At 71.8% G+C, this 114603-nt stretch carries 103 protein-coding genes and 1 pseudogene (1 of these 104 only partly in view); 43 read left to right on the plus strand and 61 right to left on the minus strand.

The window, feature by feature from the left end:
- Positions 1 to 187 precede the first annotated feature (187 nt).
- Together ACZ6N8_RS21365 and ACZ6N8_RS21370 are read right to left on the minus strand one after the other, a co-directional pair.
- Positions 188 to 1138 (minus strand): malate dehydrogenase, encoded by a 951-nt coding sequence (locus tag ACZ6N8_RS21365; RefSeq protein ID WP_364375312.1) that lies wholly within the window; start codon positions 1136 to 1138, stop codon positions 188 to 190.
- A gap of 119 nt (positions 1139 to 1257) precedes the next feature.
- A complete protein-coding gene (locus ACZ6N8_RS21370; RefSeq protein ID WP_266246080.1) occupies positions 1258 to 2118 on the minus strand; it encodes a bifunctional methylenetetrahydrofolate dehydrogenase/methenyltetrahydrofolate cyclohydrolase in 861 nt (286 codons plus the stop codon).
- Between the two features lie 448 nt (positions 2119 to 2566).
- Between ACZ6N8_RS21370 and ACZ6N8_RS21375 the strand changes: the two genes are divergently transcribed.
- The 5 genes from ACZ6N8_RS21375 (at position 2567) to ACZ6N8_RS21395 (ending at position 8311) form a co-directional block, all read left to right on the plus strand.
- On the plus strand, positions 2567 to 4168 hold the full coding sequence (locus tag ACZ6N8_RS21375; protein ID WP_466012194.1) for a peptide ABC transporter substrate-binding protein: 1602 nt from the start codon (positions 2567 to 2569) through the stop codon (positions 4166 to 4168).
- A gap of 201 nt (positions 4169 to 4369) precedes the next feature.
- Positions 4370 to 5308 (plus strand): ABC transporter permease, encoded by a 939-nt coding sequence (locus tag ACZ6N8_RS21380; protein WP_354824094.1) that lies wholly within the window; start codon positions 4370 to 4372, stop codon positions 5306 to 5308.
- Complete coding sequence (locus ACZ6N8_RS21385; RefSeq protein WP_466012196.1) at positions 5301 to 6257, plus strand: ABC transporter permease; 957 nt, start codon at positions 5301 to 5303, stop codon at positions 6255 to 6257. The genes ACZ6N8_RS21380 and ACZ6N8_RS21385 overlap by 8 nt, the downstream gene beginning before the upstream one ends.
- Before the next feature lie 7 nt (positions 6258 to 6264).
- Complete coding sequence (locus tag ACZ6N8_RS21390) at positions 6265 to 7293, plus strand: ABC transporter ATP-binding protein (protein ID WP_387115704.1); 1029 nt, start codon at positions 6265 to 6267, stop codon at positions 7291 to 7293.
- On the plus strand, positions 7277 to 8311 hold the full coding sequence (locus tag ACZ6N8_RS21395; RefSeq protein ID WP_466012198.1) for an ABC transporter ATP-binding protein: 1035 nt from the start codon (positions 7277 to 7279) through the stop codon (positions 8309 to 8311). The genes ACZ6N8_RS21390 and ACZ6N8_RS21395 overlap by 17 nt, the downstream gene beginning before the upstream one ends.
- A gap of 106 nt (positions 8312 to 8417) precedes the next feature.
- On the opposite strand, the gene purH is transcribed toward ACZ6N8_RS21395, so the two are convergent.
- Both purH and purN read right to left on the minus strand, forming a co-directional pair.
- Positions 8418 to 9989 (minus strand): bifunctional phosphoribosylaminoimidazolecarboxamide formyltransferase/IMP cyclohydrolase, encoded by a 1572-nt coding sequence (gene purH / locus ACZ6N8_RS21400; RefSeq protein WP_466012200.1) that lies wholly within the window; start codon positions 9987 to 9989, stop codon positions 8418 to 8420.
- Positions 9986 to 10606, minus strand: a complete 621-nt coding sequence (gene purN, locus ACZ6N8_RS21405; protein ID WP_466012202.1) for a phosphoribosylglycinamide formyltransferase — start codon at positions 10604 to 10606, stop codon at positions 9986 to 9988. The genes purH and purN overlap by 4 nt, the downstream gene beginning before the upstream one ends.
- Before the next feature lie 178 nt (positions 10607 to 10784).
- Here purN and ACZ6N8_RS21410 point away from each other — a divergent pair, with 178 nt between their 5' ends.
- Both ACZ6N8_RS21410 and ACZ6N8_RS21415 read left to right on the plus strand, forming a co-directional pair.
- The gene (locus tag ACZ6N8_RS21410) at positions 10785 to 11081 is read left to right on the plus strand and encodes a CD225/dispanin family protein (RefSeq protein ID WP_466012203.1); all 297 of its coding nucleotides are present in this window, start codon (positions 10785 to 10787) and stop codon (positions 11079 to 11081) included.
- A gap of 27 nt (positions 11082 to 11108) precedes the next feature.
- On the plus strand, positions 11109 to 11672 hold the full coding sequence (locus ACZ6N8_RS21415) for a DUF4190 domain-containing protein (RefSeq protein WP_364375338.1): 564 nt from the start codon (positions 11109 to 11111) through the stop codon (positions 11670 to 11672).
- 54 nt (positions 11673 to 11726) lie between these two features.
- Here ACZ6N8_RS21415 and ACZ6N8_RS21420 read toward each other — a convergent pair whose 3' ends face one another.
- Positions 11727 to 13064 carry a cell division protein PerM gene (locus tag ACZ6N8_RS21420; RefSeq protein WP_466012206.1) on the minus strand — a complete coding sequence of 446 codons (1338 nt, stop codon included), beginning with the start codon at positions 13062 to 13064 and terminating at the stop codon, positions 11727 to 11729.
- 201 nt (positions 13065 to 13265) lie between these two features.
- Between ACZ6N8_RS21420 and ACZ6N8_RS21425 the strand changes: the two genes are divergently transcribed.
- Positions 13266 to 13532: a DUF4190 domain-containing protein gene (locus ACZ6N8_RS21425; protein WP_354888888.1), complete on the plus strand. Its 267-nt coding sequence runs from the start codon at positions 13266 to 13268 to the stop codon at positions 13530 to 13532.
- Positions 13533 to 13595: 63 nt separating this feature from the next.
- Here ACZ6N8_RS21425 and sucD read toward each other — a convergent pair whose 3' ends face one another.
- The 3 genes from sucD to ACZ6N8_RS21440 all read right to left on the minus strand — a co-directional run bounded on the left by sucD (position 13596) and on the right by ACZ6N8_RS21440 (position 16501).
- A complete protein-coding gene (sucD, locus tag ACZ6N8_RS21430) occupies positions 13596 to 14483 on the minus strand; it encodes a succinate--CoA ligase subunit alpha (RefSeq protein WP_357991253.1) in 888 nt (295 codons plus the stop codon).
- A 2-nt stretch (positions 14484 to 14485) separates the two neighbouring features.
- A complete protein-coding gene (sucC, locus tag ACZ6N8_RS21435) occupies positions 14486 to 15664 on the minus strand; it encodes an ADP-forming succinate--CoA ligase subunit beta (protein WP_364375348.1) in 1179 nt (392 codons plus the stop codon).
- Positions 15665 to 16096: 432 nt separating this feature from the next.
- The gene (locus ACZ6N8_RS21440; protein WP_139584684.1) at positions 16097 to 16501 is read right to left on the minus strand and encodes a cobalamin B12-binding domain-containing protein; all 405 of its coding nucleotides are present in this window, start codon (positions 16499 to 16501) and stop codon (positions 16097 to 16099) included.
- 411 nt (positions 16502 to 16912) lie between these two features.
- Here ACZ6N8_RS21440 and ACZ6N8_RS21445 point away from each other — a divergent pair, with 411 nt between their 5' ends.
- The gene (locus ACZ6N8_RS21445; RefSeq protein ID WP_466012209.1) at positions 16913 to 17620 is read left to right on the plus strand and encodes a M23 family metallopeptidase; all 708 of its coding nucleotides are present in this window, start codon (positions 16913 to 16915) and stop codon (positions 17618 to 17620) included.
- Positions 17621 to 17883: 263 nt separating this feature from the next.
- Positions 17884 to 18651 (plus strand): M23 family metallopeptidase, encoded by a 768-nt coding sequence (locus tag ACZ6N8_RS21450; RefSeq protein ID WP_466012211.1) that lies wholly within the window; start codon positions 17884 to 17886, stop codon positions 18649 to 18651.
- A 102-nt stretch (positions 18652 to 18753) separates the two neighbouring features.
- On the opposite strand, the gene pcrA is transcribed toward ACZ6N8_RS21450, so the two are convergent.
- Positions 18754 to 21159 carry a DNA helicase PcrA gene (gene pcrA / locus ACZ6N8_RS21455; RefSeq protein WP_466012212.1) on the minus strand — a complete coding sequence of 802 codons (2406 nt, stop codon included), beginning with the start codon at positions 21157 to 21159 and terminating at the stop codon, positions 18754 to 18756.
- 324 nt (positions 21160 to 21483) lie between these two features.
- Here pcrA and ACZ6N8_RS21460 point away from each other — a divergent pair, with 324 nt between their 5' ends.
- The gene (locus ACZ6N8_RS21460; protein WP_466012457.1) at positions 21484 to 21828 is read left to right on the plus strand and encodes a chorismate mutase; all 345 of its coding nucleotides are present in this window, start codon (positions 21484 to 21486) and stop codon (positions 21826 to 21828) included.
- A 132-nt stretch (positions 21829 to 21960) separates the two neighbouring features.
- Here the strand turns inward: ACZ6N8_RS21460 and ACZ6N8_RS21465 are convergent, their stop codons facing one another.
- The 5 genes from ACZ6N8_RS21465 to ACZ6N8_RS21485 form a co-directional block, all read right to left on the minus strand.
- On the minus strand, positions 21961 to 22974 hold the full coding sequence (locus ACZ6N8_RS21465; RefSeq protein ID WP_466012214.1) for an ABC transporter ATP-binding protein: 1014 nt from the start codon (positions 22972 to 22974) through the stop codon (positions 21961 to 21963).
- Positions 22967 to 23995 carry an ABC transporter ATP-binding protein gene (locus tag ACZ6N8_RS21470; RefSeq protein ID WP_387116056.1) on the minus strand — a complete coding sequence of 343 codons (1029 nt, stop codon included), beginning with the start codon at positions 23993 to 23995 and terminating at the stop codon, positions 22967 to 22969. The genes ACZ6N8_RS21465 and ACZ6N8_RS21470 overlap by 8 nt, the downstream gene beginning before the upstream one ends.
- Before the next feature lie 26 nt (positions 23996 to 24021).
- Entirely contained in the window at positions 24022 to 24987 is a 966-nt protein-coding gene (locus ACZ6N8_RS21475) for an ABC transporter permease (protein ID WP_466012216.1), read from the minus strand.
- Positions 24980 to 25906, minus strand: a complete 927-nt coding sequence (locus tag ACZ6N8_RS21480) for an ABC transporter permease (protein WP_387115672.1) — start codon at positions 25904 to 25906, stop codon at positions 24980 to 24982. The genes ACZ6N8_RS21475 and ACZ6N8_RS21480 overlap by 8 nt, the downstream gene beginning before the upstream one ends.
- A gap of 149 nt (positions 25907 to 26055) precedes the next feature.
- A complete protein-coding gene (locus tag ACZ6N8_RS21485) occupies positions 26056 to 27696 on the minus strand; it encodes a peptide ABC transporter substrate-binding protein (RefSeq protein ID WP_466012218.1) in 1641 nt (546 codons plus the stop codon).
- Positions 27697 to 27822: 126 nt separating this feature from the next.
- On the opposite strand from ACZ6N8_RS21485, the gene ACZ6N8_RS21490 reads away from it, so the two are divergent.
- Complete coding sequence (locus tag ACZ6N8_RS21490; protein ID WP_364375370.1) at positions 27823 to 27966, plus strand: hypothetical protein; 144 nt, start codon at positions 27823 to 27825, stop codon at positions 27964 to 27966.
- A gap of 398 nt (positions 27967 to 28364) precedes the next feature.
- Here the strand turns inward: ACZ6N8_RS21490 and ACZ6N8_RS21495 are convergent, their stop codons facing one another.
- From ACZ6N8_RS21495 to ACZ6N8_RS21505, 3 genes are all read right to left on the minus strand, one after another.
- Positions 28365 to 29513, minus strand: coding sequence for a thioester domain-containing protein (locus tag ACZ6N8_RS21495; protein WP_466012221.1), 1149 nt, complete (start codon positions 29511 to 29513; stop codon positions 28365 to 28367).
- A gap of 192 nt (positions 29514 to 29705) precedes the next feature.
- Entirely contained in the window at positions 29706 to 30392 is a 687-nt protein-coding gene (locus ACZ6N8_RS21500) for a response regulator (protein WP_466012459.1), read from the minus strand.
- A gap of 2 nt (positions 30393 to 30394) precedes the next feature.
- Positions 30395 to 31657, minus strand: a complete 1263-nt coding sequence (locus ACZ6N8_RS21505; RefSeq protein WP_364375376.1) for a PspC domain-containing protein — start codon at positions 31655 to 31657, stop codon at positions 30395 to 30397.
- A 157-nt stretch (positions 31658 to 31814) separates the two neighbouring features.
- On the opposite strand from ACZ6N8_RS21505, the gene ACZ6N8_RS21510 reads away from it, so the two are divergent.
- The 3 genes and pseudogenes from ACZ6N8_RS21510 (at position 31815) to ACZ6N8_RS21520 (ending at position 35604) form a co-directional block, all read left to right on the plus strand.
- Positions 31815 to 33584, plus strand: a complete 1770-nt coding sequence (locus tag ACZ6N8_RS21510) for a PspC domain-containing protein (RefSeq protein ID WP_466012223.1) — start codon at positions 31815 to 31817, stop codon at positions 33582 to 33584.
- Positions 33581 to 33817 (plus strand): annotated as a pseudogene (locus ACZ6N8_RS21515) (hypothetical protein); the annotation flags it as partial. The gene ACZ6N8_RS21510 and the pseudogene ACZ6N8_RS21515, both read left to right, overlap by 4 nt.
- Before the next feature lie 533 nt (positions 33818 to 34350).
- The gene (locus tag ACZ6N8_RS21520) at positions 34351 to 35604 is read left to right on the plus strand and encodes a phosphatidylserine decarboxylase (RefSeq protein WP_466012225.1); all 1254 of its coding nucleotides are present in this window, start codon (positions 34351 to 34353) and stop codon (positions 35602 to 35604) included.
- Between the two features lie 59 nt (positions 35605 to 35663).
- On the opposite strand, the gene ACZ6N8_RS21525 is transcribed toward ACZ6N8_RS21520, so the two are convergent.
- The 3 genes from ACZ6N8_RS21525 to ACZ6N8_RS21535 form a co-directional block, all read right to left on the minus strand.
- Positions 35664 to 36599, minus strand: coding sequence for a CDP-alcohol phosphatidyltransferase family protein (locus tag ACZ6N8_RS21525; RefSeq protein WP_466012227.1), 936 nt, complete (start codon positions 36597 to 36599; stop codon positions 35664 to 35666).
- Between the two features lie 345 nt (positions 36600 to 36944).
- Positions 36945 to 37838 (minus strand): NUDIX hydrolase, encoded by an 894-nt coding sequence (locus tag ACZ6N8_RS21530; RefSeq protein ID WP_466012229.1) that lies wholly within the window; start codon positions 37836 to 37838, stop codon positions 36945 to 36947.
- A gap of 141 nt (positions 37839 to 37979) precedes the next feature.
- A complete protein-coding gene (locus ACZ6N8_RS21535) occupies positions 37980 to 38930 on the minus strand; it encodes an NUDIX hydrolase (RefSeq protein WP_139587800.1) in 951 nt (316 codons plus the stop codon).
- A 143-nt stretch (positions 38931 to 39073) separates the two neighbouring features.
- Between ACZ6N8_RS21535 and ACZ6N8_RS21540 the strand changes: the two genes are divergently transcribed.
- Entirely contained in the window at positions 39074 to 39433 is a 360-nt protein-coding gene (locus tag ACZ6N8_RS21540) for a PspC domain-containing protein (protein WP_466012231.1), read from the plus strand.
- 7 nt (positions 39434 to 39440) lie between these two features.
- On the opposite strand, the gene guaA is transcribed toward ACZ6N8_RS21540, so the two are convergent.
- Positions 39441 to 40997 carry a glutamine-hydrolyzing GMP synthase gene (gene guaA / locus ACZ6N8_RS21545; protein WP_466012233.1) on the minus strand — a complete coding sequence of 519 codons (1557 nt, stop codon included), beginning with the start codon at positions 40995 to 40997 and terminating at the stop codon, positions 39441 to 39443.
- A gap of 154 nt (positions 40998 to 41151) precedes the next feature.
- Positions 41152 to 42849 (minus strand): FAD-dependent oxidoreductase, encoded by a 1698-nt coding sequence (locus tag ACZ6N8_RS21550; RefSeq protein WP_466012235.1) that lies wholly within the window; start codon positions 42847 to 42849, stop codon positions 41152 to 41154.
- Between the two features lie 145 nt (positions 42850 to 42994).
- Here ACZ6N8_RS21550 and ACZ6N8_RS21555 point away from each other — a divergent pair, with 145 nt between their 5' ends.
- The gene (locus ACZ6N8_RS21555) at positions 42995 to 44113 is read left to right on the plus strand and encodes an LCP family protein (RefSeq protein ID WP_466012237.1); all 1119 of its coding nucleotides are present in this window, start codon (positions 42995 to 42997) and stop codon (positions 44111 to 44113) included.
- Between the two features lie 6 nt (positions 44114 to 44119).
- Here ACZ6N8_RS21555 and ACZ6N8_RS21560 read toward each other — a convergent pair whose 3' ends face one another.
- The gene (locus tag ACZ6N8_RS21560; RefSeq protein WP_466012239.1) at positions 44120 to 45577 is read right to left on the minus strand and encodes a M1 family metallopeptidase; all 1458 of its coding nucleotides are present in this window, start codon (positions 45575 to 45577) and stop codon (positions 44120 to 44122) included.
- A gap of 105 nt (positions 45578 to 45682) precedes the next feature.
- The gene (locus tag ACZ6N8_RS21565; RefSeq protein ID WP_466012240.1) at positions 45683 to 47107 is read right to left on the minus strand and encodes a M1 family metallopeptidase; all 1425 of its coding nucleotides are present in this window, start codon (positions 47105 to 47107) and stop codon (positions 45683 to 45685) included.
- Between the two features lie 285 nt (positions 47108 to 47392).
- On the opposite strand from ACZ6N8_RS21565, the gene ACZ6N8_RS21570 reads away from it, so the two are divergent.
- Entirely contained in the window at positions 47393 to 48514 is a 1122-nt protein-coding gene (locus ACZ6N8_RS21570; RefSeq protein WP_387115633.1) for a sugar phosphate isomerase/epimerase family protein, read from the plus strand.
- A gap of 60 nt (positions 48515 to 48574) precedes the next feature.
- Here ACZ6N8_RS21570 and ACZ6N8_RS21575 read toward each other — a convergent pair whose 3' ends face one another.
- A complete protein-coding gene (locus ACZ6N8_RS21575; protein ID WP_364375411.1) occupies positions 48575 to 49693 on the minus strand; it encodes a GuaB3 family IMP dehydrogenase-related protein in 1119 nt (372 codons plus the stop codon).
- A gap of 31 nt (positions 49694 to 49724) precedes the next feature.
- Positions 49725 to 51287, minus strand: coding sequence for an IMP dehydrogenase (gene guaB / locus ACZ6N8_RS21580; RefSeq protein WP_466012243.1), 1563 nt, complete (start codon positions 51285 to 51287; stop codon positions 49725 to 49727).
- 185 nt (positions 51288 to 51472) lie between these two features.
- Between guaB and ACZ6N8_RS21585 the strand changes: the two genes are divergently transcribed.
- Entirely contained in the window at positions 51473 to 51892 is a 420-nt protein-coding gene (locus ACZ6N8_RS21585) for a DUF5319 domain-containing protein (RefSeq protein WP_466012245.1), read from the plus strand.
- Positions 51893 to 51960: 68 nt separating this feature from the next.
- On the opposite strand, the gene ACZ6N8_RS21590 is transcribed toward ACZ6N8_RS21585, so the two are convergent.
- Positions 51961 to 52782 (minus strand): helix-turn-helix transcriptional regulator, encoded by an 822-nt coding sequence (locus tag ACZ6N8_RS21590; RefSeq protein ID WP_466012246.1) that lies wholly within the window; start codon positions 52780 to 52782, stop codon positions 51961 to 51963.
- Between the two features lie 252 nt (positions 52783 to 53034).
- On the opposite strand from ACZ6N8_RS21590, the gene ACZ6N8_RS21595 reads away from it, so the two are divergent.
- Positions 53035 to 53418: a WhiB family transcriptional regulator gene (locus tag ACZ6N8_RS21595; RefSeq protein WP_357993583.1), complete on the plus strand. Its 384-nt coding sequence runs from the start codon at positions 53035 to 53037 to the stop codon at positions 53416 to 53418.
- 81 nt (positions 53419 to 53499) lie between these two features.
- On the opposite strand, the gene ACZ6N8_RS21600 is transcribed toward ACZ6N8_RS21595, so the two are convergent.
- The 3 genes from ACZ6N8_RS21600 to groES all read right to left on the minus strand — a co-directional run bounded on the left by ACZ6N8_RS21600 (position 53500) and on the right by groES (position 57313).
- Complete coding sequence (locus ACZ6N8_RS21600; RefSeq protein WP_466012248.1) at positions 53500 to 55161, minus strand: sulfite oxidase; 1662 nt, start codon at positions 55159 to 55161, stop codon at positions 53500 to 53502.
- Between the two features lie 126 nt (positions 55162 to 55287).
- On the minus strand, positions 55288 to 56928 hold the full coding sequence (gene groL / locus ACZ6N8_RS21605; protein ID WP_364375427.1) for a chaperonin GroEL: 1641 nt from the start codon (positions 56926 to 56928) through the stop codon (positions 55288 to 55290).
- A gap of 70 nt (positions 56929 to 56998) precedes the next feature.
- Complete coding sequence (gene groES / locus ACZ6N8_RS21610; protein ID WP_030330046.1) at positions 56999 to 57313, minus strand: co-chaperone GroES; 315 nt, start codon at positions 57311 to 57313, stop codon at positions 56999 to 57001.
- Between the two features lie 259 nt (positions 57314 to 57572).
- On the opposite strand from groES, the gene ACZ6N8_RS21615 reads away from it, so the two are divergent.
- The 8 genes from ACZ6N8_RS21615 to ACZ6N8_RS21650 all read left to right on the plus strand — a co-directional run bounded on the left by ACZ6N8_RS21615 (position 57573) and on the right by ACZ6N8_RS21650 (position 65106).
- Positions 57573 to 58769 (plus strand): THUMP-like domain-containing protein, encoded by a 1197-nt coding sequence (locus tag ACZ6N8_RS21615; RefSeq protein WP_466012250.1) that lies wholly within the window; start codon positions 57573 to 57575, stop codon positions 58767 to 58769.
- Between the two features lie 9 nt (positions 58770 to 58778).
- Positions 58779 to 59258 (plus strand): Cys-tRNA(Pro) deacylase, encoded by a 480-nt coding sequence (gene ybaK, locus ACZ6N8_RS21620; RefSeq protein WP_466012252.1) that lies wholly within the window; start codon positions 58779 to 58781, stop codon positions 59256 to 59258.
- A gap of 178 nt (positions 59259 to 59436) precedes the next feature.
- The gene (locus tag ACZ6N8_RS21625) at positions 59437 to 60531 is read left to right on the plus strand and encodes a sugar ABC transporter substrate-binding protein (protein ID WP_466012254.1); all 1095 of its coding nucleotides are present in this window, start codon (positions 59437 to 59439) and stop codon (positions 60529 to 60531) included.
- Positions 60532 to 60646: 115 nt separating this feature from the next.
- Positions 60647 to 61465, plus strand: coding sequence for an ATP-binding cassette domain-containing protein (locus ACZ6N8_RS21630; RefSeq protein ID WP_387115606.1), 819 nt, complete (start codon positions 60647 to 60649; stop codon positions 61463 to 61465).
- Positions 61462 to 62724 (plus strand): sugar ABC transporter permease, encoded by a 1263-nt coding sequence (locus tag ACZ6N8_RS21635; RefSeq protein WP_466012256.1) that lies wholly within the window; start codon positions 61462 to 61464, stop codon positions 62722 to 62724. The genes ACZ6N8_RS21630 and ACZ6N8_RS21635 overlap by 4 nt, the downstream gene beginning before the upstream one ends.
- Before the next feature lie 20 nt (positions 62725 to 62744).
- A complete protein-coding gene (locus ACZ6N8_RS21640) occupies positions 62745 to 63926 on the plus strand; it encodes an ROK family protein (RefSeq protein ID WP_466012258.1) in 1182 nt (393 codons plus the stop codon).
- 19 nt (positions 63927 to 63945) lie between these two features.
- Positions 63946 to 64245 carry a DUF1707 SHOCT-like domain-containing protein gene (locus ACZ6N8_RS21645; protein ID WP_466012260.1) on the plus strand — a complete coding sequence of 100 codons (300 nt, stop codon included), beginning with the start codon at positions 63946 to 63948 and terminating at the stop codon, positions 64243 to 64245.
- A gap of 123 nt (positions 64246 to 64368) precedes the next feature.
- Entirely contained in the window at positions 64369 to 65106 is a 738-nt protein-coding gene (locus ACZ6N8_RS21650) for a DUF4142 domain-containing protein (protein WP_466012262.1), read from the plus strand.
- Between the two features lie 25 nt (positions 65107 to 65131).
- On the opposite strand, the gene ACZ6N8_RS21655 is transcribed toward ACZ6N8_RS21650, so the two are convergent.
- The 9 genes from ACZ6N8_RS21655 to ACZ6N8_RS21695 form a co-directional block, all read right to left on the minus strand.
- On the minus strand, positions 65132 to 65386 hold the full coding sequence (locus tag ACZ6N8_RS21655) for a hypothetical protein (RefSeq protein WP_466012461.1): 255 nt from the start codon (positions 65384 to 65386) through the stop codon (positions 65132 to 65134).
- A gap of 14 nt (positions 65387 to 65400) precedes the next feature.
- The gene (tsaD, locus tag ACZ6N8_RS21660; RefSeq protein WP_007465128.1) at positions 65401 to 66447 is read right to left on the minus strand and encodes a tRNA (adenosine(37)-N6)-threonylcarbamoyltransferase complex transferase subunit TsaD; all 1047 of its coding nucleotides are present in this window, start codon (positions 66445 to 66447) and stop codon (positions 65401 to 65403) included.
- The gene (gene rimI / locus ACZ6N8_RS21665) at positions 66440 to 66922 is read right to left on the minus strand and encodes a ribosomal protein S18-alanine N-acetyltransferase (RefSeq protein ID WP_244295232.1); all 483 of its coding nucleotides are present in this window, start codon (positions 66920 to 66922) and stop codon (positions 66440 to 66442) included. Before rimI ends, tsaD begins: the two co-directional genes overlap by 8 nt.
- The gene (gene tsaB / locus ACZ6N8_RS21670; protein WP_466012264.1) at positions 66919 to 67596 is read right to left on the minus strand and encodes a tRNA (adenosine(37)-N6)-threonylcarbamoyltransferase complex dimerization subunit type 1 TsaB; all 678 of its coding nucleotides are present in this window, start codon (positions 67594 to 67596) and stop codon (positions 66919 to 66921) included. Before tsaB ends, rimI begins: the two co-directional genes overlap by 4 nt.
- 223 nt (positions 67597 to 67819) lie before the next feature.
- On the minus strand, positions 67820 to 68521 hold the full coding sequence (ung, locus tag ACZ6N8_RS21675) for a uracil-DNA glycosylase (protein ID WP_364375461.1): 702 nt from the start codon (positions 68519 to 68521) through the stop codon (positions 67820 to 67822).
- Positions 68521 to 69009, minus strand: coding sequence for a tRNA (adenosine(37)-N6)-threonylcarbamoyltransferase complex ATPase subunit type 1 TsaE (gene tsaE / locus ACZ6N8_RS21680; RefSeq protein WP_466012266.1), 489 nt, complete (start codon positions 69007 to 69009; stop codon positions 68521 to 68523). The genes ung and tsaE overlap by 1 nt, the downstream gene beginning before the upstream one ends.
- Entirely contained in the window at positions 69006 to 70112 is a 1107-nt protein-coding gene (locus tag ACZ6N8_RS21685) for an alpha/beta fold hydrolase (RefSeq protein ID WP_466012268.1), read from the minus strand. The genes tsaE and ACZ6N8_RS21685 overlap by 4 nt, the downstream gene beginning before the upstream one ends.
- A complete protein-coding gene (gene alr, locus ACZ6N8_RS21690; protein WP_466012270.1) occupies positions 70109 to 71227 on the minus strand; it encodes an alanine racemase in 1119 nt (372 codons plus the stop codon). Before alr ends, ACZ6N8_RS21685 begins: the two co-directional genes overlap by 4 nt.
- Positions 71228 to 71306: 79 nt before the next feature.
- The gene (locus ACZ6N8_RS21695) at positions 71307 to 72776 is read right to left on the minus strand and encodes an NAD(P)H-hydrate dehydratase (protein WP_466012272.1); all 1470 of its coding nucleotides are present in this window, start codon (positions 72774 to 72776) and stop codon (positions 71307 to 71309) included.
- Positions 72777 to 73019: 243 nt separating this feature from the next.
- On the opposite strand from ACZ6N8_RS21695, the gene ACZ6N8_RS21700 reads away from it, so the two are divergent.
- Together ACZ6N8_RS21700 and ACZ6N8_RS21705 are read left to right on the plus strand one after the other, a co-directional pair.
- Entirely contained in the window at positions 73020 to 73316 is a 297-nt protein-coding gene (locus ACZ6N8_RS21700; protein WP_466012274.1) for a type VII secretion target, read from the plus strand.
- Positions 73313 to 74890, plus strand: coding sequence for an alpha/beta hydrolase (locus ACZ6N8_RS21705; protein WP_466012276.1), 1578 nt, complete (start codon positions 73313 to 73315; stop codon positions 74888 to 74890). The genes ACZ6N8_RS21700 and ACZ6N8_RS21705 overlap by 4 nt, the downstream gene beginning before the upstream one ends.
- 57 nt (positions 74891 to 74947) lie before the next feature.
- On the opposite strand, the gene glmS is transcribed toward ACZ6N8_RS21705, so the two are convergent.
- Positions 74948 to 76861, minus strand: coding sequence for a glutamine--fructose-6-phosphate transaminase (isomerizing) (gene glmS / locus ACZ6N8_RS21710; RefSeq protein WP_357986749.1), 1914 nt, complete (start codon positions 76859 to 76861; stop codon positions 74948 to 74950).
- 209 nt (positions 76862 to 77070) lie between these two features.
- On the opposite strand from glmS, the gene ACZ6N8_RS21715 reads away from it, so the two are divergent.
- Positions 77071 to 78267: a pyridoxal phosphate-dependent aminotransferase gene (locus ACZ6N8_RS21715; RefSeq protein WP_466012278.1), complete on the plus strand. Its 1197-nt coding sequence runs from the start codon at positions 77071 to 77073 to the stop codon at positions 78265 to 78267.
- A gap of 147 nt (positions 78268 to 78414) precedes the next feature.
- Here ACZ6N8_RS21715 and ACZ6N8_RS21720 read toward each other — a convergent pair whose 3' ends face one another.
- Positions 78415 to 79959: an MFS transporter gene (locus ACZ6N8_RS21720; protein ID WP_466012280.1), complete on the minus strand. Its 1545-nt coding sequence runs from the start codon at positions 79957 to 79959 to the stop codon at positions 78415 to 78417.
- A 177-nt stretch (positions 79960 to 80136) separates the two neighbouring features.
- Entirely contained in the window at positions 80137 to 81150 is a 1014-nt protein-coding gene (locus tag ACZ6N8_RS21725; RefSeq protein WP_466012282.1) for an NAD(P)/FAD-dependent oxidoreductase, read from the minus strand.
- A 95-nt stretch (positions 81151 to 81245) separates the two neighbouring features.
- Here ACZ6N8_RS21725 and ACZ6N8_RS21730 point away from each other — a divergent pair, with 95 nt between their 5' ends.
- Together ACZ6N8_RS21730 and ACZ6N8_RS21735 are read left to right on the plus strand one after the other, a co-directional pair.
- The gene (locus ACZ6N8_RS21730) at positions 81246 to 81836 is read left to right on the plus strand and encodes a helix-turn-helix domain-containing protein (RefSeq protein ID WP_466012283.1); all 591 of its coding nucleotides are present in this window, start codon (positions 81246 to 81248) and stop codon (positions 81834 to 81836) included.
- A gap of 126 nt (positions 81837 to 81962) precedes the next feature.
- A complete protein-coding gene (locus ACZ6N8_RS21735) occupies positions 81963 to 82835 on the plus strand; it encodes a class I SAM-dependent methyltransferase (protein ID WP_466012285.1) in 873 nt (290 codons plus the stop codon).
- Between the two features lie 52 nt (positions 82836 to 82887).
- Here ACZ6N8_RS21735 and glmM read toward each other — a convergent pair whose 3' ends face one another.
- The 7 genes from glmM to ACZ6N8_RS21770 form a co-directional block, all read right to left on the minus strand.
- Positions 82888 to 84246, minus strand: coding sequence for a phosphoglucosamine mutase (glmM, locus tag ACZ6N8_RS21740; protein ID WP_364375488.1), 1359 nt, complete (start codon positions 84244 to 84246; stop codon positions 82888 to 82890).
- 117 nt (positions 84247 to 84363) lie between these two features.
- Positions 84364 to 84828: a 30S ribosomal protein S9 gene (gene rpsI / locus ACZ6N8_RS21745; RefSeq protein ID WP_088987626.1), complete on the minus strand. Its 465-nt coding sequence runs from the start codon at positions 84826 to 84828 to the stop codon at positions 84364 to 84366.
- Between the two features lie 20 nt (positions 84829 to 84848).
- The gene (rplM, locus tag ACZ6N8_RS21750) at positions 84849 to 85292 is read right to left on the minus strand and encodes a 50S ribosomal protein L13 (protein ID WP_007465158.1); all 444 of its coding nucleotides are present in this window, start codon (positions 85290 to 85292) and stop codon (positions 84849 to 84851) included.
- 209 nt (positions 85293 to 85501) lie between these two features.
- On the minus strand, positions 85502 to 86884 hold the full coding sequence (locus ACZ6N8_RS21755) for an MFS transporter (RefSeq protein ID WP_466012288.1): 1383 nt from the start codon (positions 86882 to 86884) through the stop codon (positions 85502 to 85504).
- Positions 86885 to 87014: 130 nt separating this feature from the next.
- Positions 87015 to 87308: a hypothetical protein gene (locus ACZ6N8_RS21760; protein WP_139582594.1), complete on the minus strand. Its 294-nt coding sequence runs from the start codon at positions 87306 to 87308 to the stop codon at positions 87015 to 87017.
- Positions 87298 to 87585 (minus strand): DUF6364 family protein, encoded by a 288-nt coding sequence (locus tag ACZ6N8_RS21765; RefSeq protein ID WP_357986736.1) that lies wholly within the window; start codon positions 87583 to 87585, stop codon positions 87298 to 87300. The genes ACZ6N8_RS21760 and ACZ6N8_RS21765 overlap by 11 nt, the downstream gene beginning before the upstream one ends.
- Positions 87586 to 87644: 59 nt before the next feature.
- Positions 87645 to 88340: a class I SAM-dependent methyltransferase gene (locus ACZ6N8_RS21770; RefSeq protein ID WP_466012291.1), complete on the minus strand. Its 696-nt coding sequence runs from the start codon at positions 88338 to 88340 to the stop codon at positions 87645 to 87647.
- Positions 88341 to 88579: 239 nt separating this feature from the next.
- Between ACZ6N8_RS21770 and ACZ6N8_RS21775 the strand changes: the two genes are divergently transcribed.
- From ACZ6N8_RS21775 to ACZ6N8_RS21795, 5 genes are read left to right on the plus strand one after another with little or no spacing between them, the layout of a single operon-like run.
- The gene (locus tag ACZ6N8_RS21775) at positions 88580 to 90700 is read left to right on the plus strand and encodes a molybdopterin oxidoreductase family protein (protein ID WP_466012293.1); all 2121 of its coding nucleotides are present in this window, start codon (positions 88580 to 88582) and stop codon (positions 90698 to 90700) included.
- Complete coding sequence (locus ACZ6N8_RS21780; protein WP_357986727.1) at positions 90697 to 92136, plus strand: FAD-dependent oxidoreductase; 1440 nt, start codon at positions 90697 to 90699, stop codon at positions 92134 to 92136. The genes ACZ6N8_RS21775 and ACZ6N8_RS21780 overlap by 4 nt, the downstream gene beginning before the upstream one ends.
- Complete coding sequence (gene nirB / locus ACZ6N8_RS21785; protein WP_466012295.1) at positions 92133 to 94652, plus strand: nitrite reductase large subunit NirB; 2520 nt, start codon at positions 92133 to 92135, stop codon at positions 94650 to 94652. The genes ACZ6N8_RS21780 and nirB overlap by 4 nt, the downstream gene beginning before the upstream one ends.
- The gene (gene nirD / locus ACZ6N8_RS21790; protein WP_357986721.1) at positions 94649 to 94996 is read left to right on the plus strand and encodes a nitrite reductase small subunit NirD; all 348 of its coding nucleotides are present in this window, start codon (positions 94649 to 94651) and stop codon (positions 94994 to 94996) included. Before nirB ends, nirD begins: the two co-directional genes overlap by 4 nt.
- Positions 94996 to 96084 (plus strand): uroporphyrinogen-III synthase, encoded by a 1089-nt coding sequence (locus tag ACZ6N8_RS21795; RefSeq protein ID WP_139582579.1) that lies wholly within the window; start codon positions 94996 to 94998, stop codon positions 96082 to 96084. Before nirD ends, ACZ6N8_RS21795 begins: the two co-directional genes overlap by 1 nt.
- Positions 96085 to 96127: 43 nt before the next feature.
- Here the strand turns inward: ACZ6N8_RS21795 and ACZ6N8_RS21800 are convergent, their stop codons facing one another.
- From ACZ6N8_RS21800 to ACZ6N8_RS21815, 4 genes are all read right to left on the minus strand, one after another.
- Positions 96128 to 96751 carry a GTP-binding protein gene (locus ACZ6N8_RS21800; protein ID WP_357986717.1) on the minus strand — a complete coding sequence of 208 codons (624 nt, stop codon included), beginning with the start codon at positions 96749 to 96751 and terminating at the stop codon, positions 96128 to 96130.
- The gene (locus ACZ6N8_RS21805) at positions 96732 to 97097 is read right to left on the minus strand and encodes a DUF742 domain-containing protein (RefSeq protein WP_088950207.1); all 366 of its coding nucleotides are present in this window, start codon (positions 97095 to 97097) and stop codon (positions 96732 to 96734) included. Before ACZ6N8_RS21805 ends, ACZ6N8_RS21800 begins: the two co-directional genes overlap by 20 nt.
- A gap of 88 nt (positions 97098 to 97185) precedes the next feature.
- Entirely contained in the window at positions 97186 to 97593 is a 408-nt protein-coding gene (locus ACZ6N8_RS21810; protein WP_030329975.1) for a roadblock/LC7 domain-containing protein, read from the minus strand.
- Positions 97590 to 100757, minus strand: coding sequence for a sensor histidine kinase (locus ACZ6N8_RS21815; RefSeq protein WP_466012297.1), 3168 nt, complete (start codon positions 100755 to 100757; stop codon positions 97590 to 97592). Before ACZ6N8_RS21815 ends, ACZ6N8_RS21810 begins: the two co-directional genes overlap by 4 nt.
- A 444-nt stretch (positions 100758 to 101201) precedes the next feature.
- On the opposite strand from ACZ6N8_RS21815, the gene ACZ6N8_RS21820 reads away from it, so the two are divergent.
- Positions 101202 to 102383 carry an ABC transporter substrate-binding protein gene (locus ACZ6N8_RS21820; RefSeq protein WP_466012299.1) on the plus strand — a complete coding sequence of 394 codons (1182 nt, stop codon included), beginning with the start codon at positions 101202 to 101204 and terminating at the stop codon, positions 102381 to 102383.
- Positions 102384 to 102457: 74 nt separating this feature from the next.
- Here ACZ6N8_RS21820 and ACZ6N8_RS21825 read toward each other — a convergent pair whose 3' ends face one another.
- Positions 102458 to 103309: an ABC transporter permease gene (locus ACZ6N8_RS21825; protein ID WP_139583398.1), complete on the minus strand. Its 852-nt coding sequence runs from the start codon at positions 103307 to 103309 to the stop codon at positions 102458 to 102460.
- 100 nt (positions 103310 to 103409) lie between these two features.
- Entirely contained in the window at positions 103410 to 104444 is a 1035-nt protein-coding gene (locus tag ACZ6N8_RS21830; RefSeq protein ID WP_364375525.1) for an ABC transporter substrate-binding protein, read from the minus strand.
- Positions 104445 to 104714: 270 nt separating this feature from the next.
- On the opposite strand from ACZ6N8_RS21830, the gene ACZ6N8_RS21835 reads away from it, so the two are divergent.
- From ACZ6N8_RS21835 to ACZ6N8_RS21850, 4 genes are all read left to right on the plus strand, one after another.
- Positions 104715 to 105500 (plus strand): ABC transporter ATP-binding protein, encoded by a 786-nt coding sequence (locus ACZ6N8_RS21835; RefSeq protein ID WP_387115521.1) that lies wholly within the window; start codon positions 104715 to 104717, stop codon positions 105498 to 105500.
- A 2-nt stretch (positions 105501 to 105502) separates the two neighbouring features.
- A complete protein-coding gene (locus ACZ6N8_RS21840; RefSeq protein ID WP_466012463.1) occupies positions 105503 to 106453 on the plus strand; it encodes an LLM class F420-dependent oxidoreductase in 951 nt (316 codons plus the stop codon).
- On the plus strand, positions 106450 to 106758 hold the full coding sequence (locus ACZ6N8_RS21845; RefSeq protein WP_203177721.1) for a cupin domain-containing protein: 309 nt from the start codon (positions 106450 to 106452) through the stop codon (positions 106756 to 106758). Before ACZ6N8_RS21840 ends, ACZ6N8_RS21845 begins: the two co-directional genes overlap by 4 nt.
- 77 nt (positions 106759 to 106835) lie before the next feature.
- Positions 106836 to 109733, plus strand: a complete 2898-nt coding sequence (locus tag ACZ6N8_RS21850) for a hypothetical protein (RefSeq protein WP_466012300.1) — start codon at positions 106836 to 106838, stop codon at positions 109731 to 109733.
- A gap of 64 nt (positions 109734 to 109797) precedes the next feature.
- On the opposite strand, the gene thiC is transcribed toward ACZ6N8_RS21850, so the two are convergent.
- The 6 genes in view from thiC to thiO are tightly spaced (at most 17 nt apart) and all read right to left on the minus strand, a layout consistent with a single transcriptional unit that may run on beyond the window.
- A complete protein-coding gene (gene thiC, locus ACZ6N8_RS21855; RefSeq protein ID WP_466012302.1) occupies positions 109798 to 111390 on the minus strand; it encodes a phosphomethylpyrimidine synthase ThiC in 1593 nt (530 codons plus the stop codon).
- A gap of 17 nt (positions 111391 to 111407) precedes the next feature.
- Complete coding sequence (thiD, locus tag ACZ6N8_RS21860; protein WP_466012304.1) at positions 111408 to 112193, minus strand: bifunctional hydroxymethylpyrimidine kinase/phosphomethylpyrimidine kinase; 786 nt, start codon at positions 112191 to 112193, stop codon at positions 111408 to 111410.
- Positions 112190 to 112939, minus strand: a complete 750-nt coding sequence (locus ACZ6N8_RS21865) for a thiamine phosphate synthase (protein ID WP_466012306.1) — start codon at positions 112937 to 112939, stop codon at positions 112190 to 112192. The genes thiD and ACZ6N8_RS21865 overlap by 4 nt, the downstream gene beginning before the upstream one ends.
- Positions 112936 to 113715 (minus strand): thiazole synthase, encoded by a 780-nt coding sequence (locus tag ACZ6N8_RS21870; RefSeq protein ID WP_466012307.1) that lies wholly within the window; start codon positions 113713 to 113715, stop codon positions 112936 to 112938. The genes ACZ6N8_RS21865 and ACZ6N8_RS21870 overlap by 4 nt, the downstream gene beginning before the upstream one ends.
- The gene (thiS, locus tag ACZ6N8_RS21875; protein ID WP_466012308.1) at positions 113712 to 113912 is read right to left on the minus strand and encodes a sulfur carrier protein ThiS; all 201 of its coding nucleotides are present in this window, start codon (positions 113910 to 113912) and stop codon (positions 113712 to 113714) included. The genes ACZ6N8_RS21870 and thiS overlap by 4 nt, the downstream gene beginning before the upstream one ends.
- Positions 113903 to 114603: the 3' portion of a glycine oxidase ThiO gene (gene thiO, locus ACZ6N8_RS21880; protein ID WP_466012310.1), read on the minus strand. Its footprint extends 421 nt past the window's final position; 701 of the gene's 1122 nt are visible here — the last part of the coding sequence; its start codon lies beyond the right edge, outside the window — the gene reads right to left on this strand; it ends in the stop codon at positions 113903 to 113905. The genes thiS and thiO overlap by 10 nt, the downstream gene beginning before the upstream one ends.

Genomic DNA, 114603 nt, shown 5'->3' on the forward strand with positions numbered 1-114603 from the left:
GTTCCCACCCCCCACCCCCCCGCGGTTTTTTTTCTCTGGGGGGGGGGTCCTGTTCGGGGGGGGGGGCCCCCCAAACCATATCCACCCACCGCGGTGGGTGCGGAGGGTGAGGGCGGGGTGGGGTGGGACGCGCGAAGGGCGTGCCGGCTTCGCCGGCGCGCCCTTCGTGGTGCGGTGGTTCGGGGAACTACATGTTGGCGACGTCACCCTGCTTGGCGCGGACCGCCTCGGCGGCGGCGAGGAGGCTGGCGCGCTCGTCGGCGTCCAGGTCGGTCTCGACGACCCGCTTGACGCCCTCGGCGCCGATCTCGGCCTCGACACCCAGGTAGACACCGGAGATGCCGTACTCGCCGTCGACCCAGGCGCAGACAGGCATGACCTCGCCGGAGTCCTCGGCGACGGCCTTCGCCATCCGGGCCGCGGCGGCGGACGGGGCGTAGTACGCCGAACCGGTCTTGAGCAGCGCGACCACCTCGGCGCCACCGTTGCGGGTCTTGACGACCAGCTCCTCGATCTGCTCCGCCGGCATCGCGTCGCGCAGCGGCTTGCCGTTGACGGTGCTCTTCGACGGCACCGGGACCATGGTGTCGCCGTGCGAGCCCAGGGTCAGCGTGCGGACCGACGCCACAGGCACGTTCAGTGCCTCGGCGACGAAGTTGCTGAACCGGGCGGTGTCGAGCATGCCGGCCTGGCCGAGGACCCGGTTCTTCGGGAACTGGGTGGCGAGCTGGGCCAGCGCGGTCATCTCGTCAAGCGGGTTGGAGACGACGATGACGACGGCGCTCGGGGCGTACTTGGCGACGTTCTCGGCGACCTGCCGCACGATCTTGGCGTTGGTCTCCAGCAGGTCCATCCGGCTCATGCCCGGCTTACGCGGCAGGCCGGCGGTGATCACGACCACGTCGGAGCCCTCGATGGCCTCGTAACCCTCGCCGTTCGGGCCGGTGGTCACGCCGACGACCTTGGTCTCGAAGCCCTCGATGGCCCGCGACTGGTTGAGGTCGAGGGCGAGGCCCGCGGGCTTGCCCTCGACGATGTCGGTGATGACGACGGTGTCGAATACGTCGTACTCGGCCAGGCGCTGTGCGGTGGTGGAGCCGTAGAAGCCAGCCCCGACGACAGTGACCTTCTTACCCATGGTCGTCCCACTCCCTGATACCAGTCGGTTTTCCGGACCGTATCAGTCATCCTGGCACCCATCAGGCCAGGGGCGGACGGTTACAGCCTGCTGGGCGAAGAAGGACCGTTTCCTCCCCCTCAGCCGCGCTCGGCACGCTCCACGACGTTGGTGAGGAGCATGGCGCGGGTCATCGGGCCCACGCCGCCGGGCATCGGGACCACCGCGCCGGCCGTCTCGGCGACCTCCGGGTCGACGTCGCCCGTGTAGCGGCCCTTGCCGTCCGGGCCGATCACCCGGGTGATGCCGACGTCCACCACCACCGCGCCCGGGTTGATCATGTCGGCGGTGAGTAGCCCCGGTACGCCGGCCGCGACGATGACGATGTCGGCGGCGCGGGTGTGCGAGGCGAGGTCGAGGGTGCCGGTGTGGCAGAGGGTCACCGTGGCGTTCTCACTGCGCCTGGTGAGCAGCAGGCCGAGCGGGCGGCCGACGGTGTTGCCCCGGCCGACCACGGCGACGGTGGCGCCGCGCAGCGCCACGTCGTGGCGGCGGAGCAGCTCGACGATGCCGCGCGGGGTGCAGGGCAGCGGGCCGTCGTAGCCGAGGACGAGCCGGCCCAGGTTGACCGGGTGCAGGCCGTCGGCGTCCTTGGCCGGGTCGATCAGCTCCAGCACCCGCTGGGTGTCCAGGTGGGCGGGCAGCGGCAGCTGGACGATGTAGCCGTGGCACGCCGGGTCGGCGTTCAGCTCGGCCAGCACGTCGTCGACCTGCTGCTGGGTGGCGTCGGCGGGCAGCTCCCGGCGGATCGAGGCGATCCCCACCTCGGCGCAGTCGCGGTGTTTGCCGTTGACGTACGCCTGGCTGCCCGGATCCGCGCCGACCAGCACGGTGCCCAGTCCCGGGGTGATACCGCGTTCCGCGAGTGCCTTCACACGTATCCGCAGCTCGTCCTTGATCTCCGCTGCGGTCGCCTTGCCGTCCAGAACCGTCGCCGTCACGGTCAGATCGTCTCACGGCCGTCGCGCGCGGTTCGGGCGACCTCGTTTCGACAGGCCCACCAGCGCTCCCGTCGCGCCGCCGTTAGTAACGGTGAGTCACGTGTTGCTCATCACTCTGCGTGACGCTCTGTGGATCCCATCACCGCCGAACCGGTAGGTGAATTCAAGACCTACCGATACCGGACGGCCGGCCACCGGCGGCCGAATCGGCTCCAGGCAGGCACACGACACTCCCCGCCGCTCAAGGAAACAACAGCTGGTAGCCGTATTTCGGGTTTGGGCTAGCACGGGTCAGGGTGCCCTGCAAGCGAAGCGTCCCCGGACCGTTACGCACCCGCAACCCTCTCGTTGTCGAAGGCCACCACCCCGACCTACCGTTACCGCTTGTTGCGCAGCGTAAACCCAGCGTCGGGCATGACTGCGCAGCGTGAGGAGATGAGGAGGCTCAATGCGAGTTCGTAGACTCGCCGCCTGGACCGCCCTCCCGCTCGCGGTGACGCTGGGCCTCGCGGCCTGCGGCAGCGGCGGAGACGGTGGATCCGGCGGCAGTGACAGTTCGGCGGTCAGCATCCAGATCGGCGAGCCGAAGCACCTGGTTCCCACGAACACCACCGAGACGTCCGGCGCGCAGGTGCTCACCGGCCTGTTCAGCCCGCTCGTCGACTACGACGCCCAGAACAAGCCGTACGAGGTCGCCGCGGAGTCGATCACCTCGTCCGACAACAAGGTCTGGACGATCAAGCTCAAGGACGGCTTCACCTTCCACAACGGCGAGAAGGTCACGTCCGAGGACTACATCAACGCCTGGAACTACGGCGCGTACGCCCCCAACGGCCAGGACAGCAACTACTTCTTCGAGAAGATCGCTGGCTACACGGACCTGCAGGGCAAGGAGCCGAAGGCCAAGGAGATGTCCGGCCTGAAGAAGGTCGACGACCTCACCTTCACCGTGACGCTCGCCGAGCCGTACATCGACTTCCGGACGATGCTCGGCTACACCGCGTTCTACCCGATGCCGGATGCCGCGTTCTCCGCCCCGGGCGTGCTCAAGGACTCCTACGAGCAGGCGCCGATCGGGCAGGGTCCGTTCAAGATGAAGGGCGCCTGGCAGCACGACAGCAAGATCGACGTCGAGCGGTACGACGCCTTCCCGGGCGAGAAGCCCAAGGTGAAGAACATCGAGTTCCGGATCTACCAGCAGCTCACCGCCGCGTACGCGGACGTCCTGGCGGACAACCTGGACGTGCTGCCGACGATCCCGACCGAGAGCCTGAGCACCGCGCCGACCGACCTGGGCGACCGGTTCCAGACCAGCCCGATGTCGTCGTTCCAGTTCCTCGCGTTCCCGACGTTCGACAAGGACTACAGCAACCCGGACGTGCGTAAGGCCATCTCGATGGCTATCGACCGGGACGAGATCACCAAGTCGGTCTTCAAGGACTCGCAGGACCCGGCCCGTTCGTTCGTCTCGCCGGTGCTGCCCGGCTACCGGGACAACACGGCGGGCAAGGCAGGCGAGTTCAACCCGACCGAGGCCAAGAAGCTCTACCAGGCCGCGGGCGGCCCCGCAAAGATCGTCATCTCCTACAACGGCGACGGCGGTCACAAGGACTGGGTCGACGCCACTGTCAACCAGCTCAAGGCCAACCTGGGCGTGGACGCCGTGGGCGTCGCCGAGCCGAAGTTCGCCGACCTGCTGACCAAGGTCGAGAAGAAGACGCCGGTTGGTGCGTTCCGGATGGGTTGGGTCATGGACTACCCGACCATGGAGGACTACCTCGGCCCGCTGTACAGCACCAACGGCTCGTCGAACTACTACGGCTACAGCAACCCGGAGTTCGACAGGCTCGTCAAGGAGGGTTCCGCCGCCAAGACGCAGGACGAGGCGATCGCCAAGTACCAGCAGGCGGAGGACATCCTGGCCAAGGACATGCCGGTGATCCCGCTCCGCTTCGGCGAGAACGTGTACGGCCATTCGTCCAAGGTCAAGAACGTGGAGATGGACCTGTTCCAGCGGGTCAACCTCGTCAAGATCGAAGCGGCCAGCTGAGCTGACCGATGGTTGCGGGCCACCCGGGCGACGACGCCCGGGTGGCCCGGACCGCGCCACCGCCGCCGGGCGCCGCACCCGCGGGCCCGGCCGCGGTGGCGGCGGCTCCCCCGGGCCGGACGGCACCTCTCCGATATTTCGGGTACGACCAGAGATGCCGTCCTGCGACCCTTTCGCACATTTCCGGAGAGACTGCTAAGCATGTTCCGCTACATCTTGCGGCGCCTACTCCAGATGGTCCTGGCCTTCTTCGGGACCACCCTGATCGTCTACGCGCTGATGTTCGCCGGCCAGGGCGATCCCATCCAGGCCCTCGCTGGCGAACGACCGGTGACGGAGGCCCAGCGGGCCTACCTGACGGAGAAGTACCACCTCGACGCCACAGGCGTCGGTGGCTTCTTCTACCGCTACTTCGACTACGTCAGAAGCCTGCTCCAGGGCGACCTCGGCCAGTCCCTGACCGGCCGGCAGATCGGCGACATCCTCCAGGCCGCCTGGCCGGTCACCCTCAAGCTCGCGATCATCGCGCTCGCCGTGGCGATCATCTTCGGTGTCACCGCGGGAGTGGTCGCCGGCATCCGCCGGGCCAGCATCTTCGACAACTCGACGCTGGTGCTGACCCTGCTGGTGCTGGGCATCCCGACGATCGTGCTGGCGCCGCTCGCGCAGTACCTCCTGGGCGTCAAGTGGCAACTCTTCCCGCCCACCGCCGGCTCCCAGCCCACCTTCTACGCGCTGCTGCTGCCCGGCATCGTGCTCGGCTCGCTGTCGCTGGCCACCGCACTGCGGCTGACCCGTACCTCGGTGGCGGAGAACCTGCGCGCCGACTACGTCCGGACCGCCCGGTCCAAGGGCCTGGTCAAGCGCCGCATCGTCACCGTCCACGTGCTGCGCAACTCGCTCATCCCGGTGGTCACCTTCCTCGGTGTGGAACTCGGCAACCTGATGAGCGGCGCGATCATCACCGAGGGCGTCTTCAACATCCCCGGTGTGGGCTTCAACCTCTTTCGCGGCATCCGCACCGAGGACGGCCCCCTGGTGGTGGGCATCGTCAGCGTGCTCGTCGTGGTCTACCTGGTCTCGAACCTGGTGGTGGACGTCCTGTACGCCGTACTCGACCCGAGGATCCGCTATGAGTGACTTCGAAACTGTGGCGGCCACCGAGAACCAGGCCGCGCGGCGTGGCCCCTCGGGCGAGCCGGGCACCCCTAACCAGATCGGCGCTCCCAACAAGCCGCGCAGCCTCGCCGGAGACGCATGGCGCGACCTGCGCCGCAACCCGATCTTCTGGATCTCGTCGGCGCTCGTCGTCATCTTCACGCTGATGGCGCTGGCTCCCGGAATCTTCACCGCCAACAGCCCGAACGACTGCCTGCTCTCCCGGCAGCACGCCGGGCCGTCCGGCGGGGCCATCTTCGGGTACGACTTCCAGGGCTGCGACACGTACTCCCGGGCGGTCTACGGCACGCGGGCCTCGCTCCTGGTCGGCGCGCTCGCGGCGCTGGGCACCGGCGTCATCGCGCTTGTCGTCGGGATGCTGGCCGGGTACTTCGGCCGCTGGGTCGACGCCGTGCTCTCCCGGGTGATCGACGTGGTGCTCGGCATTCCGCTGCTGCTGGCCGCGATCGTGCTGCTCAAGCGGGTGTCCAGCGACAGCGAGAACGCCCGGATCGCCGCGGTGATCTTCGTGCTGGCCATCCTGGGCTGGACCACCGCCGCCCGGGTGGTGCGTTCCTCGGTGATCACCGCCAAGGAGCAGGACTACGTGGCGGCGGCCCGGATGCTCGGCGCCGGCAACGGCCGGATCATGTGGCGGCACATCCTGCCGAACTCGCTGGCCCCGGCCATCGTCGTGCTGACCATCGCGCTCGGCTCGTTCATCGCCGCCGAGGCGACCCTCTCCTTCCTGGGCATCGGTCTGAAGGCGCCGACCATCTCCTGGGGCCAGGACATCGACACCGGGCGCATCCACATGCGGGAGGCAGCGACGCCGCTTGTCGTCCCGTCGGCCTTCCTCGCGCTCACCGTGCTGGCGTTCATCATGCTCGGCGACGCTATCCGTGACGCCTTCGACCCGAAGCTGCGGTGATCAACTCATGACCGTCGAACCCACCCCCGCCTCCGCCACACCCGAGGGCGGCCACCTGCTGGAGCTGCGGGACCTGCACGTCGAGTTCCGGACCAACGAGGGCGTCGCCCGGGTCATCAACGGGGTGTCGTACCACCTGGACGCCGGGGAGACCCTCGCGGTGCTCGGCGAGTCCGGCTCGGGCAAGTCCGTCACCGCCCAGGCGATCATGGGCATCCTGGACACCCCGCCGGCGTTCGTCCGGTCCGGTCAGATCCTCTACCGGGGTCAGGACCTGCTCACCAGCTCCGAGGAGCAGCGCCGGCAGGTCCGTGGCAAGGAGATCGCGATGATCTTCCAGGACGCGCTCTCCGCGCTGAACCCGGTCTTCCCGGTGGGCTGGCAGATCGGCGAGACACTGCGCCAGCGCTCCGGCATGTCCCGTGGCGACGCCCGCCGCCGGGCGATCGAGCTGATGGACCTCGTCAAGATCCCGGGCGCCGCGAAGCGGATCGGCGACTACCCGCACCAGTTCTCCGGCGGCATGCGGCAGCGCGTCATGATCGCCATGGCGTTGGCGCTGGACCCGAAGGTCCTGATCGCCGACGAGCCCACCACCGCGCTCGACGTCACAGTGCAGGCCCAGATCATGGACCTTCTCGCCGACCTGCGCCGCGACCTCAACATGGCGATGATCCTGATCACCCACGACCTGGGCGTGGTCGCCGGGGTCGCGGACCGGATCGCGGTCATGTACGCCGGTCGCATCGTCGAGCACGCCGACGTCCGCTCGCTGTACAAGGCGCCGGCCCACCCGTACACGAAGGGGTTGCTGGAGTCGATCCCGCGGATGGACGTGCGCGGCCAGGAACTGGCGACGATCAAGGGTCTGCCGCCGAACCTGATGCGCATCCCCTCCGGCTGCCCGTTCCACCCCAGGTGCCCGTACGTGCAGCAGGTCTGCGTGGACGTGGTGCCGCACGACCTGGTCCTCGGCGACGGCCGGACCAGCGCATGCCACTTCGCGCAGGAGGTCCGTGATGACAGCGCCCGCTAGCCCCACCAAGGTCCGCGGCGAGACCATCCTCTCCGTCGACAACCTGGTGAAGCACTTCCCGATCAGTCAGGGCGTGCTGTTCCAGCGGCAGGTCGGCGCGGTCAAGGCCGTCGACGGGGTGAGCTTCGAGCTGCGCCGGGGCGAGACGTTGGGCGTGGTCGGCGAGTCCGGCTGCGGCAAGTCCACCCTCGCCCGCCTGCTGATGCGCCTGGAGACGCCCACCTCCGGGCGGGCCACCCTGGAGGGCAGGGACCTGCTCAAGGCCTCCGGGGGCGAGCTGCGCCGGCTCCGCCGCAACATGCAGATGGTCATGCAGGACCCGTACACCTCGCTGAACCCGCGGATGACCGTCGGCGACATCATCGGCGAGCCCTTCGAGATCCACCCCGACGCGGCGCCCAAGGGCAGCAAGCAGAAGCGGGTCCAGGAGTTGCTGGACGTGGTCGGGCTCAACCCGGAGCACATCAACAGGTACCCGCACCAGTTCTCCGGCGGTCAGCGCCAGCGCATCGGCATCGCCCGCGCCCTGGCGCTGCGCCCGGAGATCATCGTCTGCGACGAGCCGGTGTCCGCGCTCGACGTCTCCATCCAGGCCCAGGTGATCAACCTGCTGGAGCAGCTCCAGGACGAGTTCGGCCTGTCGTACATCTTCATCGCCCACGACCTGTCAGTCGTCAGGCACATCGCCGACCGTGTCGCGGTGATGTACCTCGGTCGGATCGTCGAGATCGGCACCGAGGACGAGATCTACGAGCGGCCGACGCACCCGTACACCCAGGCGCTGCTCTCGGCCGTGCCGGTGCCGGACCCGGAGGTACGCGACCAGCGCACCATGATCCGGCTGGTCGGCGACGTGCCCAGCCCGGCCGACCCGCCGTCCGGCTGCCACTTCCGCACCCGCTGCTGGAAGGCCCAGGACATCTGCGCCACCCAGGATCCGCAGCTGGTGGAGCGGGCCGCCGATCCGCACCCGTCCGCCTGCCACTTCGCCGAACTCCGCCCCGCCACCCCGGCCTGACCCACCCACCCCCCGGCACCGGTGATCATGAGGTCAGCGGGGGCACAGCGGACGAAGCGCCTCGCCAACCTCATGATCACGGGTGCAGCAGGGGGTCGGGGTCGGGTCAGTGGAAGAAGTGGCGGGTACCGGTCAGGTACATCGTCACGTTTGCCTTCTTGGCCGCTTCGATGACCTCTTCGTCGCGGATGGAGCCGCCGGGCTGCACGATGGCGCGGACCCCGGCGTCGATGAGGATCTGCGGGCCGTCGGCGAACGGGAAGAACGCGTCGGACGCGGCCACCGAACCCCGCGCCCGGTCGGCGCCGGCCCGGCTGACCGCGAGCCGCGCCGAGTCGACCCGGTTCACCTGACCCATGCCGACGCCGACGGTCGCGCCGCCCCTGGCGAGCAGGATCGCGTTGCTCTTCACCGCGCGAACCGCCCGCCAGGCGAACGCGAGATCACGCAGCAGCTCCTCGTCGGCGGCCTCACCGGTCGCCAACTGCCAGTTCGCCGGGTCGTCGCCGGAGGCGTCCACCCGGTCGGCGACCTGAGCCAGCACGCCGCCGGTCACCTGCCGCCACTCGACAGTCGCCGGGGTCCAGGACGGCGCGCGCAGCAGCCTGATGTTCTTCTTGCCCTGCAACACCTCGACCGCGCCCTCGTCGAAGCCGGGGGCGACCACCACCTCGGTGAAGATGTCGGCGACCTGCCGAGCCAGCTCGACCGAGACCGGCCGGTTGACAGCGATCACGCCACCGAACGCCGACACCGGGTCGCAGGCGTGCGCGAGGCGGTGCGCCTCGGCCACGTCGGCGCCCACCGCGATGCCGCACGGGTTGGCGTGCTTGATGATCGCCACCGCCGGCTGGTCGGCGAAGTCGTTGGCGGCTCGCCAGGCAGCGTCCGCGTCGACGTAGTTGTTGTACGACATCTCCTTGCCGTGCAACTGCTCGGCCTGCGCCAGCCCCGCCGGGGCGTCCGGGTCGCTGTAGAGCGCTGCCGGCTGGTGCGGGTTCTCGCCGTAACGCAGCACCGTCGACTTGCGCAGCGCCGAACCGGTGAACGCCGGCCAGGAGTCGTCGGCCGGGGCCAACTCCCGGGCGCACCACTGGGCGACGGCCACGTCGTACTCGGCGATGTCGGCGTACGCCCGCGCGGCCAGCGCGCGGCGCTGGGCCAGGGTGAAGCCACCTTCGCTGAGCGCGCCGAGCAACGCCGGGTACCCGGCCGGGTCGGTGAGCACGGCGACCGAGGCGTGGTTCTTGGCGGCGGCCCGCACCATGGCCGGGCCACCGATGTCGATCTGCTCCACGCACTCCTCGACGCCGGCGCCGGAGGCGACCGTCGCCTGGAACGGGTAGAGGTTGGAGACCAGCAGGTCGAACGCCGCCACCCCCAGCTCGTCGAGCTGCGCGACGTGGGTGTCCTTGCGCAGGTCCGCCAGGAGACCGGCGTGCACCTTCGGGTGCAGGGTCTTCACCCGGCCGTCGAGCACCTCGGGGAAACCGGTCACCGTCTCCACGGGCGTCACCGGCACACCGGCGGCGGCGATGGTGCCGGCCGTGCTGCCGGTGGACACGATCTCCACACCGGCGGCGTGCAGGGCCTGGGCCAGCTCGACCAGCCCGGTCTTGTCGTAGACGCTGACCAGCGCCCGCCTGATCGGGCGGCGCCCGTCCTGAGTGGGACTCACGGAACCGTGACCTTCCTTCCGGTGATGGTCCAGCCTTCGCGGACCAGGCGACCGACCTGCTCGACGAGCTGGCGCCGCTCGGCTTCCTTGATGCGCTCGGTGAGCGTGTCCACGTCGTCGTCGTCGAGCACCGGCACCGCGACCTGCGCCACGATCGGCCCGGTGTCCATCCCCGCGTCGACGAAGAAGAGGGTGGCGCCGGTGAGCTTCACGCCGTAGGCGAGCGCGTCACGCGGACCGTGGATGCCGGGGAACGCCGGCAGCAGCGTGTTGTGGGTGTTCAGGTAGCGGTCGCCGAACGCGCCGAGGAAGTGCGGGCCGACCAGCTTGAGGAAACCGGCGGAGATGACCAGGTCGGGCTGGTGCTTCGCGACGTGCGCGGTGAGCGCCCGGTCCCAGTCCTGGCGGGTGTCGTGGTCGCGGACCCGCTCGACGAACGTCGGCACGCCGGCCGCGGCGGCCCGGTCCAGGCCCGCGATGCCGTCGCGGTCCGCGCCTACCGCGACGACCTGCGCGCCGTACGCGGGGTCGGCGGCGGCGTCCAGCAGGGCTTGCAGGTTGCTCCCGGAGCCGGAGACGAGGACGACGATGCGGGCGGCGGACGCGGGCTCGGTCACCGGGCCACCCTATCGGGCACTTCAGCACTCCCTCCGGCTGGGCGGCGCCGATCTCTGACAGTGCGGACGTGCATCGACCCGGTACGCTGCCGGTCGCTCGGGCCGGACGTCGTGCCGGCCCGCACCCCCGTCACTGATCCGGCACGCCAGCCGTGTCGTTGGAATGAGGAGCACCCCCATGCAGCCGGGTAACCACCCCCACCAGCAGCCGCCTGTCAACAACAACATGGCGATGTCGATCGTCGCCATCTTCCTCTTCTGGCCGCTGGCCATTCCGGCGATCATCAACGCCTCGAAGGTCAACCCGCTGCTCCAGCAGGGCGACTACGCGGGCGCCCAGGCCGCCGCCGCGGAGTCGCGCAAGTGGTCGAAGTGGGCGCTCATCGTGGGCATCGGCTGGTATGTCGTCGCCCTGCTGTGCTGTGCGTTGGGCGGTCTGGGCGCGATCATGAGTGGGAACAGCAGCACCAACTGACGGAACAAGCCCCAAGGAGCTTCTCGAATGCAGCCCGGTAACCCCGGTCAGGACCCGTACGGCCAGCAGCCCAACCAGGACCCGACCGCCCCCCAGCCGCCGCACGACCCGTACGCCCCGCCGCCGGCCGCCCCCTACGGTCAGCAGCCGACCTCCGGGCAGCCCTACGGCCAGCAGCCGCAGGACCCGTACTCGGCGCCGCAGGCCCCGTACGGTCAGCAGCCGCCGGCGCCGTACGGGCAGCAGCCCCACGACCCGTACGGCCAGCAGCAGCCGCAGTACGGCGCACCGACGTACCCGAACGCCGGCTACCCGCAGGCCCAGGGGCAGAACAACACCCTCGGTCTGGTGTCGATGATCCTCGGCATCGCGTCGATTCCGCTGGTCTGCTGCCTCTACCTGGGCATCCCGGTGGGCATCGCGGGCGTGGTGACCGGTTACCTCGCCAAGCAGAAGGTCGCCCAGGGCCAGGCCAACAACGCCGGGCAGGCGAAGGCCGGCCTGATCTGCGGCGCGGTCGGCGTCGGGCTCGGCATCCTGCTGATCATCCTGAGCATCGTGGCGAACGTCGCGCTGCCGACCCAGCCCTGACCGGTCGGGTCTCGACGGGGCGCTCCGGACTTCTCCGGGGCGCCCCGCGCTCGTCTACGGCGCGGAGGGCCTGGTGAGTGCCCGGGTCGCGGCGGCACCGAGCAGCGCACCTACCGCGATGACACCGGTGGCCACCGCGGCGACCTGCCAGGCCACCGGCCCGAGCTGGGTGAGCCGGCCGGCACCCAGCGGCCCGGCGGAGACCTTCGCGGCCACGCCGAGCAGCACGCCGGCAACCGGCCCGGCCAGTGCCGCCGGCACCAGCAGGTCGGCCCAGCGCCGCGAGGTCCGTTCGCGGCCGTGCTGCGCCTCGGCGTCCACACCGCCGATCCTGGCCCGCTCGGGCCCGGCGTGCCGGGCCGTGCGCCGGGCGAGCAGCCAGCCGGCCACTATCCCGGCCAGCACCGGCACCGCGAGCAGCAGAGCGCCGAGGCCGTCCACCGGGCCGCGCGGCAGGCCGGCGAGCAACGGTACGGCCGGCAGCGCGCCCACCGAGACCTCACTCGTCCGGATCGCGGTGTCGGTGCCGACGGCGAAGCCCGGCCCGAGCAGGTAGCTCGTCGACCAGATCGCCGCGTTCGGCGCGTACGCCACGCTGACCACTGTGATCCCGGCCTGCCCGGCCACCCCGGTGCGGTACGCCCCGATCATGTCCGCCGCGTCCCCGCCGCCGGTGGCCACGGCCAGTCCGGCCGCGCCGGCGCCCGCGCCGAGCAGCAGGAGCCCCGCCACCAGGCCGGTGCGGACGCCGTCGCGCAGCCGGGCCGGCATCCGGTCGACGAGCAGCCGGGTGACGGCGGTGATCCGGGTCGCGCCGACGAGCGCGGCGAGCGTGCCTACCGCCGCGAAGGTGGCTGCCGCACGGACCGGGGAGGCATCCGGGCCACCGGTGCCGACGAGCACCGCGGCGAGCGCGCCGAGCAGCGCGTACGCGACGCCGACCGCGACCGCGGCGAGTAGCGCCCGGCGCGGTGAGCGGGTGTCCCGCGCACCGATGGCGCGGCTGACGTGCACGCCGGCCCGGGTGAGTCGCCAGATCGCGAGCACGGTGAGCGCCAGCGGGGCGAGCCCGAACGGGCCGGCCACGGTGTGCAGCGGCACCCCGTGCCCGACCAGCCAGCCGGCAAGCGCGGTGCGCAGGGCGCCGCCGAGCGTGGCGCCGTCCGCGCCGAGTTGCACGAGCGCGAGCACGATGGCGACCGGCAGGTACGACGTGAGGGCGGCCCAGCCGGCGGCGACCCCGGCGGCGACGGGTAGCGGCGCCCGCCCGCGCGGCGACCCACCGGTGCGGGGCGCGGGCACCCGTCGGGCCGGCGTGGCGCGGTCGACCGGCCGGTCGTCGGCGCGCACACCGCCGGGACGGCTGGGACGGTCAGGGGTGACGGGGGACATCCGCTCTACTCTGGCACGTCGCGCGGGCGGGAGCAGTCCGTTAACCCGCCCCGAAGGGCGGCGAGTTGACCGAACCCCGGTCCGGGGCGCCCGGTCGGGTCTAGCCTCGGCCCAGAGGGGGCGCGCGTCGCCGGTACCCCGGGTCGGGTCGACAGGTCACGGTCCGGGGCGGTCGCCGCCCACGACCGCCCGGAGGTAGCCGTGACGACCGCATACCCGCCGCCCCCGCCGCCACCGGCGCGGGGACGGGACCGGACGACCCTCTGGGGCGTGCTGGGCATCGTGCTGGGCCTGATCTGCTGCGGCATCCTCGGCATCATCTTCGGCTATCTGTCCATCCGGGACGCCCGGCGCTACGGCCAGTCGCCCGTGCTCGGATACCTTGCCATCGTGTTCGGCGTGATCAACATCATCGGCGGCTCGATCCTGCGTCTCACCGGCAACTACCCGTTCTGGAACAACGACTGAGCGGGTGGTACGACGAAGGGGCCGACCGGTTCCGGTCGACCCCTTCGCTGGTGCCCTGCCGGCTCAGTTGCCGGACATGATCTCCCGCATCAGCTTCGCGGTCTCGGTGGGCGTCTTGCCGACCTTGACGCCGACGGCCTCCAGCGCCGCCTGCTTCGCCTCGGCGGTGCCGGCCGAGCCGGAGATGATGGCCCCGGCGTGGCCCATGGTCTTGCCGGGGGGCGCGGTGAAGCCGGCGATGTAGCCGACCACCGGCTTGGTGACGTTGGCCTTGATGAACTCGGCGGCCCGCTCCTCGGCGTCGCCGCCGATCTCGCCGATCATCACGATGGCGTCGGTCTCCGGGTCGGCCTCGAACGCCTTCAGGGCGTCGATGTGCGTGGTGCCGATGATCGGGTCACCGCCGATGCCGACGCATGTGGAGAAGCCGATGTCGCGCAGCTCGTACATCATCTGGTAGGTCAGCGTGCCGCTCTTGCTGACCAGGCCGATCCGGCCGGAGCCGGTGATGTCGGCCGGGATGATGCCGGCGTTGGACGCGCCGGGCGAGGCGATGCCGGGGCAGTTCGGCCCGATGATGCGGGTCCGCTCGCCCTGCGCCAGGTTGTACGCCCAGAACGCGGCGGTGTCGTGCACCGGCACGCCCTCGGTGATCACCACGGCCAGGCCGATCGCGGCGTCGATCGCCTCGACGACGGCGGCCTTGGTGAACTGCGGCGGCACGAAGATGACTGTGACGTCGGCCCCGGTCTCGGCCATGGCGTCCGCCACGGACGCGAAGACCGGCAGCTCGGTGCCGTCGAAGTCGACAGTCTGACCCGCCTTGCGCGGGTTGACGCCGCCCACCACGTTGGTGCCGGCGGCGAGCATCCGCCGGGTGTGCTTGGAGCCCTCGGAACCGGTCATCCCCTGGACGATGACCTTCGAGTCCTTGGTCAGCCAGATAGCCATGATCAGACCCCCGCAGCTGCCAGCTCGGCGGCCCGCTCGGCCGCGCCGTCCATGGTGTCCACCCGCTGTACGAGCGGGTTGTTCGCGCCGTCCAGGATCGCCCGGCCGGCTTCGGCGTTGTTGCCGTCGAGGCGGACGACGAGCGGCTTGGTGACCTGCTCGCCGCGCTGCTCCAACAGGGCCAGCGCCTGGATGATGCCGTTGGCGACCTCGTCGCAGGCGGTGATGCCGCCGAAGACGTTGACGAAGACGCTCTTCACGGCCGGGTCGGAGAGCACGATCTCCAGCCCGTTCGCCATCACCGCGGCGCTCGCGCCGCCGCCGATGTCGAGGAAGTTGGCGGGCTTGACGTTGCCGTGCCGCTCACCGGCGTACGCGACGACGTCGAGGGTCGACATGACCAGGCCCGCGCCGTTGCCGATGATGCCGACCTCGCCGTCGAGCTTGACGTAGTTGAGGTCCTTCTCCTTGGCGGCCTGCTCCAGCGGGTCCACGGCGGCCTGGTCGACCAGGGCCTCGTGGTCCGGGTGCCGGAACGCGGCGTTCTCGTCCAAGGTGATCTTGGCGTCGAGCAGCAGCAGCCGACCGTCGCCGTTCTTCGCGAGGGGGTTCACCTCGACGAGCGTGGCGTCCTCGGCGACGAACGCCTGCCACAGGCCGACGGCCACCTCGACGACCTGGTCGGCGACCTCGGCCGGGAAGCCGGCGGCGGAAACGATCTCCCGCGCCTTGGCCTCGTCCACGCCGGTGTTCGCGTCGATCGGCGCCTTGACCACGCGATCCGGGGTCTCGGCCGCGACCTGCTCGATGTCCATACCGCCGGCCACGCTGGCGATGCAGAGGAAGGTGCGGTTCGCCCGGTCGAGCAGGTACGAGAAGTAGTACTCCTCGGCCACGTCCGCCGTCACGGTGATCATGACCTTGTGGACGGTGTGACCCTTGATGTCCATGCCGAGGATGTCGGTGGCCCTGGCCACCGCCTCATCCGGACCCTCGGCCAGCTTGACGCCGCCGGCCTTGCCTCGTCCGCCGACCTTCACCTGCGCCTTGACGACCACACGACCGCCGAGGCGTTCGGCGATCGCGCGGGCCTCCTGAGGGGTAGTGGCGACGCCGCCGGCCAGCACGGGCAAGCCGTGCCGCTCGAACAGGTCCCGCCCCTGGTACTCGTACAGGTCCACGATTGCGCGTCCCGTCCCGTCTCCGCGGCGCGCCGTCGCGCCGCCACCAGCGTTCAGAAAACAGTTTGACGCCTGTCATCACTTGACACAGGCCATTGGCCGCAGCCTAGCGAGGTGGGCACGGCCGGCAACCGAGCGGGTGCACGGTGTGCGGTAATGCACAACCCGGCCGTACGAGGGGCGGGTTTCGGTGCCCGACACGCACGGTGTCAGCCGTCCGGGCGATGTTGCCGGGGGTGCGTAACCCGCCTGACGGGGCGTCGTTGAGTCAGGTGTCGGAGCGCTGCACAGCGCGATGACGGGAGACGGCCGATGCCCTGTCGGTCGAGGGGTGGCGGCGGGGCATCGTGCATAGAGGGGCCGGACGTGTGAGGGGTGCGTCCGGCCCCTCCCCCGTGCCCGGACCCGCCCGACGACCCGCGCCGGTACGTGTCAGGCGACCGGCTGCGCCACGTTCTCCCGGACCCACTCGACGATCGCCTGCGTGGTGGCCCCCGGCGTGAAGATCTTGGCGACGCCCAGCTTCTCCAGCTCGGGGATGTCGCCGTTGGGGATGATGCCGCCGCCGAACACGACGATGTCCCGCGCGTCCCGCTCGCCGAGCAGCTCCAGGACGCGACGGAAGAGCGTCATGTGCGCGCCGGACAGCACGGAGAGGCCTACCGCGTCGGCGTCCTCCTGGATGGCGGTCTCCACGATCTGCTCCGGAGTCTGGTGCAGACCGGTGTAGACGACCTCCATGCCGGCGTCACGAAGGGCGCGCGCGACGACCTTGGCGCCCCGGTCGTGGCCGTCCAGGCCTGGCTTCGCGACGACGACCCGAATACGAGAGCTCATCAGCGCACACCTTTCACCGGCTCCACGGCCTTCACCTGAACGAACGGTAACCCGGCCGACCGGGCCCGGGAAATCCGGGCCGGTAAACCCGCCGGGCGCGACTCAGCCGGGGCGAGGCCCGGCGGCCCTCGCCGTCAAGCCGGACGACTCCGCCGGACCGGTCACGCTCGGCGACGAACGGGCAGTAACAGGGGCACCGTTCGACGGCGCGATGCATGACAATCATGGACGCAAACGGACAGATCGACACGCCAATTGTTCGCTCTGGCTTGTGACTCGCCTGGTGGTTGGCTAACGTGTCCACGGTTGTCATCAGGTCCATGGACGGGTGACGACGCGGTCAGCGGACGTTCAACGAAGCTTCACGAACGCCCACCGGCCGCCTCGGAACCCCGACAACGGAGGGTGTGCGTGCGCCAGCGCCTGTCGTCTGAGCCCGATCGATATCGCGGTCGCCGCCGCGTACCCACCCCACCCCGCAGCCGCTACGCCGCGGTCGTCACCACGGCGTTCGTCGGAGCCGGCATCGTCGCGCTCGGCGCGAGCGCCCTGCCGGACGCCAAGGACGTCAGCCCGTCGGTCCTCGACGAGCTCAAGCAGGCCTCCGTCACCAGCCAGGACGCCGCGGCCCGTGCGGACAACGCCGACCGCGCCTCCCGGGACAGCCGGGGCAAGGAGGCGGCCGAGCGCGAGGTCTGGCTGCTGCCACTGCAGGGCTACGACTTCAACTCCCCGTACGGACTGCGCTGGGGCAAGATGCACACCGGCGTCGACCTGGTCGTCCCGGAGGGCACGCCGTACGTGGCGGTGCACGACGGCCTGGTCACCAAGGCCGGCTGGTTCGGCGGGTACGGCAACGCGGTGATCGTCCAGCACGCCGACGGTACCGAAGCGATCTACGGCCACTCCTCGGCGGTCACCGTGAAGGAGGGGCAGCAGGTCAAGGCGGGCGACCAGCTCGGTCTGGTGGGCCAGACGGGCCACGCCTACGGCGTCCACCTGCACCTCGAGCTCCATGTCAAGGGCCAGCCGATCGACCCGGTGCCCTACCTGCAGGAGCGCGGAGTGGACATCAAGCTGCAAGTCGAGGCAATCTACAGCGAGGTAGCCGCGCCCTGACGCTGCGTATCGACCGTTGACCGCCCGGATCTGTCGATCCGGGCGGTTTTTCGTTGGCGCATGTCTGCTGGATCACACTGTTGGCTGTGACCGACGGCACTACACCACATGATCACAATTACGGACGGAAACCTCCAGGGCGGGACTTATCAGGGCAGCACGGTGCCGATCCGCCGGACGGTGGTCCGGTCCCGGTACCCGGCCCGAGCCGACCCGACACCAGTATTTCGAGGTCAAGTGCCCCTCGACTGTGAAGGTCCGCCGTGCAGGAAGACAGCCCCGTCCAGAACGAGAACACCCCCGACACCAGTGTCGAGCAGCCGCAGCGCCCCGGCCGGCGGAACCGCCTCATCGTGCTCGGCGCAGCCGCCGCGGTCGCGCTCGGCGTGGGCGGCGTCGCCGTCGCCACGACCGGCCCGGACCGCCCGGCACCCACCGCCGTCTCCGCCGACGCGCAGTCCCGCGCCGAGGCCGCCAGCCGCGCGGACCGGTCGGCCCGCGAGTCGAGCGCGCCCCCGTCGGCCAGCCCGAGCGTGAGCCCGTCCACGGCCAGCGCCAGCCCGACCCCGACGAAGACGGTCACCGCGAAGCCGAAGCCGAAGCCGAAGCCGAAGAAGACCACCAAGCCGACGCCCGCCTGGGTCGACCCGATGCCGGGCGCCTCGGTCACGTCCTGCTACGGACAGCGCTGGGGCACCCTGCACGCCGGCATCGACCTGGCGCTGCCCTCCGGCACGCCGATCCGCGCCGCCGCCGCCGGCACCGTCACCCAGGCCGGCGACGCCGCCGACGGGTACGGCAACTCCGTCTTCGTCGACCACGGCAACGGATACCTCACCCACTACGCACACCAGAGCCGCATCGCGGTCACCGTCGGCCAGAAGGTCAGGGCCGGCCAGGTCATCGGCTACGAGGGCGCCACCGGCGACGCGACCGGCCCGCACCTGCACTTCGAGGTGCACCAGGGAATGTGGAACCAGATCGACCCGGCCCCCTTCATGCGCACCCGAGGCGTCAACCTGGGCTGCTGACCTCGCCACTCCTGCGCCGATCTTGCACCTTCGGGCGCGACACAAGGGGCATACCCGCCCCTGTCACCCACCGGAAGTGCAAGATCGGCGCGGTTCTGGGGGTTAGAGCTTGTCGATCGGGGCGTGGCGCAGCACCAGCCACATGGTCTGGTCGCCGAAGTCGATCTGCGCGCGGGCGCCCGGGCCATGACCCTCGACGGCGAGCACCCGCCCCAGCCCGTACCGCTGGTGGTTGACCCGGTCTCCGGCCGCCACCTTGGGCCCCTGCGGCAACTCGCTGGCCGTGGTCAGCCGGCTGGCGTCCACGCCGAGCCGCTGAGCAAGCTGCGCCGCCTTCGGCGTACCCCCGGTGAAGGTGCCACGCACGCCTGGCGCGCGGTCCGCGCGACCGCCGACGCCGCCGCCCCCGCCAGCCCACGAGGTGTACGACCCTTCGGTGCGCTCCCAGTGCACCAACTCCGTCGGCAGCTCCTCCAGGAAACGCGACGGCGGGTTGTAGGCCGGCTGCCCCCACGCCGAGCGGGTCACCGCCCGGGAGAGGTAGAGCCGCTGCCGGGCACGGGTGATGCCCACGTACGCCAGCCGGCGCTCCTCCTCCAGCTCGCGGGTGTCGCCAAGCGAACGCAGGTGCGGGAAGACGCCGTCCTCCAGCCCGGTCAGGAAGACCACCGGGAACTCCAGGCCCTTGGCGGTGTGCAACGTCATCAGGGTGACCACACCCTGGTGGTCGGGGTCGTCCGACGGAATCTGGTCGGCGTCCGCCACCAACGCGACCTGCTCCAGGAAGCCGGCCAGGGTGGCCCGCTCGCCGTCGTCGCCTGTCGCCTCAATGCGCTCGGTGTACTCCCGGGCGACGCTCACCAGCTCCTGGAGGTTGTCCACCCGGCCGGCGTCCTGCGGGTCCAGGCTCTCCTCCAGCTCGGTGAGGTAGCCCGAGCGGGTCAGCAGCGCCTCCAGCACCTCCTCCGGGGTGCCGGTCTCGGCCAGCTCACGGGCGCCGTCGAGCAGCGCCACGAAGTCGGCGATGCCGTTGGCCGCCCGGGTGGAGATGCCCGACGCCTCCCGGGCGCGGCGCAGCGCCGCGCCGAACGAGATCCGGTCGCGGCTGGAGAGCGCCTCCACACACGCCTCGGCGCGGTCGCCGATGCCCCGGCGAGGGGTGTTCAGCACCCGCCGCAGGCTCACCGTGTCGTCGTCGTTGACCACCGACCGCAGGTACGCCAGGGCGTCGCGGACCTCCTTGCGCTCGTAGAAGCGCACCCCACCGACCACCTTGTACGGAAGGCCGACGCGGATGAACACCTCCTCGAAGACGCGGGACTGGGCGTTGGTGCGGTAGAAGACCGCGACGTCGCCCGGTCGGGTCTCGTCGGCATCGACGAGTCGGTCGATCTCGCGGGCCACCCAGTCGGCCTCGGCGTGCTCGGTGTCGGCGACGTACCCGACGATCCGCTCGCCGGCACCGGCCTCGCTCCACAGCCGCTTCGGCTTGCGGGAGGTGTTCCGGTCGATCACCGCGTTGGCGGCGTTGAGGATCGTCTGGGTGGAGCGGTAGTTCTGTTCCAGCAGGATCGTCCGCGCGTCGGTGAAGTCCCGTTCGAACTCCAGGATGTTGCGGATCGTCGCGCCCCGGAACGCGTAGATCGACTGGTCCGCGTCACCGACCACGCACAGCTCGGCCGGCTCCAGGCCGTCGGTGCCGGACACCAGCTCCTTGATCAGGACGTACTGGGCGTGGTTGGTGTCCTGGTACTCGTCCACGAGCACGTGCCGGAACCGCCGCCGGTAGCTCTCCGCGACGTGCGGGTGGGACTGGAGCAGGTGCACCGTCGTCATGATCAGGTCGTCGAAGTCCAGCGCGTGCGCCTCGCGCAGCCGGCGCTGGTAGAGCGTGTACGCCTCGGCGAGGGCCCGCTCGTTGGGACCGGTGGCCCGCGCGGCGAACTGCTCCGGGTCGACCAGCTCGTTCTTCAGGTTGGAGACCTGGGCGGCCAACCCGCGCGCCGGGTAACGCTTCGGGTCGAGGTCCAGCTCGCGGGCGACCAACTGCATCAGCCGCCGGGAGTCGTCCGCGTCGTAGATCGAGAAGGTCGACTTGAGGCCTGCGTGCTCGTGCTCGGCGCGCAGGATCCGGACACAGGCGGAGTGGAACGTCGACACCCACATCAGGCGGGCGCGCGGGCCGACGAGCGCGGCGACGCGCTCCTTCATCTCGCCCGCCGCCTTGTTGGTGAAGGTGATCGCGATGATCTCCCCGGGGTGGACGTCCCGGGCGGCGAGCAGGTAGGCGATCCGGTGGGTGAGCACCCGGGTCTTGCCGGAACCGGCGCCGGCGACGATCAGCAGCGGCGAACCGGCGTGACTGACCGCGTCGCGCTGCGGGCCGTTCAGCCCGGCGAGCAGCTGCTGCGGATCGAGGCGGACGGCGGCGGGCCGGGGCCGGTCCGGGCGGGCCGGCGCGGACTCCGGCGCAGGCGGGGACGCGGGAATGTCGAAGAGAGGATGCATCGCGCAGCAAGTCTATGCCGCCGGTCGGACACTTCCCGCCCGCCGGTCCCGCGCCCGATGCCCTCTGTTGGCGCCGAATCCTTGCGCACCGACCACCGTCGTGGGCATACTCGACGGCGTGATCGCTGCGCGCTACTACTTTTACTACGGCACCGGGAGTCCGGCTGCCGTAGGTCGCGCCTGATCGATCAGACCTGCGAACAGCCCCGGGCTCCTGGAGTCCGGGGCTTTTTCGTCCCGGGTTCCGGGCACCGGGCACCACAGTGCGAGAGGTACCCGATGATGACAGACGTGGTGGAGCAGAGCGGCAACCCGAGCCGACCGGTGGCCGAGCAGTCCCCGGCGAACGGGAGCGAGCCGGCGGTGGTGCCGCCGAGCGGGGACGGCGGGCCGGGCGAGGCACGCACCGGCACGGCGGAGCCGACCGCCGCCGCCCGGATCGTGCAGATCAGGGAACGGATCGACGAGATCGACCACGCGCTCATCTCGCTCTGGCAGGAACGGGCGACGCTGTCCCAGGAGGTAGGGGTCACCCGGATGGCCTCCGGCGGGACGCGGCTCGTGCTCTCCCGGGAGCGGGAGATCCTGGAACGCTTCCGGACCGCGCTCGGCGCGGACGGCACCCAACTGGCACTGCTGCTGCTGCGGGCGGGTCGCGGCCCGCTGTGAGGTGCCCCGACGGCGTCGTGGGCGTCCGACCCAGCCCCTCGGGCCGCCCCGGGGGCTGGGTCGCGCACGGCGCCGTACAGACGGAACCGCCTGCCGTCGTCGTACTGACGTCGGCAGGCGGTTCCGGGGACCTCACACCTCGTGCGTGGCGACGATCTCGCGCTTCTCGGCGAAGTGGCAGGCGCTCGGGTGGTCCGAGCCCTGCCGGACCTCCAGCAGCGGGACCTTCTCGGCGCAGACATCCTGCGCCTTCCAGCAGCGGGTCCGGAACCGGCAGCCCGAGGGCGGGCTGATCGGCGACGGCACGTCACCCGTGAGCCGGATGATCGTCTTGTTGTGCCGCTGGGTCGGGTCCGGCACCGGCACGGCGGAGAGCAGCGCCTGGGTGTACGGGTGCGTCGGCCGCTCGTAGATCTCGTCCTCGGTGCCGATCTCGACGATCTTGCCGAGATACATGACCGCGACCCGGTCCGACAGGTGCCGGACCACTGACAGGTCGTGCGCGATGAAGACGTACGACAGCCCGAACTCGGACTGCAACTGCTCCAGCAGGTTCATGACCTGGGCCTGGATGGACACGTCGAGCGCCGACACCGGCTCGTCGCAGACGATGATCTCCGGGCGCAGCGCCAGGGCGCGGGCGATGCCGATGCGCTGACGCTGACCGCCGGAGAACTGGTGCGGATACCTGTTGATGTGCTCCGGGTTGAGCCCGACCAGGTCGAGCAGCTCCTTGACCTTGCTGCGCCGGCTGCCCCTCGGTGCCACCTCCGGGTGGATCTCGAAGGGCTCACCGATCAGGTCGCCGACGGTCATCCGCGGGTTCAGCGAGGTGTACGGATCCTGCATGACCAGCTGGATCTGTCGACGCAGACGCCGCAGCGCGCCACCGGACAGCTTGGAGATGTCCTGGCCCTTGTAGACCACGCTGCCGGCGGTCGGCTTCTCCAGGTTCATCAGAACCCGGGCGAGTGTCGACTTGCCGCAGCCGGACTCGCCGACCACGCCGAGCGTCTCACCGGCACGCAGGCCGAACGAGACCCCGTCCACCGCCTTGACCTGGCCGACGGTCTTCTTGAACACCACACCCTGGGTGACGGGGTAGTGCTTGACCAGGTCGCGGACCTCGATGATGTTCTCAGTCACGGTTCACCAGCTCCTCGGCGAAGTGGCAGGCGCTGGCCCGGGCGTTCCCCACCTGCAGCAGCGGCGGGACCTTCTCCCGACACACCGGCTGGGCCATGGGGCAGCGCGGGTTGAACGGGCAGCCCGGCGGGATGTTCATCAGGTTCGGCGGGAGGCCCTTGATCGTCCGGAGCTGCTGCCCCTTCTCGTCCATCCGCGGGATCGAGTCGATCAGACCCATCGTGTACGGGTGCGCCGGCTTGGCGTACAGGTCGTACACGTCGGCTTCCTCGACGATCCGGCCCGCGTACATGACCGCGATCCGGTCCGCGACGTCGGCGACCACGCCGAGGTCGTGGGTGATCAGGATCATGCCCATGTGCCGCTCACGCTGGAGCTCGGCGAGCAGGTCCATGATCTGGGCCTGCACGGTCACGTCGAGCGCGGTGGTCGGCTCGTCCGCGATCAGCACCTCCGGGTCGAGCGCCAGCGACATCGCGATCATCGCGCGCTGCCGCATACCGCCGGAGAACTGGTGCGGATAGTTGTTGAACCGGCCCTTGGCGTTCGGGATCTTGACCTGGTCGAGCATCTCGATCGCGCGCTTCTTGGCCTCGGCGCGGCCCAGGCCCCGCCGGACGCGGAACTGCTCGGCGATCTGGAACCCGACGGTGAAGACCGGGTTCAGCGCGGAGAGCGCGTCCTGGAAGATCATCGCGATGCCCTCGCCGCGGATGCGGCGGCGTTCCTCGCTGGACATGCGGAGCATGTCCTTGCCGTGGAAGCGGACCTGCCCACCGGTGACGAACCCCGGGGGCGTGTCGAGGATACCCATGATGGTCTGCGCCGTGACGCTCTTACCGGAGCCGGACTCGCCGAGCACGGCGAGGGTCTCTCCCGCGTCGACGTGGTACGTGACCCCGTTGATGACCTTTGCGACGCCGTCCCGGGTGCGGAACTCCACCCGCAGGTCGTCGACCTCGAGCAGCCGGCCGGAGGGACGTCCGGACCCGCCGGATCCCGGCGCGGACTGCTCGGACACGAGAATGTCGGACAACTGGATCTCCCCTAGCGGAGTTTCGGATCGAGGGCCTCGCGGACCGCCTCACCGAGCATCACGAAGCTCAGCACTGCGGTGACGAGGAACGCGGCGGGGAAGAACACCAGCCCCGGCGCGACCCGGATGAACTGCTGCCCGTCACTGATCATGATGCCCCAGGACACCACAGGCGACTTCAAGCCGACACCGAGGAAGGACAGCGTCGCCTCGGCACCGATGAACGAGCCGACCATGATCGTGCCGTAGACCAGCAACGGGGCCAGGCAGTTCGGCAGCAGGTGCTTGAGGATGATCCGGCCGGTGCCGGCACCCAGCGCCCGAGCCGCGACGATGTAGTCGGCCTCCTTGGTGGCGAGCACCGAGGAGCGCATCAGCCGCATCACGACCGGCCAGCTCAGCACGGTCAGGGAGACGATGACGAGGCCCATGATCTCGGCCTTGCTGTTGCTCGCACCCGAACCGTTGAACGTGGTCAGGATGACGATCGCGCCGAGCACGAACGGCAGGCCGAAGAACACGTCGGCGATCCGGCTGAGCAGACCGTCGACCCAGCCACCGCGGTAGCCGGCGATGATGCCCATCGTGCCACCGACCAGCAGGGTGCCCAGTACGGAGAGCACTGCCACCACGATGGAGGCCCGCGCGCCGTAGATGACCCGGGCGTAGACGTCCCGGCCCTGCACGTCGTAGCCGAACCAGCCGTTCGCCGACGGCTTGTCGAGGCTGCGGGACAGGGAGCCGTTGACCGCGTCGCCCGGAGCGAACAGCGCCGGGAAGGCCGCCATCAGCAGGAAGACGACGATCAGCGTGGCCGAGATCCAGAACAGCGGCTTGCGCCGAAGGTCCCGCCAGGCGTCACCGAGCAGGCCGCGCGGCTTCTCCTTGCTCTGCGGCCCCTGGGAAGCGGGGGCGGGAGAGTCGGTCGGGTGCGCGGCGGGGGTGCTGACGATCGATGCGGTACTCGGGTCACTCATAGCGGATCCTCGGGTCCAGGGCGGCGTAGAGCAGGTCAACCAGCAGGTTCATCACGAGATAGACCAGCACCAGGACGACCACGATCCCTACCACGGTAGCGCTCTCCTTGGTGACGATCGCGCGGAAGACCTGGCGGCCGATTCCGTTGATCCCGAAGATGCCTTCGGTGACGATCGCGCCGCCCATCAGGGCACCGAGGTCGGTGCCGAGCAGGGTGACCACCGGGATGAGCGAGTTGCGCAGCAGGTGCACGCCCACCACCCGGCGCATCGGGAGGCCCTTGGCGATGGCGGTACGCACGTAGTCGGCACGGCGGTTCTCCGCGATGCTCGTTCGTGCGACCCGGGCTATGTACGCCACTGACGCGCTGCCGAGCACGAAGCCCGGCACGATCAGTTCGGAGAACCGCATCTCCGAGGAGACGGTCGGCTTGATGATGCCCCACTGAACGCCCAGCAGCCACTGGAGCAGGAAGCCGATGACGAAGACCGGCAGCGCGATCAGGAAGAGGGTCGAGACCAGAACGAGGTTGTCCAGGAAGCCGTTGCGCCGAAGACCTGTCAGTACGCCGGCGCCGAGGCCGATGACGGCCTCGATGGCGAGCGCCACCAGGGCCAGCTTCAGCGTGTTGGGGTACGACGTCAGGATGATGTCGCTGATCTCGCGCTGCGAGAACGTCTGACCGAAGTCGCCCTGGAGCAGGTTCTTCATGTAGTTGGCGTACTGCACGAAGACGTTCTGGTCGAGGTGGTACTTCTCGGTCATGAACGCGATGTACTGATCCGGGCAGCGACGCTCACCGCACTTGCCGGCGAACGGATCGCCCGGGACGGCCCAGACGAGGGCGTAGATCAGGAACGTCGTACCGATGAAGACCGGCACGAGTTGGAGCAGCCGTCTCAACAGATAACGGCCCATGGGGTGGTCCTCCAGACAGGGGGCGCGTCGGACGGCCGACACGGTGGTGACAACGTGGCGAGTGGAGTGTTGTAACACCCACTCGCGGAACGGCCCCGGGTCGGGCTCACCGGATGTGGCGAGCCCGACCCGGGGTCAGACCGTTCGGATCAGAGCTCGACCGAGGTGATGTCGAGTTCACCGACGTTGTTCAGCTCGAGCTTCTTGATCTTCTCCGAGTGGCCGGACTGCTGGCCGTAGAAGTAGATCGGGATGGTCGGAACGTCCTTGTCGACCAGCTCGACAGCCTTGGCGAACGCCTCGTGCGAGGCCTCCAGGCTCGGTGCGGCGCTGGCCTGCTTGGCGAGCGCGTCGACCTCCTTGTTGCTGTAGAGGCCGTCGTTCGAGGAGCCACCGGTGATGAAGAGCGGGTTGACCCAGTTCTCCACGTCCGGGTAGTCCTGCTGCCAGGCAGCGCGGTACAGACCGGTCATCTTGTGGGCGTTGACGTTCTGGCGGAAGACCGCGAAGGTCGGCACGCCCTCAGCCCGAGCCTCGATGCCGAGGTTGGTCTTGATCTGCTGCGCAACGGCGTCCATCCAGTCCTTGTGGCTGGAGTCGGCGTTGTAGTAGAGGACCATCTCGCCGGTGAAGCCACCGGCCTCGGTCAGCAGCTGCTTGGCCGTCGTCGGGTCGAACTTGCAGGCGGTGCAGTTACCCGGCTTGGCGCCCGGGGTCAGCGGGTTCGCCCAGCTGTCGGCCGGCTTGCGGGTACCGAAGAAGATCTTGTCCGAGATCTCCTGCCGGTTGATCGACAGCGACACCGCGCGACGCAGCTTGGGGTCCTGGAAGCGCTTGTCGTAGATCGGGAACGCGATGAACGCGGTCGACGGCGTGGTGGTCGACAGGCCCCGGTCACCGAGGTCGGTCTTCCACTTGTCACCGGCGAGAGCCGAGGTGGGGATGGTCTCGAGGAAGTCGAGGTTGTTGGCGAGCACGTCGTTGTACGCGGCGTTCTCGTCCTGGTACAGCTTGACGTCGACGTCCTTGATCTTCATCTTGTCGCGCAGGTTGTAGTCGTCGAAGCGCGTCAGCTTGATGAGGACGTTGTCCTCCCACGACACGAACTTCACCGGGCCGTTACCGATCGGCTTCTTGCCGAAGTCCTCGGGCTTCATGGTGAAGAAGGCGTCCGGCAGCGGCATGAAGGCGCTGTAGCCGAGCTTGGTCGGGAAGACCGCGGTCGGGGCCGCCAGGGTGACCTCGAACGTCTGCTCGTCGATGACCTTCAGGCCGGACATCTCCTTGGCCGACGGCTCCGGGGCCTTCTTCGGGCCGTCCGGGCCGTCCGGGTCCTCGGTGTAGGTCTTGTCGAAGCCCGCGATGTCCGCGAAGAAGGTGCCGTTCTGCGCACCGTTCGGCGAGTAGGCGGCCCAGTTCCAGGCGTCGACGAAGTTCTTCGCCTTCACCTCGGTACCGTCGTGGAACTTGGTACCCTTCTTGATCTTGATCGTGAAGACCTTGGAGTCCTTGGTGTCGATGGACTCGGCCAGCGCGTTGCGCGGGGCCCCACCGTCGTTCGGGTACTCGACCAGGCCGGTCCACAGCCAGTCGACGATCTTGCCGCCGCCGGTCTCCGTGGTGTTCGACGGGACCATCGGGTTCTCCGGCTGGACGCCGTGGATAACGATCGAGCCGTCCTTGCTGGCGGCGGCGTCGCCGTCGCCGTCACCGCTCGAGCAACCGCTCGCGACAAGCGCGGCAGCCGCGCTGAGCGCGATCGCGCTCGTCGCCCGCTTCGAGACTCTCATTCCGAGGGGCCTCCTCTTTCTAACCTGGTTCCGTCGTGGGTTTCACGCACGTTTTGGGGGTGACACCGCCCGACCACCCCGGGGGCGCGGGTCGTCGGGATCACAGGGAAGTTGGAGACACCCCTGATGTTCCGATCCGCCGGGCTGCCCACCGCCGAGGCGTGGCCCTACGCAGGCGACACGGCCACGATCCGCCGTGGAAACAGCGAGGGTCGTGGTCGTGGACCGTACGGGGTGCCACACACCGAGGGTGAGGTGCTGCCACTGTGACACCCACCGGCCGCTTCCGTGAAGGTGCCGTTATCAAGCCGTTAGTTGCCCGCCACGTTGCCGATACTTGAAAAATGATCATAAAGGGGTCGGGTCGGGCAGCCCTGAGCAGGAAATACGTCGACGAACCGGCCAGGACGGCGGTAAGGGGGCGGCATCGTGTGAGGTTTCCCGCGCTTCGTCCGGCCTGAAACACGCTCTCGTTATCTGTCCGTCCGGCTGACCTGGGCTTCGTCCGCGCAGCCAAGATCGTCGACTGGGTGGCCGAGGGCGTCCAGGCTGCTCGTCTGATCCTCGACGGCGGCGCGCGGAACGGCATCGCGCGCCGCCGGGGCACGAACGGCACCGGCCCCGGCACCGCGCGAGGCGGAGCCGGGGCCGGGTGGAGCCGGAGTGGATCAGGCGGTGAAGCGGACCTTGCGACGGCGGACCATCAGCACGGTCACCGCACCCGCGGCGAGCAGCAGCACGCCAGCGGTCGCCGCCGCCGCGATCGGCGAACCGGTGAGCGGCAGGGCGCCGCCACCGCTGGCCGGCGAGGTGGACGGAGCCGGGCTGGCCGGCGGCGTGGTGGCCGTCGGGGTGCCGGACGGAGTCGGCGAGGCCGACACGGTCGGGGTGGGCGTCGGGCTCGACGGAACTGCCGTGAACGACGCCGCGGCCTTGGCGGTGACCGTCGCGCCGGTGCTACCGCCGAGGATCAGCTTCTGCGCCTTCTTGGTGCCGGTGAACAGGAACACCCGGCCGAAGGACACCGAGTCCTGCGCGGTGAGCGTCACGTTCACCGTGCCGGCGGCCTCGGCGGTCAGCCAGAACTGCCCGCCGTTGGCGATCGTGGTGACCGGCTTGCCCTCGGCGTCGACGGCCGCGCCGCCGGTGGCGGCGACGGTGATGGCGCCCGCCGGGCCCTTCACCGTGAACGGGCCGGCCTTCGCGCCGACCGTGGCGGTGGCGTTGGCCGGGTCGACGGACAGCTCGGCCCGCGGCTCCGGCTGGTCGGTGGCGTTCTTGACCAGGTAGTCACGGACCTTCGTGATCACCTCGTACTGGTCGCGGGCCAGCAGCCCCTTCTCCCAGGCGCCCAGCTCGATGCCGTCGCTGAAGTGCCAGACGGCGGTCTGGGTGCCGAAGTAGAGCAGGGTCTCCAGCCGCTTCTTGCCGATCTTCGTGTCGACGCCGGCGGCGGCGAGAAGCTTCGCGGAGTCGGCGTTCGGGTAGCCGTGGGTGAGCACCCACTGCACCTTGCCGAGGTTCTTCACCTGGGACTCGTCCCAGGTGCCCTCCTCGTACTTGCCGTCCAGCTTCACCGCGGTGCGGTAGTCGATGCAGAACGCCGGCACCAGCTTGCCGTCGATCTTGAGCGCCAGCGCCGACGTGGTGCGCGGCTTACCGTCGAGCTTCAGGGCCACCTCGGTGCCCTCGACCGCCTTGGCCACACCGGTGGCCGGGGCCGCGGAGGCGGCACCCGCCACGCCGAACGCCAGCGCGCCACCGGCCACGGCCGCCAACGCGACCCGAGCCCAACGTCGTCCTCGTTGTCCGAACATCAAGATTCGCGTACCTCTCCCCCAGGGGTGACCCGCTCGCGCGGGCACACGTGAGCCGCAGCCTCCGCGGGATGCTCAGCACCCACGCGCGGAGACGGGACCGGGGCAGTATGGAGTGAGGGCTGATCGTTTGTCAGCCCCCGGCAGCGGTATCCGTGGCATCTACCCCAAATGTCGGGGAAGAGGAATGGGTCACACGAGCCTTCGGTCCGCCGCCCAGCGGGAAAGCTCGTAGCGGTTGGACATCTGAAGCTTGCGCAGCACGTTCGACACGTGCGTCTCCACCGTCTTGATGGAGATGAACAGCTCCTTCGCGATCTCCTTGTACGCGTACCCCCGGGCGAGCAGCCGCAGCACCTCCCGCTCACGGTTGGTGAGCTGGTCCAGCTCCGGATCGGCGACCGGGGCGTCCGGCCGGGCCGCGAAGGCGTCCAACACGAACCCGGCCAGCCGCGGACTGAACACCGCGTCACCGTCGGCGACCCGACGGATCGCCGCCGCCAACTCGTCCGGCGAGATCGTCTTGGTCACGTACCCCCGAGCACCGGCCCGGATCAGACCGATCACGTCCTCGGCCGCGTCGGAGACGCTCAGCGCCAGGAACTTGACCTGCGGGTGGCCCCGCCGCATCGCCTCCAGCACCGCGCGTCCACCACCGTCGGGCATGTGCACGTCGAGCAGCACCACGTCCGGAGTGGTGGCCGCGATCCGGGTGACCGCCTCGGCCACCGTGCTCGCCTCGCCCACCACCTCGACGTGGGCGCCCAACTCCGCGCGTACGCCGGCGCGGAACATGGCGTGGTCGTCCACCAGGAACACCCGCAGCCGCTCGGGGCGGGCCTGCGCCGGGTCGAGGTGCTCGGTCGGCTGCTCGGCCATGGTCATCTGTTCCTCTCCGCTGCGGACGAGTCCCGGGAGATCGGCAGGATCAACCGGACCTCGGTCCCCTCCCCCGGTCCGGACCGGATCTCGGCCCGTCCGCCGTGCCGCTTCATCCGCCCGATGATCGAGCCGCTGACGCCGTGCCGGTGGTCCTCCACGGTATCCGGATCGAAGCCCTTCCCCCGGTCCCGGACGAAGACGCTCACCTGGTCCGGCTCCACCTCGGCGTAGAGCGAGACGGTCTGCACCCCGGCGTGCCGGGCCGCGTTCACCAGGGCCTCACGCGCGGCCGCCACCAGCGCGCCCACCTTCTCGTCGGTCTCCCGGTCCCCCACCACTACCGCCTCCACGGTGATCGCGAACGTGTCCTCGACCTCGGCGGCGGCCTGCTCCAGGGCGGCGGCGAAACGCTCGTGCGGCGACGCGGTGGGCTTGTAGAGCCAGTTGCGCAGCGACCGTTCCTGACCCCGCGCCAACCGCTGGACCGTCTTGACGTCCCCCGCGTTGCGCTGGATCAGGGCCAACGTGTGCAGCACCTGGTCGTGCACCATCGCGGCCAACTCGGCCCGCTCCTGCTCGCGGATGCGCCCCTCGCGCTCGGAGCGGAGCTGGTTGTACGTCCGCCAGAGCACCGGCGCGGCGACCACACCGACCCCAGCCAGCCCCACCAGCGCGAAGATCACGCCGTTGATCACCGCGTCGAAGTTCTGTGCCGGCGAGTAGACGGCCGCCACACCGATGATGCCGACCGCGACGAGGATCCCCCCGCCGATGAACCGGAGCACGAAGGCCCGCCTGTCGCTCTCCTCGACCACCGCGCCGAGCCACGGCACCGGCGTGTCGCCCCACCGTCGGCGCCGCTCGGGGGCGGACTGGTGCCAGATGACACCGGCGCCCACCGCGATGATGGCCACCAGCCAGCCGGCGGTGCCCGCCGCGCCTACCGAGTCGAACACCATCACCTGGATCAGCAGGACACCGAGCCCGATCCCCACGAACGGCAGGAGCTGGGCCACGTCCCGTCGGGGCGGGACGGCGGTGTCTCCGGGACGCAGCGGCACCACCGCCCAGAAGGCCGCGTACAGCAGCAGGCCCAGCCCGCTCAGGCCGAGCAGCACCATGAACGCGACCCGGACGCGCAGCACCGAGATGCCGAGGTGGTCGGCGATGCCGGCGGCGACACCGGCGGCCATCCGATGCTCGGGGGCGCGGTAGAGGCGCGGGGGCGGGATGACGGTGCTGATCGCGGGCTCCCTGGTCACGGTGGCGGGTCGGTCGGGATCGGTGAATCCGATCGTCACACGCTGCGGCGCCCGCGACCACGGGGACGCCCCCGACATTCCGGCCGTCCAGATCTCAGGGTGGGGTCAGGGTCGGGTCCTGAGGTCGCTCGGGCGGACCGCGCAGCAGGATCGAGGCATGACCGAGGAAGCTGCCCAGCCGGCCCGCCCGGGGTCGGCACAGCCGGGCGGTTCATCACCGCCCCCACCAGCCGCCACGCCGTCCGGCTGGGCCGAGCCCACCACGTTCGGCCCGCCCGCCGCCGGGTCCGGCGCCGACCCCACCGCGGCCTTCGCGGGCAGCGGCGGCACGGGCTACCCGCCCGGCACCGGCTACGGGCCGGACACCGGCTACGGCGCGGCCGGGGGCACACCACCCGGTCCGGGCGGTCCCGGTCCGTCCGCGCCTCCACCGCCGCTTGGCGGCGCCGGCTTCACCTCGCGGTACGGCCTGGTCCGGCCGCGTGAGGGGCGCTACCTCGCCGGGGTCTGCGCGGCGATCAGCCGGGCCACCAACACCGATCCGGTGCTCTGGCGGGTGCTGCTCGCCGTCCTCGGGTTCTTCGGCGGCATCGGCATCCTGGTGTACGTCGCCGCGTGGCTGATCATCCCGAACGAGGGCGACACGGCATCCCCCGTCGAGTCCATGCTCGGGCGCGGCCGGTCCAGCATGTCGCCGGTGACCGTGATCATCCTGGGCATCCTGGTCGCGGCGAGCTTCGGTTACATCGTCACCGACGCCTTCCGTGCCGTGCTGCTCGGCGCGGCCATCCTGATCGGCGGGGCGCTGCTGCTCAACCGGGACAGCCGGGGGCCGCAGCCGGGGGCGCCTGTCGGACCGCCACCTGTCGGTACGCCACCCGGGCCGGTCCCGCCGGTCAGCTGGCCGGCTCCGGCGTACAGCGCGGCGCCTCCCACCGGCCCGTCGGCCACGGCGCCCCTGGCTGGCGGCGACCCGGCGTACGCGACGCCGCCACCCACCACCCCCACCCAGGCGTACGACGCCCCGCCGGTGGCCGCCACGCAACCGGTCTCCGGGGTGGGAGCGACAGCCGGGCAGCCGTCCGGCACGACGTCCTCGCCGCCGGCGGGCTGGCCGGCGCCCCCGCCCGCCTGGCCGACCACCGGGGCTCCCAGTGCCGGCTGGCCTGCGGCACCGGTGGCCGGGGCACCCGCCCCCGGCACCCCGACGGCGTCTGGCGGCTACCGGCCCCCGTTCGCCCCGCACGGCCCGTACGCGTCACCGGCACCGCCCGCGTACCCCCCGCGCAAGCCGCCGAAGCCGCCGAAGCGGCCCAAGGAGCGCTCGCCGCTCGGCGCGGTGACCTTCTCCCTGATCTTCCTGGCCCTCGGCCTGGTCGCCCTGCTCGACCTGCTCGACGTCTTCAACATCGGCGCGTCGGCGTACTTCGCGGCCGCGCTCGCCACCATCGGGCTGGGTCTGCTGGTCGGCACCTGGTTCGGTCGGGCCCGCTGGCTGATCGCGCTCGGTCTGGTGACGGCCGCCGCGCTGGGCACGGCTACCGTCGCCGAGTCGTACGACCGGATCCGGGGGGTCGACGGCGCTGTCACCTGGGCGCCCACCGACTACCGCGACCTCGCCGACAGGTACGAGAACAGCTTCGGTGACGCCGTGCTCGACCTGCGCGGGATCGACTTCGCGAAACGGGACACCCAGGTGACCGTGGCGATCAACTTCGGCCAGGCGACCGTGGTCGTCCCGCCGAACGTGGACGTCACCACGGTGGCCGACGTCAACGCGGGTGACGCCACCATCTTCGGCAACCACTCCGGCGGGCTGGACGGCCGCCTGCGGGAGTCCACCGACCTCGGCGCGGACGGCGCCGGCGGCGGGACGCTACGCCTGTACATCCACGTCAATGCCGGAAACCTGGAGGTGACCCGATGAAGGCTCACCGCACCGACCTGGTGTCGTTCGCCTTCGGGCTGGTGTTCCTGGCGCTGTCCGCCTGGTGGCTGCTCGCCCAACTGCTCGGGCTCGCGCTACCGCCTGTCGGCTGGTTCCTTGCCGGCGCGCTGATCCTGATCGGCGTCTTCGGGTTGGTCGGCGCGTTGCGCTCCGGCCGGCCGACCCAGCCGGAGTCGGCAGTCGAGACCGCCGCCGCGCAGCCGGTCTTCGGGGCGGCCGCGCCCGTCTCCGGGGCGACCACGCCGCTCACCGCGGTCGACGTCCCGACCTCCGGTGCGCCCCTGCCCAGCTGGGAGGCCGAACGCTCCACCTGGGACGCTCCCCCGGCACCGGAGGCGCCGACGGCGGAGTTCCGCACACCGGAGGCGCCGACGGCGGAGTTCCGCACGCCGGAGGCACCGCCCGGCGACGTGATCCACCCGGCGTGGCTGGCCCATTCGCCGCCGGAGCCGGACACCGCACCCCTTCCTGATCAGGCCGGCCCGACGGGTGACGAGCCGACCCGGGTCGACCAACAGGTGCCGGCCGCCGACGACCGGCCGGTGGACGAGCGGGGGGGACGGCGCACCGAGCCGTGACGCGACGGGGGCGTCCGCGCCGGCCGCTCGACCGCCTCGGCGGTGTGGCCGGCGCGGACGGGCGGCATATGCTGGCCGGTGGAGATCCCGCCTCCGCCGGCCGGCCCGACCCGCCATGGCGGTCCCGCCGCGATTCCCGTCGCTACCCCGTCAGGAGCCCGTCCGACATGACCCAGTCCCCCGCCGTGCGTACCACCGGTCGGTCCGGTCCGGTCCGTATCGGCGAGCGAGCCGCCCGAACGCTCGTCACCGAGCTGGCCCGGATCAACGATCCCAAGGCCGCCCTGCTGGTCGGGGCGAGCCCGGAGTCCGCGGTGCTGGCCGCCGCGATCGAGGCGCTGCTCCCCGGCGACCGGCTCACCGTGGTGCCCGCCGAGTCGTCCGACGCCAACCTGCTCCGCGAGCACGTCACCGCGCAGGGCCGCTGGGTGTCCGAGCGGGTGCGCGTTGTCGACTCGCTCGCCGAGGCGGAGGCCGCTGCGGTGGTCATCGCCGGCGAGGCTTTCGACGGCACCGTGGAGGAGACCCGCGGCGGCGTCGAAGGGCTGGCCAAGTACCTCGCCGACGGTGCGGTGCTGAGCGTGGCGACGACCGCCACTCCCGGCCGCACGGCCGGCGCCGCCGCCGAGCTGGCCCGGCAGGACGCCCTGCACGGGGTCGGCGCCGACCTGGTGCTGCGCAACTCGCCTCCGCTGCGGATCTACCGGCTGCGGTTCACCCCGGCCGACCCGGCCACGGCGGCCCGGCTGACCCCGGCGTACCGGCCGTCGAGCGTGCCGCTGACCCGCGGGATGCACATCGACTCCAACGGTGTGGCGGCTGCGGGCATCACGCTGGGCCTGGCCGCGCTGGCCCGGGTGGCGCGTCCGTCGTCGAAGCTGTGGCTGCTGCCCGCGCTGGCCGCCGGCCCGGTCGCCGCGTTCTTCCGGGACCCGGAGCGGGACGTGCCGGAGGACCCGAGCGCCGTGGTCGCGAGCGCCGACGGGCAGGTCCTGTCGGTGCAGCGGCTGCACGATGAGCGCTTCGGCGACGGCGAGTGGCTGCGGATCGCCGTCTTCCTGTCGGTGTTGGACGTGCACGTCAACCGGGCGCCCGTCGCTGGCAAGGTGGTGGACTACTTCGTCGCCGACGGTGGCTTCGTCAACGCCATGAAGCCGGACGCCGAGCACAACGTGGCGGCGTACACCGTGCTGGACACCGCGCGCGGCACCGTGGTTGTCGCACAGCGGACCGGGCTGATCGCCCGCCGGATCGTGCAGCGCGCGCCGATCGGCGCGCTGCTGGCGAAGGGTGAGCGTTTCGGTCTCATCCGGTTCGGCTCGCGTACCGATGTCTACCTGCCGGCCGACGCCGCCGACCCTCTTGTCGGTCCGGGCGACAAGGTCGTCGGGGGCGCCAGCGTCATCGCCCGCTGGCGCTGACCGGACAGAACGAGAAACGGGGCGCCGCTGTTAGCGGCGCCCCGTTCTGCGTGGCTCGATCAGGCGGTACGACGCTGCCGCAGCCAGAGCACCGGCCCACTGACCAGGTAGCCGACCACGATCAGTGCGAACGTGAGCCGGACGTCGACAAGGGCGCCGATCACCGGGGCCAGCCACAGCCACGGCGGCATCTTGACCAGGCGGGCGAGCTTGGCGTACGGGAAGCTGGAGACCATCGCGAAGGCGAGCAGCGCCACCCCTGCGACAAGCACCGGACCGGGCACCGGAAGGCCGATCGCCACCGTCACCGCGAGCACCGCGGCGGCCATGGTGGTGGGCACACCGCAGAAGAAGCGGCCGTCCTTCGGTGAGACGTTGAAGCGGGCCAGGCGGATCGCGGCACACGCCGCGACAAGCGCACACGCCACCGCGGCGGCGGCCGTCGACACGGAGCCGGCGAGCGAGGCGTACACCACGACGGGCGCGGCGAGGCCGAACGAGCACATGTCGGCCAGCGAGTCCATCTGTGCGCCGAACGGGCTGGCCACGCCGAGCCGCCGGGCCAGAGCGCCGTCGAGCCCGTCGAAGATGACGCAGGCGATCAGGCACAGGGCGGCGATGCGCACCTCACCCTGCATGGCCAGGAAGATGGCGAGCATACCGAGCATGAGGCTCGCCAGCGTGCAGGCGTTGACCACGCCGAACTTCATCCGGCGGGCCATCGTGCGCTCACCGGGGAGCAGAGGGATCGACCCGGCCGTGGCCTCGTCGGTGTGCATCATCGGCAACGCCGGGCTGACCGGCATGACCGCCTCGATCTCCGCGCGGGTGGCGTCGATCGGCGGCCGGCTGAGCCGGTCCAGACCGTAGCGGCGGCGCTGCCTGTCGACATACCGGTGCTCGGGCAGCGCCAGGTCGGTGGTCCGCAGGTCGTCGTCACGGCGACCCACTCGGACCAGCAGCACCTGGCGGGCGAACGTGCTGCTGCGGCGCAACGGGCCCGCCCAGCGACGCCCTGCGGGGCGCGGACTGTCAGTCGTACGACGCCGGCGCCATGGGGCTCTCGGCACGTTTCCTCCATCACCGGATCGGCTGGCCCGCCGTGGGCGGGGTGTCCGGCTGTCTCGTGCCGGACCTTCGATGGCCCGGCAGCCGTTTTGCGGAGTACACCATCGCATAGGGGAACAGGACTTGGCGATAGCTGCCGGCGGTACTTCCATCTGGCTTAAACCGCGCGAACCGCTCTCTTATTCCCATCCCGGGCATCAACGCCCGTTTCCTCCGTCATCCCTCTCCCGACTGTACCGGAGGGTCACCATCGCGGCTCAGTGAGCGGGGTGCTATCGACCCCGTTGTCCGATCGCCGAGGCAGCGATGCCCGTCAACGGCAGGTCAGCGGTCTGCGCCCGGGTGAACCAGCCGGCCCGGGCCGTGGAACCGCCCGCGGACTCGGTGACCACCGCATCCGTAGGTACGTCCACCAGCACCCGATAGATCACCCGTACGCCGTGCCAGTCCAGCGGACGGCCCTCGGGGCCCAGCGCGGCGGGGTTGTGCAGGTTGTCCACGCCGAGCAGCTCCACCACCCGACCCAGTTGCCCACCCTCCTCGACCAGCTCCCGCAGCAGCCCGGTGGTCGGCTGTTCGCCGTGGTCGGTGCCACCACCGGGCAGGTGCCACTTACCGGCACCCGGGTAGCCGTCCGCGATCTGGGTGAGCAGGATCCGCCCGGCCGGATCGGTGACCAGCCCGTACGCCCCGAAGCGCAGCCGGCGATCGGGGTGCGGCGGCGGGATCGGCTCGGCGGACCGGTGCGTACCGGCCGGGAGCGGGGTGACCGGGAGGCCGAGCAGTTCGGCGCTGAACGGCGTCAGCGGCAGCCTGGCTGCCTCTTCGGGGGCGACCCAACGGGTCTCCACCTCGCCGTCTCCGGCGCTGCCCGACGTGCCGCCCCGGGCGGTCATCTCGAAGAGCAACCGGTCGGTGTGCAGCGAGATGTCCTCCTGCGCGAGGACGGTCACGTCGGCCACGACGGCGAGCAGCCGGCCCACCGCCACCGTCGAACCGGTCTGCCCGGAAACGGCGCGGACGACGGCCCGCTCGGGGTGCTCGGCGTGCGCCACCAGCCCTCCGGGCAGCGACCACACCTCCGGCTCCCGGCCCTCCCGGACAACCAGAACCCGCCCGGCATCCCGCAGAACCCCGTAGACCCCAACCCGTCGCGCCAGTTCCATCCCGCCCCGCTCCCCCGCCTACCGCCCACAGCGCTCGTCGATCATGAAGTTGTCGCCGTCCATCCCGGCGTGTCCTGACAATAACTTCATGATCGACGCGGCGAGGGCAGGTGGGAGGGAGGAAGGGGAGCCGGGGGTGGGTCAGGTCAGTTGGGCGGCTTGGACTGCTTCGGCGGTCACCTCGGTGAGGCGGTCGGTGGGGAGGGCGCCCAGCTCCTCGCGGGCGAACCACCGCGCCTCGCACGTCGAGCCGCCGACGTCGGCGACTGTCAGCGGGTTGGGCTGGTCGACCACCACCCGGTAGAAGGCGCGTACGCCGTGCCAGTCGATCGGGTAGCCCTCCGGGCCCAGCGACGCGGCGTCGCGGTGGCTCGCCACCCCGAGCAGCTCGACGAGGCGGCCGGTCTGCCCGGTCTCCTCGACCAGCTCCCGGATCAGCGCCGCGCCGGGCTGCTCGCCGTAGTCGGTGCCGCCGCCCGGCAGGTGCCAGCAGCCGGCGCCCGGGTAGCCGTCCGAGACCCGGGTGAGCAGCACCCGACCGGCCGGATCGGTGCACACCGCGTACGCGGCGAAGCGCTGCGCCCGGTGCAGCCCGTCCGGGCCGGGCACCGCGTAGAAGGAGGGGAACTCGGGCACCTCGTCGGGCACCACGTCGGCCGAGGAGGCGGGCAGACCGAGGGCACGCGCGGTGAACGAGCGCAGCGGCAACTGGCGCGCCTCGTCGAGCGTGTACCACCGGGCCAGGTCGGTGGGGCGCTCGCCGGCCCGGTCGGCGAGGGTGCCGCCGCGCACCGCCACCCGGTAGATCAGCCGGTCGGTGTGGATGGTGATGCCGCGTTCGGGAAGTGCCCGCATGTCGGCGAGCACGTCGTCCAGCCCCGAGACGGCGACGGAGAGGCCCGTCTCGGCGGCGGTCTCCCGGACCACCGTGTGGTTCGGGTCCTCGCCGTGGTCGACCGCCCCGCCGGGCAACGACCAGGTGCCGGGGGTGCCGGAGCGCTCCGATGCGCGGACCAGCAACACTCGGCCGTCTGAATCAGCACAAACTGCGTATGCCGCGATCCTGCGGAGCGGCTCCAGCATGGTGGTCACGGGTCCAAATTCTCCCCGGGCCGGGTTACCGGAACGGAAAAGAGTCGGATTCCTGACTGTCTGACCCCAATCAGGGATCGGTCAGGGTAAGGATCCGGGCGGTCACCGAGGGCGGGCCCGGCACCAGCGCGGACCGTGGAGGCATGACATCAACCACCGCTCCCCGCGCCCCGTACAAGCAGCTCCGCCGACCGACCACCGACCGCATGGTGGCGGGGGTCGCCAGCGGCCTCGGCCGCTACTTCGACGTCGACCCCACACTGGTCCGGGTGGTCTTCGCGGTCACCGGCCTGCTCACCGGCGGGCTCGCGCTGTTCGCGTACCCGATCATGTGGTTCCTGATGCCCGAGGAGCCCACCGGCGCGCCGGCCTGGCCGCACCCGGCGGGCGCCGCGCCGCAGGCCACCGCCGGGCCCGCGCCCGGCCAACAGACGCCTGGGTACGCTCCGACGCCGCCCTACCCGCCGACGACCCCGTCCAGCACGCCGCCGCCGGCAGCCTGAGCGGCGCTCACTCCCACTCGATGGTGCCCGGGGGCTTGCTGGTGACGTCAAGCACCACCCGGTTGACCTCGGCCACCTCGTTGGTGATCCGGGTGGAGATCCGGGCCACCACCTCGTAGGGCAGCCGCGACCAGTCGGCGGTCATCGCGTCCTCGCTGGAGACCGGGCGCAGCACCACGGGATGCCCGTAGCTGCGCCCGTCGCCCTGCACTCCGACGCTGCGCACGTCGGCGAGCAGCACCACCGGGAACTGCCAGACGCCCCGGTCCAGGCCGGCGGCGGTCAACTCCTCGCGGGCGATCAGGTCGGCCCGGCGCAGCAGGTCGAGCCGCTCCCGGTCGACCGCGCCGATGATCCGGATGGCCAGGCCGGGGCCGGGGAACGGGTGCCGCCAGACCATCGCCTCGGGCAGGCCCAGCTCCAGGCCGAGCGCCCGGACCTCGTCCTTGAACAGGGTGCGCAGCGGCTCGACAAGGGCGAACTTCAGGTCCTCCGGCAGGCCGCCGACGTTGTGGTGGCTCTTGATGTTGGCGGTGCCGGTGCCGCCGCCGGATTCCACCACGTCCGGGTAGAGGGTGCCCTGCACCAGGTACTCCACGTCGCCGTGTGCGGCGACCTCACGCGCGGCGGCCTCGAAGACCCGGATGAACTCCCGGCCAATGATCTTGCGCTTCTGCTCCGGGTCGGTCACCCCGGCCAGCGCGCCGAGGAACCGCTCCTCGGCGTCGACGACCTTGAGCTTGATGCCGGTGGCCGCCACGTAGTCCTTCTCCACCTGCTCGGCCTCACCGGCGCGCAGCAGGCCGTGGTCGACGAAGACGCAGGTGAGCTGGTCACCTACCGCCTTGTGCACGAGCGCGGCGGCGACCGCCGAGTCCACCCCGCCGGACAGGCCGCAGATGACCTCCTTGTCGCCGACCTGGGCGCGGATCCGGGCCACCTGCTCGTCGATGATGTTCGCGGGCGTCCAGGTGGGCTCGATGCCTGCGATGTCGTACAGGAAGCGCTTGAGCATCTCCTGACCGTGCGCGGTGTGCCCGACCTCCGGGTGGAACTGCACGCCAGCACGACGCCCGGCCACGTCCTCGAACGCCGCCACCGGTGCGCCCGCCGACTCGGCGGTCACCGTGAAGCCCTCCGGGGCCTCGGTGACGCAGTCGCCGTGGCTCATCCAGACCGGCAGGTCGGCCGGCAGGTCGCGCAGCAGCACGCCCGGCTCGGTCAGACGGGGGCGCAGTGGCGTGCCGCCGTACTCGCGGTTGCCCGTCTTCGCGACGGTGCCACCGAGCGCCTGGGCCATCGCCTGGAAGCCGTAGCAGATGCCGAAGACCGGCACGTCCGACGTGAACACGTCGGCGTCGATCTGCGGGGCGTTCGGCGCGTAGACGCTGGCCGGGCCGCCGGAGAGGATGATCGCGGCCGGGTTCTTCGCAAGCATCTCGGCGACAGGCATCGAGTGGGGCACGATCTCGGAGTAGACCTTCGCCTCGCGGACCCGGCGCGCGATGAGCTGGGCGTACTGGGCTCCGAAGTCCACCACGAGGACGGGGCGAGGCAGGCTCATGTGCACAAAGCCTACCGACAGTCACCGGCACCCCCGCCACCGGCACGCCCCCTGTCCCGCCCCACCGCTCCTCCCCGCGATCTTGCACTTCCTGCGGCGACAAAGGTTCACAAATAACGCGAAACGACGACTAGAACTGCAAGATCGGCGGGGGTTAGGGGCGCAGGGCGCCGGGGGCGTCTGGTGGGACCGTGGGGTTTTGCGGGGGGACGGGTGACAGACGGCGGTACGGGGCGCCCAGGGGTGGGCGTGGGTCCTCCTCGCCCCGGTTGGGCCAGAACGACATCGCCCGCTCCGCCTGCGCGGTGATCGTCAGCGACGGGTTGACCCCGAGGTTGGCCGAGACCGCCGCGCCGTCCACCACGTGCAGCCCCGGATGGCCGTACACCCGGTGCCACGGGTCGATCACCCCGTCGGCCGGGGTGGCGCCGATCACCGCCCCGCCCAGGATGTGCGCGGTCATCGGGATGTCGAACGGCTCGGTGACCGAGCCACCGGGGGTGCCGCCGATCTCCTCGGCGAGCAGCCGGGCCGCGGTGTTGCCGGCCGGGATCCAGGTCGGGCTCGGCGTGCCGTGCCCCGGGCCGGTGACCAGTCGGCGACCGAACACGCCGCGCCGCCACCGGGTGGTCAGCGAGTTGTCCACCGACTGCATCACCAGGGCGATGACCGTCCGCTCGGACCAGCCACGGACCGAGAGCATCCGGGCGGCGAGCCCCGGCTGCCGCGCGATGCTGCCCAGCCAGCGCCGCACCCGGCGCGGACCGCCGTCGACGAGCAGCGACTGGAGCAGCCCCATCGCGTTGGAGCCGCGCCCGTAGCGGACCGGCTCGATGTGGGTCTGCGCGTCGGGGTGGAACGAACTGGTGATCGCCACGCCCTCGCTGAAGTCCAGTCCCTCGGCCCGGGCCCGCTGGCGCTCGACCGAGGCGCCCAGGATCGCCTCCGAGTTGGTGCGGGTCAGCTCGCCGAGGCGGGGCGACAGCGCCGGCAACGCCCCGTCGGCCTTCATCGCGTGCAGCAGTCGCTGGGTGCCGAGCGCGCCGGCGGCGAAGACGACCTGGTCGGCGTGGATCACCTGCCGGCGCCCCCGTACCCACGCGCCGGTGCGGACGGTGTGCACCTCGTACCCGCCCTCGGAGGCGGGCCGGACGGCGGTCACAGTGGTCAACGGATGCACCTCCGCGCCCTGCCGCTCGGCGAGCCAGAGGTAGTTCTTGACCAGCGTGTTCTTGGCCCCGTGCCGGCAGCCCGTCATGCACGAGCCGCAGTGCAGGCAGCCGGTGCGCTCCGGGCCGGCGCCGCCGAAGTACGGGTCGGCGACGCGCTGACCGGGCCGGCCGATGTGCACGCCAACCGGGGTGGCGTGGAAGGTGTGGCCCACCCCCATCCGCTCGGCCACCGCCCGCATGGCCCGGTCCGCGCCGGTGTCCATCGGGTACGTGGTAACGCCGAGCATCCGCTTCGCCTGGTCGTAGTGGCGGGCCAACTCGTCACGCCAGTCGGTGATGTCCCGCCACTGTGGGTCGGCGTAGAAGGCCGGAAGCGGTTCGTAGAGCGTGTTCGCGTAGACCAGCGAACCGCCGCCCACCCCGGCCCCGGACAGCACGAGCACCCCGCTGCCGGATCCCCGGTCGGCCGGGCGCAGGAGGGTGAGCCGCTGGATGCCGTAGCACCCCAGCTTCGGCGCCCACAGGAACCGCCGCGCCCGCCAGGACGTCTGCGGGAACTCGTCGTCGGCGAACCGCCGGCCGGCCTCCAGGACGCCGACCGACCATCCCTTCTCCGCGAGTCGCAGCGCGGTGACGCTGCCGCCGAAGCCGGACCCGATGACGACCACGTCATACCGCATGGACGCATCATTACTCGTCAGTAGCGCTCGCGCCAGCGCCCGTTTTCGCGCGATCATGCACCGGCCGACCGACCCGACGCCGCCCGGCCGCAACCCGGGGCACCTGTCGGAGCGTTGTTCAGCAGACGGGTGGAAGGAATCCAACATGGTCCTCGGGTCGATGGCACCGCGCCGACGGTGGTTACTGCTGGGCCTGGCGGCCCTCGCCGCCGTCGCGCTGATCGTCGCCGGGACGGTGGTGGTCACCCGGCTGACCGGCGACAGCAGGCCGGACGGCGCTCCGGTGGCCGGCTCGCCGAGCCCGTCGCCCATCGACACGCCCACCCCCAGCCCCAGCGGCCCTCCGCCGGGCGCGAACATCACCGGCCCGCTGACCCTGCTGCTGGTGGGCGTGGACACCCGGGTCAGCGTGCCCGGCTGGGAGCCGCACTCCGACGCCGTGCTGGTGCTGCACGTGCCCAAGGGGTTGGGCCGGGCGTACCTCTTCTCGCTCCCCCGCGACCTGCTGGTGGACATCCCGGCGTTCCCCAAGGCCGGTTACAAGGGCGCCAAGACCAAGCTCACCCACGCGATGAGCTACGGCAGCCGGGTGCCGGGCAAACCCAAACAGCCGAGCACCGCCCAGGGGTACGAGCTGCTGCGCAGCACGGTCAGCGGCTACACCGGGCTGCGCATCGACGCGGGCGCGGTGCTCACCTTCACCGGGTTCGACAGGCTCGTGAACGCCCTCGGCGGCGTGGACATCTACGTCGACCAGCGGGTCGCCTCCCTGCACCGCCGGCCGGACGGCAAGTACCGGGAGAGCGCGCCCGGCGGGTACACCGGGCCGCAGCAGGTCTACGAGAAGGGTGAGCGGCACCTCAACGGCTGGCAGGCGCTGGACTACGCGCGGCAGCGCTACATCACAGGCGGCGACTACGCCCGGCAGCGCCACCAGCAGCAGCTCATCCGCGCGCTGACCCGCAAGATCCTCGACGAGGGTCTGGCCCGGCAACCCGAGCGGGTCGACCAGGTGGTCGCGGCGCTCGGCGACACCCTCGTGTACGTGGGCGGCAACCGGATCGTCGACCTGGCGTACGCGCTGAGCGGGGTGCCTGAGGACCGCTTCGTGCTTGTCGGGTTGCCCGGCTCCGGGGTCGGCAAGGGCAGCGCCTACCGCGGCGAACAGCTCACCACCGAGGGCCGTACGTTCATCACCGAGCTGCGCGCCGGCCGCGCCGACCAGTACCTGGCCGCCCACCCCAAGCTGGTGGTCAGGAACTGACCCAGGTCAGAGCCGCTTGGGCTGGACGGGCCTTTTGGTGCCGTAGAGCCACGCGTCGAAGAGGGGGCCGAGCTTCTTTCCGGAGAGACGCTCCGCCAGAGCCACGAACTCGGCGGTCGTGGCGGTGCCGTTGCGCTTGTCCGCCGCCCAGGCCTTGACGATCTCGAAGAACGCCTTGTCGCCGACGGCCACCCGCAACGCGTGCAGGGTCATCCCGCCGCGCTGGTAGACCGACTCGCTGAACAGCTTCTCCACACCCGGCCGGCCCGGCGGCGTCGCCCACACCGAGGCGGACATCTGGGCGTACCTGTTGTCGAACGCCTCCTTGGCGGTGTACTCCCCGGTGTGCTCGGCCCACAGCCACTCCGCGTACGTCGCGAAGCCCTCGTTGAGCCAGATGTCCTCCCACCTGGCCAGCGCCACACTGTCGCCGAACCACTGGTGGGCCAGCTCGTGCGCGACCACCTCGGTGTTCTCGCCCTGGCGGAAGAACCCGCCGGAGTAGACCGGGCGGCTCTGCGTCTCCAGCGCGTACCCGATGCGACTGTCGGAGACGACCACACCGCCGTACGCGTCGAACGGATACGGCCCGAACACGCTCTCCAGGTAGTCGGCGACCGTGACGGTCTGGGCGATCGACGCGTCCGCGGCACCCTTTGGCAGTTTGGTGGTGACCGCGCTGTACACCGGCCGGCCCTTGTGCTCACCTGTGGTGACCCGGAACTTGCCGATCACAAGCGTGCTCAGGTAGCTGGCCATCGGCGACTTCTCGGACCACTTCCAGGTGGTCCACCCGTCCTTGCTGGTCCGGCCGCCGGGTACGCCGTTGCTGACCGCGGTGAGCCCGTCCGGGACGGTGATCTCGAAGTCGTACGAGGCCTTGTCGGAGGGGTGGTCGTTGACCGGGAACCAGGTGCTCGCCGACTCGGGCTGCCCCAGCGCGATGGCGCCGTCGGAGGTGTGCAGGAATCCGCCGTCGCCGAGCACCTCGTTGCGCAGCGGCTTCGGCACCCCCGCGTAGGTGATCTCCGCGACGAACCCGTTGCCGTTGATCAGGCCGGTCGCCGGCTTGATGACCAGCTCGTTCCTGTCCCTACGGTGGGTGGCCGGGACGCCGTCCACTGTCACCCGCTCGACGGTCAGGCCGGCGAGGTCGAGGTTGAACGACGACAGGTCGGCCGTCGCGGAGGCCTGCACCGTCACGGTGCCGTCCAGCCGGTCCTTCGCCGGGTCGTAACGCACCTTGACTGTGTACCGACCGACGTCGTACCCGCCGTTGCCGTAGCTCGGGAAGTAGCCGTCGCCGACCCCTGCGGCGCCGGGGGTGAACGTCCGCCCCTGCGTGGGGGACGCGCTCGCCGACGGCTCCGCCGTTGGTGTGGTCGAGTCACATCCGGACAGCAGGAGCGCCCCGGTCACCAGCAGACCGGCACCGACCCGCAGCCTGCGCCGCGTCACAGTCATCACGAGTCCTCCCGTACGGATGCGGTGGCGGCCGGGCCGCCCCGCGCGACGGGGGTCTCCCACCGATCGCAGGCGGCAGCCTATCGACAGGTGATCACGCCACCGTCACGGCAGGGTGGGGGCCGAACCGCCCACCAGCCAGGCGTCGAGAAGCGGTCGCAGCTGCCGACCCGACACCCGCTCGGCGAGCGCGACGAAGTCGGACGTGGTGGCGTTGCCGCCCGCCCGCTCGGCGGTCCAGGTACGCAGGATGCGGAAGAACACGTCGTCGCCGACGGTGCGGCGCAGCGCGTGCACGGTCAGCGCGCCGCGCTTGTAGACGGCGGTGCCGAACATGCGCTCCCGGCCCGGCTCGACCGACGGCTGCGTCCAGTCCGTCGCCGCGTACTGGATCTCGAAGTTGCGCTGCGCGGTACGCCCGCCGTCGTGCTCCTCCCACAGCCACTCGGCGTAGCTGGCGAAGCCCTCGTTCAGCCAGATGTCACCCCAGCGGGTCAGCGACACGCTGTCGCCGAACCACTGGTGGGCCAGCTCGTGCGCGACGACTCCCGGGTCGGGTCGGTCGCCGCTGAAGAAGGCGGGTCCGTAGACCGGCCGGGACTGGGTCTCCAGGGCGTAGCCGATCCGGTCGTCGGCGACGACGATCCCGCCGTACGAGTCGAAGGGGTACGGGCCGAAGCGGCTGGCCAGGAAGTCGACGATCTCCCCGGTGCGGGCCACCGAGCTGGCGGCGCCGCCGGTCGCCGGCAGGCTCGCCGCCACGGCGGTGACCATCGGCCGACCGGCGTGGGCGCCTGTCGTCACCCGGTAGTTCCCGATCACCAGGGTGCTCAGGTAGCTGGCCATCGGGGCGCGCTCGGCCCAGCGCCAGGTGGTCCAGCCGTCGGCGCTGTTCGTCGGGCCGGGCACCCCGTTGCTCAGCGCCGACAGTCCGTCCGGGACGGTCACCGCGATGTCGTAGGTGGCCTTGTCGGACGGGTGGTCGTTGACCGGGAACCAGGTCGCGGCTGAGTCGGGTTGGCCGAGCGCGACCGCCCCGTCGGCGGTGTGCAGGAAGCCGCCGCTGCCGAGTTCACCGTCGGCGACGGCGTCGGGGACGCCCGCGTAGTCGACGGTCACCGTGAACTGCCGGCCGCGGGGCAGCCCGTCGCGTGGGGTCACCACCAGTTCGTCGTCTCTGCGGCGGTGGTCGGCGGACGCGTCGGCGACGGTGACCGCGTCGACGGTCAGGCCGTGCAGGTCCAGGTTGAACCGGGACAGGTCCTGGGTGGCGGTGGCGGTGATGACGGCGCGGCCGGTCAGCCTGTCGCTCGCCGGGTCGTAGCGGACGTCGAGGCCGTAGTGCGTGACGTCGTAGCCGCCGTTGCCGCGCCCGGGCACGTACGGGTCGCCGGCATCGGCGGCGCCCGGCCGGAACCCGTCGGTGCCGGCGCCCGTGCAGCCGGACGCGGTCAGCGCGACCGCGCAGGCCGACGCGGTGACGATGGCGGCCAGGCGGCTGCCGTTCGGTGTCCGTCCGGTGCGGACCATGCACACTCCTCCAGCGACGAACCACGGTCAGGACGAGCGTAGTCAGCGCCGAGCGGCACAAGGCCCGTATCGACGACCATCAGTTACTTTCGTTGAATCAAACAAAAGTTGGTGCTGATCAATACTTTCTTTTGGCTTCGACCGTCGTTAGTGTCTGACTCCAAGATGTAACGCGTTCGGAACAATGGGACGCGGACGGGCGCTCGGCGGCGCCCCGCGACCGGACCCTCGTCGCACCTCTGCTGATCGTCATCGACGGCAACCACCGTCGCGAAAGGTGGAACGATGCCAGACCAGACCGCACCCGACGCCTCCCCAGCCGGCCGGCTCAGCCGCCGGTCCCTGCTCGCCGCCTCCGCCGGCGCCGCCGCCGCGATCGGCGCGGCCGGGCTCCCCGTCCTCGCCACCGGCACCCCCGCACTCGCCCACCCCAAGGACAAGGGCCGCAGCAGGCTGCGGGTCGAGCCGCTGATCCCGGCGAAGAACCGCGGCATCATCCTCTACAGCGTCCGGGACCGGATCACCGCCGCACCCGACGACAGCGGCGTGCCGTACGGCTTCGAGCGCGTCCTCGCCCGGCTCGCCGAGATCGGCTACAAGGAGATCGAGTTCGCCGGCTACACCCAGAGCACCGAGATCCTGGGCCGGCAGATCACCCCTCGCGAGATCCGCAAGATCCTCGACGACAACGGCCTGGTCGCCAACGGCACGCACGCCTCGATCCAGGCGGCCACCTTCCAGGAGCAGCTCGACATCGCCGAGGAACTCGGCATGAAGAACATCGGCACCGGCAGCGACCCGACCAACAGCGCGTACAAGGCCGACTGGGACGCTGCCGCCGACACCTGGAACGAACTGGGCCGGCAGGCCCGGGCCCGGGGCATGCGCCTCTACACGCACAACCACGACGTCGCGTACAGCTTCCTGCTCGACTCCGGGCCCCTCGACGCCCAGGGCCGACCCACCCGTTCGTCGGGCATCCGCCGGCTTGAGTACTTCTTCGGCAGGACCGACCCCCGGTACGTCTTCTTCGAGTTCGACATCTACTGGGGTTACGTCGCCCGGTACAAGCACCAGAAGTACGTCGACCCGGCCGGCCGGGAACAGACCGACCTGTTCGACCCGATCCTCAACGTGGCCGACCGGACCACCAGGTTCCCGCTCTTCCACGCCAAGGACGGCGACCGGGACCCCAGCGTGCCCAACGGCCACCAGATGACGCCGCTCGGCGAGGGCGACATCAACTTCCAGCAGTTCTTCCAGACCATCGGCGAGCGGGACTTCCACCACGCCAACTGGGAGATGGACACCGCGCCCGGCGGCACCGCCAACCGGGCACAGTCGCTGGACTTCGCGGCGCTCAGCTACCGCAACATGTCCGACCTGACCATCTACCTCAAGAAGTAAGCGGGAAGGCCGGCCCCGCCACGGGGGCGGGGCCGGCCTCCCGGCCTCTGATCGGGCAGGTCAGCGGTCCAGGACCAGGCCCACCTTCTGGAACTCCTTGAGGTCGCGGTAGCCGCACTTGGCCATCGCCCGGCGCAGCCCACCGAACAGGTTGAGCTGGCCGTCGGCCTCGTCCGCCGGCCCGAAGAGCAACTCCTCCATCGACCCGAGCGGCTCACCGGCCACCTCGAACGTGCCCCGGGGCAGCGACGGGTGACTCGCCGCCGAGTGCCACCACGCGCCACCGGCGGGCGCCTCGTCGCAGAGCGACAACGGCTCGCCGAGCATCACCGCGTCCGCGCCGCAGCCGAGCGCCTTGGCGATGTCACCGGAGGTCTGGATGTCACCGTCGGCGATCAGGTGCACGTACCGGCCGCCGGTCTCGTCCAGGTAGTCCCGACGGGCCGCCGCCGCGTCGGCGATCGCGGTCGCCATCGGCACCCGGATCCCCAGCACCGACTCGGTGGTCGACCACCCGTCGCCGCCGATGCCCACGATCACACCGGCCGCGCCGGTACGCATCAGGTGCAGCGCCGTCTTGTAGTCGGTGCAGCCACCCACGATCACCGGCAGGTCCAGGTCGGCGATGAACTCCTTGAGGTTCAGCGGCTCGTCGGTCGTCGACACGTGCTCGGCCGACACGATGGTGCCCTGGATGACCAGGATGTCCACCCCGGCGTCCAGGATCACCGGCGCCAGCGCGAGGGTGTGCTGCGGGGAGACCCGAACCGCCACCGTGCCGCCACCGGCGCGCAGCTCACTCACCCGCTCGGCGATCAGGTCGGGGCGGATCGGCTCCGCGTACACCTCCTGGAGCCGCTTGGTGGCGCGGGCGTCCTCGTCGAGGCCGGCCAACTCCTCCAGCACCTTCGCCGGGTTCTCGTAGCGGGTCCACAGCCCCTCGACGTTGAGCACGCCGAGGCCGCCGAGCTGACCGAGCCGCACCGCCGACGACGGGCTCATCGTGGCGTCCGAGGGGTGCCCGACGCAGGGGATGCCGAACGGGTACGCGTCGAGCTGCCAGGCGGTGGAGACGTCGTCGACGTCCCGGGTCCGGCGGCTCGGCACGATGGCGATGTCGTCCAGGTGGTAGCCGCGCTGCGCGGTCTTGCCCAGCCCGATCTCGACCACGTCACGCATGGGGGACTCCAGGTGGTTGGGGGTGGTGGGGTCAGCGGGTGTGGTAGTTGGGCGCCTCGACTGTCATCTGGATGTCGTGCGGGTGGCTCTCCTTGAGACCGGCCGCGGTGATCCGGATGAGCTGGCCCCTGTCGTGCAGGTCGGGGATGTTCTCCGCACCGGCGTACCCCATCGCCAGCCGCAGCCCGCCGACCAGCTGGTGGGCCACCCGGGACAGCGGCCCCCGGTAGGGCACCTGGCCCTCGACGCCCTCGGGGACCAGCTTGTCGTCGCTGAGCACGTCCTGCTGGAAGTAGCGGTCCTTCGAGTACGACTTGGCCTGGCCCCGGGACTGCATCGCGCCGAGCGACCCCATCCCCCGGTACGCCTTGAACTGCTTGCCGTTGACGAAGATCAGCTCGCCGGGGCTCTCCTCGCAGCCGGCCAGCAGGCTGCCGAGCATCACCGTGTCGGCGCCGGCGACAAGCGCCTTGGCGATGTCGCCGGAATACTGGATGCCGCCGTCGCCGATCACCGGTACGCCGGCCGGACGGGCGGCCCGGGCGGCCTCCATGATCGCGGTGATCTGCGGGACGCCGACCCCTGCGACGATCCGGGTGGTGCAGATCGCACCCGGGCCGACGCCCACCTTGACCCCGTCGGCGCCCGCGTCGACAAGCGCCTTCGCACCGGCGTACGTGGCCACGTTGCCGCCCACGATCTCGATGCTCACGTCCTTCTTGAGCCGGCGGACCATGTCCAGCACGGCCCGCTGGTGGCCGTGCGCGGTGTCCACGATCAGCACGTCCACGCCCGCGTCGACGAGCGTGCGGGCCCGCTTGTACGAGTCCTCGCCGACGCCGATCGCGGCGGCCACCCGGAGCCGACCGGCGCCGTCCTTGGTGGCCTCCGGGTACTGCTCGCTCTTGGTGAAGTCCTTGACGGTGATCAGCCCACGCAGCCGACCCGAGTCGTCAACGATCGGCAGCTTCTCGACCTTGTGCTGGCGCAGCAGCGCGAGCGCGTCGTCCTTGCTCACCCCGACCCGGGCGGTGATCAGCGGGGTACGGGTCATGATCTCGCGGACCGGAGTGTCCGGCTCGGAGACGAACCGCATGTCCCGGTTGGTGACGATGCCGACCAGCTGGCCGTCGCCGTCCACCACCGGCACACCGGAGATCCGGTACCTGCCGCACAGCTCGTCGACCTCGCGCAGCGTGTCGTCGGGGCTGGCCGTCACCGGATTGGTGATCATGCCGGACTCGGACCGCTTGACCAGGTCGACCTGGAGGGCCTGGTCGTCCACCGAGAGGTTGCGGTGCAGCACGCCGATGCCACCCTGACGGGCCATGGCGATCGCCATCCGCGCCTCGGTGACGGTGTCCATCGCGCTGGACAGCAGCGGGATGGTCAGTTCGATGTTGCGGGTGAGCTTCGTACGGGTGTTGACCCGGCTGGGCACCACGTCCGACTCGCCCGGCTGCAACAGCACGTCGTCGAAGGTGAGCCCGAGCGGAACGACCCGGGCCGAGCCGGCCGGCAGCTCGGGCAGGTGGCCGCCCAGGTCGGCGCGATCGGCGCCGGCCGGAAGATCAGTGCTGGGCGAATTTTCCACGATTGCTCCCCTGAGCTGCTCGGATGGGCTTCAGCGAGGTGGCGCGGGCGGGCACCGGAGCACGCCACGGTGCCGGCACGTCGTCCCATCGTACCCAGTGAGCTGGGCGACTCCTCCGGTGGCGGGCCGGCCCGTCGCGCGCCCGGGGGCGGACGTCCCCGCCGCGTTGGGTCTACGGTTAGGGGGTGCACGACGAGCCCATCGACCCGTTCAACGGCGACCCGGCCGACCCGACTGCGGGGCTGGACGACCCGGGCGACGACGCGACGCCGGATCCGCTCACCGACGTCGAGCGGCAGGATGTGCTGGAGGACCTCGCCGACCTGGAGATCTACCAGGCCCTGCTGGCGCCGATCGGGGTGCGTGGGCTGGTGATCGAATGCGAGGACTGCCGGGAGCCGCACTACTTCGACTGGGACCTGCTGCGGGGCAACCTGCGCCACCTGCTCAACTCGGGCCGGCCGCGCGTGCACGAGCCCGCGTACGACCCGGATCCGGACCACTACGTGACGTGGGACTACGCCCGCGGGTACGCCGACGGGGTGCACGACACCCTGACCGAGGGCACCGAGGACGAGTCGGCCACCCCCACCTCGACGGACTGAGCCCCGCCGCCGCTCTCCGGCGGCCCTGGATGGTCGCCGCTCTCTGACGGCTCCGGGCGCGGGCGGTGTCAGGCGACCAGGCCGGCGCGGAACCCGGCGGCCACCGCGTGCGCGCGGTCCCGGGCACCGAGCTTGCGGAACAGCCTGCGCGCGTGCGTCTTGACGGTGTCCTCCGACACGAACAGCTCCCGGCCGATCTCCGCGTTGCTCTTGCCCTCGGCCATCCCCAGCAGCACCTGGAGTTCCCGTTCGGTGAGCCCGATCGACGCCCGCGCGGGGCGGGCGCCCGATGCGGGGCGGACCGGCTCGGCCTGCTCGGTCGGCGTCTCGCCGTTCGCCGGCTCGGCTTCGTCGTCACCGCGCTGCACGGGTACCGACGGCACACCCGCCGACCCTTCGCCGGTCGCCGTGGAGGGCCGGCCGGGCTCGCCGGAGCCACGCAGCGACGGCGTGGAACGGCCCGGGCCGCCGACCGCCGCGGTGTCCCGGGCCGGGTCGGTGATCCGTTGCCGGTTCGCCCGACCGGGGGCGGTGAGCAGCAGCAGGGCCTTGGCCACCGCGCTTGTCAGATCGTGGTCGGCGTTCTGGATCAGGCCCCGGGCGCCCGCGCTGATGGTGGCCGCCGCGGCCTCCGACTCCTCGGTCCCGAGCAGCACCACCGCGGCCTGCGGCGCGCGGGCCAGCACCCGGCGGACGAACCCCGCGCTGTCCGGCCGGGTGAGGGCCGTGTCGGCGAGCACCACGTCGGCCGGTCGCTCGGCGAGCCGCAGCATCACCTCGGGATCGGAGACGGCGGTACGGACAATCGCGGACAACCCCAGCCGCGCGGCAGCAGATGTCAGATGCTGGGCCGCGAGCGGTGTCCGAACGCACACAAGAACGGTACGCACTGTGGTCTCCTCTCCGCCCACGAGCAGACCATGACGAGGTCGGCTGGGGAGGGGGTTCCCGGCAATCCTTCGAACTTTTCCGACAGATAGGGCAAAAGCCGCAAGTTCCGGGACGTTCTCGATCACACACGTGTGAGTCGGTGGCGGCCCGGGTACCGGGAAGTCCAGGCCGGGAACGGTGCGCCTGCGCGGCCCGCCGCCCGGAAGCCGGCCACAAGGACCTCGCGGTGCCGCGCGGGAGGAGGGGTGCTGATGTCGAACGTACGTAGACTGCCCGGACCCATCGTCGATCTCTGGGACTGGCAGCGGCTCGGTGCCTGTCGAGGGCGCGACAGCGCCCAGTTCTTCCACCCCGACGGTGAGCGAGGCTCCTCCCGACTCCGTCGCGAATCCTCCGCCAAGGCCGTCTGCCGGGCCTGCCCGGTCCGCGCCGAGTGCGCCGCGCACGCGCTGTCGGTGCGCGAGCCGTACGGCGTGTGGGGCGGCTTCAGCGAGTCGGAGCGGCTGCGGCTGCTCGCCGTCGGCTGGGAGGACCTCGCCGACCGCCGGCAGGCCCGGGTGGACGTGGCCCGGCTGGAGGCCCGACTCGGCCGCCCGCACAAGTCCACGGTCCCGGCCCAGCGCAACGTCGCCTGACCGCACACACCCAACACCCACGAAACCGCGCCCCGCTCTCGGGGCGCGGTTTCGCGTCCCCTCCCAGCCGGGACGTGGGGGTCAGCGAACCGTGACCGTGACCGTGTGCCAGCCGGTGGCGCCGTCCGGGACGACGCCCTGCCTCCGCTCGGTCTGCGTCTCACCAGTCGCGTCGGTCGCCCGGACCTGGAGGCGGTGCTCGCCCGGCGTGGCGTCCCAGCGCCACGACCACTGCACCCAGGTGTCCACCGACACCGTCGGGGCCAGTTCCGCCTCCTGCCAGGGCCCGCCGTCGACGCGTACCTCGACCCGGCGGATGCCCCGGTGCTGCGCCCACGCCACCCCGGCCACGGTGACCGGGCCGGTGGTCAGCCGGTTGCGCGCGCGGGGAGCGTCGATCCGCGACTGGGTCTTGATCGGCCCCTCGACGGACCAGCCCCGCGGCACCCAGTACGCGTCGAAGTCGGCGAACCGGGTCAGCTCCAGCTCGGTGACCCACTTGCAGGCCGACACGTAGCCGTAGAGGCCGGGCACCACCATCCGGACCGGGAAGCCGTGCTCGACCGGCAGCGGCTCGCCGTTCATGCCGATCGCCAGCAGGGCGTCCCGGCCGTCGCGCAGGGCGGCCGTGGGAGTGCCGCAGGTCCAGCCGTCGACCGACCGGCCGACGACCTGGTCGGCGTCGTCCTCCGGGCCGGCCTCGTCGAGCAGCTCCCGCAGGGGTACGCCGAGCCAGCGGGCGTTTCCGATCAGGTCCCCACCCACCTCGTTGGAGACGCAGGCCAGCGTGACGTACCGCTCGACCAGCGGCCGGGCCAGCAGGTCGGCGTAGCTGTAGGTGCGCTCGGTACGGACCCGCCCGTGGATCCGCAACCGCCAGGTGTCCGGGTCCACCTGCGGCACCACCAGGGCGTTGTCGATCCGGTAGAACCCGAAGTTCGGGGTGACGTACGGCGCGAGCTGGGCCAGCGAGAGGTCCGCGCCCGCCGGAACGGCAGGTGCGGGGGCGACCGGAGCGGGCAGCCGGATCGCGTCCCGGGCGGCCGACACGCCGCGCCGCCCGGCCAGCCAACGACCGCCGAGACCGGCCACCGTGGCGGTGCCGAGAAGCACCCCGGCGCCGGTGAGGAACCGCCGACGCGACTCCGGGTCGGCTACCTCGCCCGGCGCCCGCCCGCTCGACACGTCCGGCTCCGGAGGCGCGGCCGGAGTCACCGGCACCGGCAGGTCGTCGGACGTCGCCGGGCCGGCCGGCGACACCGGCGCCTGCGACGTGGTCGGTGCCGGCGGGGACCAGGGCCAGGGGTTCAGCTCCAGCGGGCCGGCGATGAACAGCCAGAGCACCACGGCACCCAGACCACCGCCGACAAGCGACGGCAGCGCGTCGAAGACGTCCGCGCCGGGACGGGTCACCGCGGCGGCCACGCCGACGGCGGCGAACGCCGCGATCCCGGCCAGGCCGAGAGCCAACCGGCGTACCGCAAGCATCCCGAACAGCGCGGCGAACGCGCCGAGCAGCACCGCCGTACCGACCAGCAGGGCGATCTTGTCGGCGGTGCCGAAGAGGTCGATGGCGAACTGCTTCACCGACTCGGGGACGGCGTCGACGACCACCCCGCCGACCGCGACGAGCGGCGCCGACCGGGGGCCGGTCAGCACCGCCACCGGCTCGGCGATCCCGATCGCGACGGCGGCAGCGGTCACTCCGGCCAGCGCGGCGTACCGCCGTGACGTGGTGCTCATCGGCCCAGTGTGCGCGATCATTCCGCCGCGTCGCCAACCACGTCAGCGCTCGGTAATGACCTCGTACGACGAGCCGGGGCACACCGTCTTACGACGGTGTGCCCCGGGACGGGTGTCGCTACCGGGTCAGAAGCCCGGGCCGTGCTGGTGGCCGTGACCGTGGCCGTGCCCGCCGGCGGCGGCCGGTTCGGCCTGCTCCGGCTTCTCCACCACGAGGCTCTCCGTGGTGAGCAGCAGGCCGGCGATCGAGGCGGCGTTGGTGACCGCGTTGCGGGTCACCTTCACCGGGTCGATGATGCCGGCCTTGACCAGGTCGACGTACTCGCCGGTGGCGGCGTCGAGGCCGTTGCCCCACTGCATGTCGGCGACCTTCTGGGTCACGACGTAGCCGTCGTGACCGGCGTTCTGCGCGATCCAGCGCAGCGGCTCGACGAGCGACTTGCGCACGATCGAGACACCGACCTTCTCGTCACCGGTGAAGCCCAGGTCGTCGTCGAGCACCGGGAGGATCTGCACCAGGGCGGCGCCGCCGCCGGGCACGGTGCCCTCCTCGACCGCGGCCTTGGTCGCCGCGATGGCGTCCTCGATGCGGTGCTTGCGCTCCTTCATCTCGACCTCGGTCGCCGCACCCACCTTGATCACGGCGATGCCGCCGGAGAGTTTCGCCAGCCGCTCGGCCAGCTTCTCCCGGTCCCAGTCGGAGTCGGAGGCCTCGATCTCCTTGCGGATCTGGGCCACCCGGTCGGCGACGTCGGCCTTCTGGCCGCCGCCGTCGACGATCGTGGTGTTCTCCTTGTCGACCACGACGCGCCGGGCGGTGCCGAGCACCTCCAGGCCGACCTGGTCGAGCTTGTAGCCCAGCTCCGGGGCGACCAGCTCGGCGCCCGTGGAGATCGCGATGTCCTGGAGCATGGCCTTGCGGCGGTCACCGAAGCCCGGCGCCTTGACCGCGCAGACCTTGAGGGTCTTGCGCAGCGAGTTGACCACCAGGGTGGACAGCGCCTGGCCGTCCACGTCCTCGGCGATGATCAGCAGCGGCTTGCTGTTCTGCAGGACCTTCTCCAGCAGCGGCAGCAGCTCCTCGATCGCCGAGATCTTCTGGGTGGTGACCAGGATGTACGCGTCCTCCAGGACGGACTCCTGACCCTCCAGGTCGGTGACGAAGTTCGGCGAGATGAAGCCCTTGTCGAACTGGAGACCCTCGGTCACGTCCAGTTCGGTGGTGAGCATCGAGCCCTCCTCGACGGTGATGACACCGTCTCGGCCGACCCGCTCCATCGCCTCGGCGATCAGGTCGCCGATGGTGGCGTCCTGCGCGGAGATCGTCGCCACGTTCGAGATCGAGTCCTTGTCGGCGACCTCCACGGCCCGGCCGAGCAGCGCCTCGGAGACCTTGGCGGCCGCCGCGTCGATGCCCCGCTTGAGGCCGGCCGGGTTGGTCCCGGCGGTCACGTTGCGCAGACCCTCGCGAACCATCGCCTGGGCCAGCACGGTGGCGGTGGTGGTGCCGTCGCCGGCGACGTCGTTGGTCTTGGTCGCCACCTCCTTGACCAGCTGCGCACCGAGGTTCTCGTAGGGGTTGGTGAGCTCGATCTCCTTGGCGATGGTCACACCATCGTTGGTGATCGTCGGCGCACCGAATTTCTTGTCCAGGACGACGTTGCGCCCGCGCGGGCCGAGGGTGACCTTGACCGCGTCCGCGAGGGCGTTGACACCGTGCTCCAGCAGGTGCCGGGCGTCGTCCGAGAAGCTCAGGATCTTCGCCATGAATGTCCCTTCGAAGCGCCATTGCCCCGGCCCGGCGAGCCGGACCGGGGCAGTGGCACTGATCGGTTGCTTACTTCTCGATGACCGCGAGGACGTCGCGGGCGGAGAGCACCAGGTACTCCTCGCCGGCGTACTTGACCTCGGTGCCGCCGTACTTCGAGTAGAGGACGGTGTCGCCGACCTGGACGTCAACCGGAACCCGGTTGCCGTTGTCGTCGACGCGCCCCGGGCCCACAGCGAGGACGGTGCCCTCCTGCGGCTTCTCCTTGGCGGTGTCGGGGATCACGATGCCCGACGCCGTGGTGGTCTCAGCCTCGTTCGCCTGGACCACGATGCGGTCCTCGAGCGGCTTGATCGCAACCTTGGTCGCGGTAGTCACGGGCATACCCTCCTGGGGTACTGGTTTCGTTGCTGGCCAGCGGGGCTGACCAGCGTCAATCTGCCTCATGCCACCGGGCGGGGCCGTCGTCGCGGGTGCCGGTCCGCCTGGCGTGCGCACCCGGGTCGCGAGACCCGGAAGCTGGCACCCTCAGGGTGAGAGTGCTAATCGCAGGTTATTCCGTGGCTAGCACTCCGTCAAGGAGAGTGCCAGCGAGTCGCGCCCCGCCAGCCCGGATTTTCCCCTCGACCGGGAGAATGTCGAGGTGGATCTCGACCAGCTGGCGGCGCTGCGTACCCCCGAGGGGTCGGCCGCGCTCACGGCGGCGGCCAGGCTGGCCGGCGGCGACCCGCTGGCTGCGGCGTCGGCGCTGCGCGCGGCCGGGGTGCCTCCGGCGCTGGCCGCGACGGCGCTCACCCAGGCCGAGCTGCGCCACCGGGCGGTCGGCAAGTTCGGTACCGCCGCCGCGGGGATGTTCCTCACCCGCGCCGGGCTGGAGCAGGCCACCCGCCTGGTGGTCGCCGACCGCCGGGCCGCCCGGCTGGCCGCCGGCGGCGTCCACGCCCTGGCCGACCTCGGCTGCGGCCTCGGCGCGGACGCGCTTGCCGCCGCCCGCGCCGGCATCCGGGTGTACGGAGTGGAGGCCGACCCGGTGACCGCCGCGATGGCCGCCGCAAACGCCGAGGCGGCCGGACTGGCCGACCTGTTCACAGTCGAGTGCGGCGACGCCACAGCGTTCGACGTCTCCCGGGTCGACGGCGTCTTCTGCGACCCGGCCCGGCGCACCACCGGGACCGGCCGTCGGATCTTCGACCCGCGCGCCTACTCGCCGCCGTGGGACTTCGTCACCGGACTGGCCGGGCGGGTGCCGCGCACCGTGGTGAAGGTGGCTCCGGGCCTGGACCACACGCTCATCCCCGCCGGCGCGGAGGCGGAGTGGGTAGGCGTGGACGGCGACCTGGTCGAGGCCGCGCTCTGGTGCGGTGAACTGGCCGAGGTGCAGCGCCGCGCCACCCTGTACCGTCGGGAGGGTGACGAGATCCGCCGTCACCAGCTCACCGGCTCGGGCGCCACCGAGGCGCCGGTCGGGCCGCCGCGCCGCTACCTGTACGACCCGGACCCGGCGGTGGTCCGCGCGCACCTCGTCGCCGAGCTGGCCGGCGAGCTGGACGCCACCCTGGCCGACCCGAGCATCGCCTACCTCTACGCCGACCACCCGATCCGCACCCCGTACGCCCGCTGCCTGGAGATCACGGACGTGCTGCCGTTCTCGCTCAAGCGACTGCGCGCACTGCTGCGGGATCGCCGGGTGGGCCGGGTGGAGATCCTCAAGCGGGGTTCGGCGCTCACCCCGGAGCAGCTGCGGCGGGACCTGCGGCTGGCCGGCGACCAGGCGGCGAGTCTGGTGCTCACCCGGATCGCCGGGGCACCGACGGTGCTGATCGGCCGACCTGTCGATTAGGTTCGGAGTGTGGCGGGACCTGGCACTCCGGCAACGGCACTACTGGTCAAGCGTGGGATCACGCACCGCACCCACCCCTACCGGGTGGCCCCTGACGCACCGAACTACGGCGCGCTGGTGGCGGCGGCGCTCGACGTGGCCCCCGAGCGGGTGTTCAAGTCGCTGGTGACAGACGTGGACGGCGCGCTCACCGTGGCGGTCGTTCCGGTCACCGGCGAGCTGGACCTCAAGGCGCTCGCCGCGGCGGTCGGCGGCAAGCGCGCGGCGCTGGCCGACCGGACGGTCGCCGAGCGGGCCACCGGCTATGTACGGGGCGGGATCAGCCCGCTCGGGCAGCGGCGGCGACTGCCCACTGTGCTCGACGACTCCGCACTGGACCTGCCGACGATCTACGTCTCCGCAGGCCGGCGCGGTCTTCAACTCGAACTGTCGACGGCCGATCTGGTGGCGCTGACCGACGCCCGTACCGCGCCGTTGCAGGCCCGCTGACCGCTGCCGTTACATCGGCCTTCCGTGGGATGTTCGGGGAGTAACAGTTGCGTTGCTGAATTGTTATCGCTCCCAACAAACTTGGCACCTACGCGGTCTTGTGGACGAGGTGTGACGCGAAATACGTTGCCGGACACAACAAAACAACACCTCCCCCACCTCCGAAAGGACCCTGCACATGCGTAAGGGGATCCTCACCATCGCCGCCGTGGGCCTGCTCGCGACCGGCGGCCTGACTGCTTGCAACGACGACTCCAGCCCCGAATCGGGCGGCTCCGCCAAGACCCCCAAGATCGGCGTGATCCTTCCGGACAGCAAGTCCTCCGCCCGCTGGGAGACCGCGGACCGACGCTTCCTGGAGGAGGCGTTCAAGTCCGCCGGTGTGCAGTACGACATCCAGAACGCCCAGAACGACAAGACCGCCTTCCAGACCATCGCCGACCAGATGATCACCAGCGGCGTCACCGCTCTCATGATCGTCAACCTGGACTCCGGCACCGGCAAGGCCGTGCTCGACAAGGCCAAGTCGCAGGGCGTCGCCACCATCGACTACGACCGCCTCACGCTGGGCGGCTCGGCCCAGTACTACGTCAGCTTCGACAACGAGACCGTCGGCAAGCTCCAGGGCGAGGGTCTGTCGAAGTGCCTGACCGACAAGGGCGTCAAGAACCCGGTCGTGGCGTACCTGAACGGCTCCCCCACCGACAACAACGCCACCCTGTTCAAGGCCGGCTACGACTCGGTGCTCAAGCCGAAGTTCGAGAGCAAGGAATACACCAAGGGCCCCGAGGACTCCGTGCCCGCGTGGGACAACGCGCAGGCCACGACGATCTTCGAGCAGCAGCTCACCACGGCCAAGGGCAAGATCGACGGCGTGCTGGCCGCCAACGACGGCCTCGGCAACGCGGCCATCTCGATCCTGAAGAAGAACAACCTCAACGGCAAGGTGCCGGTGACCGGGCAGGACGCCAGCACCGAGGGCCTGCAGAACATCCTCGCCGGCGACCAGTGCATGACCGTCTACAAGGCCGTGCGGGAAGAGGCGAAGGCCGCCTCCGACCTGGCCATCGCCCTGGCCAAGGGCGAGCGGAAGGACACCGGCCAGACGGTGAAGGACCCCGAGGGCGGCCGCGACGTCCCCTCGGTGCTGCTCACCCCGAAGGCCATCTACAAGGACAACATCAAGGACGTCATCGCCGACGGCTACGTGACCAAGGAAGAGGTCTGCACCGCAGCGTTCGCCAAGGCCTGCGCCGACGCCGGCATCAGCTGACCGACGCCGCAGTACCCGCCGGGACGACCATCGCCGCCCGGCACGGGAGGATCCCTCCCGTGCCGGGCGGCGCCCGCCGGACGGGCCCCGACACTCCCTTAAGAAGGAGAACCTCGTGTCCGCGACCCCCCTGCTGGAGCTCCGCGGGATCGACAAGAGCTTCGGTCCCGTCCAGGTGCTCCGCGACGTCGCCCTGACCGTGCACCCGGGTGAAGTGACCGCACTGGTCGGCGACAACGGCGCCGGCAAGTCGACCCTGGTGAAGTGCATCAGCGGCATCCACCCCACCGACGCCGGCGAGTTCCTGTTCAACGGTGAACAGGTGCACATCGGCAGCCCTCGCGACGCCGCCACGCTCGGCATCGAGGTCGTCTACCAGGACCTCGCGCTCTGCGACAACCTGGACATCGTGCAGAACATGTTCCTCGGTCGGGAGAAGCGCAGCGGCATCGTCCTCGACGAGCCCACAATGGAACAACTCGCCGCCGAGACGCTGGCCGGGCTCTCCATCCGTACCGTCACCTCGCTGCGCCAGCACGTGTCCAGCCTCTCCGGCGGCCAGCGCCAGACCGTGGCCATCGCCAAGGCGGTGCTGTGGAACAGCAAGCTGGTCATCCTCGACGAGCCGACCGCGGCGCTCGGCGTGGCACAGACCGCGCAGGTGCTCGAACTGGTCCGCCGCCTCGCCGACAACGGTCTGGCAGTGGTGCTCATCTCGCACAACATGAACGACGTCTTCGCCGTCTCCGACCGGATCGCCGCCCTGTACCTCGGCCAGATGGTCGCCCAGGTGAAGACCACCGACATCACCCACGCCCAGGTGGTCGAGCTGATCACCGCCGGGCGCTCGGGCGCGCTCGGCCTCACGACCGAGACTGGCAGCAACGGCGACGGCACGCAGCCGGCCGACTCGATCCCAGGAGGCCTCCGATGACCACCACCGCCGTGCGCAAGGACGGCCCGGCGGCCGTCACACCGCCACCGACAGTCGGAAGCCATGCCCGCACCTACCTGAGCCGGGTACGCGGCGGCGACGTCGGCGCGCTACCGGCCGTGCTCGGTCTGATCGTGCTCTGCACCGTCTTCGCGGTCATGCGGCCGTCGTCGTTCCTGTCGGCAGGCAACTTCGCCAACCTCTTCACCCAGGGCGCGGCGGTCACGCTCATCGCGATGGGCCTGGTCTTCGTACTGCTGCTCGGCGAGATCGACCTCTCCGCCGGCTTCGCCAGCGGCGTCTGCGCCGCGGTACTGGCCAATGTGGTCACCGTGCTCGGGTACCCCTGGTGGGTCGCCGTGCTCGCCGCGATCGCCACCGGCCTGGTCATCGGCACCACCCTCGGACTGCTCGTCGCGAAGATCGGCATTCCGTCCTTCGTGGTCACCCTCGCCGGCTTCCTCGCCTTCCAGGGCATCGTGCTGCTGCTGGTGAAGGAGGGCACCAACATCTCCGTCCGCGACGACGTGCTTGTCGCCATCTCCAACCGCAACCTCAGCCCCGCCCTGGGCTGGACGCTCGTCGCCCTCGCGGTCGTCGGCTACGCGGCGGTGCAACTGCTGCGCCACCGCAAGCGGGTAGCCCGCGGTCTCATCTCCGACCCGATCGCCGTGGTCGCGCTCCGGATCATCGGGCTCGCCGTCATCCTCGGCACGGCCGTGTACGTCCTCAACCTGGAACGCAGCCGCAACGTCCTGATCAGCTCGCTCAAGGGCGTGCCGATCGTGGTACCGATCATCGCGGTGCTGCTGGTCATCTGGACCTTCGTGCTCCAACGCACCAGCTACGGCCGGCACATCTACGCCGTGGGCGGCAACCGGGAGGCCGCCCGCCGGGCCGGCATCGGAGTCGACAGGATCCGGATCTCGGTCTTCATGATCTGCTCGTCCATGGCCGCCGTCGGCGGCATCGTGGCGGCCAGCCGGGCCAACTCGGTCGACCCGAACACGGGGGGCAGTAACGTACTGCTCTACGCGGTCGGCGCGGCCGTCATCGGCGGCACCAGCCTCTTCGGAGGAAAGGGCCGCGTCCTCGACGCCGTGCTCGGCGGCGCGGTGGTCGCGGTCATCGAAAACGGAATGGGCCTCATGGGGTACAGCGCGGGAGTCAAGTACGTGGTCACCGGCGTCGTACTGCTGCTCGCCGCCAGCGTCGACGCCCTGTCCCGCCGCCGCGCGGCAGCAACCGGCACCCGCTGACCGCGGGAGGTAGCACCACCATGCGCCCGGCACCCAGCCAGGAGGAGGTCCGGCGGCAGAACCTCGGGGCCCTGCTGCGGCACGTGCACGTCCACGGGGCGACCACCCGCGCGGAACTCACCACCACCCTGGGGCTGAACCGGAGCACCATCGGCGCGCTCACCGCCGACCTGGCCGGCGTCGGCCTGGTCAGCGAGGGAACACCGAAGGAGACCGGGCGGGCCGGACGGCCGTCACTTGTCGTCCGGCCCGAGTCGGCCCGGGTGTACGCGTACGCGTACTCCGTCGAGGTGGACCGGCTGCGCGCGGCCCGGGTCGGCCTGGGCGGCGCGGTGCTGGACCGCCGGGATCTGGACCGGCCCCGTGGCCTGGTGGCCGCCGAGGCCGCGCCGCTGCTGGCCGGCGCGGTCAAGGAGATGCAGCAGGCGGTGCCCGCCGACGCGATCTGTGTGGGCGCGGGCGTCGCGGTCTGCGGCATGGTCCGCCGCGAGGACGGACTGGTCCGGCTCGGCCCCACCACCGGCTGGGTGGACGAACCGATCGGCGCGGCCCTCGGCGCCGAACTCGGCCTCGACGTGCCGGTCACGGTCGGCAACGTGGCCGACATGGCCGCTTTCGCCGAACACGCCCGAGGGGTGGCCGCCGGCTGCGACAACGTCATCTACCTGTACGGCGATGTCGGTGTCGGTGCCGGCATCATCGCCGGTGGCCGCCGGCTCACCGGGCACGGCGGGTACGGCGGCGAGGTCGGCCACATGAAGGTGGTCCGCGACGGTTTGCCCTGCGAGTGCGGCGCACGGGGCTGCTGGGAGACCGAGATCGGCGAGCACGGACTGCTCCGCGCGGCGGGGCGCTCCGACGCGCGGGGACGCGACGCGCTGCTTGCCGTCTTCGACGCCGCCGACCGGGGTGACGCCCGAGCCCAGACGGCGGTGCGTCAGGCCGGTGACTGGCTCGGTTTCGGGGTGGCCAACCTGGTGAACGTCTTCAACCCGGAGATGGTCATCTTCGGCGGCACCATGCGCGACCTCTACCTGGCCGCCGCCGCCCAGATCCGCAGCCGGCTCAACTCCAACGCGCTCGGCGCCTGCCTGGAACACGTCCGGCTGCGTACCCCCCAACTGGGTGGGGACGCGCCCCTGATCGGCGCCGCCGAACTGGCCTTCGAACGGCTCCTCGCCGACCCCCTCGACGTGGGCTGACCCGCGTACCCTGTCCGGCGTGGATGTCGAGCTGCGCGCCTCCGACGACGACCGTCACCGGGTGGTCGCCGATCTGCACCGGCACACCACCGCCGGCCGGCTCACCCTCGACGAGTTCTCCGAGCGCGTCGCTGCGGTGTGGACGGCCCGTACCCTCGGTGACCTGGCCGCGCTGACGCGTGACCTGCCGGCCCTGCCCGACGACCAGGCAACCGCGGCGACAGGCGTGGGGCACGCCCGCCGGGAGCTGCTGGTGCTCTTCGCCGTCGCCGCGCTCACGCTGCTGCTGCTCGGCGGATTCCTCGCCGTCACCCGCTGATCCGCGTCGCCGCCGGGTGAACTGATCGCACGATCAGTCCGTATCAGTGGGCGGGCGGGCAGCCGGCACGTACGGCTGCCCGGTCCGACGCGTTTCGGTCCGGACCGAGGAGGCACCGCAGACATGGCACCGCTCAGATCCGCCCGTCGCTGGCTGGGCAACCGGACCCACCGGACGGCGATGCTGCTCATCGCGATCATCGCCGGGGTCGGCGTCCTGCCCGGCGTGGCTGTCGCCGCCCCCGCCGGTCAGCAGCTCAACGCCGCCGACATGACCCTGCTCAACGGTGTGCGGCTGGCTGGGCTGTGGGAGATGCCGGCCGGTCAGATGGCCGCCGAGAAGGGACAGTCGGCGAAGGTCCGGGAGATCGGTGCCGGCATCGCCAACGAGCACCAGAAGCTCGACGAGCTCGTCGTGGCGGCGGCCAACAAGCTCGGCGCGACCATTCCCTCCGAACCGACGGCCGAGCAGAAGGGCTGGCTGGCGGAGATGCAGAACGCCTCCGGCGCCCGGTTCGACCAGATCTTCGTGACCCGGCTGCGGGTCGCCCACGGCAAGATCTTCCCGGTGATCGGCGCGGTGCGGGCCAGCACCCGGGATGCGACAGTGCGCAAGCTCTGCGACGACGCCAACGGCTTCGTGATGCACCACATGCAGATGCTGGAGAGCACCGGGCTGGTCCGCTGGCCGGAACTGCCGCCTGCGGCGCTGCCCGCCCCCGGCAAGGACGGCCTGCTGGCCGCCGCCGGAGCGAACGCCGGTCCCCAGGTCGGGGTCAGCAGCACCGTCGTCTGGCTGGTGTTCCTCGCCGCGCTGGGCACCGGTGGGATCGCCACCTACCGGATGCTGCGTCGCCACTGAGCGTCGGCGGTGTCGGTGGCCCGGGTCAGCGGTCGACCTGGGTGAAGTCCCAGGAGTGCGGGGCGCGGGCCACCAGCAGGGTGGGCGGATCGGGCAGTGGGCGCGGGTTGCTGCGCCACTTGGAGATGACCACGACCCGGTGGTCGGTGGAGGAAAAGACCTCACTGGACACGTGCAGCGGGTCGTGTTCCACCTCGGGCAGCGCGGTGTCGCACACCCAGGTGATCAGGTCGGCAACCCCGTACGCCTCGGCCCGCGCCTCCCACATCCGCACGATCATGTCCGTCGCCCCCGTCACACGCTGACCGTTGTCAGCGGCAGCGCCGAGTCGGCCGGCAGGTCCAACCGGCTCGGCGCGACGCCCGCGGCGACCAGGTGCGAACCGAGCGCGGCGACCATCGCCCCGTTGTCGGTGCACAGCTTCGGCCGGGGCACCCGGACCCGGATGCCGTACTTCTCGGCCCGCTGCTCGGCCAGCGCCCGCAGCCGCGAGTTCGCGGCCACTCCCCCGCCGATCACCAGGGTTTCGATGCCCTGCGCGCGGCAGGCGGCGAGCGCCTTGCTGGTCAGGACGTCGCAGACCGCCTCCTGAAAGGACGCGGCCACGTCGGCCACCGGGACCGGCTCGCCGGCGCGCTGTCGCGCCTCGACCCAGCGGGCCACCGCCGTCTTGAGCCCGGAGAACGAGAAGTCGTACCGGTGCGCCGCGAGGTCCTTGGCGGCGGTCAGACCGCGCGGGAAGGCGATCGAGGCGGCGTCGCCGGCGCGGGCCTCCCGGTCGATGGGCGGACCACCGGGGAACGGCAGCCCGAGCAGTCGGGCGACCTTGTCGAACGCCTCACCGGCCGCGTCGTCGATGGTGGCGCCCAGCGGGGTGACGCCCCGGGCCAGGTCGTCGACGAGCAGGAGCGACGAGTGGCCGCCGGAGACCAGCAACGCGATGGCGGGCTCCGGCAGCGGGCCGTGCTCCAGGGTGTCCACGGCGACGTGCGCGGCCAGGTGGTTGACGCCGTACACGGGCTTCTCGGCGGCGAGCGCGTACCCCTTGGCGGCGGCGACACCTACCAGCAGCGCGCCGGCCAACCCCGGCCCGGAGGTGACCGCGATCGCGTCGATGTCGGCCAGGGTGACGCCTGCCTCGGTAAGCGCCCGCTGCATGGTCGGCACGATGGCTTCCAGGTGGGCGCGGCTGGCCACCTCGGGCACCACACCCCCGAACCGGGCGTGCTCCTCGACGCTGGAGGCGAGCGCGTCGGCCAGCAGGGTGTGCCCCCGCACGATGCCGACGCCGGTCTCGTCGCAGGAGGTCTCGATGCCCAGGATCAGCGGTTCGTCAGCCATGGTCGTGTGGTCCGTCCCCGGTCGGCTCGGCGTCGCGCTGCATGACCAGCGCGTCGGTGTTTGTCGCTTGGTAATAGCCGCGTCGTACCCCGATCGGCTCGAACCCGTAGGTCGCGTAGAGCCGTTGGGCGGCGACGTTGTCCACGGCGACCTCCAGCAGGGTCCTGCGGGCGCCGCGTCGGTCCGCCTCGGCGAGCAGGTCCTCCAGCAGGACGCGCCCGATGCCGCGCCGCTGGACGTCCCGCCGGACGGCGATGACCTGTACCCACACCTCGTCCGGTGGGGCTCCGGCGAGCCCGGCGTAACCGAGCACAGTGCCGTCGTCGTCGGTGGCGACCCGGTAGTGGTGGCCGTTGGCCAGCTCGTTCCAGAACATGGCCGGGGACCACTTCCCGGGCCCGAACAGGTCCGCCTCGGTCGGCATCACCTCGTCGATGTGCCACCAGCGGAACGGTTCGAGCCGCACCGCCGTCACGGGAGTACCGGTTTGCGGCCGGTGGCCGCCACGGCGTCCGGACGGCGCAGGTAGAGCGGGGTGAGCCGCTCGCCGGGGGCGCCGGCCCGGATCCGCTCGGCGGCGAGCGACGCCAGGACGGTGGCGTCCGGGTAGCGCGGCTCGACCCGGACCGGAAGATCCAGAACCTCGGCGTACCGGTGCGCGCCGTCGCCGACCGCGACAAGCGCGCCCAGCTCGCGGGCCCGGGCGGCGGCCACGGCGGGCGTGGAGACCTCGGGTCCGACGACGCGCTGGCCGGCACCGTCGTAGACGGCCCAGTAGAGCTCCTTGCGGCGGGCGTCGCTGGCGGCCAGCACCGGCTCGCCGGCCGCCGCCGGGTAGCCGATGGCGTCAAGCGAGCAGACACCGTACGTGGGGATGCCGAGCACCTGACCCATCGTGGCGGCGGTGACCAGGCCGACCCGCAGCCCGGTGAACGGCCCCGGGCCGAGCCCGGCGACGATTGCGGTCAGGTCACGAGGACGCGCGTCGGCGTCGGCGAGGACCGCGTCGACCTGGGGCGCCAGCAGTTCGCCGTGCGCTCGGGCATCGACAGTGCACCGGTGCGCGCGGGACGCGACACCGTCCGCCGAGACCTCCACGAGCGCCGCGGTCACCGCAGGAGTCGAGCTGTCCACCACGAGTACGAGCACGGTAAGCCAGCCTAGCGGCCCCGCCAGGAACCTCCGGCCACGCCCCGCCCCACCGCAGCCCTCGGTCACGCCTATCGCACCGACGACCCTGCCGCGAGGGCCCCCACCCGCCACGTGGCCCGGCGGGCAGGGGCGACCGGGCCGCCGCACAGGGAAGCGCCGAGGGCGACGGCCCGCACCCGCTTTTGAGCGGCATACCTGTGAGTCCTGGACGGGCCGGCGGTCAGCCGGCGGTGCGTTCCCAGTCGACGGTGGGCAGACCGGCGTCGGCGAGAGCCTTGTTGGCGGCGCTGAACGGGCGGCTGCCCAGGAAGCCGCGCGGATTCATCGGGCTGGGGTGCCCGGCCTCCAACACCACGTGCTGCGGGTTCGTGACCAGGGCGGCCTTCTTGCGGGCGTACCCGCCCCAGAGCAGGAAGACCACCCGCTGCGGCGACGCGTCCAACGCCCGGATGGTGGCGTCGGTGAACTCCTCCCAGCCGGCGTTCGCGTGCGAACCCGGCGTGGCCTGGCGGACGGTCAGCACCGCGTTGAGCAGCAACACGCCCTGAGCGGCCCAACCGTCGAGGTTGCCGCTTCGCGGCTTGGGCACGCCCACGTCCTCGCCCAGCTCCTTGAAGACGTTGCGCAACGACGGCGGCACGGCCACCCCGTCGCGGACGCTGAAGCTCAACCCGTGCGCCTGCCCGGCCCGGTGGTACGGATCCTGCCCGAGGATCAGCACCCGGGTGCCCTGCGGCGGGCAGAGCCGGTACGCCGAGAACAGGTCGTCCAGCGGCGGGAAGACGGTCTGTGTCGCGTACTCCCGGGCGACGAACTCGCCGAGCGCGGCCGTGCGCGCCGGGTCGAGGTGCGGGGTGAGCACGGCACGCCACGGCTCCGGCAACAGGGCCAGCAGATCCAGGGCGGGGACGTCGTCGGACATCACAAACCTTTCAGGTCGGCCAATCGCCGTGCCCAGTCTCCACCCACCGGGTCCAGCTCCACGACCCGGGTGTCGTCGTCACGGCGGTCGATACGGACCCGCAGATGCGCGTCGACCAACTGCTCCACCAGACCCTCGCCCCACTCCACGACGGTCACCGAATCGTCCACCGAGGCGTCCAGGTCCAGGTCGTCGATCTCGGCGCGCGGGTCGGTGGCGTCCCCCAGCCGGTACGCGTCGGCGTGCACCAACGCCACCCGGCCGCCCCGGGCCGGATCGGGCCGGTGCACCCGGGCGATCACGAACGTCGGCGAGGTGATGTCCCCGACTACCGCGAGCCCGCCGCCGATGCCCTGTGTGAGCGCTGTCTTTCCGGCACCCAGCGGGCCCGTCAGCAGCACGAGATCACCGGCGCGCAGCAGCCCGGCCAGCCGCCGCCCGAAGTCCCGGGTGTCCTCGACGGTCGGCAGCTTGACGACGTGACTCACCGTTCCTCCACGTTCCGCAACGACTCCAGAAACCGCGCCAACGCGGCGTTCACCTCGTCCGCGTGCTCCAACATCACCACATGGCCGCTGTCCTCGATCTTGACGAACTCGGCGTGCGGCAACCGGCGGACGATCTCCTCGGAGTGGGTCACCGGAGTGATCATGTCCTTGTCGCCGACCACCACCAGCACCGGAGTCGCGGCCAGCGCCGCGAGCGCCGGGAAACGCGAGTGGGTGGCGAGGGTCCGCAGATAGCGGGTCACCGTGTCGGCGGACGTCCGGGAGTTCATCGTCTCCACGTAGGACACCAGCGCCGGGCTCGGTTTGCGGGTGCCGAAGCCGTACTTGCGGGTCAACAGCCAGGCGACGTTCGACGTCGACCTGCGGGCCCTGTCGATCACCGGCCCGCCGTACCGGGTGGCGTTGTTGACCATGTACAGAACGGGGCCGCCGACCCGGCCGAGCAGCGCCGGCGCGACAAGCTTGGTCTCCGCGATCAGACCGCCCGACGTGGCCATCAGGACGGTGCCCACCACCCGGTCACCGAACAGCTCCGGGAACAGCTCGGCGAACGCCATGATCGTCATGCCGCCCATCGAATGCCCGACCAGCACCAACGGCCCCTCCGGGGCGGTCCGGTCGATGACCCGGCGCAGCGTCCGGCCGAGCACCGCGAGGTCGTACTCCCCGGTCTCCAACCGGCCCGAGCGGCCGTGCCCGGGCTGGTCGTACGCCACGACCCGGTAGTCGCCCCGCTCGGCCAACATCTGGCGCTGGAAGTGGAACGTGCCCATGTCCAGGCAGAAGCCGTGCACCAGCACCACTGTCGGGTGCCCCGGCTCCGGCCGGGTCGGCTCGACCACCTCGACGTGGATGTCCGTGCCGTCCGGCAACTCCAGCCGGAACGCCTCGTCGTACCGCTGCTGCCCGAACATCTCGTGCGCGTAGCGGTCGGTCGGGTCGGCCTTGAGACGGCGGACCAGGGTGCGCTCGGTCGCGACACCGGCGGCCAGGCCGGCCGCCGCCACCCCGACGGCCGCGCCGACGATCCCGGCGACCCGGCCGACCGCCGTGCGCGGGCGCGGAACGCGGAACGAGGTCACGGCGTCTCGCCGTCGTAGACGCGCGGCACCCGCGTCCCACCGAACCGGGTGACGATCTCGTAGTTGATCGTGCCGACCGCCTCGGCCCAGTCGTCGGCCGTCGGCTCCCCGTCCGCGCCGCTGCCGAAGAGCGTCGCCACGTCGCCGTCGGCCACCGGGTCGTCGCCGCAGTCGAGCACGAACTGGTCCATGCAGACCCGCCCGGAGATCGTCCGCCGCTTGCCGGCGAGCTGCACCGGACCGCTGTTGGACGCGTGCCGGGGCACCCCGTCGGCGTACCCGAGCGGCACCACGGCCAGGTTCGCGTCCGCCGGGGTGGTGTAGGTGTGGCCGTACGACACCCCGGTGCCGGCGGGCACCCGCTTGGTGAGCATCACCCGGGCGCGAGCGGTCATCGCCGGCTTCAGCCCGTACGTCTCGCCGGCCACCGGGGACAGCCCGTAGATGGCCAGCCCGGGACGGACCAGGTCGAAGTGGGTGTCCGGGCGGGTCAGGGTGGCCGCCGAGTTCGCCAGGTGCCGCCAGCGGGGGCGCAGACCGGCTCGCTCGACCATGGCCAGCCCCTCGTGGAAGACGGCCAACTGGCGGTCGGTGGTCGGGTGACCCGGCATGTCCGCGTACACGAAGTGGCTCCACACGCCTACCACCTCGATGACGCCCTCGGCCTGCGCCTTTGCGGCGGCGTCCAGCAGGGCCGGCCAGTCCGCGACCGTCGCCCCACCCCTGGAGAGCCCGGTGTCGATCTTCAGGTGCAGTCGGGCCGGACGCCCGGCCAGCCGACTTGCCCCGATCATCTCGTCCAGCTGCGGAAGGCTCGCCGCCGCGAGGTCCACCCCGGCGGTGACCCCCTCGTGCAGCGGCAGCCCGGGGGCGAGCAGCCAGGCGAGCACCGGCGCGGTCACACCGGCCCGTCGCAGAGTGAGCGCCTCGTCGAGGGTGCAGACCCCGAGCCAGTCCGCCCCCGCGTCGAGCGCGGCCCGGGCGGCCGGGAGCATGCCGTGGCCGTACCCGTCGGCCTTCACCACCGCCATCAACTCGGCGGTGGTGCCGGAGCGGAGTCGGCTCACGTTCGCACGGATCGCGTCAAGATCGACACGTACCTCGGCCTGCCACATGCGCCAAGCCTACTTTCCGCTGTGATCACTGTGGGCGGCGACGCCGTCCCGCCACGCCGACCCGCCCGGCGCGGGACGATCAGCCCAGCCGGGCGAGGACCGGGCGCAGCGCCGTCGCCACGTCGGGAGCGGTCACCGGTCCACTCCGGGCCGCCTCCCGCCCGGCCAGCCCGTGCAGGTACGCGGCCGAGGCCGCCGCCTGATCGGCGGGCAACCCGGACGCCAGCAGCGAGCCGAGCAGGCCGGCCAGCACGTCGCCGGTGCCGCCGGTGGCCAGCGCGGGGGTGCCGGTCGGGTTGACGTACGCCCGGCCGTCAGGCGTGCCGATCACCGTGCGGTCGCCCTTGAGCAGCACCACCGCGTTCATCCAGGCGGCCAGCCGCAGCGCCGAGCCGACCCGGTCGGCGCCCGGCTCCTCGCCGCAGAGCCTGGTGAACTCCCGGTCGTGCGGGGTGACGACGATCGGGGCGTCCCGGCCGCGCAGCCGGTCGGCGAGCGACCCGTCCACCAGCAGGGTCAGCGCGTCGGCGTCGAGCACCACAGGCACTGGGGCGGCCAGGACGGCGCGCAACTCGGCGGCGGCGTCCTCGCCGGTGCCCAGCCCGGAGCCGCACACCCAGGCCTGCACCCGGCCGGCGTCGGCGACCCGGCCGGTGGCGATCACCGACGGGTGCTGGTGCAGCACCTCGGCCCGGGCGCCGCCGGCGTACCGGACCAGGCCGGTCGGCCCGGCGAGCGCCCCGCCGACGGAGAGCACCGCCGCTCCCGGATACGTGGCCGAGCCGGTCGCGACGCCGACCACACCCCTTGTGTACTTCTCCGACGAGGCACCCAGCCGGGGCCACCAGTCCACCAGGTCGGACCACTCGGTGACCCGCAGCGCGGGGGTGCCCCGCAGCCACGGCCGCAGCCCGATGTCGACAAGCTCCACCTGCCCGGCGAGGGCGGCGGCCGGCCCGACCACAAGTGCGGGTTTCAACGCGCCGAAGGCCACCGTCACGTCGGCGCGGACCGCGGTGGGCCGGCCGGACGCGGACAGCGGCACATGACCGGTGTCCACCGCGACGCCGCTCGGGACGTCCACAGCCAGCACGGTCGACCGACCGCCGTCGCGTCCGCGCAGGTCGCCGAGGCGCTGGACCACCTCGTCGGCGCTCGCTCGCAGCCCGCCGGTGCCGCCGATCCCCACGATGCCGTCGAGGACCAGGTCGACCGGGCCGGTCGGGCGGTCCACCAGCCGGCCACCGGCAGCGCGTAGCGCCGCCAACCCGGCCGCGTGCGCCCGCCCGGGGGTGAGCAGCAGGGCGGACACCCGCACACCCCGACGGGCCAGCCGCTCCCCCGCGTAGAGCGCGTCGCCACCGTTGTCGCCGGAGCCGACAAGCAGCAGCACGTGGCCGCCGTACACGCCGCCCCGCTCGGCGAGCAGCAGCGCGGCCCGGCGGGCCAGCCCGGCGGCGGCCCGCTGCATCAGCGTGCCCTCGGGCAGCGTGCCCATCAGCCCCGCCTCGGCCGCCCGTACGTCGGCCACCCGCCACACCGGTCTCATGTCACCGTGTCCCATTCCGCTCGCGGGTGTGCTGGTCGGCCAGGACGACGTCGCCGCCGACCGTGACGATCACCGCTTCACCCTACCGGCGGGAACGGCCGCAGATTAGCCGTCGGGTCCGCTGTGGGCAACGCCTGTGGACAGCCCCGGCGTACGACAGTCGGCGCTGTCCACAGGGCACGACCGGGCATGGGGAGCGCACCTAGCGTCGGGGTGTCGATGCCGATCTGTGGGGGTGGGTCCATGGCCGAGGAACCGTTGACTGTCCAGCCGGAGGCGCTGCGCTCGGTGGCCGCCGCGCTCGACGGTGCGGCGCACGGGTTGGCGTTGGGCCTGGCCGGGATGCCCGGGCTGCTGGTGCCGGCGCCCGGCTGGCGGGCCGCCGCGTCCCTGGTGGAGCTGGAGGCTGCCGGGCACGCCTGGTTCTGCCGGCTGGGCGCCCAGGTGGCCGCGACGGCAGGCGGGGTCAGGTCGGCGGCGGAGGCGTACGAGTCGGTGGACGACCGTGCCGCCGGCCGGTTCGCCGCCCTGCCCCGGTGACCGCCGTCGGCTACCGGCAGCTCTGGGCCGCCGATCCGGGTGGCTGGCGGGTGGCCGGGGCGGCCTGGGCGGGGTTGACCGGGCCTGTCGACAGGCGCGCCGGTGAGCTGGCCGGGGCCGCCGGGCGGTTGCGGGGCGACTGGTCCGGCGCGGCGGCCACGGCGGCGGACGTACGGCTGGGCGGCCTGCGCGGCGAGTTGACCTCGGTGGCACCCGCGCTGATCGAGGCGGATCAGGTGCTTGCCGAGCTGGCCGGGCGCCTCGTGGTGGCGAAGGCGCGGCTCACCGAGGCGGTCGCCCGGGCGGAGGCGGCAGGTGTGGTGGTGGACCGGTCCGGCGCTGTGCGGGTCGGTCCGGCGCGACCCGGGTCGGCGGAGGCGGTGGCCGGGGTGGCGGCGGCGCTGCGCGCGGCGCTCGACGGCGCCGATGTGGCGGACCGGGCGGCCGCCGACCGGTTGGACGAGTTGGCCAGTGCCGCCCGTTCGGGCTGGGTGTCGCCGCCACCGCCCGGCCGGCCGGCGCCCGGTGCCGCGCCGGAGCTGGTCCGTGCCTGGTGGTCCGGGTTGACCCCGGCACAGCGACGGTGGCTGGTCGGGCACGAACCGGCACTGGTCGGCGTGCTGGACGGGGTGCCGGTGGCCGCCCGTGATCAGGCCAACCGTCTGTTGCTCGGTGCCCGGCGCGGGGAGTTGGTGGCCGAACGCCAGCGGTTGCTGGCCAAGGTGCCGCCGGGACCTGTCGCGTCGCTGCGGCTGCGGGCGGTGGCGGCGAAGTTGGCCGGCCTGGACGCGCTCACCGAGCGGCTGGCGGTCGGGGAGCCCCGGGCGTACCTGCTGGGGTTGGACCCGGCCGGTGAGGGCCGGGTGGTGGTGGCGCTCGGCGACCCGGACCACGCCGATCGGGTGCTGACCTACGTGCCGGGAATGACCGCCGGGCTCGACGACGCCCCCGGCGAGCTGGGCCGGGCGGCCCGGGTGCTGGAGCGGTGCGCCGCGCTCGCGCCGCAGGAGCGCGGCGCGGCGGTGCTGTGGTTGGACTACGACGCACCGGATTTCCTGACCGAGGCCGCCTCGGCCAGCCAGGCCCGGGACGCGGGCGGGGCGTTGCACCGGTTCCAGGAGGGGCTGCGAGCCAGCCATGAGGGTCCGCCCGCCCGGCAGACGGTGCTCGGGCACAGCTACGGGTCGCTTGTGGTGGGCGTGGCGGCCCGGGAGCACGGTCTGGCCGCCGACGCGCTGATGTTCGTCGGCTCCCCCGGGGTCGGCGCCACGCACGCCGCCGAGTTGGGCGTCCCGCCCGGGCAGGTCTGGGCGAGCAGCGCCCCTGACGACGTGATCCGGCTGGCCCGGCCCGTCGACGAGATGGGCAGGCGTGTCCTGCTCGGCGCGGCCCCACTCGCGGCGGTGCTGGGCTGGCCCGACCGGACGGGGCACGAGCTGTGGTTCGGCCACGATCCGGCCGACCCCGGCTTCGGCGGGCGGGTGTTCCCCAGTGGTCGCGGCGGACACGCCGGCTACTGGGATCCGGGCAATCCGGCGCTGGACGGGATGGCCCGTGTGGTGCTGGGCCGCTGACGGCCGAGCACCGGCCACCGATGGTGCGGTGACCGGGGCTCCGGACGCGGGCGGCGGTTACTCGACGGTGACCGACTTGGCCAGGTTGCGGGGCTGGTCCACGTCGTGCCCCCGGGCAGCGGCGATCTCGGCGGCCAGCACCTGCAACGGCACTGTGGTGACCAGCGGGGCCAGCAGGGTGGGCGTACGCGGCACGTAGATCAGGTGGTCGGCGTACCGGACGACCGCCTCGTCGCCCTCCTCGGCGATCACGATGGTCCGCGCGCCGCGCGCCCGTACCTCCTGGATGTTGGAGACGACCTTGTCGTGCAGCATCCCGCGACCCACCGGGGAGGGCACCACGCAGATCACCGGGGTGCCCTTGTCGATCAGGGCGATCGGGCCGTGCTTCAGCTCGCCGGCGGCGAAGCCCTCGGCGTGCATGTACGCCAGTTCCTTGAGCTTGAGCGCGCCCTCCAGGGCCACCGGGTAGCCGACGTGCCGGCCGATGAACAGCACTGTGGGCTCGGACTTCAGCTCCCGGGCCAGCTCACGGACGGGTTCGATGCGGTCCAGCAGCTCGCGCAGCTTGCCCGGCATCTCCTGGAGCTGGGCGACGACCGCGCCGACCTCGTCGGCGAACTTGATGCCGCGGACCTGGGCCAGGTGCAGGCCGATCAGGTAGCAGGCGACGAGCTGGGTGAGGAACGCCTTGGTGGAGGCGACGGCGATCTCGGGCCCGCCGTGGGTGTAGAGCACGGCGTCGGACTCGCGGGGGATCGTCGAGCCGTTGGTGTTGCAGATGGCCAGCACGCGGGCCTTCTGCTCCTTGGCGTGGCGCAGCGCCATCAGGGTGTCCATCGTCTCGCCGGACTGCGAGATGACCACGATCAGCGTGGACCGGTCGAGGACCGGGTCGCGGTAGCGGAACTCGCTTGCCAGTTCCACCTCGCAGGGGATCCGGGTCCAGTGCTCGATGGCGTACTTGGCGACCATGCCTGAGTGGTACGCCGTGCCGCAGGCCACGATGAAGATCTTGTCGACGTCGCGCAGGTCCTGGTCGCTGAGGCGGACCTCGTCGAGGGCGATCTCACCGGTGTCGGTGAGCCGGCCGAGCAGCGTGTCGGCGATGGCCTGCGGCTGCTCCTCGATCTCCTTGAGCATGAACCAGTCGTAGCCGCCCTTCTCGGCGGCCGAGGAGTCCCAGTCGATGTGGAAGTCCTTGCCGGTGGCGGGCTGGCCGTCGAAGTCGGTGATCTCGATGCTGTCGCCGGTGATGAGGACGATCTGGTCCTGGCCCAGCTCCACCGCGTCGCGGGTGTGCTCGATGAACGCGGCCACGTCGCTGGCCAGGTAGTTCTCCCCGTCGCCGCGCCCCACCACGAGCGGCGAGTTGCGCCGGGCGCCGACGACCGCGCCGGGCACCGCGGCGTCCACGGCGAGGAGGGTGAACGCGCCCTCCAGCCGCTGGCAGACCACCCGCATGCCGGCGGCGAGCAGGTGCGGGCCGTCCGGCTGGCCGGCGGCGCGCAGGTCGGCGAGCGCGGCGGAGAGCAGGTGCGCAGCGCACTCGGTGTCGGTGTCGCTGGTGAACTGGACGCCGTCGGCCTCCAGCTCGGCGCGGAGCTTGGCGAAGTTCTCGATGATGCCGTTGTGGATCACCGCGACCCGGCCGTCGGGGGCGACGTGCGGGTGGGCGTTGCGGTCGGTCGGGCCGCCGTGGGTGGCCCAGCGGGTGTGCCCGATGCCTGTGGTGCCGTCACCGATGCCGAGCGGGCTGGCGGCGCAGTCGGCGGGGTCGTTGGCGGCCCGCTCGGAGAGCACCTTCTCCAGGTTGGCCAGCTTGCCTGCCTTCTTCTCGGTCAGCAGCTGGTCTTCGCAGACGATCGCCACGCCCGCCGAGTCGTAGCCGCGGTACTCCAGTCGCCGCAGCCCGTCGAGCACGATGCCGAGTGCGGGGCGCGCGCCCGCGTATCCCACGATTCCACACATGGCCCGCAGCCTAACCCAGTTTCGCTCATCGTGGGTGCTCGAAAGTCGGCTAATCAATCACCGAATCTGAGCGATCGAGGGCTGGGCGGCTGGAACGGGACGAGCGTCACAGTGCGCGTCCATACCCACTCCCGGCCGGAGCAGCCATCTCCGCTGGGCGCCGGAGTGAGGCTGGGGTTCGACCCGGGTGTGGTCGTAGGGTGGGGCGGGTGACGACGAGCACCGATGTCGACCCGCTGGTGGCCCGGATGCGGCCCTTCGGCACGACGATCTTCGCCGAGATGTCCGCCCTCGCCGTACGCACCGGCGCGGTGAACCTCGGCCAGGGCTTCCCCGACACCGACGGCCCGCCGGAGATGCTCGCCGCCGCCGCCGAGGCACTTCGCGGCGGGCAGAACCAGTACCCGCCCGGCCCGGGGATCCCGGCCCTGCGCGCGGCGGTCGCGGCCCACCAGCGGCGGTTCCACGATCTGGCGTACGACCCCGACGGCGAGATCGTGATCACGGCGGGCGCGACGGAGGCTGTCGCGGCGAGCATCCTGGCCCTCTGCGAGCCGGGTGACGAGGTGGTCTGCTTCGAGCCGTACTACGACTCGTACGCCGCCTCGATCGCGCTGGCCGGTGCGGTCCGGCGCCCGGTGACGCTGCGTCCCGCGGCGGACGGCAGGTACGCCTTCGACCCGGACGAGTTGCGCTCGGCGTTCGGGCCGCGTACCCGGTTGGTGCTGCTCAACTCGCCGCACAACCCGACAGGCAAGGTGTTCAGCCGGGCCGAGCTGACCCTGGTGGCCGAGTTGTGCCAGGAGTTCGGCGCGTACGCGGTCACCGACGAGGTGTACGAGCACCTGGTCTTCACGGACGCGGCGAGCCCGCACGTGCCGCTGGCCGGCCTGCCCGGGATGCGGGAGCGGACGCTGCGCATCTCGTCGGCGGGCAAGACGTTCTCCTGCACGGGTTGGAAGATCGGCTGGGTGAGTGGCCCTGCGGCGCTGGTGTCGGCGGTACTGCGGGTGAAGCAGTTCCTGACCTACGTCAACGCGGCGCCGCTGCAACCGGCTGTCGCGGTGGCGCTGGCCCTGCCGGACGACTACTACACAGGTTTCCGCGACGACCTCCAGCAGCGCCGCGACCAGCTCATCGGAGGTCTCACCGACGCCGGATTCGACGTGCTCACCCCGGAGGGGACGTACTTCGTCACCGCCGACATCACCGCCCTCGGCGGCCGGGACGGGGTGGAGTTCTGCCGCTCGCTGCCGGAGCGCTGTGGCGTGGTGGCGGTGCCGACGCAGGTCTTCTACGACGACGTCGAAGCGGGCCGGCGGCTGGTCCGGTTCGCGTTCTGCAAGCGGCCCGAGGTGCTGACCGAGGCGGTCAGCCGGCTGCGCATCCTGGCTTCGGCGCGCTGACCGGGCACGGGCGCCGTGGAGCTGAGCTGATGTCGTAAACAGTTCAGCTCCACAGAACCCGTCGTGACCGCCCGCCACCAGTGACCCAGCCCGCCAGGCCGTGTCTCCAAAGGGTGCACAGCCATTGCACGCCCGGCTCATGCGTGGTCAGAGGGCGGCGACGGCCTCGGCGGCTGCTGTCTCGTCCCTGACGGCGGGGGCTGTGTTCTTCGGGCCGCGGAGGGCGATGTAGAGGAAGAGTGCCCCCATGACGGCGACGCCTGCCCACATGGCCCGCTGCCAGCCGTCGACGAAGGACTGCTGGGCGGCGTGGAGCAGGTCCTGCGCGTGGGTGCCCGTGCCGCCCGCCGCCGCAACGGCGTTGGCGATGCCCTCCCGAGCGGTGTCCGCGGCCCCCTGGGGGATGCCGTGGAGCCTGTCGTCAATGGTGCTGCGATAGCCGGCGGACACGAGCGCTCCGAGCAGGGCGACACCGAGCGCGGTGCCGAACTCGCGGGTGACGTCGTTGAGCGCGGAGGCAACGCCCTGCTTCTCCCGCGACAGGGAGCCGGTGATGGCCTCGGTGGATGGGGTCATCGACAGGCCCATGCCGAGGCCCATGGCGAGCAGGCCGGGCAGGATGGACAGGTATCCGCCGTCGACGGAGACGAACAGGGCCATGAGCGCCAAAGCGACGCCGGCCAGCGCAATGCCGGTGGCCATCGTCGAGCGGGCGCCGATTCGTGCGGTGAGCCTGGGGGCCAGGCCGGAGGCAATCATCATCATGACGGCCATCGGCATCAGCGCGGCCGTGGACAGCAGGCCCGACCAGCCGAGCACGGCCTGGAAGAACGGGAACAGGACCACCCCGATGCCCGCTTGGACACCGAAGACCACCAGCAGCGTGACCGAGCCGCCGGCCAGGCCGCGCTCACGGAACAGCCGCACGTCCAGCAGCGAGGCGTCGCGGCGGTGCAGTTCCCAGGCCACGAAGCCGACGGTGGCGATGAGGCCGACGGCGAGGCTGGCCAGGGTGCCGGGGGCGGTCCAGCCGCGGTCAGGGCCTTCCTGCAGGACGAAGATGAGGCCGACCACGGCGACGGTGGAGACCAGCGCGCCGACGGTGTCGAAGCGATGGGCCGACTTCTCCCGGGAGTTGGGGACCGACTTCAGCGTCATGACCACGGCCACGAGGACCAGGGCCACCGGCAGGGCGAACAGCCAGCGCCAGTCGGCGACGTCAACGAGGAGGGCGGAGAGGAACATGCCCAGGATGCCGCCACCCCCGGCGACGCCAGTCCACACGCCGATCGCCTTGCCACGCTGGGCCTCGGGGAAGGTGGAGGTGATGACGGCCAGGGTGATCGGCATGATCATTGCTGCGCCGATACCGCTGGCCACACGCGCGGCGAGCATGACCTCCGCCGTCGGGGCGAGGCCCGCCACGACGTGCGCGGCACCGAAGACACCGAGCCCGGCGATCAGCATGGACTTACGGCCCAGGCGGTCACCGATCGCACCGAGCGGCAACAGGAGCGCGGCCAGGGCGAGGGTGTAGATGTTGATGATCCACAGGATCGTGCTCTGCGAGGCACCGAACTCCACGGCCATGTGGGTCTGCGCGACGTTCAGCCCGGACACCGACGCGATGACGGCCATGAGCGCGATGGAAACGGCGATCAGGATGGTGCGCAGCTGACGTGCATCAGGCACACCTGCGCCGCCGGCTTCAGCGGCTGGTGTGAGCTGGTTCGTACTCATGGTTGCCTCTCAAGAAGGACATGCTGAATGAGCGCCGGAGCTGGGCCCGGTCGCCGAGTTATGGGGGTGGGTCCGGCCACCGCCCGCATCGCTGAGTGCGGTCGAGCGGTGGCCAGGGCCGCGGTGGTATCAGGGTGTGGGGGACCGCCCCTGGGCTGCGGTGAGGGCCGCGTCGGTGTCCGCGGTGGCCAGCAGGGCGTTGATGTGGGAGCCGGCCAGGGCGCCTGCCGCTGCGGAGGCGCCGACCTGGGCGCTCAGGTCGGTGGCGTTGCCGGCCACCCACACACCCGGCACCTCAGTGGCGCCGGCCATGCCGGTGGCGAAGCGTCGGCCCATGTTGTCGGGCAGGTCCTCCGTCGGGAGCTTGAGACCCTCCAGGCCCTCGGTGCGGGCCTGCATCTGCGTGGCAACCGCGAGCACACGGCGGGCCACGACCTGGCCGTCGGTCAGGCGCACCCCGGCGAGGGTGCCGTCCTCATTTTTGGTGACTTCCCGGACCGGGGTGTCGACGATGCGGATGTCGCGGGCGGCGAAGCGCGCGCGGGTGTTCTCGTCCAGGTCAGTGCCGTGGGTGAAGTAGGTTAGGTCCTCGGTCAGCTGGCGGAAGAGAAGTGCGTGGTGGACCGAGGCGGGACCGGTGGCGAGGATGCCGATGGGCTCATCGCGCACCTCCCAGCCATGGCAGTACGGGCAATGCACCACGCCGTGTCCCCAGTGCTCGGCGAGCCCGGGAACCTCGGGCAGCACATCCCGCAGACCGGTTGCCACCAGCACGCGGCGCGCGGTTACGCTCCGGCCGTCGGCCAGGGTGACGGTGAAGCGCAGATCCCCGTCAGCCGCCGGGGCGGCGGGCTCGGTCGAGGCCACGTCGCCGAGGACGATACGGCCGCCGTACTGGCGCACTTGCTCCCGGCCTCGCCGACAGATCTCGGAGGGCGGGGTGCCGTCCAGAACGATGAAGCCGTGCATGGCCTCGGCCGGTGCGTTGCGCGGGGTGCCGCTGTCGATCACGAGGACCGAGCGGCGGGAGCGGGCGAGCATGAGCGCGCCGTTCAGCCCCGCGGCGCCGCCGCCGATCACCACCGTGTCGACGGTCCCGCTGGGCAGTGCGTCACTCGCGTATGAAGAAGCCGTCACAGCCATGTCCTCCGTCCTTGGCCTGTGCGTGGTCCCAGACGGTGCGGACCACCTACACCGACGCTAACGCCACTTTGCATCAAGGGCATACCATGTTGCCTATGACGCAAGAAGATGGCGAGCTGGACAGCCTCGTACGCAAACGCCTCCGCGCCCTGCGGGTGGCGCAGGGCTGGTCCCTGGAGGAACTGGCCACCCGCGCCCACCTCAGCCAGTCCTCACTGAGCCGCATCGAGAACGGCCAGCGCCGCCTCGCACTGGATCAGCTGGTCACTCTCGCCCGCGCCCTGGACACCACGCTGGATCAGCTCGTGGAGACCGCCACTGACGACGTCGTCACCAGCCCGATGATCGAGGGCACCCACGGCGGGTTGCGCTGGCTCGTGAAGGGTGACCCCGGCATGAGCGTGGTGCGCCAGCGCATGACCGAACCACCGCCCGAGAACCCGGCGCGCATGCGTGCCCATTCGGGGCGCGAATGGCTCGTCGTCCTGTCCGGCACCGCGATCCTCATGCTCGGCCACCGCCGCTTCCGCCTCGAGACCAACCAGGCCGCCGAGTTCCCCACGATGATGCCGCACGCGATCGGCACTGCGGGTGGACCCTGCGACATCCTGGGCATCTTCGACCGCGACGCCCGCCGCAGCCACCAGCGCGACGACAGCGGCGACGTGCAGGGCAGTCCCGAATGATGACGCGGGACGCGCCACACTCCCGAAGTGGTCACCTCTTGCGCGTCAGGCAGCAGACCTGGCGATCTTCTTGCGCAAACAGGAAGGCGACGTGCCGCAGACGCATAATCGCCTTACTGTGAAGGCATGACCCACGCGCACCCGCACACCTCCCATCTCGGCGCTCCGCACGGACGCCACCAGGAACACGGAATTGACGGCCAGGCGGAGATCCTCGACCTGGACGCCGAGGTGCTCGCCGAGCACATAGCCTCGATCACCGCATGGCTGCCACTGGAGACAAACCCACGGCAGATCGTGGATCTGGGCTGCGGCACGGGCACGGGCACCTTCGCCCTCCTCGACCGCTTCCCCGACTCGCACGTCACCGCCGTCGACGCGTCCGCCGAACACCTTCAGCGCCTGCGCACAAAGGCGTGCGCCCGCAGCGTGGAGCACCGCGTGAGAAGGGTGCAGGCCAACCTCGATGACGCGGCCTGGCCCGATCTCGGCTCACCGGCCCTGGTGTGGGCGTCGGGATCGTTGCACCACATGGCCCACCCCGCTCGCGTACTGCGCGCCGTCCACGACCTGCTCACTCCCGGCGGACTGTTCGCCGTCGTCGAACTGGCCGGCTTCCCCCGGTTCCTCCCGGAGAGCGCCCCCGAGAACCGGCCCGGCCTGGAAGAGCGTTGCCACGCCGCGGCCGACCGCCTCACTGCCGAACACATGCCCCACCGCGGCGCCGACTGGGGCCCGATGCTGACCGCCGCCGGATTCACGATCGAGGGCGAACACGCCATCGCCGTGAACATCGAGGGCTCCCGCAGCGAAGCGATCGGCCGCTACGCCCTCGGTGGCCTGCAGGGCATCCGCGGCGTCGTCGCCGACACGCTCGCCCCCGAGGACCTCACCGCACTCGATCAGCTCCTCGACACCAGCAGCCCGCACAGCATCCTGCGCCGCGACGACCTGACGATGCGAACCGAGCGCACCGTCTGGGCCGCCCGCCGCGCCTGATGCCGAGCACCACCCATCACCCCAGGTTGACCAGGGTCTCTGGACAGCACACCTAGGACGTGGCGGGGCTCGCGGTACGGACCAGCGCGGCGATGCGCTCGGCGACCTCGCGGGCCGTGGCCTCGGTGGCCGCCTCGACCATCACCCGGACCAGCGGCTCGGTGCCCGACGGGCGCAGCAGCACCCGGCCGGTCTCGCCCAGCTCCGCCTCGGCCCGCTCGACCTCCGCGCGGACGGCGGGCGCGGCGGCACCGACGGTGCGGTCCCCGACCGGCACGTTGATCAGCACCTGCGGCAGCTTCGTGACCACCGAGGCCAGCTCGGCGAGAGTCCGGCCGGTGGCCGCCATCCGGGCCATCAGGTGCAGGCCGGTGAGCACGCCGTCGCCTGTGGTGGCGTGGGCGGGCATGACGATGTGGCCGCTCTGCTCGCCGCCGAGCGCCAGGCCGGACGCGCGAAGCTCCTCCAGCACGTACCGGTCGCCGACCTTCGTCTCGATCAGCCGGATGCCCTGCGCGGACATGGCCAGACGCAGTCCGAGGTTGCTCATGACCGTGGCGACCAGCGTGTCCTGGGTGAGCGTGCCGGCGTCGCGCATGGCGAGCGCGAGGATCGCCATGACCTGGTCGCCGTCCACCTCGTCGCCGTCGGCGGTGACCGCCACGCAGCGGTCGGCGTCGCCGTCGTGGGCGATGCCCAGGTGGGCGCCGTGCTCGACGACGGCCTCGCGCAGCGCGTCGATGTGGTTGGAGCCGCAGTCGTCGTTGATGTTCAGGCCGTCAGGCTCGGCGTGGATCGCGATGACCTCCGCGCCTGCCTCCCGGTAGGCGACCGGGGCGACCTCGGCGGCGGCGCCGTTCGCGCAGTCGACCACGATCTTGATCCCGTCGAGCCGGTGCGGAAGGGTCCCGACGAGGTGCTGGACGTAGTGGTCGGCGCCGTCGAGCAGGTCGTGCACCCGGCCCACGCCGGCACCTGTCGGCCGGTCCCAGGCGGTGGTGGCGTTCGCCTCGACGGCCGCCTCGATCCGCATCTCGATCTCGTCGGGCAGCTTGTGCCCGCCGGCGGCGAAGAGCTTGATGCCGTTGTCCGGCATCGGGTTGTGCGACGCGGAGAGCATCACCCCGAGGTCGGCCTTCGCCTCGGCGGTGAGGAACGCCACCGCCGGCGTGGGCAGCACGCCGACCCGCACGACGTTCGCGCCCGCGCTTGTCAGGCCGGCCACCACGGCCGCCTCAAGCATCTCGCCGCTGGCGCGGGTGTCCCGGCCGACGACCGCGAGCGGCGGATGGCTGCGGTCCGTCTCGGCGAGCGTGTGCGCGGCGGCCACGGCGAGCGCGAGCGCCAACTCGGGTGTGAGATCCGCGTTCGCGCGCCCGCGTACGCCGTCCGTGCCGAACAACCGACCCATACCCGCCAACCTCCGATGAGCACTGCCGATGAGGAGAAAGCGGAACGGCCGGTCCACCTCCCCGGTCGAGGGGAGGCGGACCGGCCGTCCGTCAGAAGTACAACGCGCTGGGAAAGATCAGCGCTTCGAGTACTGGGGAGCCTTACGGGCCTTCTTGAGGCCGTACTTCTTGCTCTCCTTGACCCGGGCGTCCCGGGTGAGGAAGCCGGCCTTCTTGAGGGCCGGGCGGTCGTCCGGCTCGCTGACGATCAGCGCACGGGCGATGGCCAGCCGCAGCGCACCGGCCTGGCCGGTGGTGCCGCCGCCACGCAGGTTGGCGATGACGTCGAACGCCTCGGGCTTCTCGGCGGTGACCAGCGGGTCCTTGATGAGCTGCTGGTGCACCTTGCTCGGGAAGTAGGCCTCGAGGTCGCGGCCGTTGCAGGTGATCTTGCCGGTGCCCGGGACGATACGGACCCGGACGATGGCCTCCTTGCGCCGACCCACGGTCTGGATCGGGCGGTCACCACGCGGCGCGCGGGCGACGGGCGCCGGCGCCTCGGTGACCTCGGGGGCAACCTCGGTCTCGGTGATGTCGGTCATGCTGCTTCCTTCGCCCGCGCTCACTGCGCGATCTGCTTGATCTCGAACGGCACCGGCTGCTGCGCGAGGTGCGGGTGCTCGGCACCGGCGTAGACCTTCAGCTTCTTGATCAGCTGACGGCCGAGCTTGTTGTGCGGGAGCATCCCCTTCACAGCCAGCTCGATGGCCCGCTCGGGGCGCTTGGTCAGCAGCTCGTCGTAGCCGACCTGCTTCAGACCACCCGGGTAACCCGAGTGGCGGTAAGCGACCTTGGTCTGGCGCTTGTTGCCGGTCAGCGCAACCTTGCCCGCGTTCACGATGACGACGAAGTCGCCCGTGTCGACGTGCGGCGCGAAAGTCGGCTTGTGCTTACCACGCAGCAACGTGGCGGCGTGGGTGGCCAGGCGGCCCAGCACGACATCAGAGGCGTCGATGACGTGCCACTGACGCTCGATCTCACCCGGCTTCGGGCTGTACGTACGCACAGGTCTACCTTGTCTCGTCGTCGGTCTGGGGTCGCGCGCCGAGGTGACCAGATCTTGCAGGCCGGACCAGCGCGCACGAACGACCAAGCGTACCTGATGGGGCACGCCTCTGGATGTCGTACAACAGCAGGCAACGATACCCGGCGCCCCGTCCGCAGGTCAAAACGGGGTCCGCCCCCGCGCGCCAGCGCCCGCCGGGATGGCCCAGCTCACACGCCGGCCAGCCGTCCGGCCCTCGGACGACGGTAGACGACCCAGGTGGCCGCGAAGCACAGCGCGTACCAGCCGATGAACGCCAGGTAGGCGGCGTCGGCGTTGCCGGAGCCGAGGAACGACTGCCGGAACGCGATGTTGACGAGCACCCCGCCCGAGGCTCCCACCGCGCCGGCGATGCCGATCAACGCGCCGGTCATCCGTCGCGCCCACCGCGCCGCCGCCTCCGGGTCGCGCCGGCCGCTGGCCACCGCGTCCGCCGCCCGGGCCCGGAAGATGGCCGGGATCATCTTGTACGTGGAGCCGTTGCCGACGCCGGAGAAGACGAAGAGGGCGAGGAAACCGGTCAGGTAGAGCCCGAAGGAGCGTTCCCGGGCGGCGTGGAGCACGACTGTGGCGCCGGCGGCCATCGCCACGAAGTTCCAGAAGGTCACCCGGGCTCCGCCGAGCCGGTCGGCGAGGTGCCCGCCCAGCGGCCGGATCAGCGAGCCGATCAGCGGACCGAGGAAGGTCAACCAGGCCGCGTCGACGGGGGTGGGGAACCGCTCGGCGAACTGGAGCTGGAGCACCTGGCCGAACGCGAACCCGAACCCGATGAACGAGCCGAAGGTGCCGATGTAGAGCAGCGACATGATCCAGGTGTGCGGGTCGCGGGCCGCCTCGCGCAGCGCGCCGGGCTCGTTGCGCGCCCCGGGCACGGTGTCCAGCCAGCGGGCCGCCGCCAGCGCGGCCAGCACGATGAGCGGCAGGTAGACCGCCGGGACCAGCCGGGGGTACGCGGCCCCGGCGGTGGCCAGCACCGCCAGCCCGACCAGTTGCACCGCCGGTACGCCCAGGTTGCCGCCGCCTGCGTTGAGGCCGAGGGCGCGACCCTTGAGTCGCTGCGGGTAGAAGAGGTTGATGTTCGCCATCGAGGAGGCGAAGTTGCCGCCGCCGACGCCGGTGAGGCAGGCGAGCACCATGAGCGTGGAGTAGGACACGCCGGGCTCCAGCAGCACCGTCATCGGGACTGCGGGCACCAGCAGCAGCAGTGCGCTCACGATCGTCCAGCGGCGGCCACCGAAGCGGGCCACGGCAAGCGTGTACGGCAGTCGCAGCACCGCGCCCAGGGCGGCCGGTACGGCGGTGAGCAGGAACTTCCCGGCCGGGTCGATGCCGTACGCGGGGCCGAGGAAGAGCACTGTCACCGACCAGAGGCTCCACACCGAGAACCCGACGTGCTCGGCGAAGATCGACACCCAGAGGTTGCGCCGGGCGATGGGCGCACCCGTCGTCCGCCAGAAGTCGGGGTCCTCGGGACGCCAGTCGTCGAGCGTGTGCCGGCGGCCGGCGACGGTCGGGGGTCCGGCGGTGACTGCGGTGCTGGTGAGCGTGCTCACGGCGGCTCCTCCTCGTCGGTGTGACGAGGTGAGACGCTAGGAACGCCCGGTTACCTGGCGGTGCCCGTCGCGGGTCGGGCGGGAAACGGGCAGCGCACCGGGGGCCGGCGGCGATGGTGAGGTCTGGCTGTCAGAGCTGCTGGAGGATGCGCAGGGCGCGGCCGACCCGGAGCATGGTGTCGGTGTCGGCGACGTCCACGCAGTCGGTGAACCACTTCTTCATCGGCGACGAGATCCGGTCCGGCATCACCACGTACCTGCCCATCGGCACGGCGAGCGGCGAGTCACGCAGCAGCGACTCCTCGACGACCTCGACCACGATCACGATGGGTACGTCGGTGGAGTTGTAGACATCCGAGCTGATCACGAGGCCGAGGCGTTCGCGGGCGCCCTCGATGCGCCAGACCTCACCTCTACGCAGCACGCGGCCGTCCGCCGGAGAGCAGGTCGTTGACCATGCCCGCCTCGCGTGCGTCGGCGAGGGCGGCGGACTCCAGGTCGAGGCTGGCGCGGCCCACGGCGGCGGCGTGCGCGGTGAAGACCTCGCGCAGCGCCTTCTCCCGGGCGGCCTGGTCCATCCACGCGGAGAGCGACAGCCCTTCGCGCTTGGCGAACCGCCGCGCCTCCTCGATCGTCTCGTCGGTGAACGACAGAGTCACCTTGGCAGTCATGTCGGGCAGACTACCCACCGGTGTGACCATCAGTCATCCACGCGAGGGCCGGCTCGCCTCCCGCCGTCGAAACGCACATTCCGTCGACGTCACCCGGCGCGACCACCGAACACCGCGAAACGCCACTCCTTGAAGAAGCAGTCGACGTCGACCAGGCCCGCCTCGGCGAGCCACAGGCACTGGTCGGAGACTGTCGCCGGCCGGTCGTGGCGCATCCGCTCACGGGAGGCCCCTATCTCGGCGGGAGACGCGCCCAGCTCGGTGATCCGCTCCAGCCACACCTCGTCGTAGCGCCGGTCCAGCTCCGGAGTCGGGCCGGCGACCTGCTCGGCGTTGACGAAGACCCCGCCCGGGGCCAGCGCGGCGGCGGCCCGCCGGTAGAGCGCACGCTTGCCGGCGTCGTCCAGGTGGTGGATGGCCAACGCGCTGACCACCGCGTCGTACCGGCCCGGCGGCAGCTCGTCGGCCAGGTCGGCCTGGACCGTCAGGTGCGGCACGGACCGCGCGGCCAACTGGTCGGTGGCGCGGGCAAGCATCGCCGGCGCTCCATCCACAAGGGTCAGCCGGACTGCGGGCACCGCGGCGGACAGCAGCAGCGAGAGCAGACCGGTGCCCGCGCCCAGATCCAACACCTCGGGGGTACGCCCGGCGGCGAGCGCCGCGCGCAGCGGTGGCGCGGCCACCTGGACGGCGGTGCCGTAGAAGGCGTCGAAGCAGGGCACCAGCCGCCGGCGGGCCTCGTCGTAGCTGCCGGCCACCGCGTCGAACGCGTCCGCGACGCTCATCGCACTCTCCCATATTACGAGACAAGTTTCCCATATAATAGACGACCCATCGGATATGGGCAGGTTGCCGACCAGTGACTGGGACGGGCGCGGCGATGACGCCGGCGACAACTCAGCTCCACAGCATCGACTCAACCCTCCATCGCGCGCGCTGCCCCGGTGCGGTGTGAGCCCCACTTGACAGGACCGAAACAGAAGGGACCCGGACCGGAAACCGCCCGCCGGCACGCTTTCCCGACATGACAGACGGTGCACGGTCGGCGACTCGACCGGGGCGGACGCCCCGGGAGGTGGCGACGCACTGCCCGTACTGCGCCCTCCAGTGCGGCATGACCCTGCGCGCTGACGACGAGCGGGTAACGGTGTTCCCCCGCCAGTTCCCCACCAACCGTGGTGGGCTCTGCCAGAAGGGCTGGACCGCCGCCGACCTGCTCGACCACCCGGACCGGCTGACCACTCCCCTGCTGCGCGACCCGGCCACCGGCGAGCTGCGCCAGGCGAGCTGGGACGCCGCACTGGACCGGATCGTCGCCGGCATCCGCGCCGTCCAGGACAGCGCCGGGCGGGACGCCGTGGCCGTCTTCGGCGGCGGTGGCCTGACCAACGAGAAGGCGTACGCGCTGGGGAAGTTCGCCCGGATCGGGCTACGTACCCGGCACATCGACTACAACGGACGGTTCTGCATGTCCTCGGCGGCGGCAGCCGGGATGCGCGCCTTCGGAATCGACAGGGGGCTGCCGTTCCCGCTCTCCGACCTGGGCCGCGCCGACACCCTGCTGCTGGTCGGCGCCAACCCTGCGGAGACCATGCCGCCGCTGGTGCGCTGGCTCACCGAGCAACGCCAGGCCGGCGGCCGGCTGATCGTCGTCGACCCCCGGGTCACCGCCACCGCCCGCCAGGCCGACCTGCACCTGCAACCGCTGCCCGGCACCGACCTCGCCGTGGCCAACGCGCTGCTGCACATCGCGCTCACCGAGGGGTGGGTCGACCAGGCGTACGTGGCCGGGCGGACCACCGGCTTCGAGGCGGTCCGCCGCAGCGTCGCCGCCTGGTGGCCGGCCCGAGCGGAGCAGCTCTCCGGGGTGCCGGTGGCCGACCTGGAGGCGACCGCCCGGGCGTTGGGCACCGGCGGGCGGGTGATCATCCTGACCGCGCGGGGCGCCGAGCAGCACGCCAAGGGCGTGGACACCGTCACCGCGTACGTCAATCTGGCCCTGGCCCTCGGGCTGCCCGGCCGGGACGGTTCGGGGTACGGCTGCCTCACCGGCCAGGGCAACGGCCAGGGCGGGCGCGAGCACGGGCAGAAGGCCGACCAACTCCCCGGGTACCGGCGCATCGACGACCCGGCGGCCCGGGAGCACGTCGCAGGGGTCTGGGGCGTGCCGGCCGACGAGCTGCCGGGCCCGGGTGTGCCGGCGTACCAGCTGCTCGACTCGCTCGGCACCCCGGACGGCCCGCGCGCCCTGCTGGTGTTCGGCTCGAACCCGGTGGTCTCCGCTCCCCGGGCGGCCCGGATCGAAGGCCGGCTGCGCGACCTCGACCTGCTTGTCGTCGCCGACCTGCTGCTCTCCGAGACGGCGGCGCTCGCCGACGTGGTGCTGCCCACCGCGCAGTGGGCCGAGGAGGACGGCACGATGACCAACCTGGAGGGTCGGGTGCTGCGCCGGCGCGCGCTGCGCCCACCCCCGCCGGGCGTCCGGACCGACCTGGCGATCATCTCCGCCCTGGCCGCGCGGCTGACCACCGACGACGAGGCGGCCATCCGGTTTCCGGCGGATCCGGCCGTCGTCTTCGCCGAGCTGCGCCGCGCCTCCGCCGGTGGCGCCGCCGACTACTCAGGCATCAGCTGGGACCGGATCGACGCCGCCGACGGCGTCCACTGGCCCTGCCCCAGCGAGGACGGACCGGACACGCCACGACTGTTCGCCCACCGCTTCGCCACCCCCGACGGTCGGGCCCGTTTCCACCCCGTCGACCACCGGCCGGCCGCCGAGGAGGTGTGCGCCACGTACCCGCTGCACTTCACCACCGGCCGGGTGCTGGCCCAGTACCAGTCCGGCACCCAGACCCGCCGGGTGGCCGCACTGCGCCGCGCCGCGCCCGAGGCGTTCGTCGAGCTGCACCCCGACCTGGCGGCCCGGCTGGGCATCGGCGACGGCGACCCGGTCCTGGTCACGTCCCGTCGGGGTGAACTGCGCGCGCCGGCCCGACTCAGCGCGGGCATCCGACCGGACACCGTCTTCGCGCCGTTCCACTGGGCGGGGGCGGGCCGGGCCAACTCGGTGACGAACGACGCGGTGGACCCGATCTCCGGGATGCCCGAGTTCAAGATCTGTGCGGTCCGGGTGGAGAAGGCATGACCACCCGCATCGTGATCGTCGGCAACGGGATGGCGGGCGCCCGCCTCGCCAGCGAGTTGCACGCCCGCGAGGGGGACCGCAAGGTCACGGTCCTGGGGGCCGAACCGCACCGCGCGTACAACCGGATCATGCTGTCCACCCTGCTCGCCGGCCGGATCGGCGAGCCGGACGTGGAGCTGACCGAGGCCGCCGGGCACGGTATCGACATGCGCACCGGCGTACCGGTGACCACCGTGGACCGGTCCGCCCGCGAGGTCCGCACCGCCGACGGCGAACGCATCGGGTACGACCACCTGGTGCTCGCCACCGGCGCCCGGGCCGTGGTGCCGCCGCTGCCCGGCCTGGACCCCGCCGACCTGCCGCCACGGGTCGTCCCGTTCCGGACCCTGGACGACTGCCGACGGATCATCGCGGCGGCCCACGGCGCCCGCAGCGCGCTCGTGCTCGGCGGCGGACTGCTCGGCCTGGAGGCCGCCCGGGGGCTGGCCACCCGAGGACTGACCACGACAGTGGTGCACCACACCGGGCACCTGATGGAACGCCAGCTCGACCCGGCAGCCGGCGCCGTGCTCGCCGGCACGCTCGCCGCACTCGGCGTCACCATCCAGCTCGCCGTACCGGCCACCGGCGTGGTCGCGGACGACACAGGCGTACGCCTCGACCTGGCCGACGGCCGGTCGCTGCGCGCCGACCTGCTGGTGCTCTCCTGCGGGGTACGCCCGGACACCGCCCTCGCGCGGGCCGCCGGGCTGACCGTGCGGCGCGGCGTGGTGGTGGACGACCGGCTGCGCACCGGCGACAGGTCCATCTCGGCGATCGGCGACTGCGCCGAACACGACGGGACGCTCACCGGCCTGGTGGCACCCGCCTGGGCGCAGGCCCGGGTGCTCGCCGACGTGCTGACCGGCACCGACCCGCTGGCCCGCTACCGGCCCCGGCCGGTGGTGACCCGGCTGAAGGCGGCCGGGATCGACCTGGCCGCCATGGGTGAGGCGGTGGGCGGCGGACCGGGCGAGGAGCTGACGTTCACCGACCCGGCCCGGGGCACGTACGCCCGGTTGCGGATCCGCGACGAGCGTCTGGTCGGCGCGATCCTGCTCGGCGACAACCCGGCTGTCGGCACGGTGATCCAGCTGTTCGACCGTGGTCATCCGGTGCCGTCGGACCGGCGGGCGCTGCTGCTGGGCCGGGCGCTGGGCACGACCGCCGCCGCGCCGGCCGCCTCACCGGCGCTGATGCCGGACGCGGCCACCGTCTGCCAGTGCAACACGGTGACCAAGGGCGCGCTGGTGCGCTGCTGGCGCTCCGGTGCCCGGACCGTCGACGCGGTGGTGGCGGCGACCCGCGCCGGCACCGGCTGCGGCGGCTGCCGCGACGCCGTCGCCGGAATCGTCGACTGGCTGTCCGAAGCGGAATCGGTGGAGGTGACGCGATGAGCGGCGACCTGGTGGTCATCGGCAACGGAATGGTCGGGCAGCGTTTCGTCGACGCGCTGCGCGCCCGGGACCCGCGGGGACGCTGGCGGGTGACGGTGCTGGGCGAGGAGCGGCGTGCCGCGTACGACAGGGTGCGGCTCTCGGCGTTCTTCGACGGGGTGAGCGAGGACGACCTCAACCTGCACACCCCGCACGACGGCGTCCGGTTGCGTCTCGGCGAGCCGGCCACCGCCATCGACAGGGAGCGGCGGGTGGTGACCACCGCCGTCGGCGAGTACCCCTACGACGCGCTGGTGCTGGCCACCGGCTCGTACGCGTTCGTGCCGCCGGTGCCCGGCACGGAGCTGCCCGGGGTCTTCGTCTACCGGACGCTTGACGACCTCACCGCGATCCGGGCGTACGCGCGGGGCCGGCGGGCCGGCGCGGTGATCGGCGGCGGGCTGCTCGGGCTGGAGGCGGCGAACGCCCTGCGGCTGCTGGGTCTGCGCACCGACGTGGTCGAGTTCGCACCCCGGCTGATGCCGGTGCAGGTGGACCAGGCCGGTGGGGCGATGCTGCGGCGCTACGTCGAGGAGCTGGGTGTCCGCACCCACCTCGGGGTGGCCACCACCGCGATCCGGTCCGGCCCGGACGGCGGCGTCGCGGCCCTGGAACTCTCCGACGGCAGCACCGTCGACGCCGAGCTGGTGGTGGTGGCCGCCGGCATCCGCCCGCGCGACGAACTGGCGCGCACCGCCGGTCTGCCGGTGGGGCCGCGGGGCGGGGTGCTCGTCGACGAGGCGTGCCGCAGCGCCGACGAGCGGATCTGGGCGGTGGGCGAGTGCGCGGCGGTCGACGGCACCTGTCACGGCCTGGTCGCGCCGGGGTACGCGACGGCGGAGGTGGTGGCCGACCGGCTGGTCGGCGGCGCGGCGACGTTTCCCGGCGCGGACACCGCCACCAAACTCAAGCTGCTCGGCGTGGACGTGGCCTCGTTCGGTGACGCGCACGGCACCACCGAGGGCTGCCTGGACGTCACGTTCACCGACCCGGCCACCCGGGTGTACGCGAAGCTCGTCCTGTCCGACGACGCGCACACCCTGCTCGGCGGGGTGCTGGTCGGCGACGCCAGCGCGTACCCGACGTTGCGGGCGAGTGTCGGCGGTCCGCTGCCGGCCGCACCGCTGGCGCTGCTCGCGCCCGACGGCGGCGGCGCGGACGCCGCCGCGCTGCCCGCCACCGCGCAGGTCTGCTCCTGCAACGCGGTGACCCGTGGCGACGTGGACGCCGCGATCGCCGACGGCTGCGCGGACGTGGCCGGGCTGAAGGCGTGCACCAGGGCCGGCACCAGCTGCGGATCCTGCGTGCCGATGCTCAAGCAGCTCCTGGACGCGGCAGGGGTGGCGCAGTCCAGCGCGCTGTGCGAGCACTTCGACGTCAGCCGGCGGGAGCTGTTCGAGATCGTCCGGGTGCGCGGTATCCGCACCTTCTCCCGGCTGGTCGCCGAGCACGGCCGGGGGCGCGGCTGCGACATCTGCAAGCCGGTGGTGGCGTCGATCCTCGCCTCGCTGGGCAGCGGGCACGTGCTCGACGGGGAGCAGGCGTCGTTGCAGGACACCAACGACCACTTCCTGGCCAACCTGCAACGCGACGGCAGCTACTCGGTGGTGCCCCGGATCCCCGGCGGCGAGATCACCCCGGAGAAGCTCATCGTGATCGGTGAGGTCGCCCGGGACTTCCAGCTCTACACGAAGATCACCGGTGGGCAGCGGATCGACCTGTTCGGCGCGCGGGTGGAGCAGTTGCCGCAGATCTGGCGGCGGCTCGTGGACGCCGGCTTCGAGTCCGGCCACGCGTACGGCAAGGCGCTGCGCACCGTGAAGTCGTGCGTCGGCGAGACCTGGTGCCGGTACGGCGTACAGGACTCGGTGGGGTTGGCCGTGGCGCTGGAGCTGCGCTACCGGGGGCTGCGCGCGCCGCACAAGCTCAAGTCGGCGGTCTCGGGCTGCGCCCGGGAGTGCGCCGAGGCCCGCAGCAAGGACTTCGGCATCATCGCCACCGAGAACGGCTGGAACCTGTACGTCGGGGGCAACGGCGGTTTCCGGCCCCGGCACGCCGACCTCTTCGCCACCGACCTGACCACCGAGAAGCTGATCACCCTCATCGACAGGTTCCTGATCTACTACATCCGCACCGCGGACCGGTTGCAACGCACCGCCGGCTGGATCGAGGCGCTCGACGGCGGCCTGGACCACCTGCGCGCGGTGATCGTGGACGACTCCCTGGGCCTCTGCGCCGACCTCGACGCGGCGATGGCCCGGCACGTGGAGTCGTACTCCGACGAGTGGCGTGACGTGCTCCAGGACCCGGACCGGCTGCGCCGCTACACCTCGTTCGTCAACGCTCCCGACGTGCCCGACCCGTCGATCACCTTCGCGCTGGAGCGCGGCCAGCGGGTGCCCGCCCGCGGCGACACCCCGGCCGAAGGTCACCGTCGGCAACCGGTCGCGCTGGGCCTACCGGAGGTACGGCGATGAACCCCACAATCACCAGGGACTGGACCGCGATCTGCCCCGTCGACCGGCTCGAACCCGATCGGGGGGTCGCCGCCCTCGTCGACGGCGTGCAGGTCGCTCTCTTCCGGACCGCGGACGGGCTGTTCGCGATCGACAACCGCGACCCCGTCTCCGGGGCGTACGTCCTGTCCCGGGGCATCGTGGGCAGCCGGGGCGGGATCCCCACGGTCGCCTCACCCCTGCACAAGCAGGTGTACGACCTGCGCACCGGGCACTGTCTCGACCTGCCCGGCGTCGCCGTGGCCCGACACGACGCGCGTTGCCGCGACGGGCTGGTCGAAGTGCGGCTGCGACAGGAGGGTTGATGCGGGAGGAACTGGCCGGCTTCACCATCGGGGTGACCGCCGACCGTCGGCGCGACGAACTGGCCGCGCTGCTGGAACGCCGGGGCGCGCGGGTGGTCCTCGCCCCGGCTCTGCGGATCGTGCCGCTGTCCGACGACACCGAACTGCGCGAGGCGACACGCGCCTGCTTGGACCAACCGCCGGACATCCTGATGGCGAACACAGGCATCGGCATGCGCGGATGGCTGGAGGCGGCCGAGGGCTGGGGGCTCGCCGAGCCGCTGCGCTCGGTGCTGGCCGGGTCGTACGTGGTGGCCCGGGGCCCCAAGGCACGCGGCGCGATCCGGGCGGCGGGGCTGCACGACCAGTGGTCGCCGGCCTCGGAGAGCTGCGACGAGGTGGTCGACCACCTGCGGCGGCGCGGCGTGGCCGGGCAGGTGATCGCCATGCAGCTGCACGGTGAGCGGCAACCGGAGTGCACGCTCGCGCTGGAGGCGGCCGGCGCCACGGTGATCGAGGTGCCGGTCTACCGCTGGGCGCCGCCCACCGACCCGGCGCCGCTGCACCGGCTGATCGACCTGATCGCCGGCCGGCTGGTGGACGCGGTGACGTTCACCTCGGCGCCGGCGGCCGAGGCCCTGCTGCGCGCGGCCGGGGACCGCTCCGAGGCCGTGCTCTCCGCGTTCCGCACCGACGTGCTCGCCAGTTGCGTGGGCGCGGTCACCGCCGAGCCGCTGCTGCGGCAGGGCATCCCGGTCAGCGCGCCCGGCCGGGCCCGGCTCGGAGCGCTCGTACGCACGATCGTCGACGAACTGCCCCGCCGGACCGTGACGTTGAAGGCCGCCGGGCACCTGCTGACCCTGCGCGGGCACGCCGCCGTGATCGACGGCGAGCTGCGCCCGCTCGCCCCCGCGCCGATGGCGGTGCTGCGGGCGCTGGCCCAGTCCCCCGGCCGGGTGCTGTCGCGTACCGCCCTGCTGCGCACGCTGCCCCGGGGCGCCGACGAGCACGCGGTGGAGATGGCCGTCGCCCGCCTCCGGGCCGGCCTGCGCGCCCCCCGCGTGGTGCAGACAGTCGTCAAACGCGGCTACCGGCTCCGGGTGGACTGACGCGTCGCGGCCGGCCGGCGCGTACCGGCCGACCGCGACGGGCTCAGCCGACGGGCGTGGGGAAACCCCTGCCGTGCTCGGCCTGGAGCCGGAGCATGGCGTGCTCGACCACCGTCACCAGCACCTGCTTGACCGACTCCCGGTGCCGGGCATCGGTCATCACAAGCGGCACCTGCGGTGAGATGGCCAGCGCCTCGCGGACCTCCTCCGCCTCGTACTGCGGGGCGCCGTCGAAACGGTTCAGCGCCACCACGTACGGCAGGTTGCGGTTCTCGAAGTAGTCCAGGGGGGCGAACGCGTCGGTGATCCGGCGGGTGTCCACCAGCACGGCGGCACCCACCGCACCCCTGATGATCTCGTCCCACATGAACCAGAACCGGGTCTGACCGGGTGTACCGAAGAGGTACAGGATCAGGTCCTGGGCCATCGTGATACGGCCGAAGTCCATGGCGACCGTTGTGGTCTCCTTGCCCGGCACCTTGGACGGATCGTCGATGCCGACACCGGCCGCGGTCATCACCGCCTCGGTGGTCAGCGGCGTGATCTCGGAGATCGAGCCGACAAGCGTCGTCTTACCGACGCCGAAACCGCCCGCGACGACGATCTTCGCGGAGACGATTCCCCGGCTCTGCCGCCCCCCTGCGGGGTCATAGCCTGCGAAGTCCACTTAGCACCCTTCCAAGCAGTTCCATCCGCTCCTCGAACCCCTCGGCGGGAGCAGCAGTGTGTAACGTCAGCAGGCTCTCGGCCACCATGTCGGCGACCAACACCCGGGCGACGCCCAGCGGCATCCGGGTGTACGCGGCGATCTCCGCCAGCGACTGTGCCCGGCCCTCGCAGACCGTGGCGATTCGGTGCTTGTCGTGCCCGGCGAAACGGGACTCGGCGACCTGGGTGAGCGAAGCCGTGAGGACCGCCTCGAGAGCGATGTCCTGCCGGGGCTCCGTACGCCCACGGGTGACCGCGTACGGACGCACCAGCGCACCACGCGGGTCAACGCGCCGTTGGTCCATCCCCGATCACCTCCTCGTCCCCTGCGGAGTCGGCGTACGCCGCCTCCCTGCCCGACCCGGAGCGCGGTCCGCGCGCCGGGTCCCGGTGCTACGAACGCACCGCGTCCCGCGGCAGCGGCACCAGCGCGGCACCGACCCGCTCGACCAGCAACGCCATCTCGTACCCGACCTGGCCCACGTCACAGCTGCGGGCGGCCAGCACGGCCATCGACGAGCCGTCACTGATCGACATGAGGAAGAGGTATCCGCTGTCCATCTCGATGACTGTCTGCAACACCCCGCCCGCGCTGAACATCCGGGCCGCGCCCTCGGTCAGGCTCACCACGCCGGAGGTGATCGCGGCGAGCTGGTCCGCCCGGTCCGCCGGAAGGTCCCGGGAGGACGCGAGCAGCAGCCCGTCGGCGGACACCGCCACCACGTGGGCGATACCCGCCACGCTGTCGGCGAAGTTGGTGAGCAGCCAACCCATGTCCTGCATGGCAGCTGGCCTGTTCATCGGCTCTCCTTGGTCGAGGTGCTGTTCTGGTCCGTCCCGGCCGTCCGGCCGCGCTGCACGCCGCGGTGGTAGGCCGACAACAGGCCGCGTACTTCATCGGGGGTGCGCCGGCTACGGTCCCGGCCACCCTTCGGTTCGATGCCGCCCGGCACGAGCTGCGCCTGCGGCACCCGCTTGGGCAGACCCGAGCGGGTCGTACCGGCGGCGGCCGGCTCGGCGGCCCGGCTGGCCCGCGACCAGCCCTCGTCCGCGGCGGTCCGCCAGGCGCTCGGGTCCGTGGCGGGTGCGCTCGGCGCGGTGGGCGCGGCAGGCGTGGCAGGCGCCGTGCTGCGGGGTACCGGCGGCGGGCTGTATGACGGTGGCGGCGTGGGCGCCGAGGCACCCCGGGTGCTGCCACCTCCGTTGCTGAATCCGTCCATGCTCCCCGTGCTCTGTCCTCCGCTGCCGTCGCCGGAGCTGCCCGGCGTGCGGGTCGGCAGCGGTGGCCGGGCCGGCGCGGCGGCCGGCGCGGACGCCGCGACCGGCTGTCCCCCGACGCCCGTCCGCAGGCCGGCGTCGGCGGTGGCGGTGGCCTCCGGTGGCGTGTCGAACTGCGGCCGGGTGAAGATCGCGGTGGCGTCGTCGCCGTGCGACCGGAACCAGACCGCCTCCATCTCCCGGAAGATCGGCGCCTCGGCGGGGAAGTCGGGACGGGTGCTGACCGGGGCGGCCGGCACCGGCGGCGCGGCCGGCGGGGCCACCGGGGCCGCGACCGGCGGGGCCACCGGCGGTGCGACCGCGCCGGGACCGGCGACCGGCCCGACCGGCAGCACCGGTGCGGTACGTCCGTCGGCGCTGTCCGTCCCGGAGCCGCGCCTGGGCAGCGGGTCGACTGTCGGGTACGCCACCGTCGGGCTGCCCAGCGAGGCGCCCACACCGTTGCTGTACGCGGGCCGGGCGGCCGGGGCCTGCGGCGTCGCCTGCTGTGCTCCGGTGAAACCGCCGGCCTGCACGACAGGTGTGGTGTCACGCGAGTCCAACGGCGACTGCCACTGGGCCGGCTCGGGCGTGCTGCTGCGCCACTGGTCGGGCAACGTGGCCGCTGCGGTGCCGGCACCCGCGTACGACTCGGCGTGACCGGCCGGGGTGAGCGGCGTCTGCTCGACAGCCATCGGCTGACGCGGCCGGGTGAGCACCTGCTCGCGACCCCTGTTGCTGGGCAGCACCACTGTCGTGGCGGGGAGCGTCACCTGGGCGACGGTGCCGCCTTCCACGTTGCGGCGCAACTCGACCCGGATGCCGTAGCGCGAGGCGAGCCGGCTCACCACGGCCAGACCCATCAGGCGGAACGCGGCCACGTCCACGCTCGGCGGCGCGGCCAGGCGCCGGTTGAGCGAGTCGAGCTGGTCGTCGGTGAGGCCCAGCCCCCGGTCCTCGATCTGGATCAGCACGTAGTCCCGGATCCGTCGACCGTCGGCGACAACTGTGGTGTTCGGCGGCGAGAACCGGGTCGCGTTGTCGAGCAGCTCGGCGACGAGGCGTACCACGTCGTTCACCGCGTGCGCGGCCACCGAGATGTCGGTGTCCACGGTGCCGAACTCGATGCGGTTGTACAGCTCCACCTCGGACTGCGCGGCGCGCAGGACGTCCACCACGAGCGCGTCGTCGCGACGCGGTACGGCGGAGTCGGCGCCGGCCAGGACCAGCAGGTTCTCGTCGTTGCGGCGCATCCGGGTGGCCAGGTGGTCAAGCTCGAAGAGCTGCGCGAGCCGCTTCGGGTCCTCCTCGCCACGCTCGATCGCGTCCAGCTCGCCGATCATCCGGTCGACCAGGGTCTGACTGCGGCGGGCCAGGTTGAGGAACATTGCGGAGACGCTTGTACGAAGCGCGGCCTGCTCGGCCGCGACGCGTACCGCCTCGCGGTGGACGACGTTGAAGGCCAGGGCCACCTGACCGACCTCGTCGCGGCTGTTGAGCTGGATCGGGTCGCGCACCTGCCGGACGATCTCGTCCACGCCGCCGTCGCCCACGCTGCCCATGTTCTGCAGGCGCTGCACGGCGTCGGGCAGGTCGTGGTTGGCCACCGACAGGGCGCCCTCACGCAGCCGGCGCAGCGAGTGGTTCAGCGAGCGGGCCAGCACCACTGCCAGCGTCACGGCGATGATCAGGGTGAGCAGCACCAGCACCGACTCGACAACTGCCTGCCGGATGACGGCCGAGCGCGCCTCGTCGGCCTGCGCGAACAGGCGGTTCTGGAGTTGGACCTCGGCCCAGCGCATCAGGTCGTTCACCGCGCCGATGGCGGCGGTGGCGTCCTGCGAGCTGACAAGTGGACGCTGCCCGACGGAGCGAACGAGGTCGGTGGCGACCCGGTCGGCCAGGCCTACCGCGTCACCGGAGACGGTGCTGTCGACGAGCGCCCGCTGCACCGGGTCGGCGGCGAGCGAGAAGGCGACAAGGGCCTCCTGCTGGCTGGTCAGAGTGGCCACGAACGAGGAGAACTGCTCCTCGTCGAGCTGGCCGGCGGTCAGCGCGGTGAAGGCCACCGCCTGCTCCTCGGCCACCGCCGCCTTGGCGCGGGCGAACGCGGCGACGGCCCGACGGCTGTCCGAGAGGCTCTCGTCGCCGGGCAGCTGGGCGAGCCCGTCCCCGTAGGCGACCAGGTCGGTCAGGATGACGCCGTACCGCAGCACCGCCTCGGCGACCGCCATCTGACGGCGGTCGAGCACCTCCTGCCGGGTGCCGTCCAGGGTGGACAGGTGGTCGTCGATCGCCGACAGCCGGTCCCGCAGCGCCGCCGGCACCTCGCCGATCCGGCCCCGCTCGGCGCGGTACTCGTCGATCCGCTGCTGCGTCTGCCGGACCCGCAGGTTGAACGCGTCGGCGGGCTGCTGCGGGGTGGCCAGGTAGGCCGCCGCGGCCATCCGTTCGGACTGGAGGTCCTGCGTGAGCGCGCTGACGTCGATGGAGAGCGCGGTCAGCGACCGGGCCCGGGTGGCGTCGAAGGCGCCCTCGCCGACCGAGATCAGCCGGACCGTGGCCAGCGCGATCACCGCCGCCACGGGGACGACCAGGATCAGCGCCAGCTTGGACCGGATCCGGGCGTCACGCAGCCGCGGCAACCCCCGGCGCGGACGCCGGGTGGAGTCGCCGAGCGCGGGCAGGGTCGTCGGTCCGGTGCTCACGACATCGCCTCCGTCGTTTCTTCCCCGCCTGACCCGCCGAACCGTGCCGTGAGCGGAGGGGACCACGCGCGGCACGGCCGCGATTTCATCAGAGAAGATCCTGTTTGGGAAGCCGCAGTGCGGTAGGAAACGGTCGGACGGCGCGGAACCCGTGATCCGGTCAACTGATACCTTCATTTCCGCAAGCCCCTGATCAGGGCATGTAACTCCAGAGTGGTCACGCGTGTATGCAAAGTGAGCTTTTGCAAACATTGCGTTGCCCCAGCATGTGGGATGGCCGTCCCGAAAATGCAACCGGGGTCCGCGCTTGACCACAGCGCCGGCCATTGGCAAGGTTTTGCAGGCTTCGCGCACACCGTACGGCAGAGGAGATCCCGTCCTCCACTGAGGACGGATTAGCGGCGGTGACCGGGCAGCGCCCGCGCCCGCACCTGGAGGACTGAGTTGAGCCCCATCCGCTCCGCGACCATCGCGGCGCTCGCATCGGCCGTAGTTGCCACCACGCTCACCGGCTGCCAGTTCGGCGGGGACGACAAGGACACGAGTCCGATCGTGATCGCTGCGGACCTCGAACTCTCCGGCGCCGCCGCCCCCGTCGGGCGGGCATACCAGCGTGCGTTGGAACTCAAGAGGGACCAGTTGAACTCGTCGGGAGCACTGAACGGCCGGAAGATCGAGCTGAAGGTCAAGGACAACCGTTCCGACGCCGCCGAGTCACTGCGCAACATCGCCGACTTCAGCAGCGATTCCCAAGTCAGCGCCATCATCATGGGCGGCTGTAACGAATGCGCGGTCGGTGCGGTCGGCACCATCAACGAGAAGCGGATTCCCACCATTGCGCTAGCCGCTTCCGGGGCGATCGCCGCTCCGGTCGCCGAACGGCGCTACGTGTTCAAGCTGGGCCCGAACGCCGCAGACAGCGCCGCCGCGCTGACCTCCGAACTGCGCCGCAAGGGCGTCCGCAAGGTAGGTCTGCTCTCCAGCGACGACGACTACGGCCGGGAGGGCGCGACCGCGCTGCGCCGCGAACTGGCCAAGGCCAGCATCAAACCGTCCGGCGAGCAGGTGGTGAAGACCACCGACACCGAGGTCGGCCAGCAGATCGGCCAGCTCACCTCGAAGAAGCCCGACGCGCTTGTCATCTGGACGCCGCCGGAGCAGGCGGCGCTGGCCGCGACCAGCGCGCAGCAGGCCGCCTTCAAGGGGTCGCTCTTCTTCGACGCGGGAGCGGCAGGTGACCTGTTCCTCGGCGCGGCGGCCCGCGCCACCGAACAGGCCACGCTCATCTTCACGCAGACGATGGTGATCGACGACGTGATCGCCACCACGCCCGCGAAGGCGGCCCGGCGGCAGTGGTTCCAGGACTACACGGCGCGCTACGGCGGGTACAACGGATCGTCGTCGTTCGCCGCCGACGCCGTGCAGCTGATCGCCGACGCCGAGCTGCGCGCCGGCGGCGAGATCGGCACGGTGGACCGCAGCGGCATCCGCGACGTGCTGGAGACGTCCCAGATGGACGGCCTCTCCGGCCCGATCCGGATGACGCCTGACAACCACTCCGGGCTGATGCCGCAGGCACTCACCACGCTCGTCGCCCGCAACGGCCGCTGGCGGCTGGCGGGCTGAGCACCACCACGAACGGCGAGGGCCGGCCCCCAACCAGGGGGCCGGCCCTCGCCGTTGCCCGGCCGATGGAGCCGTCAGCGGCTGCTGGTGGTCTCGCGTACCCAGGGCAGGGCGATCCGCTCGATGAGCAGCAGCGCCGAGTAGAGCAGGATGCTCACCAGCGCCACCAGCATGATCGCCGCCCAGGCGGTGGCGGTGTCGCCGACGCCCGCGTACTGGAGGATGACGTAGCCCAGGCCGCTCTCACCGGCCTGGAACTCACCGATCACCGCGCCGATCGCGGCAAGCGGCATGGCCACCTTGAGACCGACGAAGATCTGCGGCAGCGCGGCAGGGAAACGCACCTTGCGGAACGCCTGCCAGCGGGAGGCGTTCCAGGAACGCACCAGCTCCGCCAGGTCGGACGGTGTGGTGGTCAGCCCGGTCGCGGTGGACAGCACGATCGGGAAGAAGCACAGCAGGAACACCATGGTCAGGATGGGCTTCTGGCCCCAGCCCAACGCCACCACGAGCAGCGGACCCAGCGTGATCTTCGGCACCGCGTTCACCGCGACCAGCAGCGGGGTGAACATCCGCTCCACGGTGCGGGAGCTGGCCAGGGACAGTCCGATCAGGACGCCGGCGGCCGCCGACAGGGCGAAGCCGAACAGGATCTCCAGCAGCGTGTCCCAGGTGTGTTCCAGCATCCGGGCGGGCTTGTCGACGAACGCGGCGAGCACGTCGCCCGGCGGCGGCAGGGCGGCCGGATGGACCAGCTCCAGCCGGGCGATGAGCCACCACGCCGCCAGGGCCACGACGATGCCGGCCACGGGCAGCAGCGTCGCCCCGGTCCCGGCGCGCAGGCCGGCGCCCCGACCCGCCTCGCGGCCGGGACCCGGAGGCGGGGTCGCCGCCACGGCCGGCTCTGCTGAGCGGACGTCGGTCATCTTCTTCTCCTCGATATCCCACGGCCGCGGGGGCCGACGAGCGACGGGGGTACGTCCCACCGGATGCGGCGGGACGTACCCCCTGGTGACGACCGGACGATCAGGCCTTCGGCGCGAGGCTGAAGTCGATGATCTGCTCGGGGGTGATGTTCTGCTTCAGCGCGCCCGCGCCCTGCAGGATCGCGATGCTCTTGGCGACCCGGCCGCTGTCGAGCGTGCCGATGGCGGTGCCCGAGTTGCCGGAGCGGACGTACGCGGCCATCAGCTCCAGCTCGGCGGCGGCGGAGGCGATGTTGGTGGCGTCGACGTTCTTCTTCAGCAGGTCGGCGGCCTCCTTCGGGTTCGCCAGGCTGTACTCCAGGCCCTTGAGCAGCGCCGCGGTGAACTTCTTCACCATCTCCGGCTTCTCCTTGGCGATCTTCGAGGAGGTGATCAGCACGTTGCCGTAGAGGTCCTGCATCACGTTGCTGTACGGCAGCATGACGGCCTTCTTCTTGGCCACCGCCTCGATCGTCGGCTGACCGACGACGAACTGGCCGATGCCGTCGACCGAGCCGGAGGCCAGCGTGCCGATCAGTGCCTGCGCCTCACCGTTGACCCAGGTCACCTTGCTGGCGTCCACACCGGCGAGCCGGGCGTACGTCGGGAACAGGTTGCGGACCACGGAGCCGGGGGTGTCGGCGAGCTTCTTGCCCTCGAGGTCCTTCGGGGAGGCGATGTTCTTGCCCTCGACGGTGGCGATGCCGGCCATCGTGCGCTGCTGGATCGCGGCCACCGCGACGAAGTCCTTCGCCTGGCCGTTGCCGAGCTGGAGCAGACCGCCGGTGAGGTCGATCGGCCCGAAGTCGGCCTGGCCGCCGACGACCGTCTGGATGACGCCACCGGTGCCCTGACCAGCCTTGATCTCGACGTCGAACCCGGCCTCCTTGAAGAAGCCCTTCTCCTTCGCCACCCAGGCGTAGGAGTCACGGCCGAAGTTGCCGAAGGAGGTGAGGTAGGTCACCTTCTCCAGTGCCCCGCCGCTGCCGCCCTTGGCGTCGTCGTCACCCGAATCCGACCCGCTGCTGCACGCGGAGACGAGGGCGAGGGCAGTGGCCAGCGCGGCCGTAGCGACCGTACGGGTCAGCCTTCTCATCAGTAGCACCATGTCCTTTCCGACCGGGGCCGGCAGGCCACCGGAGGGGGTTGTCGCGGCGGAACCGGCGAGAGGGGTGGAAGCCGGCACCGCCATCGTGAGGGGACTCTTCGCGGGCACAGCGTACGAGAAACCCACAGTTGCGACGCCAGGCGTATCGGGTTGCGGAACGGAAACAACATGACGACCACCCCGGACGGTGCGATACCTCGGCGAGCCCGCTAGCCTTTGTCGGATTCCTGACCGTCCACTCAGCGGAGGCCGCCGGAGATGATCCGACTGTCCGGGGTGTCTCGTACCTTCGAGGGCCGGTCCGGCCGCGTGGAGGCGCTGCGCGGCATCGACCTCGACGTCGCCGACGGCGAGTTCGTCGCCGTCCTCGGCCGGTCGGGCTGCGGCAAGTCCACGCTGCTCCGGCTGATCGCCGGGCTGCTCCCGCTGACCGCCGGCGAGATCACCGTGGCCGGTACGCCGATCACCAGGCCCCGCCGCGACATCGCCATGCTGTTCCAGAAACCGGCCCTGCTGCCCTGGCGCAGCGTGCTCGACAACGTCCTGCTGCCGGTCGAGGTCTTCGGCTGGAGCCGCGCCAAGTACCGCGAACGCGCCCGGCAACTGCTCGACGTCGCAGGCCTGTCCGGTTTCGAGAAGCGGCTGCCCCACGAACTCTCCGGCGGCATGCAGCAGCGCGTCTCGCTGTGCCGATCGCTGATCGGCGAGCCCCGGGTGATGCTGATGGACGAGCCGTTCTCCGCGCTTGACGCGCTCACCCGGGAGGAACTCTCCGGCGAACTCCAGCGGGTGCACATGGAGAACAAGCCGACGATCGTCTTCGTCACCCACTCGATCGACGAGGCGGTGCTGCTCGCCGACCGGGTGGTCGTGCTGAGCCCCCGCCCCGGCCGGATCCGCAAGGTCGTCGACGTGACCATCCCCCGGCCCCGCACCCTGGGCCGCAACGCCCACCTGGCCGATGTGGCCCAGGTCAGCGCCGACCTGCACGAGCTGTTGATGGAACGCGACCAGCCGGCCGCGGCCGGCGCGGAGGGGCGATGACCATGCGGGTGTCGGTCTTCACCGAGCCGCACCGCGGCGCCACCTACGACGACCAGCTCCGCTTCGCCAAGCTGGTGGAGGACGGCGGCTACGAGGGCTTCCTGCGCGCCGACCACTACCAGTCGATGGGCGCCGACCCCGGCCTGCCCGGCCCGACCGACGCCTGGCTGACCCTCGCCGCGCTGGCCCGGGAGACCGAACGCATCCGCCTCGGCACCCTTGTGACGTCGGCCACCTTCCGGCTGCCCGGCCCCCTGGCCGTGATGGTCGCGCAGGTCGACCAGATGAGCGGCGGCCGCGTCGAGCTGGGCATCGGCGCCGGCTGGTACGAGCGCGAGCACACCTCGTACGGCATCCCGTTCCCGGCCGTCGGTGAACGTTTCGACAGGCTCGCCGAGCAGCTTGAGGTGATCACCGGTCTGTGGGCGACGCCGTCCGGCGAGACGTACAGCTTCACCGGCGACCACTACCGGCTGGTGGACGCGCCCGCCCTGCCCAAACCGGTGCAGGTGCCCGGGCCACCGATCATCGTGGGTGGACGCGGCCCCAAGCGCACCCCCGACCTGGCCGCCCGGTACGCCACGGAGTTCAACATGCCGTTCAAGTCTGTGGCGGAGACCGCCACGGCGTACGACCGGGTGCGTGAGGCGTGCGACCGCGCGGACCGGGCCGGCTCCGGGCGCGCGCCGCTCGTGCTCTCCGCCGGGATCGTGGTGGCCATCGGCCGGACCGACGCGGAGGCGCAGCGGCGTGCCGCTCCCCTGCACGAGAAGAGCGCGTTGCCGCCGGAGGACCCGGTGGTCGGTTCGCCCGCGCAGCTCGTGCAGCGCCTCGGCGAGTTCGCCGCGATCGGCGCCACCCGCGTGCACCTGCGGATGACCGACCTCGCCGACCTCGACCACCTTGAGCTGATCGCCGCCGAGGTGCTCCCGCAACTGGACGGAGAACGATGACCAACGTGATCGACGGAACCGAACTCGGGCCGGTGGGCCAGGAGATCGTGTACGAGAACGACCGGGTCCGGGTCTGGCACATCCGGCTCGAGCCGGGTGAGCGGCAGCCACTGCACCGGCACGACCACCCCTACCTCGTGGTGGCGATCGAGGGCGCGAAGAACGTCGTACAGACCGTCGACGGCACCCGGATCGACGCCGACGAGCCCACCGGCGGAGTGGTCTACCGGGACCCGGGAGCAGTGCACATGCTCACAAATGTCGGAGACACGACTTACCTGGCCCGGCTGGTCGAACTCAAGTAGACCCGCCGGACGCGGGCCGGCGCGCCGCGCGGCGCGCCGGTGGCGATCCGGTGTACCAGGTGCGTAACGTGCCGGACATGGCCTTTCGGACCTGGGGCAGACTGCTGCTCACGGCGCTCGGGGTGAGCGTGCTGGCCGGGGCCGGTCAGCTCGGTGTCGCGTACGGCTTCGGCATCGTCCGGCTCACCGGCGCTTTCACCGGCACGACCGTCAACCAGTGGCCGGCCCAGCTCGTCTGGGTGGGCTGGTTCGCCGCGAACGCCGCCGTCGCCGGCGCCGTCCTGACCGGGCGACTGGCCCGCCGGGACACCCCGGCGGCCAGCACCGGCCGGCAGCTGGCCATCGGTGGCGCTGCCGCGCTCGGCGCCACCGCCGTCGCGCCGCTGTGCATGCAACCCGCCCGAGCCGCCGAGCTGATCTCGGTCGACCCGGTCTGGGCGGTGGGCATCTGCGCCATCCTCGGCGCGGTCATCGGAGCGGGCGCGGCAATCGCCGTCCTGCTCCGGCCCGAGCTGGGCTGGAACATGGCGGCCGTGGCAGGCGCGGTCTGGCTGGTGGCGCTGATCTCCGTCCTGCCGTCGCTCGGCACCACGGGCCCCCTGCCCACTGTGCGACTCGGCGTGCTGGAGCCGAGCTGGCTCGACGACGACGTCGCCCAGCGGCTGTCGCTGGTGCTGCTCCCGATCACGGCGCTGCTCGCCGGCGCGGCGACCGCCGGGTTCTCCCGCTGGCGGGGCCAGGTCCCCCTGATCAGCGGGACCACCGGCGTGGCCGGCCCGGTTCTGGTGGCCTTCGCGTACCTGACCGCCGGCCCCGGTGACGCGGTGGACCGCTACCAGACCACCCCCTACTACGGCGCGCTGATCGCGGTCCTCGCCGGCGCGCTCGGCGCGGCGGCGGCGGCGCTGCTGCGCTGGCCGGTACGCGCCCGCGGCACCGACAGCCAGGTGATCGAGCCGACCACCATCCTGCGTCCACTGCCCGCCGGTCCCGCCTTGCCCGGTGCCAGGTCGACGGATCCGGCGGACGACCGCGACGCCACCGACCACCGGTCGGACGAGTCCATCACCGGGCGCACCGGCCTCGGGACCATCGCCGGCGAGCCCACAGTCACGGGGCGGACCGGTCCCGACCCGCACACCGCCGACGCCGCGGTGCGCACCGTTCCGGCGCACTGGGACTGGCCGGGTACGACGGCGAGCGGCCAACACGGCCCGGCCACCCCCGACGCTCCCCGACCCTCCGCCGCGACCTGGGTGACCGCGCCGACCGGCGAACTCGACGCATCGGACCAGGACCCCACCGCCGCGTCTCCCCTCGCCGGGCTGGACGCGTCGCTCGCCTCCGGCCTGTCGGACCGCCCGCTGGAGAGCACCACAGGCCGCACGGTTCCGCCGACCGAGGGCCCGTCGGCGAGCGAAGGCACGGCCGCCGGGCGGGCGGACACCGGCACGGACGCCGACGACCAGGCCACGACCCACCGGGGCACGACCGGCGCGAGCCCGACGGACGGCACGAGCAGTGACGGCGGTACGAGCAGTGACGGCGGCACGAGCAGCAGCGGCGGCACGAGCAGCAGCGGCGGCACGAGCGCGGCGGGCGGTGACGCCACAGCGGCAACGCCGGCACCGAAGCCGCGCCGGACCCGCAAGGCGAAGTCCACCCCCTCCACCGCAGGCTTGGACGCCGACGGCACGCCGTCGACCACCGAGGCGGTACCGACCGCCCCGGTCCCGGCACCCACCGGAACCGGAGCGACCGCGACGCCCACCGACGCCACCCCGTCGAACACCGGCGCCACCGCATCGCCCGCCGACGCCACCGCGTCGACCGCCGACGCCGCTGGCACGTCCGCCGCCGCTGCGGGCGCGGGCACCGGACGGTCCAGGAAGGGCGCCCGGTCCGCGAGCGCCACCGACGGTGGCCGTCCCGCCGGCCGCAGTGCCCGGACCGACCCGGACACTCCCAGCGACCTGGACACCCCGGCCGCCACTCCGCAGAGCCCCGCCGCTCCCGAAACGCCTCGCGACGCGGCTGGCCAGGGAGCTGCGACGACGTCCGCGACGGCCGCCGGGGCCACCGCCTCCGAGCCCGAACGGGAAACGGTCACCAGCCGCCGTACCGCCGCCGACCGCACCGGCACCGAGGACGGCTCCGCCGCGCCTCTCTTCGGCGCGGAGTCCGCCGGCGACACGCAGCCGGACCGCTGGACGCCGACCCCGCCGGCCTGGCCCGTCACCTCGGGGCGTACGACAGCCGCGCCGGCCGAGGACACCGCGTCGACGGTGCCGGACGCCGAGACCAGCTCGGACCCGGTCGAGTGGACGCCCCGCCCCCGCCACCGGGCATCCATGCCGGACCTGAGCCGGGCCACGAGCTGGGACGCGTTCAACACCACCAGACGCCCTGGCCCGGCCGGCGTGCATAACGGTCCGACGGACGCCTCCCGCAAGCCGTCGACCGACATGGCAGCGTCGACCGACACGACGCCAGGCGACAGGGCGGAGACCGACCCGACGGCGGGTTCGACCGCCTCGACCGAGCGCGGTGGCGGCCGTAGCGCGTTGGACCGGGCGGCTGGGCGCTGGCGCCGCGCGACAGGTACGTCGACCCGCGCCAGTGGGCTGCCTACGTCCGAGCCGGAGGTGGCACCGGAGCCGGTCCCGGCGTCCCCGGTCGTGCCGGAGCAGGCTGATTCCGCGGTAGACCGCCCGGCGAACGCCGATTCCGCGCCCGGGGACGAGTCGGAGCAGCCCGCCCGGCGTGGCCGGCTCGGCGGACTGTTCCGCCGCAACCGGTCGCGGGCGGACGAGGAGACCCGGCCCGTGTCGGACGCCGAGGAGCCGCTGCCGGCGCAGGACGAGGAGTTCGTCGACTGGGTCGCCGGCCTGGGCAAGCCGGTGGCCGACAACGAGCCGGACCAGGAGAACGGTCGCCGCTCGCTGCGTTCCACCGGGCGGCACCACCGCGACTGACCTCCTGGCCGAGCCGTTGCCGACCCGCTGAGCACACAGGGCGGGCCGGCAACGGACGGGCGGATCAGGCGAGCGGCAGGTACACCCGGCTCCCGCCGGAGACGAACTCCTCCGACTTGTCCTTCATGCCGCGCGCCGCGTACTCCTTGAGCTCCTGGGTGATCTTCATGGAGCAGAACTTCGGGCCGCACATCGAGCAGAAGTGGGCAGTCTTCGCCGGCTCGGCGGGCAGCGTCGCGTCGTGGTACGAGCGTGCCGTCTCCGGGTCGAGTGAGAGGTTGAACTGGTCCTCCCAGCGGAACTCGAACCGCGCCTTCGACAGCGCGTCGTCCCACGCCTGCGCGCCGGGGTGTCCCTTGGCCAGGTCCGCCGCGTGGGCAGCGATCTTGTACGCGATCACGCCCGCCTTCACGTCGTCCCGGTCGGGCAGGCCGAGGTGCTCCTTGGGCGTGACGTAGCAGAGCATCGCGGTGCCGAACATGCCGATCATCGCGGCCCCGATCGCCGAGGTGATGTGGTCGTACGCGGGCGCGATGTCGGTGGTCAGCGGGCCGAGCGTGTAGAAGGGGGCCTCGTGGCACCACTCCTGCTGGAGGTCCACGTTCTCCTTGATCTTGTGCATGGGCACGTGACCCGGACCCTCGATCATCACCTGTACGTCGTGTTCCCAGGCAATCTTGGTCAGCTCCCCGAGGGTCCGCAGCTCGGCGAACTGCGCCTCGTCGTTGGCGTCCGCGATCGAACCGGGACGCAGGCCGTCACCGAGGGAGAACGTCACGTCGTACCTGGCGAGCAGCGAACACAGCTCGGCGAAGTTGGTGTAGAGGAAGTTCTCCTCGTGGTGCGCCAGGCACCAGGCCGCCATGATCGAGCCGCCGCGGGAGACGATTCCGGTGACCCGGTCGACGGCAAGCGGCACGTACGGCAGCAGCACCCCGGCGTGCACGGTCATGTAGTCGACGCCCTGCTCGGCCTGCTCGACGACCGTCTCGCGGAACACCTCCCAGCTCAACTTCACCGGGTCACCGCCGACCTTCTCCAGGGCCTGGTAGATCGGCACCGTCCCGATCGGCACCGGCGAGTTGCGCACGATCGCCTCCCGGGTCTCGTGGATCCGCTTGCCTGTGGACAGGTCCATCACGGTGTCCGCGCCCCACCGGGTGGCCCAGGTCAGCTTCTCCACCTCCTCGGCGACCGACGAGCTGACCGCCGACGTACCGATGTTGGCGTTCACCTTGACCAGGAACGCCTTCCCGATGATCGCCGGCTCGCACTCGGGGTGGTTGACGTTGAGCGGCAACACGGCCCGACCGGCGGCGATCTCCGTCCGGACCAGCTCCGGGTCGACGTTCTCCCGGATCGCCACGAACTCCATCTCCGGCGTCACCACACCGGCCCGCGCGTACGCGAGCTGCGTCGGACGACGGCCGTCCGCGCCGGCAAGCGGCGTACCCGCGCCGCGTACCGGGGCCACGTCGCCCCGCTCGGCGATCCACGGCCCCCGCAACGCGGGCAACCCCACCTCCGGGTCCGATCCGGGGCCGGACGTGTCGTAGAGCCGCACCGGCGGCAGGTCCCCGGTCAGCCCCACCTCCGCGAACGGCACCCGCACATCCGGCCGCGAACCCTCGACGTACACCTTGCCTCGTGCCTGCACGACAACCTCCCTGGTGATCAAGAGGACCAGCCGAAGTGGTCCAGCGGCCCACGTCCCGCGCCCAGCTCCCAGCTCCGCGCGCCGGTCAGCCCGCGAAGCACGTACTCCTTGGCGGCCCCCACGGCCGCCGGCACCGGATCGCCGAGCGCGAGCCGCACCGCGATCGCCGCCGAGAAAGAACACCCGGTGCCGTGGGTGTGCCGGGTGTCGACCCGGGGGGCGCGCAGCAGGGTGGTGACACCACCGCCGCACAGCACGTCGACGGCCTCGTCGCCGTCCACGTCACCGCCGGTGACCAAGACGTACTCCGGGCCGCCGGCCGCGAGCGCCTCGGCGGCCACGACCATCGCGGCCACGTCGTCAACGTCGCGTCCGGTGAGGGCCGCGGCCTCCGCGCAGTTAGGCGTCGCCACCCTGGCGTACGGCAGCAGCCGCTCCACCGCGCCGACCACGCCGAGCCGGTGGCCGCTCGTGGCGACCAGCACCGGGTCGACGACGAGGTGCGGCAGCCGGCCGTCCCGGGCCGCCTCGGCCACCACGTCGGCGACAGCGGGTGTGCCGAGCATTCCCGTCTTGACCGCGCCGACAGTGAAGTCGCCGAGCACGCTGTCCAGCTGTTCGGCGACAGTGCGCGGCGGCAACGGCAGAACGGCGTCGACACCAGTGGTGTTCTGCGCGGTGACCGCCGTGAGGACGCTGGTGCCGTACGCGCCAAACGCGGCGAAGACCTTCAGGTCGGCCTGGATTCCGGCGCCGCCGCCGGAGTCTGAGCCGGCGATGGTCAGCAGTGTTCGCGGGGTCATTTTCCCTCAGCTTTGATTGCGGTTGAGGGCTGCGGCCGACAGTGCCCACTCCGGGCGGTCAGGCTTGATCCCTGCGTGGGCACTGTCGGCCGCAGCCCCCGTCGTGGGGACCTGGCTGACCCCGCGCCGGGTTCTAAGGGCTTGGGGGTGACCGCCTCGTGGAAGGCGCTGGTCAGATCCGCCGCCGTCTCGGTGGGGTCTTCGGCTCGCATGAGCGCGCCCAGCACCGCCACCCCGGCGGCTCCCGCCTCGACGCAGGCGGTTACCTGGTCCGGGGTTTCCACTCCGGCCAGCGCCAGCAGGGGCACGGGGCTGACCTCGACCAGGCTGCGCAGCCCCGCAACGCCCAGGGATGGGCCGTAGCCGGGCTTCGTGTTCGTTGGCCAGATCGGGGAGACCGTCGCGTAGTGCTCGGTGGTCAGGCGGGCCAGTTCGGCTTCGTTGTGGCAGGAGCGGCCGACCAGGCTGTGGGGCGGCGGCGGGTACGGGCCGGCGGCGGGCAGGTGGACGGCGTCGCCGCCGAGCGGGTCCGGGCCGGCCACGATGAGGGTTCCGCCGACGTCGGCGAGGATCGCGCGCAGACCGGCGGCGAGTGCGGCACGCTCGGCGCGGGGCAGGTCCTTCTCCCGCAGCACCACCCAGCGCACTCCCCCGGCTGCCGCCCCCGCCACCACCAGATCGAGCGGGCCCCGCGCAACCAGCCGATCGGTGAGCAGAACGACCCCCGACGGCACCGGCCCGGTCACAGGTCCGGTCTCCCCTCGTCTGGGGTGGATCCGAGAGCGTGGAAGCGGCGGGTGATCCGGCCGGCGCCCGCCGCCAGGCGGCCCGCCTCGACCGCGTACCGCATCGCGGTGGCCATCGCCACCGGGTCGGCGGCCCGGGTGACCGCGCTGGCCAGCAGCACCGCGTCGCAGCCCAGCTCCATGGCCAGGGCCGCGTCGGACGCGGTGCCGATGCCGGCGTCCAGGATCACCGGCACGTCCACGCTCTGGCGGATGAGTCGGATGTGGTGGGGGTTGCCGATGCCGAGCCCCGAACCGATCGGGGAGCCGGCCGGCATCACGGCGGCGCAGCCCACGTCGGCGAGCCGGCGGGCGAGCACCGGATCGTCGCTTGTGTACGGCAGGACGGTGAACCCGTCGGCGACGAGCTCCTCGGCGGCACGCAGCAGCTCCACCCCGTCGGGCAGGAGTGTCCGCTCGTCGCCGATCACCTCCAGCTTGACCCAGTCCGTGTCGAACGCGTCCCGGGCCAGCCGGGCCACCTTCACCGCCTCGGTCGCGGTGTGGCAGCCTGCGGTGTTCGGCAGCAGCCGAACGCCGCAGCGGTCCAGCAGGTCCAGCAGCCCACCGCCGGTGCCGGGGGCGGTGTCGACCCGGCGCAGGGCCAGGGTGACCAGCTCGGTCCCGGAGACGCGGATCGCCTGCTCCAGCACGTGCAGGTTCGCGGCCCCGCCGGTGCCGAGGATCAGCCGCGACCCGAACGTCTCCCCACCCAGTTCGAACGTCACGCCGCTCACCCGCCCTGCGCGGCGGTGAGCACCTCGACCCGGTCACCGTCGCGCAGCACAGTGACCGGCCAGCCGGCGCGGGGCACCACCTCGCCGTTGACGGCGACCGCCACTCCCCTGTGCTGCGGGGCGATGTCGCCGACGAGGTCGGCCACCGACGTACCAGCGGCCACGCTGCGACCGGTCCCGTTCACAGTCAACTCCACTGGTCCCCCTCCATCGTCCGATCAGGTCCGAAGCCGGCGAACCGGTCCGCTCCGAAGGGCGCGAGCAGCGGATCGGGTACGCCGGTGAGCACCAGGTCCGCGATCAGGTCGGCGGTGACCGGGGTGAGCACGATGCCGTGCCTGTGGTGCCCGGTGGCGGCAAGCACGTCCGGCCGGCCGGGCAGCGGCCCGAGGACAGGCGCGTTGTCGGGGGTGCCGGGGCGCAGGCCCGCGGCGGCCTCGACCAGGTCGTACTCGGCCAGCTCGGGCAGCAGGTCGACGCCGGCGCGGAGCAGCCGCAGCACGGCACCGGCGGTGACTGTGGTGTCCGTGCGCTCCTCGACCGTCGCGCCGAGCACCACCTCGCCGTCGGCGCGGGGCACCACGTACACCTGCTCGCCGTCGGCGTACCCCCGGATGACGTGCCGGAAGCCCGGCGCGACGCCTCCCGGCGCGCGCAGCCGGAGGATCTGGCCCTTCACCTGCCGCACCGGCAGCCCGGTGAGCGCGGCGGCGCCGCAGCCGGCGGCGACCACTGTGACACGTGCGTCCAGGTCGGACAGTCGGCGGACCGGTCGCGGCACGAGCACCGCGCCGGCCCGCTGCGCGGCCGTGCGCAGGGCCGGCACCAGCAGCCGGGGATCGACCTGGTGGTCGGTGGGCGCGAGCGCCCCGCCGCGCACCCTCGGCG

The organism is Micromonospora sp. NPDC047521, assembly GCF_055587305.1.

Coding starts and splice junctions, on each gene's coding strand:
- ACZ6N8_RS21395 (WP_466012198.1), top strand. CDS start 7,277: ATGACAGCGCCCGCTAGCCCCACCAAGGTCCGCGGCGAGACCATCCTC.
- ACZ6N8_RS21410 (WP_466012203.1), top strand. CDS start 10,785: ATGCAGCCGGGTAACCACCCCCACCAGCAGCCGCCTGTCAACAACAAC.
- ACZ6N8_RS21480 (WP_387115672.1), bottom strand. CDS start 25,906: ATGGGCCGTTATCTGTTGAGACGGCTGCTCCAACTCGTGCCGGTCTTC.
- ACZ6N8_RS21490 (WP_364375370.1), top strand. CDS start 27,823: ATGTTCCGATCCGCCGGGCTGCCCACCGCCGAGGCGTGGCCCTACGCA.
- glmM (WP_364375488.1), bottom strand. CDS start 84,246: ATGGGTCGGTTGTTCGGCACGGACGGCGTACGCGGGCGCGCGAACGCG.
- ACZ6N8_RS21700 (WP_466012274.1), top strand. CDS start 73,020: ATGGCCGAGGAACCGTTGACTGTCCAGCCGGAGGCGCTGCGCTCGGTG.
- sucD (WP_357991253.1), bottom strand. CDS start 14,483: ATGGCTATCTGGCTGACCAAGGACTCGAAGGTCATCGTCCAGGGGATG.
- ACZ6N8_RS21725 (WP_466012282.1), bottom strand. CDS start 81,150: ATGGCTGTGACGGCTTCTTCATACGCGAGTGACGCACTGCCCAGCGGG.
- ACZ6N8_RS21555 (WP_466012237.1), top strand. CDS start 42,995: ATGGTCCTCGGGTCGATGGCACCGCGCCGACGGTGGTTACTGCTGGGC.
- ACZ6N8_RS21775 (WP_466012293.1), top strand. CDS start 88,580: ATGACAGACGGTGCACGGTCGGCGACTCGACCGGGGCGGACGCCCCGG.
- ACZ6N8_RS21830 (WP_364375525.1), bottom strand. CDS start 104,444: ATGAGAAGGCTGACCCGTACGGTCGCTACGGCCGCGCTGGCCACTGCC.
- ACZ6N8_RS21850 (WP_466012300.1), top strand. CDS start 106,836: ATGGCCTTTCGGACCTGGGGCAGACTGCTGCTCACGGCGCTCGGGGTG.
- ung (WP_364375461.1), bottom strand. CDS start 68,521: ATGTCCGACGACGTCCCCGCCCTGGATCTGCTGGCCCTGTTGCCGGAG.
- ACZ6N8_RS21840 (WP_466012463.1), top strand. CDS start 105,503: ATGCGGGTGTCGGTCTTCACCGAGCCGCACCGCGGCGCCACCTACGAC.
- alr (WP_466012270.1), bottom strand. CDS start 71,227: ATGTGGCAGGCCGAGGTACGTGTCGATCTTGACGCGATCCGTGCGAAC.
- pcrA (WP_466012212.1), bottom strand. CDS start 21,159: ATGCATCCTCTCTTCGACATTCCCGCGTCCCCGCCTGCGCCGGAGTCC.
- ACZ6N8_RS21540 (WP_466012231.1), top strand. CDS start 39,074: ATGACATCAACCACCGCTCCCCGCGCCCCGTACAAGCAGCTCCGCCGA.
- ACZ6N8_RS21520 (WP_466012225.1), top strand. CDS start 34,351: ATGACCCAGTCCCCCGCCGTGCGTACCACCGGTCGGTCCGGTCCGGTC.
- thiD (WP_466012304.1), bottom strand. CDS start 112,193: ATGACCCCGCGAACACTGCTGACCATCGCCGGCTCAGACTCCGGCGGC.
- ACZ6N8_RS21650 (WP_466012262.1), top strand. CDS start 64,369: ATGGCACCGCTCAGATCCGCCCGTCGCTGGCTGGGCAACCGGACCCAC.
- ACZ6N8_RS21510 (WP_466012223.1), top strand. CDS start 31,815: ATGACCGAGGAAGCTGCCCAGCCGGCCCGCCCGGGGTCGGCACAGCCG.
- ACZ6N8_RS21365 (WP_364375312.1), bottom strand. CDS start 1,138: ATGGGTAAGAAGGTCACTGTCGTCGGGGCTGGCTTCTACGGCTCCACC.
- rpsI (WP_088987626.1), bottom strand. CDS start 84,828: ATGACCGACATCACCGAGACCGAGGTTGCCCCCGAGGTCACCGAGGCG.
- ACZ6N8_RS21380 (WP_354824094.1), top strand. CDS start 4,370: ATGTTCCGCTACATCTTGCGGCGCCTACTCCAGATGGTCCTGGCCTTC.
- ACZ6N8_RS21475 (WP_466012216.1), bottom strand. CDS start 24,987: ATGAGTGACCCGAGTACCGCATCGATCGTCAGCACCCCCGCCGCGCAC.
- ACZ6N8_RS21735 (WP_466012285.1), top strand. CDS start 81,963: ATGACCCACGCGCACCCGCACACCTCCCATCTCGGCGCTCCGCACGGA.
- ACZ6N8_RS21550 (WP_466012235.1), bottom strand. CDS start 42,849: ATGCGGTATGACGTGGTCGTCATCGGGTCCGGCTTCGGCGGCAGCGTC.
- ACZ6N8_RS21625 (WP_466012254.1), top strand. CDS start 59,437: ATGCGTAAGGGGATCCTCACCATCGCCGCCGTGGGCCTGCTCGCGACC.
- ACZ6N8_RS21485 (WP_466012218.1), bottom strand. CDS start 27,696: ATGAGAGTCTCGAAGCGGGCGACGAGCGCGATCGCGCTCAGCGCGGCT.
- ACZ6N8_RS21640 (WP_466012258.1), top strand. CDS start 62,745: ATGCGCCCGGCACCCAGCCAGGAGGAGGTCCGGCGGCAGAACCTCGGG.
- ACZ6N8_RS21805 (WP_088950207.1), bottom strand. CDS start 97,097: ATGGACCAACGGCGCGTTGACCCGCGTGGTGCGCTGGTGCGTCCGTAC.
- nirD (WP_357986721.1), top strand. CDS start 94,649: ATGAACCCCACAATCACCAGGGACTGGACCGCGATCTGCCCCGTCGAC.
- ACZ6N8_RS21695 (WP_466012272.1), bottom strand. CDS start 72,776: ATGAGACCGGTGTGGCGGGTGGCCGACGTACGGGCGGCCGAGGCGGGG.
- ACZ6N8_RS21810 (WP_030329975.1), bottom strand. CDS start 97,593: ATGAACAGGCCAGCTGCCATGCAGGACATGGGTTGGCTGCTCACCAAC.
- ACZ6N8_RS21565 (WP_466012240.1), bottom strand. CDS start 47,107: ATGGTCCGCACCGGACGGACACCGAACGGCAGCCGCCTGGCCGCCATC.
- ACZ6N8_RS21765 (WP_357986736.1), bottom strand. CDS start 87,585: ATGGTCACACCGGTGGGTAGTCTGCCCGACATGACTGCCAAGGTGACT.
- ACZ6N8_RS21770 (WP_466012291.1), bottom strand. CDS start 88,340: ATGAGCGTCGCGGACGCGTTCGACGCGGTGGCCGGCAGCTACGACGAG.
- ACZ6N8_RS21530 (WP_466012229.1), bottom strand. CDS start 37,838: ATGGAACTGGCGCGACGGGTTGGGGTCTACGGGGTTCTGCGGGATGCC.
- ACZ6N8_RS21415 (WP_364375338.1), top strand. CDS start 11,109: ATGCAGCCCGGTAACCCCGGTCAGGACCCGTACGGCCAGCAGCCCAAC.
- ACZ6N8_RS21845 (WP_203177721.1), top strand. CDS start 106,450: ATGACCAACGTGATCGACGGAACCGAACTCGGGCCGGTGGGCCAGGAG.
- ACZ6N8_RS21635 (WP_466012256.1), top strand. CDS start 61,462: ATGACCACCACCGCCGTGCGCAAGGACGGCCCGGCGGCCGTCACACCG.
- ACZ6N8_RS21595 (WP_357993583.1), top strand. CDS start 53,035: ATGTCGAACGTACGTAGACTGCCCGGACCCATCGTCGATCTCTGGGAC.
- ACZ6N8_RS21780 (WP_357986727.1), top strand. CDS start 90,697: ATGACCACCCGCATCGTGATCGTCGGCAACGGGATGGCGGGCGCCCGC.
- ACZ6N8_RS21600 (WP_466012248.1), bottom strand. CDS start 55,161: ATGAGCACCACGTCACGGCGGTACGCCGCGCTGGCCGGAGTGACCGCT.
- tsaD (WP_007465128.1), bottom strand. CDS start 66,447: ATGGCTGACGAACCGCTGATCCTGGGCATCGAGACCTCCTGCGACGAG.
- ACZ6N8_RS21655 (WP_466012461.1), bottom strand. CDS start 65,386: ATGATCGTGCGGATGTGGGAGGCGCGGGCCGAGGCGTACGGGGTTGCC.
- ACZ6N8_RS21420 (WP_466012206.1), bottom strand. CDS start 13,064: ATGTCCCCCGTCACCCCTGACCGTCCCAGCCGTCCCGGCGGTGTGCGC.
- ACZ6N8_RS21795 (WP_139582579.1), top strand. CDS start 94,996: ATGCGGGAGGAACTGGCCGGCTTCACCATCGGGGTGACCGCCGACCGT.
- groL (WP_364375427.1), bottom strand. CDS start 56,928: ATGGCGAAGATCCTGAGCTTCTCGGACGACGCCCGGCACCTGCTGGAG.
- ACZ6N8_RS21440 (WP_139584684.1), bottom strand. CDS start 16,501: ATGAGCTCTCGTATTCGGGTCGTCGTCGCGAAGCCAGGCCTGGACGGC.
- ACZ6N8_RS21575 (WP_364375411.1), bottom strand. CDS start 49,693: ATGCGTGACGTGGTCGAGATCGGGCTGGGCAAGACCGCGCAGCGCGGC.
- ACZ6N8_RS21495 (WP_466012221.1), bottom strand. CDS start 29,513: ATGTTCGGACAACGAGGACGACGTTGGGCTCGGGTCGCGTTGGCGGCC.
- glmS (WP_357986749.1), bottom strand. CDS start 76,861: ATGTGTGGAATCGTGGGATACGCGGGCGCGCGCCCCGCACTCGGCATC.
- ACZ6N8_RS21500 (WP_466012459.1), bottom strand. CDS start 30,392: ATGGCCGAGCAGCCGACCGAGCACCTCGACCCGGCGCAGGCCCGCCCC.
- ACZ6N8_RS21835 (WP_387115521.1), top strand. CDS start 104,715: ATGATCCGACTGTCCGGGGTGTCTCGTACCTTCGAGGGCCGGTCCGGC.
- groES (WP_030330046.1), bottom strand. CDS start 57,313: ATGCCCGTGACTACCGCGACCAAGGTTGCGATCAAGCCGCTCGAGGAC.
- ACZ6N8_RS21825 (WP_139583398.1), bottom strand. CDS start 103,309: ATGACCGACGTCCGCTCAGCAGAGCCGGCCGTGGCGGCGACCCCGCCT.
- ACZ6N8_RS21385 (WP_466012196.1), top strand. CDS start 5,301: ATGAGTGACTTCGAAACTGTGGCGGCCACCGAGAACCAGGCCGCGCGG.
- ACZ6N8_RS21560 (WP_466012239.1), bottom strand. CDS start 45,577: ATGACTGTGACGCGGCGCAGGCTGCGGGTCGGTGCCGGTCTGCTGGTG.
- ACZ6N8_RS21375 (WP_466012194.1), top strand. CDS start 2,567: ATGCGAGTTCGTAGACTCGCCGCCTGGACCGCCCTCCCGCTCGCGGTG.
- ACZ6N8_RS21570 (WP_387115633.1), top strand. CDS start 47,393: ATGCCAGACCAGACCGCACCCGACGCCTCCCCAGCCGGCCGGCTCAGC.
- ACZ6N8_RS21390 (WP_387115704.1), top strand. CDS start 6,265: ATGACCGTCGAACCCACCCCCGCCTCCGCCACACCCGAGGGCGGCCAC.
- nirB (WP_466012295.1), top strand. CDS start 92,133: ATGAGCGGCGACCTGGTGGTCATCGGCAACGGAATGGTCGGGCAGCGT.
- ACZ6N8_RS21730 (WP_466012283.1), top strand. CDS start 81,246: ATGACGCAAGAAGATGGCGAGCTGGACAGCCTCGTACGCAAACGCCTC.
- guaA (WP_466012233.1), bottom strand. CDS start 40,997: ATGAGCCTGCCTCGCCCCGTCCTCGTGGTGGACTTCGGAGCCCAGTAC.